This window comes from Haloferax mediterranei ATCC 33500, assembly GCF_000306765.2.
GTDB lineage: Archaea > Halobacteriota > Halobacteria > Halobacteriales > Haloferacaceae > Haloferax > Haloferax mediterranei.
Map to the genome: position 1 here is coordinate 57672 of NC_017941.2, position 110636 is coordinate 168307.

The window sequence follows — 110636 nt, forward strand, 5'->3', positions numbered from 1 at the left end:
TTTCTCCTGTTCGGTCGCGGGGTAGAGAAGCACCTCCACGTCTTCGACCGCTGAGAGGTCGGCTTCGTCGCGCTCGGGGTCGATGAAGTGTTCGAGTTCGGCCTGCGTGAACTCGCGTGTGCGGACGATGTTCTTCCGCGGGCTAATCTCGTTGCGGTAGGCGCGACCGATTTGCGTCACGCCGAACGGGAGTCGGTTGCGCGCGTACTCCTTGATGCGCGGGAACTCGACGAAGATGCCCTGTGCCGTCTCGGGACGGAGGTAACCGGGCGTCTTCGAACCGGGACCGATGTTCGTCTCGAACATCAGGTTGAAACTCTCGACCGACTGGCCGGCGAGGTCTGCGCCACAGTTCGGACAGACGAGACCGAGGTCGGCAATCTCTTCGGCGGCTTCCTCCAGCGAGAGCGTCTCCGCGTCTTCGAGGTCGGAGTTGTCCTCGATGAGGTGGTCCGCGCGGTGGGATTCGCCGCACTCGGCACACTCGACGAGCATGTCGTCGAAGCCGTCGAGGTGACCGGACGCCTCGAAGACGGGTTCGGGCATGATTGTCGGGGCCTCGATTTCGAGGTTGCCCTCCTGTACGGCAAAGCGCTCGCGCCACGCCTCTTCGACGTTGGACTTCAGGGCCGCGCCTTGCGGGCCGTAGGTGTAAAACCCGCCGACGCCACCGTAGGCTTCCGAAGAACCGAAGAAGAAGCCGCGACGCTTCGCCAGTTCGGCGAGTGCGGCGGATTCGGTACCTTCACTCATATAGCGCCTCCAGCAGGTTGATGTCGCGGACGATACCGATGAGTTCGTCGCCGCTGACGAGCGGAATCTGTTCGATATCCTCTCGAATCATCATCTGTGCGGCGTCCTTAGCGGCGGCGCGCGTCGAGACGGTTTCGAGGTTCTCGGTCATGAACTTCGAAACCGGTTCCGCCGGAATCTCGACGTTGCGGGTTGGAATGTAGCGGTTGCCGACCGCCTTGATGCCTTCCCACATCCACTTGTCGTCCTGGTTGGCGACGGAGTCACCGGTGCCTGCTTCGCCTTCGACGACGCGAGCGACTTCGATGATGTCGACTTCGGTCACGATACCCGCTAGCGAGGCCTCGTCGTCGAGGACGACGGCATAGGGGACGTTCGCGTAGTAGATCTCGCGCTCGACGACCGGGAGGGGAACCTCCACGTACGTCGTGTTCACGTCGCGTGCGGCGAGGTCGCCGACCGGCGTCTCGCCGTCGATATCGCCACGAGCGATGGTGCGGATGACGTCGGTGACGGTGATGATACCCTCGATGGTATCACCGTCGACGACGGGGATTCGGCGCGCATTTTCGGTGACCATCGTCGCGGCGGCCGCTTCGAGGTCGTCGTCGGCGCTCGCGGTCGGTACTTCGCGGACGAGCACCGCGAGTTGGTCTTCGTCCGGGTCCTTGATGAGGTCCTCTCGGGAGATGAGACCGCGGTAGTTCGTGCCTTCGTCGGTCTCTTTCACCACTGGCACAGAGGAGAACCCACGCTCTTGGAGGTACTCCAGAACGTCGTCGCGGGTGCCCGGAAGGGACACCGTCACGACCTCCTCACCGGGAGTCATCGCGTCGGCTACTTTCATACCCCCGCTTTCATCCCCCCGCCTAATGTACTCTGCGAAGGCTCGCGCCTGATTCACACAGTGGGTCTCAAACTGCCAAACCTTCTGAAAAAATGAAAATAGAACAAAAACCCGGCGTGAGAAACAGTTGCTGTCAGTCGGAGTTCATCGCCTCGGAGTCAACGTCTGCCCAATTTTCGACGGCAGTAACGCTCGGGAAGAATTTCTCGTAGTCGTCGTGACGGAACGAGCCGAGATGGGTGCCATCGAGTTTCTGGATGTGCGTGTACATCGTCTCTGTTTCAGTCGCAGCACGCACGCAACCGAGTGAGTTCCTGAGTTCGAATACCCCCGCGATGAGAATCGCCGTCTTCGACTCGGGGTCGCGGAACTCCGTGACGATAAACACTTTGCCGCTCTGCTCGGCACGATACACCTCGTACTCGGGGAAATCATTCGATTCGACCGCTTCCGCGAACGGTTCGGCCTTGTTCCCGGGTATAACGTATACTAGTCCGAAGCGGTCATCATCGTCGCTTTGGCCCGTCGGTGCAGTGCTCCCTGCCTGAATCGTAACCGTCGACCACCCGTCGTCTTCCAACTCCGCAGCGAGCGCTCGCATATCTTCGAGCGTCGCCGCCCAGGCTTCTTTTTCCGCTCCCGCGTTCGCGGCGAGTCGCTCACCGCGGTTGACTCCCTCTCCAGTCTCTGGCATACACCTACGTCACCGCTCGTCGTGGTAAAAGTTGTCGAAGACTGTGAATTTACGGTCTCCGGCGTCTCAAGAGCCCATCCCGATACCGATACCGAAGATGACCTCCATGGCCAGCGAGGTGGCTAAGACGCTGAGGCTTGCGACAAACAGCTTTGCCGAAACCGACAGTCGCTCCGAGGCCGGGAGGTAGTATTTCGATGGAAGCGCTCCCGCAACGGCGGCCTGTATGCCGACCGGCTCACGTGACGGTTTCTCTTTGTCCTTCCAGAGCGGCGTTGGACGGAGTTTGAGCGCCGAATAGGCGAGCATCACGAACCCGACGAGGAACATGAACCACTTCGCGCCGAGAAGTGGACGAATCCTCACGAGCAACGCGAGCAACGCTCCAAGGCCGAACACGACGGCGGTAATCACCAGTGCGTACGCCCCCGCATCGATGAACTTGATTCCGAGCCGCCTCGTGTCGACCATCAGTCGTCTGCGAACAGACCGCTGTGTGTCTCCGTGTAGGCTTCGACTGGCTCTTCGTAGTCGTTAGCGTGCCGGTGACAGAGGCTCGTCCGTCCAGTATTGCCCACGGTGTACTGCTCGGGTTGTTCGGTGTCGCATACGCTTCCGAACTCCTCGCGAAGGTACTCCTCAGCCCGCTCGGGCTTGTCCTGGTCGACGTACTCGATGGCCTCGTGGATGTGTGACGATATCTCCTGTGGCACGTCGATATCTCCGAACAGCTCCGATTCGACCTCGTAGATGTCTGTCAGGCGGGTCTCCCTGCCGAGGAGGTTGCTGATGCGTTCTGTTAGGCTCAGTTCGACACGGCCGCGTTCGCGGATAACCTCACGCAGGATGCTAATCCGCTCCCAGAGGTCGTCGTCGACATCGCTGTACTTGCCCGGCCGAATCTTCACCGGACACCGCGTCGAGAACGGGCACCCAACCGGCGGGTCGCGCGGACTTGGCGGCGTCCCGCGCAGCGTGATTCGGTTCCGGTCACTCGTCGGGTCCGGTTCCGGAATCGCAGACAGTAAGGCGTGTGTGTATGGGTTCGCCGGGTCGTCAAACAGCGCCTCCGTGGGACCGATTTCCATGATGTTACCGAGGTACATCACGGCGACACGGTCGCAGATGTGGTGAACCACAGAGAGGTCGTGCGCGATGAAGAGATAGGTCAACCCGAACTCCTCTTGCAGGTCGTCGAGCAGGTTCAGGACCTTGGCCTGAACGGACACGTCGAGCGCCGAAACGGGCTCGTCGAGGACGATGAATTCGGGTTCAAGGGCTAGTGCACGGGCGATGCCGATTCGCTGGCGCTGCCCGCCCGAGAACTGGTGAGGGTAGCGGTAGTAGTGCTCTTCTTGCAGCCCGACGGTCGAAAGTAACTCTCGAACCTTCTGTGTGCGCTCTTTCTGTGTTCCAATCTCGTGGACATCGAGCGGCTCGCGGATGATTTCACCGACGGTCATCCGGTCGTTGAGGCTCGACTCGGGGTCTTGAAACACCATCTGGGTGTTCTTTCGCCACTTCTTGAGTTCGTCTCCTGAGAGCGTCGTAATGTCGCGTCCGCGGCGGAGCACCTCTCCGCCGGTTGCCTGTTCGAGGCGAACGAGCGTCCGACCGAGCGTCGACTTACCACACCCTGACTCGCCGACGAGCCCGAGCGTTTCACCCTTCTTGATGTTGAAGTTCACACCGTCGACTGCCTTGACGGGTGTCCCACCGAGCAGACTCCCATCTTCGTAGTACGTCTTGAGGTTCCGCACCTCGATAAGCGTCTCACCCGATGAGACCTCTTCGGTGGCGCTCATCATCTGACCGTTCGCGTTTGTGTGTGTGCTCATTTGGAATCACCTCTCTCAGCTCGGTGAGTTTCAATTGCTTCTGCCGTGCTCATGTCCTCGGGGTACAGGAGACATGCTGCGGTGTGGTCGTCTGCATGCTCAGTGACAGGGACAGACTCCGGGTGGACGGTGTCACACTCCTCGAAGGCCTTCGGACAGCGCGGGGCGAACCGACAGTACGTCGGCTCTTCGTTCGGTGTTGGAACATCTCCCTCGATTGTACTCAGGCGCTCGCCGGCTGCAGTTCGCCCGGGAATCGACTTGAGGAGGCCCTGCGTGTAGGGATGACGAGGGTTTTCGAACAACGCTTCGACTGATGCGCTCTCGACGACTTCTCCTGCGTACATCACGTTGACGCGGTCTGCGACCTCGGCGATAACACCCATGTCGTGCGTGATGAACATGATTCCCAGATCACGCTCTTCTTTAAGCGTGTCGAGCAGTTCGAGAATCTGGGCCTGAATCGTCACGTCGAGTGCCGTCGTCGGCTCGTCACAGATGAGCACTTCGGGGTCGCACGCGAGTGCCATCGCGATGACTGCACGCTGGCGCATCCCGCCAGAGAACTCGTGTGGGTACTCTCGAAGTCGGCGTCGTGCGTCGGGAATCCCGACAGCTTCCAGCAGTTCGACGGCCTCGCTGGTCGCTTTCTGCCCACTCAAATTCTGGTGAAGTCGGAGTGCTTCTTTGATCTGGTTCCCGACCGTGTACACTGGGTTCAGTGACGTCAGTGGGTCCTGGAACACCATCGCGATGCCGTTCCCACGAATCTTCCGCCACTCTTTTTCTGTTTTCTGCGCTAGGTCGTCTCCCTCGAATTCGATTCGGCCGCCTTCGATGCGGCCGGGGGAGTCGACGAGGCCCATAATCGACCGGGCGGTCACACTCTTTCCGGACCCCGACTCGCCGACGATACCGACCGTCTCGCCGCGGTAGATGTCGAAGCTCAACCCGTCGACAGCGCGGATGACCTCCTTATCCGTGTAGAAGGAGGTCCGCAGGTTCTGCACGGAGAGGATGGGCTTGGCACCTTTGGAACGGCCGCTCATACGCCCGACCCCCCTGCTGCAGCAGCTTCAGTACTTTCTCCGCCCTCACTCTGTGGGTCGATTGCGTCACGGACACCGTCACCGAGCGCGTTGAAACCAGTCACGACGAGCGTGATGATGAGACCGGGAAGGAGCGAGATGTGCCACGAGACACTCGCAACGTATGGTTGTCCGTCTGTAATTAGCCGCCCCCACTCGGGTGTTGGCGGTGCGATGCCGAGGCCAATGAACGACAACCCGGCGATGGCGATTATGATGCCACCGAGGGTCATCGACGAGTAGACGAGAAGGTATCCGATGACGTACGGTGCCATATGTTTCTTCATGATGACGAGCGGTGCCTGACCGAAGCTCTCCGCAGCGTCGATCCACTCTTGGCCCGACACTTGGAGGGCGGGACCACGGACTGCACGCCACAGACTCGGCCAGTAGAGGACGAAGAAGATGCCGACCATTAACGCGGCCCCATCGTACAGGTCCCCAAGCCACGTTCCGCTAAAGACCACGAAGACGATGATGAGCAACATGAACATGGGGATTGCCTGTACAGAGTCACTTGCGAGGACGGCGGCGAGGTCTGCGATACCCTTGTAGTAGGCCGTGACGAGTGCGAGGAGTAACGCCATACCCGCAGCAAGCATGATTGAGAGGAGCGCGATGGAGAGCGATACCCTCGCACCCGAAGCGACGAAGGTAAACAAGTCCTTGCCGTCTGTCGTTGTTCCGAATGGATGGAACCTGCCGAAGTCATCGTATTGCATCGGGCCGACGTTCCGGTCTGGCGACCCCTTCGAAGAGGACTGGATGTTCGCGTCACCGACGGCCATCGATTCGATAGAACTCACCTCTTCATCCCAGTAGGTAATCTCGTTCGAGTACGGATTTCGAATGTTCTTATCGACCGTGGTCGGACCGATTGCTGGCGCGAACACTGCCATCACGAGGAATATCGCAACGACGACGAAGCCGAACTTCCCCCAACTGTGGCGGCGGAAGCGATTCACGATGTCGTCACCGGGCGTCCAGTCGGCTTCGCGGTAGTGTTCTCGGTATCGGAAGTACCCGTTGATGAGCCAGCCGATGAACACTGCCGAGTACGCATACACGAGCGCCACCCGGATGAACCACGCAATTCCGGGTTCGAGACCGAGGAAGTTGCCTTCCCAGGTCGTCCCGTTGTAGTGCCCTGAATTACCGATGACATCACGCGAGAGGAGCGTCGGAATCTGGTCGCCGAACGCCTTGATGCTCGCCGCGACCTCGGCTTGCCCGAGTACTCCGAGCACTGCACTGAGCAAGCCACCAACGGCTTGGACGAGTGCACCCACTTCGGGGAGGATAAGGACCACACCGATAGCGGCCCACACGAGCGCGGGGCGGGGGTTGGCTGCGATGCGATCCGTGAGTTTGCTGTCTTGGTTTTGGTTCTCAATCATATCGTGTCAGTTCTGATCAATTCCGACGCGGGGGTCCACGACGGTGTAGAGGATGTCTTGGAGGATGTTCACGGACACGAGCAAGACGATAGAGATGTACATCAACGCACCCACGAGCGGGAGGTCACCCTGCACGGATGCCTGAAAGAACAGGTACCCCATCCCGTTGATAGCGAATACCAGTTCGACGAGGACGGACCCGCTGATGAGGATGAACGCCTCGCTCGTGATGATTGGAATGAGCGGGATGAGCGCGTTCCGGAACACGTGCTTCCAGACGATACTTCGCTCGGAGAGACCTTTCGCACGCGCCGTCTCGACGTAGTTGGAGTTGATAGTCTCCAGTACCGCTGTGCGCCCGATACGCATCTCGTTCCCCATGGACGACGAGCCAAGAACGAGGGCTGCGGGGGCAACTTGTTTGGTTGCCTTTAGGAACTCGGTAAATGCCTCGCCGGGGTTCGTGAGCGATTCGAGCGGATGCGCCAAGAACGCGAGCGAGGGCGGTGTCACGATGTTCGTTTCAACGAGTAGCGACGACCACTCGAATCCGAGCACCTTGTTCGACTGCGCAAGGATACTGACGAAGATGACGGCGAGCCAGAAGTTCGGCATTGCGCGCCAGACGATACCCCCGAACGAAGCGAGGTAGTCTCCGATGGTGTTCGGACGGAGTCCCGCGTAGAACCCAAGCGGGATACCGACGAACAGCGCGATGAGCACCGACCAGAAGCCGAGCCACATCGTCCGCGGGAGGTAAATCAGCACGAGTTCGAACGCCGGCGTACCCGGGCTGATAACCCACGAGTTGGGCATATTAAGCGTCACCAAATTCACCAGGTAGTCGAAGTACTGCTGCCACAGCGGGTCGTTCAAGCCAAGTTGCTGCCGAATCCGTTCCGCTTCGGCACCCGTTGCACCTTGGGGACCAAGGATAGCCGCGGCCGGGTCTATCGGCCCGAGCCGGATAATGAAGAAGGTAACTGTGACACCAAAGAGGACTACTGGAAGCGCTAGTAGAATCCGTTTGAGTAGATACTCCCAGCGGCTCATTTTCCACCCCTATGCCAGTTCTTGTCGCTCATACTATGTAGGTCTTGAACAGCCATCATGATTATGTCTTACGTTATGCTCGCGGAAACATTTACCACGGACACTGAACCTTCGGTTCACTGCCTGATTGTTGAAAAATCGGCGCGCTGAGTTGCGTTACTTACTCTCGGAGAGCGTGATGTCCTTGTCCATTGCGGACGCAGCACCCATCGCACCCGGCGGCTGGTAGTCGATCCGGTCGTACCAGAACAGCTCACCCTTCGGGTGGTAGAGGTTGATGAAGCCGATGTCCTCCCAGTTGGCCTCTTCGAGGGCGACGTATGCCTCGTCGCGTGCGGCGGCAGCCTCCTCGGTCGTCGCCTTGTTATCGAGGACAGTCTGCCACGCATCGGTCGCCTTCTGCGAAGCGTCGCCGGTTTCTTCGCTCCAGTCGAGATACGAAACCGGGGTCGACTCGCCACCGATGATGGTGTCTGCCGGGTTCAGAAGCTGGAGGAAGTTGCTCGCTTCTGGGTAGTCGGCACCCCATCCGAGCGTGTACAGTTCGAGGTTACCCTGACGACCGCGCTGGGTCAGCGTCGCGAACGGCGCTTCCTCGATCTTCATGTTGATGTGAACGCTCGCAAGCTGGTCGCGGAGAATCTTCGCCATCGCCGACCAGGTTGCCGACTTGTACTGCGTCCATTGCAGCGTGTACTTGTTGTCCTTGTTGTACCCTTCTGCTTCCATGATCTCGCGGGCCTTGTCGAGGCGAGACTCGTTGATGCCGTATGGGTACTTTTCTTCGGCGTGCTTGTCGTAGGCGCTGGAGCCACCGGGGTAGATTGCCGGTGGGGTGAGGTGGAACGCGGAGCGACCGCGGTTCTTGAAGACCTCGCTCACGATGACTTCGCGGTTAACTGCGTATGCGACGGCTTTGCGGACCGGCTTCGGCACGTTGGACATGCTAAAGCCGATGTAGTAGGTCGTGAGTTCGGAGATTGCCGAGTAGTTCAGGGTATCACCGTTACGAACCGGGCCGTAGCTACCGAGTTCACGGCCGACATCGTCGGTCTCTTCGACGTTCACAAGACTGGGGTCGTACTTCGGCGTCGGAATTGCGAACGCGTCGGCATTCTTCTCCATCGTGTACGTCCATTTGGCGTCGGTGTCTTCGATGATCTGCCAGTGGACGCCGTCGTTTTTGACTTCGCCGCCGAAGTAGTCGTCGTACTTGACGATGTCGACAGACGTACCCTGTTCCCACTTTTCGAGCTTGTACGGACCACAACCGACCGGGTTCTTGGTTGCGAACTCCGTGTACTCCATCTCGCCGTCGTAGCCTTCGACGTCGCCGACGATGTTCTCGGGGTGAATCGAGAAGACACCGTATGCGAGCATGCCGAGCGTGGACGCGAATGGCGAAGAGAGCTTGACCTTTACCGTCTTTTCGTCGACCTTTTCGACACCCAGGGTGCCGGGCTTGTACGTCTCCACTTCTTCGCCCTCGCCGTTGGTCGTCGTCTCGGTTTCGTGGACGACACTGAGAGTGTCGAGCAGGAAACTCGCACGGCGAGTGTGCTCGGAGCCAGCGAGGCGTTCCCAGGAGTAGATGACGTCGTCTGCGGTGACCGTAGAGCCGTCGTGGAAGGTCGCATCGTTCAGCGTGAACGTGTACTCGGTCCCGTCCTCAGAGACAGAGTAGTCAGATGCGAGGAGGGCTTCGGTGCGCGCTTCGCCCTTCGGGTAGTGGACGAGCGCCTGGTGGATGTTCGTGACGACGTGGTTCGACGCTTCGTCCGTCATCGCGACGGGGTCCAGAGTCGTAACCGTCGAGTTGATGTACTTGAGGATGTCTCCCTCGGTCTCCCCACCGCCAGTCTGTTCCGTTCCGGTCTCGGAATCGGTGGTCTCTGTTCCTTCGCTACCATCGCCGCCGGTACAACCGGCGAGGGCAGCGGCCGTAGCAGCCCCACCCGTTGCCTTCAGGAAACGGCGACGCGAGAGTTTGTTAGTGTCTGGCATTCGAAACCACGTTCCGAGCCCTTTTGGATAAACTTACCGTATTCGATTTGTTTGATAGGGTGTATCGTGGAAGATGGTAGTCCCCACTTAAACGGCGAATTCTGCCAAGAGAGGTAATCTCCCGTTCATTTTACTTTTTAAACCAGTTTTTGAGACGACAGAATCGAGGGACCGAATCGACCTCTCCGACTGTGGTTTCGGGCAACTTATATAGGGGTGACACTATGTATCATACATGACGCCGGATGCGACGGCTTCCGTCGACGACTCGGGCGCCGAGGTTATGGCCTCGGTGGATCGTACCCAGACGGGCCAGCGTCTTATTATCGCGGATATCTCCCGCGACGACGCGTGGCTCGCTGCAGACGTAGCCGACGCACTCGCACTCGACAACTGGCGATAATCGCCCCGGCCTTTTCGACGACCTCGCCGGCCTCACCAACCGGCGACTGAGACCATTCACATTTTAGTCCGACTCACTCGTGAGACATTGCATGAACGCTCGAGCGGTGACGGTGAGCGAGGAGTACCTCGCGAGCCTCGAACACGGGGCAGACTGGCGCGAAGAGATAGAGGAGTTCTGTGCCCGAGAGGACATCGAGTCCGCGTGGTTCAACGCCATGGGTGCCGTTCAGGACGCCGAAATCTGGTTCTACGACCAGACGGACCAGGAGTACCAGTCTGTCACGTTCGACGAACCACTCGAAGTCGCCACCTGCGTCGGTAACGTTTCGCTTCTCGACGGCGAACCGTTCGCACACACGCACGCGGTACTCTCTCGCCGAAGCGGGCAGTCGCTCGCGGGTCACCTCGACTCGGCGACCGTCTTCGCCGGTGAAGTGTATCTCCGTGCGTTCGACGAGCCACTCGAACGTGAACACGACAACGTAACCGACCTCGACCTCTGGTTGTAGACGTGCGAGAGGAGGATTCCCAGTACTTCGAGCGCATCGAAGACCGACTCGACGAGGCATTCGACCTCGCCCGCACCGCGAAGGCGACGGGATACGACCCAAAGACCGACGTCGAGATTCCGGTCGCAAAGGACATGGCCGACCGCGTCGAGAACATTCTCGGTATCGATGGGGTCGCAGCACGCGTCCGTGAACTCGAAGGCGAAATGTCTCGCGAAGAAGCCGCACTCGAACTCGTGACCGACTTCGTCGACGGCAACGTCGGCGATTACGACTCCCGCGAGGGCAAAGTCGAGGGCGCGGTTCGAACTGCCGTTGCCCTCCTCACCGAGGGTGTGGTCGCTGCTCCCATCGAGGGAATCGACCGCGTGGAGATTCTCGAAAACGACGACGGAACCGAGTTCGTCAACGTCTACTACGCCGGTCCGATTCGCTCTGCGGGCGGGACCGCACAGGCGCTTTCCGTGCTCGTCGCCGACTACGCCCGGTCGCTGCTTGGTATCGACGAGTACAAAGCGCGAACCGACGAGGTCGAACGTTACGTCGAGGAAATCAATCTCTACGACAAGGAAACCGGGCTTCAGTACTCGCCGAAGGACAAGGAAACCCGATTTATCGCCGAGAACATGCCCATCATGCTCGACGGCGAGGCGACCGGCGACGAGGAAGTCTCGGGGTTCCGCGACCTCGAACGCGTCGACACCAACTCCTCCCGCGGCGGGATGTGTCTCGTTATGGCCGAGGGGATTGCTCTCAAGGCCCCGAAGATTCAGCGCTACACCCGCCAACTCGACGAGGTCGACTGGCCGTGGCTTCAGGACCTCATCGACGGCACCATCGGGAAAGATAGCGACGAAGATGGGAAAGCCGACGAACCGTCCGACGACGAGGACGGTGAGAACGAAACCGAATCTGATGCCGAAGCCGAATCGGACGCCGACGAAGACGCGGATTCGGACGCCCCGAACGGCCCGACTCGCGTCGAACCCGCGACGAAGTTCCTCCGCGATCTCATCGCGGGCCGTCCGGTCTTCGGCCACCCCTCGGCCCCCGGTGGCTTCCGACTCCGCTACGGCCGCGCCCGTAACCACGGATTCGCAACCGCAGGCGTCCATCCCGCGACGATGCACATCGTCGACGACTTCATCGCTACGGGGACGCAAATCAAGACCGAACGCCCCGGCAAAGCCGGTGGTGTCGTCCCCGTCGACTCCATCGAGGGGCCGACGGTCAGACTCGCCAACGGCGACGTTCGTCGCATCGACGACCCCGAGGAGGCCGAAGAACTGCAAAACGGGGTCGAGAAAATCATCGACCTCGGCGAGTACCTCGTCAACTTCGGCGAATTCGTTGAGAACAACCACCCGCTTGCGCCGGCCTCGTACGTCTTCGAGTGGTGGATTCAGGACTTCGAGGCGACCGACGCTAACGTGCAGGCGCTTCGAGACGACCCGACCGTCGACCTCGAAGACCCGAATGTCGAAGAGGCCCTCTCGTGGGCGACCGAGTTCGACGCGCCGCTGCATCCGAAGTTCACCTACCTCTGGCACGACATCTCGGTCGAGCAGTTCGACGCGCTCGCCGACGCCGTCGCTGCCGGTGACATCGCCGCTGCCGAAGTGGACGGCGGAACCACTTCGGCGCTCCAAGCCGACAACGAACCTGAACGTGGCGAAGAAGGAACGCTCGTTCTCGAACATACGCCCGAAATCCGCGAAGCGCTCGAACACCTTCTTGTCGAGCACCGACAGACGGACGAGACGCTTCGGGTTCCCATCTGGCGACCGCTCGCCTGTTCTCTCGGTTTGACCGACGACCGAGAGCGAACGTGGGAACTTGCTGACCTCCCGGACCGCGTCCGTGAGTGGGACGACGGCGACAACGCCACCGAGGCGGTAAACGAAGTCGCACCCTTCACTGTCCGCGAACGCGCACCGACCCGTATCGGAAACCGGATGGGCCGTCCGGAGAAGTCCGAGCGCCGCGACCTTTCGCCAGCGGTTCACACACTATTCCCCATCGGCGAGGCTGGCGGCAGCCAACGCGACGTGGGCGATGCCGCCCGACACCGCGGTGAGTCGGGAAAGCGCGGTGAAATCTCGGTTCGCCTCGGCAGACGCAAGTGCCCCGATTGCGGTGCGTTCGGCTTCAAATCCAAGTGCTCTGACTGCGGCGGCCACACTCAACCGCACTACGAGTGCGACGACTGCGGCACCGTCATCGAACCCGACGAATCCGGTCGCGTCTACTGTGACCGCTGTGAGTGGGAAGTCGAAAGCGCCGCGTGGCAGGAAATCGACCTGAACACCGAGTACCGAAACGCCCTCGAACGCGTCGGCGAACGTGAAGCGTCGTTCAAGATTCTGAAGGGTGTCAAGGGACTTACGTCTGCGAACAAGACGCCCGAACCAATCGAGAAAGGCATCCTCCGGGCGAAACACGACGTGTCGTCGTTCAAAGACGGAACCGTCCGCTACGACATGACTGACCTTCCGGTCACCGCCGTTCGCCCCGAAGAACTCGACGTGACGGCCGACCACTTCCGCGAACTCGGCTACGAGACCGACATCGACGGCGAACCCCTCCGGTTCGACGACCAACTGGTCGAACTCAAAGTACAGGATATCGTCCTCTCGACGGGCGCGGCGGAACACATGATGCAGACCGCCGACTTCGTCGACGACCTCTTAGAGCAGTTCTACGGGGTCGACCGCTTCTACGAAATCGAAGAGCGAGACGACCTCATCGGCGAACTCGTCTTCGGGATGGCCCCGCACACGTCCGCGGCCGTCGTCGGCAGAGTTGTCGGATTCACGACTGCCGCCGTCGGGTATGCCCATCCGTACTTCCACGCCGCGAAACGCCGGAATTGCTTCCACCCAGATACCACAGTCTGGTACAAGGACGAAGCCGATTGTTGGCACTATGACGACATCCGGACGTTGGTCGAAGACCGTCTCAACGACCCAGAGACAGGCGACTTCGGAACGCTGGTACAGGAACTCGACGGCGAGGTATACGTTCCGTCTCTCACTCGGGATGGACATGAGACTGTCAAAACAGTCGAAGCGGTATCCAAGCACGTCGCCCCCGACCAACTCGTCCGAGTCGAGACTCGTGCTGGAAGGGAACTGACTGTCACTCCCGACCACACGATGATTCGGGCCAATGACAACGATTTCGAGCGTGTTCCGGCCCACGAACTCTCCGTCGGTGACGATGTTCCGTCGCCGAAGTCGATGGAAATCGAGGCTGAACCAGTAGAGATTGACTTACTCGCCGAATTCTTGGCTGGTGATTCGATACCGCCAGAGGATCTAATGGTTCGTGGGCTCAGAAAAGAACGTATCAAGACGCTCTTTGACGCGAATACAGCAGATACGGGGTATCTAAAACCAACCGCCGAGCTACTCGAGTGCAGTGATTCGACAGTCTACAATTGGGTTTCTCGTGACAGTGTTCCTGCCTCGGTGTTTGTCGAGCTACTTGGTGATGTTGTCGCTGTCGTCGAAACACTTCCGAGCGACATCTCGTTGGGGGTTCGACGCGATACCGCGACTGTCTCTCGAACGCTCGAAATCGACGAAGAGTTCGGAACTGTTCTCGGGTACTACGCCGCGGAAGGGTTCACGAGAGCAGACCCGGGGAGCTTCTACCAGACGACTATTTGCATCCCTGATGAAATCGCCCGCGACCAGATCACCGAAACACTGCACGAGACGTTAGGGGTCGAAGCGTTCGAGGAGAACGAGTGGAAGCTCACGATATCCAGTCGTCTCATCAAATCCTTGTTCGCGGATATCCTTGAGCTGGGGGCACGAGCGAGAGACAAGCAGATTCCGGACACAATTCTGTCTGGACCGAGTACGGTGCTTCGGTCGTTCCTCGCAGCGTACTTCTCGGGTGATGGTAGTGCCTCTCGTGACCGTGTGGAAATTCGTGCACACACCGTGAGCGACGATCTCAAACGAGATCTCGTTGCTGCCCTCAAGCGGTTCGGAATTGCTGCGAAGACCTACTCTGAGCGACGGGTTCCCCAGTCTGGTGCGGTTGCGGAATTCTACGATGCCGTCCCCGAATTCGACTCGTGGGTACTCAAAATCACGTCGGAGAATGCACTTCGGTTCGCCGACAAAATTGGGTTCCACCTCCCACGGAAGGAAACAACACTCTCGAACGCAATCGACAATATCGACGTTCGGACCCAACGCCTCTTGTCTGACGGTGGAGAGATATGGCTTGACGAGGTCGTGTCTACTGAATACGTCGAAAGTGATATCGAACACACGTACTGTCTTACTGTCGAAGAGACGAACTCTCTCGTTGCTAACGACCTATACGTCGGGCAATGCGACGGTGACGAAGATTGTGTGATGCTCCTCATGGACGGTCTTCTCAACTTCTCGAAAGAATATCTCCCCGACAAACGTGGCGGGCAGATGGACGCACCCCTCGTGATGTCCTCGCGCATCGACCCCTCGGAAATCGACGACGAGGCGCACAACATGGACATCGTCCGGCAGTACCCGCGGGAGTTCTACGAAGCGACGCTCCGGATGGAAGACCCGGACGACTGGGAAGACGAAGTCACCATCGCCGAGGAGTACCTCGGAACCGACCGCGAGTACACCGGGTTCGACCACACCCACGACACGACCGACATTGCCGCCGGTCCGGACCTGTCGGCCTACAAGACCCTCGGGTCGATGATGGACAAGATGGACGCGCAGTTGTTCCTCGCACGGAAGCTTCGCGCCGTCGACGAAACCGACGTGGCCGAGCGCGTCATCGAGTACCACTTCCTGCCGGACCTTATCGGGAACCTCCGCGCCTTCTCGCGACAGGAGACGCGGTGTCTCGACTGCGGTGAAAAGTACCGTCGGATGCCCCTCACTGGCGAATGCCGCGAGTGTGGCGGCCGAGTGAACCTCACGGTCCACCAGGGTTCCGTGAACAAGTACATGGATACGGCGATTCAGGTGGCAGATGAGTTCGACTGCCGCGATTACACCAAACAGCGCCTCGAAGTGCTCAAAACAAAGCTCGAATCTATCTTCGAGAACGACAAAAACAAACAGTCCGGCATCGCGGACTTCATGTAGCCTTCGGCGCTGCGGTTTTTCCTTCAGGTTTTCGAGCCGAGTGGTTTGACCACTCGGCGCAGAAAAAGTGGGTGCAGAACGACAAAAACAAACAGTCCGGCATCGCGGACTTCATGTAACTCGTCGGGTCTTGCGACTTTGAATTCGCGTCAGCGCTGTGTTGGCCTCAACGCGAATCCGCCGACAGCAACGACGGACATCGTACCTTCGAGCGAAACCCCCGTCGTAGATGCCCTGTAAAGCCTGGCCTTAGCCTCCATATCTGTGATTTGGTGTACCTATCTACGATTCTATTCTACATAATCATACACTAAGGTCTTCCTGTGAGCACTAGCAGATATATGTATACTTCTCGTGCGCGCGCGATCATACCGGTCTGTAGAGGTTTCAGAAGATTGACAATCACTATGTAGAGACTTCTTTCGTTACACTGTATCGACCGTAGCGGAGAAAGGAGTCAAATCAAAATGAGGACAAGTATGGTTTGGCAACTACTGGTTGCGGCTCTGGGAATGGCATCCTTGATACAGGATGTACGTGACGAACACTACGATATATGCCGTCGCAAGTAACTCGGTAACTAGCGACCGGTGGAAAACAGTGATTATCACGATTAGGAGGGGGCCGATTAACAGGAGTGAGTCGAATACTCGATCCTCAGCACCGGATTCGAGGATATGCGAGATGATAGGTACGTTACTTGGGTTCATGAATACAGCCCTCCGCGATGGAAGATCGTTCGGAGTGTAACCAGTACCGGAATGATTTCGAGTCGCCCAATCCACATATGAAAGAGGAACACGACTTTCCCGACCGGTGGGAGTGATTCTGGTCCCGTAATACCCGACGAGAGCCCCACGTTCCCCTGTGCGCTGGCCACCTCAAATACGACATTAGCGAGCGAATACTCTGCGGATGGAAGCGTGAGCAGCAAGACGAAGGTACCAACGACCAGGAACGTAATCCAGAGGACGACGATAATGGCTGCCTCCATGAATTCACGGCTGGCCTCTTCATCATTCAGTCGCCGTCCGTTGATCCCCAGTCGCCGAATTGCAGTCTGAGGATAGAAGACATCCGCGATTTGATACCGGATTCCCTTCACGAGCGTCAGTCCACGGATGAGTTTAATGCCGCCCACGGTTGACCCAGCTGCACCACCGACGAACATCCCGAACGTGACCGTGAGTTGGGCGTACGCTGGCCACCGGCCGAGTGCGACATTGGTCGCATCGACGGCCGTTTGGAATCCTGTACAGGTGGCAGCCGAGACGAACTGAAACAGTCCATAGCGCAAGGCGTCAAACGGGGTTTCATAGGGGCCACCGAAGTACAGGAAACTCCACAGCAACGCAGACCCGATGCTCATATAGATGAATACCCACCGCGTCTGGAGGTCCGAGTAGAAGTTCCGCAGGTCGCCTTGGAGGATGAGATAGTGCACCGGAAACGCGATGCTCCCCAGCAGCATAATCGGAACCAACACGAAATCAATCACGGCGCTGTCGTAGGTCGCAATCGAGTTATCCGTAATCGAGAAGCCGCCGGTCGAAAGGCCGGTCATGGCGTGATTGATCGCCCCCCAAATCGGCATTCCAGCCAGCCACAGCGCGAGAATGGACACGAAAGTGAATAGGGTGAAAATCCACCATATCGTCCGGACCGTCGAGACGATGCTCGGGTGAATCTTCTCGGAGCGCGCCTCGCTTTCGTAGAGCGTCAACGAACCGCTACCGGGACGTGAGAGGACCGCCGTCGTCAAGACTATCACACCGACGCCGCCGACCCATTCGCTAAATGTCCGCCACCACTGGAGCGTGCGCGGAAGCACCTCCTCGTTATCAGTCATCGTGAGTCCGGTGCCGGTGAATCCACTCATACTCTCGAAGATGGCGTTGAGTGGCTCGGTGAACGCTGCAAGCGTCGCCGTCTGGTCAGGCGTTGTGAATCCCGGCACGCCGAGATGAATGCTCCACGCGATCAGCAGGAATGGGAGTGAACCAAAGACACCCACTGAAAACCACCCCAACGCGGCCACGACCATCCCGTGGAGCCGACCAGGGTCCTCGGCGTTTCTGAACCGACGATAGAGTAACCGCCCGATTCCCAGCGGAATAATGGCCGAGATGAGCAGAGCCGGGAGCGCATAATATTCTCCCCAGATGACCGGAACGACGAGCGAGACCAGCATCAACCCACCAAGCGCCTCCAAGATGCGACCGAGGTCTCGGCCGACTGTTGCTACGGACCCGTTCATACGTTCCCCGCGTTTACGATCAGACCTTCAACGATTGTACCGGTGCTCAACATAGTCTGCTCACTCGATGTGGTCTTCATAGTGGCCGAAGATGTCCGTAATCTCCGGATCAGCGCCGACACTAGAGTACACAGTCAGCAGATCGCCTTCCTTGATAGTCGTGTTTCCCCGAGGAGTGATCGGGTGGTCATTCCCTTGGCGTTCGATTGCCACGACGAGCATATCGCCGGTAAGGATGTCCGTCTGTACGGCTTCCTCAAGTGTCTTCCCCGCGACCGGCGCGTCCTCAGTGACCCTAATCTCGAAGACTTCGGCCTCCTCGCCAATGCGCATATAGTCAACAATCGCTGGACGGGCCACGGCTCGATACAGATACTCGGCGATGAGTTGCTGGGGGTTCTCCATCGTATTCACGCCAATCTGCTCGAACAGCCCCATATGCTCGGGATTGTGGACGACAGAAAGAATCGCGGGAACCTCGAATTCCTTCGCAAGGAGGCAGGTCATCACGTTTGTTGCGTCTTGGTCAGTCGTCGAGATGAGCGCATCAGCCCGCTCAGCGCCAGCATCAGCTAATATCTCCTTCGTAGTCGCGTCAGCGTTCAGTACTAGACAGTCAAACTGGTCCGCGGCTTGATTCGCGCGTTTTTCATCACGTTCGATGACGACCACCTCGTTGCCTGACTGCGTCGCAATATCGATGAGGGGTGTCCCAATATCCCCAGCACCGATAATGATGATGTACATAGTGATTACACCTCCAGTCTCCGCAGCAGAGCTTCACGAATCGACATTGGTGATTCCTCCGGTCCGCGTGCCATCACGACGGTCTGCTCCACTTCCGCGCCGACTTTCTCCGGGAGCGACCCGAATACTGCCTGGGAAATCGCTCCCGACCGTGTCGCACCGATACAGATTGTGTCGTACCCCGTGGCAGCTTCGAGTATCGCCTGCTCAGTATCCTCAGCAACCGTCACTTTGGAATCGTATGACATATATTCGATTCCAGCGCGTTCGGCTAACTCGTCAATCACTGCCTCACCACGCTCGGTGGGGGAGACGTCCTCGTCACTATCGGGTTCCGGAGACTGCACGTTAAGCACCGTCAGCGATGCGTCATCCGCGGCCGCAGCGACGAGTTCAGCCGCACGTCGTGCAGCAACCGGTGCGTGTGGTCCCTTACCGGCAAGGACCATGATGTCTCCTTTGCCGCGTCCATCCTCTGGTCCGAGTTTCACGAGGGTCGCATCACACGGTGCGCGCCCCACAACGGGGTCGATCGTCGACCCAAGGACGTGCTCACGCCGGCTTCGGGTACCCTTCCAGCCGAGAAGGACGTGATCCACGTTTTCCTCTTCGATCACGTCCAGGATGATAGACCCAGTGTCACGACCGACGATTGCCCGAGTCCGAAGTCCGATTTCGAGATCAGAGGCGATATCGCGAGCAGAGTCCAGCAGCTCCTGTTGCCGTTCGACTCGCTCCTCCTCGAAGGTGAGATCCTGAGAGAGTGAGGTCTGACGAGGGACCTCGATAACGTTCACGGCAATCACTTCAGCGTGTTCGTCTTCGTGGGCGTGTGCGCTGGCCGCAGCCATCCGGAGGAGATCCCGTTCAGTCTCCGGATTCGCGACCGGGACAACCACACGATATCGTCCTTCCCCGTCCGCCATCGTAGCTGGTTCGGGTGCGATAGCTTCGCCGACGAGGCTTTCACTCAGTGCCCGTTCTCGGGCGTACAGGTAGTACCATACGACACCGAACGCGATGAGGACAGTCCCGATGGCACCAACTGGCGTTGGAGTAACCGGGAGAACGAGATCTACCGACCCAACCGCTACAATAGTCGGAACGAATTCAACTGACATTTGTACGAGGACAGCTAAGCAAGCTACCATTCCGACTACCGGTACGATTGGATATAGGGCCGAAGGAATCTGGAACGCAGGGTCGTACGTCTCTGGGTTCGCCCGGCGCAATACGACGACAGTTACGTGAACGAGGGCGTACGTCACGAGGTACATAAAGCTCGCCACTTCCGCGAGCGTTCCAATCCCTACGCCGATAGCGATCAGTACGAGGGTGATAATACCGGTTGCTGTGATCGCTCGATATGGTGTTCGGAACCGCTCGTGGACCTCGTTGAGCCAGTTGACGAGAATTCGGTCCCGGCCCATCGCGAAATTGACGCGGGCAGCCGACAGGATGCTCGCGTTTGCACTCGATACGGTCGCGAGGACAGCACCGACAATCATCGCTAATGCCCCGATCGACCCCATGAACTCGGTCGCCACGTCGGCAACCGGAATCGGCGACGCTGTGAGGACATCAATCGAGAGCGTCCCTGTCGACACGAACATAACACCGACGTACATCAGCGTCGGCGTTACCACCGACGCGATCATCGCTAGCGGAAGGTTCCGACTCGGATTCTTGATTTCTTCAGCGCTGGTCGCGATAACCTCAAATCCGATGAACGTCACGTAGACAGTCCCAATCGTCGCTGCAACAGCCGGCCAACCGTTTGGATTGAACTCCTGAATGGTGGGTCCACTAATGATACCAAGACTGAGGAACGCAACGATGAGGCCAACGAGTGTGAGGACGATAACGTTCTGAAGCGAGCCGGTTTCCTTGACCCCGTAGTAGTTGACGCCGGTCAAGATTGCTGCCATCACGAGCGCAGCAACGGTAATCCCGATTTGGCCCCAGCCAGCGAGGAAGCCTACGTACTTTCCGAGTCCTGGAAGCAGATACTGGCCGAAGCCGATCATGTAGAACGCCGAAGCGAACGTCAGTCCAGCCCACATCCCCCAACCGACGATACTCCCGAAGAACGGCCCGAGCGCGCGATTGACGTAGTAGTAGCTGCCGCCAGCTTTCGGCATCCCTGTTGCCAGCTCCGAAAGCGAGAGCGCTGCTAACAACGAAACCAGGCCCCCAGCGAAGAACGAAATCATACTGGCGGGACCGGCCTGCTCGGCAGCGATGCTCGGGAGAACGAAAATTCCTGCCCCGATCATCGTCCCCAGACCAATAGTGTAGGCCTCGAGGAAGCCGAGGTCGCGGGCGAGTTCTTGCTCGGTCTCACTCATAGAATACTACCTCTGCCATCGTGCCCGTCGCTGCGTGTGTGCATATTCGAATACAACCCGACTATCATTCGTTTTCGGTCTCGGGGAGGGCGATTACCGGACGCTCAGCATCCGTAACCAGCTTGAGAGCAGTGTCACCAGACAGGAACTGTACGAGCCGACTCCCGCCTCGGGGACGAAACGCGATAGCGCTGGCTCCCACATCTGCTGCGACATCAATGATGGCTGCAACGACATCTCTGCGGTAGGCAACTTCTGAATCTGCCTCCGGGATGATTTCCCGAAACGCAGTAAATGAGTCCGCAGCTTGTTGTTCAGCCTGTTCGACGGGGATCTTGTCAGGAGCTCCCTTCCCCTTCTCAATTACGTGAACGACAGTTACCCGGTCGTATTCATAGTTCTCGAGTATCTGCGCCGTTTCACGTGCATCTTCTTCGTTCGCAACCGGGACAACGAGATGTTTGGTAAGTGACTCAGACATAACTTAGTCCTCCGTCTCAGGTCGATCGACGTGTTCACTGCCACAATGGGGGCAGATAGATGCATCCTTGTCCAGATGTCCACCGCAAGACCCACACCGGATTTGCTCCGAGTTATGGACATCGCCGAGATACGCCCAGTGTAAGGATTCCGTTCCATCCACGTGAGGTTCCCGGCGAACGTGATAGAGTGCGACACGGTCCGTATTGACGCCAGGAGAATCCGGATTCGGAGGATGCTTCCGCACGAGCGCGTATGCGCCGTGGTCCTCTATTTTGAGGACCTCTCCAGTAGCAGTCGCCTCGATTTCCTCTTCGATTGGGTTGCGAAGAGCTTGGATACGGTACTCAACGTACGAGAGCATGGATTTCAATTCAGGGAGCGCCAGCGAATCGATCCGCTGAATTAGCGCATCGGAGAGGTTATTCGGTGGCACCGGATTTTCAGTTGAGTCCCCCATAATCTCACCACCTGCTTACAGACGTATGGCAATCATCTGGTTCACGGAGTGAATCACCCCAGAAACGCCACCCGTACACTTTCGACACATCCGATACCGAGGCAGCAAGTCGATCGACGGTCGTGCTCTCTGAGTTGTTCAGTAGAGCTGTAACGAAGGTGAATAGTGAAGTCATACACGGAACGATATCGTGAACGAATAAATAATTGCCGTCTTTTCAAACGAATCCGTAGAATACCCACTATTACATTTTCTAATCGTTTATCTGGGTTATTGGCGTGTCTACTGCTGATTTACGCGTGGTTCAATGATACAGGCTCTGTCGGTTTTTGCAGAGCAGTCAGAGAATCAAACGGATGACTCATAGTAACTTAAAAACACTTGTGGTTCCAATATAATGGCATAAATATGTCACTTCAGATCGATACAGTCGACGAACAGATCCTGTATTATCTGTCGCAGGAGGCCCGGCACACATCTGCGCCCGATATCGCTGAGCAGGTCGATGTCTCAGCACCGACCGTGCGGAATCGGATTCGACGACTTGAGGAAGCGGGGGTAATCCAGGGCTACCATGCTGATGTCAATTATCAGAAAGTAGGCGGACGGCTCACAAACCAGTACGTCTGTACTACTGGGAACCGAGACCGAGAGGAGATGGCCCAGCGCGTTCTCGATGTTCCGGGCGTGATTAACGTCCGGGAAATCATGTCCGGCAAAGGCGACCTTCGGATTACGGTCGTCGGGACGGACACCGATGATCTCACGCGAATCGCACAGGGAATCACATCACTCGGCATCGAAATCAACGACGAGGATTTGGTCCATCGGGAATATTTCCGCCCCTATGCCCCATTCGGTCCCCGAGATGAAAAACTGGCTTCCCCAGTCGCAGGCGTCGCGGGTCTGGCCGGGGACGCTGATGTCGTTGAAGTCATTGTCAGAGAACAGGCCCCTATCGCGGGGAAAACGCTCCAAGAAGCGAACGAGGAGGGCCTCATTCCCTCCGGTGTGCTGGTCGTCCGAATCAACCGTGACGAGGGAAGCATTACGCCGACTGGAGAGACGCTGATCAAGGAGAGCGATTTCGTCACGATTCATTCGCGGTCGGGTGTCACTGAAGTGACGCTCGAAGCGTTTACCGGGAAGTGAGTAGAGACTCGAATATTTGGTGGGATAGACGAAGCAGTACAACGAACCCTCAGTTCGTATGTCGTCATCCAAACGCCGAATCTATGGTGCCACAAGTTCGGTTTGTCCGGGTAATGCATGTCTTGCTTTGACACGATTTAGCGCGAATGGGCCACGTCTGCTGATTCTCCACTCGAACAACATCCCACGCACCTTGCCGGTAGGCACGCGTCAGAACCCTATCTCCGAGACTCTGGAGATAGTCCTCTAACTCCTTTAAGCCAAAAATATCTATTTGAATAGTTACCACAGGTACTGTCCAGTTAAGCCAGTTTGAGAAGTGAGCAGATCGTTGAGTTAGTTTGGAATGCTGCTCGCAGACTTGCTCAGCGAGTGCTTTGCGGCGGATTTAGAAGAAACGTGGGAGCGCGAGCGGACGGCGACGTTGACGAGACGCGAAGCGTCTCGTTCGCACACCAGAAATCTCTGATTTCTGGGGACGTCCCAAACTCACGGTGCGAGTTTGTGGGCTCGAAAGACACAAGCGTCTTTCGAACGTGACGAGACGCAACGCGTCTCCTTCGCATCTCGCAGAATCTCCGATTCTGCGGACACCCTCAGGTTGTTCGCCGTCCAACTTCACGCGACCGGCTGTTCATTGAGAGAAACAAAACAAATTCTTCACTCTCTCGGCGTTGAACGCTCTCATCAAGCTGTTTGGCAATGGGTACATCGACTGGCTGACAGCGGACACAACCCGCTTGAGGCAACGCCGAAGCGGATTGCGGTCGACGAGACCGGTCAAAATCAATGGCGAGTGGTCTTGGTTGTACGCTGCAATAGACATCGAGACGAAGCTGATTCTTGACGTCGAATTGTTTGGACGACATGGGACTGACCCGGCTGCTGCGTTTCTCCACCGACTCTCGGAGAAACACGATCTCTCAGATGCTGTATTTCTCGTTGATGGCTACGGATATCAGATTGCCCTCTCTCGATTAGGATTGAGCGGTCGACTTGACTACGTCGAGCGAAACCTCATCGAAAAGTGGTTTCACACCCTCAAAATGCGAGTCGACCGCTTCCATAATTCGTGGGTGGGCAGTCACGGAAGCGTTCGGGAGTGGTTCATACAATTTGCGCAATACTATAACTTTCACCGACCGCATCAAGCGCTCAATGGACGAACTCCGGTTGAGGGGGGTCACTAACTAGACAGTGCCGCACCACCAATTGGTACTCCAGTAGTATAATAACACTTAGCCACTACTCGATTAACCATAAATAATGGGGATCAATGGTCCAGCCTATAGCGTCATCTATCCTAGTGACCTAGATGCCGAGACCGAGATCGAAGTCGCTTGGACCGTCGTGCAGAGGATACTCCCAACGGCAGACAGCGCAGTCTTGCAGCTCGATCTTGATGTCCTTCCGGACGAGGATAGGGACTTCGTTACGAGCGTCCGAAATGGGGCCCGCTCTATTGAGGACGGACTATACTACCTCGCTCCGGACGATCCGGAGCTACTCCATCGGATAGTTACCTTCGGTTCACCGTATCGAAACGTCGTCCTCGAGTGGCTGGAACTCCGCTGTGACGATGAGTGTTTACTCAACTACGTCCCCGATCACGGAATACTCGAAATCGATGTAACGGCCGTGGAGGGCTTGGAGGAGATCAACAACGAGCTCGAACGTAGTGGTGCTGCGGTGGTCTCGGAACAGTCGGTCCCCGCATGGCAGGAGAACGGCGCTCAGGTCTCAATCGAACCGCCGTCGGTGTGCGTCGGACGCGATGCGGTGTCCAGCCGAACCTGTTTCTCGCTGGCCGATGTCGATAGCGTTGCGGTCGATCACAATCCCCGAACGATTGAACTGTCGTGGGAGAACAAAGGTGGGTCGCTGCCGCAGCGTGCTATCGGCGCTGTATTCGAGCGGTTAGGCGACGACCGTCCGGGACAGGTCACGTTTGCGTCTGAAACGGAGTGGCAAGCAGCGGTCTCGTTGTTCGAATCGCTCCCAGATGTCACTGTAAATCGGCATTCCGTCGAGTAACCACCCGGCGACTCACCGATGACCTGGTGAGTTGGCTTGGACCGAGACATCTGGTCTCCTTGGTTGTGACCGCCGGGGACATTCGTCCGTCAGGACGGCTGAGGGGACGGCTCACCCGTCGCTCGTCTGCGGTGAGCCGCAGGGCTTGCGTTCTGGGCGCAACTTCGAGTGTTTCCAAGGACATCTCTCTCGGCTGACTGGGGCTTGCTGTATAGGACTCAACAGACACTCCTCAGATGCGTCTACATCCCCCGAGATTGGTTGTAGCCGCGTCCCGAAAACGTGGTGATGCCACGTCCCTTATATTTTATATAGCGAAATTCAATTCATTATTTATGCCCGTGGCGTTCTGACTGTTCCCTCAACTGTTTGCCCCGGATTTGAACAGCGGGCGAGAGCCATTCGATTTTATCGGGTTGCGTGCCCAATGTTCACACATGGCTGAGAGCACACAGCCGACGGTGGGAATGACGGTGTACGCCGAAGATGGAACAGAACTCGGCAGTGTCCGGGGGTTCAACGAGGACGGGTTCTTCGTCACGACCCGCGAGGGGATTGCCGAGATGTCCATCGAGCACGAACGCGCCGGTCACGAGTTCGGGGAGGCCGAGTTAATGTGGCGATGCAGTGACTGCGGTGAGATGGGTGACATCGATGAACTTCCGGATTCGTGTCCGAACTGCGGCACGGAGCGCGAGGCGCTCTACTACTGGATTGAAGACTGACCAACCGCGGTGCTGACCACAGTCTCATCCGACACGGACCGCCGCAACCACGAGACTCCCCGATTTTTGTCGCCTCACGAGTACAGGTAGCTATGCGAATCCTCGTCTTCGGCGCGGGCAGTCTCGGCACCCTCGTCGGCGGGCTTCTGGCGTCCGTTCACGACGTGACGCTCGTCGCCCGCGACCGACACGCCACACGAGTCTCGAAGACCGGTCTCGACATCGTCGGTGCCGAGTCCGCACACGCCTCACCGGCCGCCACGACAGCCGAAACGGGCCACGACGCCGACCTCGCGATTGTCACTGTCAAATCGTTCGACACAGCGGCGGCGGCCGAGGCACTCGCCGATTGCGACGCCGATGCCATCCTCTCACTCCAAAACGGTCTCACCGAAGAGATGCTCGCCTCCCGACTCGAAGCTCCCGTCCTCGCCGGGACAGCGACCTACGGTGCTCGACTCGTCGCCCCCGGGCGAGTGGAGTGTACTGGCGTCGGCCGCGTCGTCTTAGGTGCTCTCGACGGCGGAACTTCTCCCCTCGCAGAGCGGGTCGGGAAAGCGTTCCGCGATGCGAACATCAATACGCTCGTCGCCGCGGATATGCCCCGCCGCCGCTGGGAGAAACTCGCGGTGAACGCCGGCATCAACGCTGTTACCGCGCTCTCGCGGGTCGAAAACGGCTGCCTTGCGGCCAACGAGGCGAGCGAGCTTACCCACCGGGCCGCCCGCGAGACCGCCCGAGTCGCCCGATTAGAGGGCGTTCGGCTCCCGAACCGCGTCGCTCGTGCGGCGATTGACCGGGTCATCGAAAAGACAGCCGCAAACCGTTCTTCGATGCTGCAGGACGTGGAATCGGGCAAACGAACCGAAGTCGATGCCATCAACGGTGCGGTGGTCGATATCGCCGCCGAACACGATTTCGAGGTTCCGACGAACCGGACGCTCGCGGCGCTCTTGCGGGCGTGGGAGCGCGGAGAAGGGCTTCGGTAGGACGGAAACGCAGACAGGCCGCTATTCGAGATATCCGAGGTCGCGGAGTCGCTCTTGTGCTTCGTCGTCCATCTGGTCGACCGAGCCGTCCGAAACGTCGGTGTCGAGCGCGTCGGTCCACGCGCCGCCGATGGCGTCTTCGAATTCACTGAGTGCGCGCTCCGTCTCGGCGATGGCTTCGTCGTCCGACGTGGCGAGGTTCTCTGTCTCTTCTGGGTCCGTGTCGATGCGGTACGCTTCGTCTGGAATCCGGTCGATTCGGGTGTACTTGGCATCGACTCGCCGGGCCGAGCGCATCCGGGAGTAGAACCGCGAATCCTCCGGGAGGACGATGCCTGCGCCCGATGCCTTCTCCTCTAATTGTTTGAGTTCGACAACGGGACGAGAGTACTCGACGAAGGCGTATTCGCCGTCTCGTCGCTGTCCGGGGTCGTCGTTCGTCGCCTTGGCGAAGTCGCGGTAGTCCGCGGACAGAAGCGACCGCGTGCGGTCGAGACCGACCACGTTGTCGCCGGGGCTGGCGGGTTCGCCACCCTCCACACCGAGCGAGTCGAGGACCGTGTGGTAGAGGTCGACCAGTTCGACCTGTTCTTCGTGTCGCCCCGTGCCGAGTGTGGGGTGTTTGACGATGAGCGGGACGTTGATGAGCGGGTCGTACAGACAGAACTCGTGGCCGTACAGGCCGTGTTCGCCGTGGAGTTCGCCGTGGTCGGCACAGACGACGACCATGGTGTCGTCCCACTGGTCGGTCTCTTTCAGGTAGTCGAACAACCGCGTGAGTTGGTCGTCGATATGGGCGATTTCGGCGTCGTAGAGGCCGCGGATGGCTTCCCACTCGTCGGACTCTATCTCGTAGGCACCGGCGTTGTACTCTTTTGAGTTCTGGCACACTTCGGTCGAGTCGACACCCGATGCGAACTCCGCTTTGTACTCCTCCGGTGGGTGGTACGGGAGGTGTGCGTCCATGAGGTTGATGAACGCGAAGAACTCCTCGGAGTCGTCGATGAAGTCGATAGTTTCGTCGATGACAGTGGGCGTTTTCGAGTCCGCCCCGTCGCCGCCGGCGAGATACTCGTGGGCGGTGTTGCCGAGGCTGACGAGTTTGTCGGCGAGCGCCCGGAGTGTGTCGCTGTCGTTCATGGTCTTCCAGGCCTTCGCCAGCGGGCCGGAGAGGAAGTCCCCCGGCATGACCTCGAAGAAGTTATCCTGTTGCTCGAATCCGTCAGTCAGGTGCGTATAGGGCGTAATCCACGCGTTCGAGGAGTAACACGCTGTGTCGTAGCCGGCCGCCGAGAGCGTCTCGGCGAGCGTGGTGACGCCTTCGAGGTAGGGGTTTTCTTGGTCAGCACCGTGCTGACTCGGGTACATCCCAGTAAAAAGCGAGGCGTGAACCGGGAGGGTCCACGGTGCGGGTGCAACGGCCTGTTCGAACACGGTCGCCTCTTCGGCGAACCGTTCGAGGCCCGGCGTCGTCGGGCGGTCGTAGCCGTACGGGGTGAGATGGTCCTTTCGGACCGTGTCCATGACGACGAAGAGGACGTTCTCGGGCGACTCGGTCATACCCGTGGGTGTGCAGTAGTCGCCGATAAAAGTCCTGTTCTCGGATGCGTGCCGAGAGAAAAATCCCGAAAAGACGCCCTAGAACGGGGCCTGCGGACCTTGGTCGTCTTCGATGTCGGTCGTGTCGTCGCTGGTGTCGCCGGGGAACGACGGACTGGTGCCGCCACGACTCTCGCCGCCCATGTCTCCGTCCATGCCGGTGTCGGCGTGGACTTCGTTGATTTCGGGGATTTCCTTGACCATGCGGGTCTTGATAGCCTGAATCGTCATCGGCGAGATACCGCACCCGGAGCAAGCGCCACCGAGGAGAACCGTCACTTCGCCGGTCTCGCGGTCCAGGTCGCGGATGGCCGCGCTGCCACCGTGCATCTGGATCTGCGGGAAGTTCCGACGGAGGAAGTTCACAACACGCTCTTTGAGGTCGTCCTCGCCGTCCTGCGTCTCCGTGCTCATGGACGCGGCTTCGGGGTGAACGTGCTTAGGCCTTTGGTTCGGGGTTACGATTCGACGCCGAAGACCCGATGCAGTTCGCCCTCTATCTCGTCGAGATACCGTTCGAGAACGGATTCGAGCTCGTCGTCGTCGATTTCGACGGCCGTAAGTCGTTCCGACGGATTCTCGGGGAGTTCGACGGTGAAGTCGCCGTCTTCGTAGAACGGCTCGGACTCGTTCAGAATCTGCTGGTCGATACCGTGGATGAGCGTCGAGTCGAACTCGTCGTTCATCGTCTCGAAGGCGTTCTTGTACGCGCGCTGGAGTTCGGGGAAGTAGTTGGCGTACTTGTCCTCGAACTTCTCCGGGTCGAAATCGGCCATACTCGGTGATTTCCCGTTGCCAGCAAAAAATCGGACGATTGGCCGGCGAGCCCTCCGCTCTCGGAGACCGCGTCTGATTGCGTCTTCTCTCGCCCGAGCCGATACTTATACTCTCGTTCCCACATATTATATGGTTTGTTAACTGAATGTGGTAATGCAATGGAATTAAAATCCAAAAGAAAGTACAAAATAAAATACAAACTAGGTTACAAAACGCAAACCCGTCCAATGTGTGAGGTGAGGTGATTCGCCGTGTCTCGTCAGTCTCCAACTGAGACGGCCGCGCAGTGGGGTCCTGTACTCCTTCGGCTCGCATTGGCTATACCCATGATTGTCTCTGGCGCTGGCAAAGTCCTCGCAGTCGGGCCAAAATCAATGGGAATCTCGAGTTTCGCGGGGTTCTTGGCGAGCCTCGGTGTTCCACTCCCCGCCGTTGCGGCGTGGGGTGTCGGTCTCGTCGAACTCGTCGGTGGATTCCTGTTGTTGGTTGGGTTGTTCGTTCGTATCACGGGTTCGTTGATTGCCATCATCATGTTCGTTGCGATGGTGGCAGTCCATCTCCCGAACGGATATCCCTCCTCTAGCGGCGGCATCGAATACACGCTCACGCTGGTCCTGCTCGCGCTCGCAGTCGTGTTGAGCGGACCGGGAGCGCTCTCACTCGAGCGCGCTCTCTTCGACGAAGAAGTACTCACATCTGGTACTGGGCGGTCGATGCGGGCGGACTGACCAGCGTCAGTCAGTCTTCCTGTGTAGATATTTTGGAAACCTTAACGACTCCGGTGAGCATCGGCTGTCCCCCCGAACTGTCTGTGTTTACCGGATTCTGTATAGCGCGTATTGATTTATCAGGGGCTAACGGACGAACGGTGATTTTACTGACGGCTAACGGTCGAAACCCGGTGATTCCACTCGCAGTACGTCTCAGATGCCGAAAATTGAGTGACGCAGCACGTCACTCGATGAGTGGACTGTCCACGCGGGCGGCGAGAAGCTCGCTCGCCGTAAAGGTGGAAACCAGTTCGTTGATTAGTTCGTCGTACGACTCCTCGTCCTCGCACAGCGCATCGAGTCGCTCGACGGTTCGACGGTCCAGTTCGACCGTCTCTGTTTGTACCTCCGGTTCGTAGCCAACCGGGTAGTCGTATTCGAATCTGTTTGTTCTCGCGGACGCCATCGTCTTACCCCGAACCGGCCATGCGGACCGGTATCATGTCATACACAAGCATCCAATATGAGGATTTCGCGCATTTCAACGGGTGAGACTGGGGTGTTGTGGCTTCGATGAGGTCCGTTGGCTCTTAGGGAATAAACTCTATAATGCGATATAGAAAACGGATCGCTCACTCACAATCGGACGATGGCGTTAGTATCTAGCTTCAGAAACAGCAGAACTACACTTACCAGTGACTCGCGCCGCTCTCGCGAAGTCGCGACTCCCGCCAGCACGTTACTTCGAGTTCGTTTCCGTCGGGGTCTGTGAAATAGAGACTCGTATCGGTGTCGCGGAAGTTGATACTCTCATCGCTGAGTCGTTCGCGGAGCGAGTCCAGAAACGACTCCGGTGCGGCGAACGAAACGTGGCCCGGCCGCACGTCGTCGCCCTCGGCTGTCTCGGCAAGATTGAGTGATTGCCCTTGTCCGACGCGAACCCAGTGGTACGTTCCGTCTGCTGGGTTTCGTTTGTCCACCGACGGCAGACCGAGTACCTCGGTGTAGAACGAGACCGCTCTTTCGAGGTTCGAGACGGGAAGGGCGACGTGGTCGAATCCGTAGACGCCGTGTGCCATTGCCGACACTCTCGTGGCCGTAGAATAGTTGTTTGTGGCTCTTACCCTAACTGCTCGCCGACGATGCGGTCGGCTTCGGCGATAAACGCCGCCACTTCACCCTTCGGAATCGTCGCGCCCGCGGCAACGTCGTGACCGCCACCGTCGCCGCCGACTGCACGGGATGCCTCGCGCATGACAGCAGAGAGGTCGAGACCGTTTCTGACCATCACGTACGACCCGCGCGAGGAGACCTTCACGTCGCCGTCTTCGTTCTCGGCGAAGGCCAACACCGGAATTCCGTTTCGCGTCGCGTTGGTACCAACGGCCATCCCCGCGACGATGCCGACGATGGTCTCGCGTATCTCGTCGCCCGCGTCGAACCACTGGAGGTTCTCTTCCACACTCACGCCCTGTTCTTTCACCCATTGAAGCCCGTTCGAGAGGTTTTTGCGGTGATTTCGAAGGAGCCTGCGCGCCCTATCGAGTGCGCGGTCGCGCTCGCCGAGACAGACTGCGAGACCCACGTCCGCCCGGTCGTAGCGCGCCGTCGCGTTCAGGAGCGTCGAAAACTCGCTCACGTCGCGAAGTTCGGTTCCTTCTTTCTCGCGGGAGAGTACGTAGGTCGTCCCTACGAGGTCGTCGATGCGCGAGGCGGGAACGCCGCTGGCGATGGCGCGGCGCATCAGTGCGCTGGCGAGCGTCTGTCGCTCGTCGCCGGTGAGGTCGACCCACCGTTTCCACTCGCCGTCGTCGTCACGGCACGGAACGTCGAGTTCGGTCAGGAACTCGATAGCGCCGGCTTCGTTGTTCGAGATGCCGGGGATGCGAACGTCGGTCGCGTACTGGAGCAGCTTTGGGAGGGCACGGGTCTGGCGACCGTAAATGCGGAGGTCGGTCCCTTCCTCGACGACGCCGGCTTCGACGCCCTCGTCGACGATGCCCGTGTTGGCTCCGTGGAGTTCGCCGTTCGAGTCCTGCATGTCGCCCACCGCCCCGACGACCGCGAGAGCCGCGAGGTCTCGATTGTCTCCGCCCGCCGGTTCGAGCGCGCGAGCGAGGACGTAACTCGCGCCTGCTCCGGAGAGTTCGGTCGCGCCGTCGAGTCCGAACCGAAGCGGGTTCAGGTGGTGTTCGGTCTCGACGCCGTCGGCGGGTTGGTGGTGGTCGGCGATGACCGGGTGGAAGTCGCCCGCGTCCTCGTACTCGACGATGATATCGAGTTGGCCACTGCCGAAGTCGGTGAAGAGAACGGTGTCGTAGTCAGTGGCGGCGATATCGGCGACGGCCGCCTCGTCGAGTTGGCGACAAAACACCGTCTCGAACGGGATTCCGGCGCGTTCGAGTGCCGCCGAGGCGATGCCAGCGCTCGTCAACCCGTCGGCGTCGATGTGCGAGGCGAGAAGCACCCGGTCGGCGTCGCGGAGTCGGTCCGCACACGCCGCTGCGTGCTCGGTGAGTTCGGGGACGGGTCCGTCCATCAGTTCGATACTCACGTCGTCACCGGCATAAACGCTGGTAGTTCGGTGGTGATACTCCACGGTCGGACGTCGTCGTACATGGGCCGGGATTGCGCCGTTTCAGTACAAAAATGTCCGCCAGCAATGGACACGGGGGTGCTTTTCAGAGTCGCCGTCTCACCACGAACAGGAGCGCGGTCGCAAGGACCGTCGAGGCTGCGACGAGCGCCCATCCGGCCCCGTAGCCGACGAACTGGACTACGGTTCCGAAAAGTGGCGGTGCGAGCAGGCCGCCGATGTTGAGCGCGGTTTGTCCGCCGGCAGTCGCTGCTCCAATGTCGCCGTCGTCGACGACGGCGCTCAGACACGAGTAGAAGACACCGGTCGAACCGTGGATGGTGAGGCCGAGCGCGACGAACACGGCGACTGAGAGCGCGAGCGACCCGCCCGTCACCGCGAGGAGGGCGAACAGACCGACGGAACCGGCGAGTTGGACGAGCGCGACTGTCGCCGCCCCGCGCGCCCCGCCGAGTCGGTCGGCGAGGCTTCCGGCACCGATGCGGCCGATACTGCCGGTCACCTGCGTCGCCGCGAGGACGCCGCCGGCGATAGCGGGACCCTGCTTGACCACGTCCTGCACGTAGAGAACGGTGTAGCCGAGCATCGAGAAGATGGACGCGCCGATGAAGAGAGCGGCGGCGACGAGCGCGACGTAGGCCCGGTTGTCGCGCAGTCCATCGAGTCTCGGGCGTTCGAGGCGGCCGGTTCCGGGGTTTCCGTCGTAGCGAGCAGCGAAGACGAGCGCGTAGCCGAGCGCGACGGCGGCGATGAGCCAGAAGCCGACCTGCCACGCGGCGACGACGGCGATACCAGTGATGATGAGCGACGAGGCTCCGCTGCCGACGGTGACGCCGACCTGTTTCAGGCCCATTGCGAGATTCTTGCTCCCGGCGGGCGCGGCCGCGACGATGCCACGATTCGAGGCGGGCATCGCGGTCGAGTAGGCTCCACCGAGGAGCGCCGCCGTCACCAACAACAGCGCGTACGACGGTGTGGAAAGCGTGACACTGACGAGGGCGACGGCCAGCGCGAGGAGGCCGACGACCATCACCGGTTTTTCGCCGTAGCCATCGACAGCCGCGCCGCTCGGGAACAAGACGAGCGTGTAGCCGAGTAACCCGGCGGTCACGAAAACGCCGACCAGCGACTCGGAGAGTCCGAACTCCGTTCGAATCAACCCGGTCGCGGCGAAAATCGTGTAGTAACAGAGACTCGCTGCGGTCTGCCATCCGGCAACCGCGCCCACGGCCTGCCACGACCTGTCTATCGAACCCGCATCGGTCGAGCTCGCGTCGGTCGTGCCTGAAACCGTCCCGCTTCCGCCGTCTCCCGTCACTCGTGGTACGTCGGCGCGGCCGTCTCGACCACGTCGCAGGCGAGCGCTTCGAACGTCGCTTCGTCGGGGACGACGGTCACGTCGATACCGTGTGATTCCGCCGTTTCGCGGGTCGGCGGACCGATTGCACCGACGATGGCGTCGTTCAGACCGGCGATAACCTTCTCGCGGATACCCCGTTCTTCGGCGGCGTCGAGCAGGTGTTCGACCGTGAGCGACGAGGTGAAGAGTGCGGCTTCGAGGTTGCCCGTGGCAGCCATCTCGGCGGCTTTCCCAGACCCGTTGGGGCGGGTGAGTCGATAGAGGACCGTCTCGTGGACCTCCGCACCCGCTTCGCGCAGACCGTCGATGAGTTCCTGACTGCCGTGGTCGCTCCGAGCGACTTCGACTGTCGCGCCGTCAACGTCGGGAGCGAGGTGTTCGACCAGTCCGAGCGAGGTGTACTCTTCCGGGACGCGGTCGACTATCCAGCCTGCGCCGCGGGCCGCATCAGCAGTCGCAGGTCCGATACAGCAGAGGACCGAGCCGCCGGGTTCCCAGCCAGCCTCGTCGAGGAGTTCGACGCCCGTCTTGCTCGTGAGGATGACGTAGTCGCCATCTTCGGGCATCGCATCCGTCGGCTCGACCGCGAGCATCGGGTCCGGAACCGGCGTCGCGCCGAGCGATTCGAGGAGTTCGACGGCGCGGTCGATTCGGTCGTCGGCCGGTCGGAAGACGGCCGCGCGGACTTGTTGGCTCATTCGGTCTCCTCCACGTCGCCGCCGGTTGTAATCCGTTCGGTGATGGCGTCAGCGCCGCCACCGAGGAGGAACTCCTTCACGCGGTCGCGGGTCGCAGCCACCTCGCCGATGACGGTGATTGCGGGTGGCTCAATCTCGCCCTCGTCGCGCACGTCGACGATAGTGTCGAGCGTGCCGGTTGCGACTCGCATATCGGGCCACGTCGCCCGTTCGATGAGTGCGACTGGCATGTCGCCATCCATTCCCGCATCGCGAAGTTCGGCGGTGTAGAGGGGAAGTTTCCCGACACCCATGAGGACGACGAGCGTCCCCCCGGTCGCGGCGAGTGCTTCCCAGTCCACTGCAGACTCGTCCTTTGTCGGGTCCTCGTGGCCTGTGACGAACGAGACCGACGAGACGTGGTCGCGGTGGGTGACGGGGATGCCCGCCGACCCGGGACCGGCGACGGCCGAGGTGATTCCCGGCACGATGTCGAACGGGATTCCGTTTTCGGCGAGATGTTCCATCTCCTCGCCGCCGCGGCCGAAGACGAACGGGTCGCCGCCCTTCAGGCGGACGATTTCCTTGCCTTCGCGGGCGAGTTCGACCATCCGGTTGTTCGTGTACTCCTGCGGCGTCCACTCGCCGCCGGCCCGCTTGCCCACGTCTTCGCGCTTTTCGGCCGGAATCATCTGCAGAATCTCCGGGCCGGGAAGCTTGTCGTGGAGGACTACGTCCGCCTCGTCGATGAGGCGGGCAGCCTTCATCGTCAGCAGTTCCGGGTCACCCGGTCCGCTGCCGACGAGGTGGACCGTTCCGACGGTCGCGTCATCTGTCGATTCATCTACTGCCGTCTGCTCGTCCTCCACTGTCATCTTACTCCTCCTCGGCCTCTTCCCGGGCGGCTTCGACTAACTGTCCTGCACCGCGGTCGCGGAGGGCGGCCGCGAAGTCGCGGGCGGCGTTTGCGTGGTTCCCAACCGGCAGGTCGCGGGACGTCTTGATGGACTCCGAGCCGTCGGTTGCGAGCACGTGTACATCGACGTGGACGTGTTCGCCCTGCAGGAGCGCGTGGACGCCGACCGGTGCGATACAGCCGCCGCCGAGTTCGGCGAGGATGGTTCGCTCGACGGTGGTCTCGACGCGGCTCCGAGGGTGGTCGAGTTTGTCCTTGACGAGGTCGATGACTTCGGAGTCGGATGCGGTCACCGCAATCGCACCCTGACCGGGTGCGGGGACGAAATCCGTCCGGGGAAGCCGCTCGTAGTTGATTTTCTTGTCGAGACCACTGCGTTTCAGTCCGGCCTCGGCGAGGACGATGGCGTCGTATTCGGTTTCGACCTTGCGTTCCATCGCCTGTCGTTCGAGTTCGGTGAGTCCGTCGAACCACTCGTCTGCGCTCTCGTCGAACTCCGCTTCGTGGTCGGTCTTGCCGCGCTTGCCCTGTCGTTCCTTGTCGTTTTCGACGCGAGCTTCGTGCTCGCGCTGGAGGTGCGTGGCGAGCAGTTTCTCGATGCGGGTGTCGATGTTACCGCGGAGCGGTTCGACTTCGATGTCGTCGCGGTAGTTGAGCAGTTGGGCCTGCCGGCGGAGCGACGAGGTGCCGACGACGGCTCCTTCGGGAAGTTCGTCGATGTCGTGACCCTCGGCCGTGATGAGCACGTCGCCGGCGGGAGCGCGCTCGGGGACGCCCGCGACCACGAGGTCGTGGGGCTTCTCGGTCGGCATGTCCTTCATCGAGTGGACCGCGATATCGACCTCGCCGTCGAGGACGCGCTCGTCGAGCGCGTGGACGAACGCACCCGTCTTGCCGAGTCGGTGGATGAGTTCGTCCTGAATGAGGTCGCCTGTGGTCTCGACTTCGACGAGTTCGACGTCGAGTTTGCGACCTGCGAGCGCCTCCTGTACACTCGTGGCCTGTGCGCGAGCGAGCGCCGACCCTCGCGTCGCCAAGCGAAGTGTCCGTGTAGTCATATGCTGTTGTCCGGCCCCCGCGTTGAAAAGCCCTCCAGTTCGTTCCTCCCGAATCGGGTCGTGACGCGTCGAACGCGGGAAATCGTGATGATTTTCCACACGCGAATGGCGGGGTTTCCAACACGGTGGAGGTGTGGTTTCCAACACGGGAGTAGCGTGCTGTTCCCTGCCGACCTCACGAGAGAAAGACGGATACAACGCGCCTCCAACAACGTCCCCAATGCCCTCTCTCGATTCGGTTGTCAGGCAGGTCGGAGATTTCGTCGTCGTGGCGTTCCTCTTCTTCGGCCTGCTTCCGATTTTCGGTCCGCTTGATAACCTCTTACCGCTTTTCGGCTTCGACGCGCCGTCGTGGCTCGGGTTCGTACTCGCGGGCGCGGTGGGTTTCGTCCTGCTTTGGCTCCGCCCGCTTCGACTCCGTCTCGTCGTCCGGGTGTGGCTGGTCGGACTCGTAACGACGCTCACCTACGTCACGCTCTTCGCCTTCCTCGAACTGCGGGTGAATGCGCTCGGTATCGTCATCGCGTGGGTCGTCGGTGTCGGACTTGGGACCGTGGCGGCCTACCCGCCGCTGTGGAGGCGAGCGGAGTCGCGGTTACGAGTCGATTAGTATCCGACTACCCAAATCGTGTCGAATTAACGAACTATTATATCGAGCGACGGCGCAGCTGAGAACGTGAACTCCATCATCCGCGGTGCCTTCACCATCGTGGCCGCCGCTGTCGTCTCGTTTCCAGCGGCGTTCGTACTCGCCCCAGACCCGACGGGAACGCTTCCGATTGTTGCCGGCATCGTCTTGACCGGCGTGGTGAGTTTGTTGGTCTTCGCTGGAATGCGACTCGAACTGCTATAGCGCCGTCTTGTACGCTTCCAGCGTCTCTTCGATGTCCTCGTCGGTGTGGGCGTAGGAGACGAACTGCGATTCGAACTGGTTCGCGGTGAGGAAGACGCCTTGGTCTTTCATTTCCTGCCAGAAGACGCGCTCCCAGCGGTCGGTTTCGGCCTTCGCCACGTCCGCGCCGTTCTTCGGGCAGTAGTCGTAGTTCGGGCACGCTTCGTGCTGCGTGCAGCCGTCTGCGCACTCGTCGGCGCGGTCGGCCGAGCCGTGGCGGGTGAAGACGGTCTTGAACATCGAGTCCGTGCCGACGACGGTGTACTCGGGTGCCTGGTCTTCGAGGATGTCGGTGATGCCGCGCCGCAGTTTCTCGCCGAGACGGTTGACGTGGTCGTACACGTCGTTTTCGGCGGCGTATTTCAGGTACTCGTGGCCCGCAGCGACCGTGACCGGGTGGCCCGAGAAGGTACCAGACTGGAACACGTCGCCGCCGGGGGTGAACTGCTCTATGAGTTCGGCTTTGCCGCCGATTGCGCCGACGGGGAATCCGCCGCCAATAATCTTCCCGAAGGTCGTGATGTCCGGCGTGACGCCGAACTTCCCTTGGGCGCACTGGAGGCCGCCGACGCGGAAGCCGGTGATGACCTCGTCGAAGATGAGAAGCGAGTCGTGTTCCTCGGTGATGTCGCGGAGGGTCTGGAGGTAGCCGTCGACCGGGTGGATGATGGCCGTGTTCGCGAGAATCGGCTCGGTCATGACAGCCGCGATGTCCTCGCCGTGTTCCTCGAACACCTCGCGAATCGCTTCCTCGTCGTTGAACGGGACGGGAAGGGTGTGTTCGGCGAACGAGGATGGGACGCCGCGGGTACTGGGTTGTACGTTGCCGGGTTCGCCCTCGACGAGCGTAGATTCCTGTGCGCCGTGGTAGCCGCCCTGCATGATGACGATTTTGTCGCGGCCGGTGGTTGCGCGGGCGAGTCGGACCGCCGAGACGGTCGCTTCCGTGCCGGAGTTGACGAATCGAATCATCTCGACCGAGGGGACGTGTCGCGCGACGAATTCGGCGTGCTCGACCTCGATTTCGGTCGGCGCGCCGTACATCGGCCCGGCCGCGGCGTGTTTCTGGACCGCCGCTTGGATGGGTTCGGGGATGTCGTGGCCGTAGAGGAGCGGCCCGTAGCCCAGCACGTAGTCGATGTAGCGGTTCCCGTCGGGGTCGATGACGTGCGCGCCGTCACCGCGCTCGACGAAGAACGGGTAGGGCTGTGTCGCCCGGACTGAGGAGTTCACGCCGCCGGCAAGCACCGATAACGCCCGGTCGTACAACGCTCGGGACTCGTCGTGTCTCATGCGCGCCGGTTCGAACCGTCGTGCCAAAGAGCTTACTGGGTCGCCCGCTCGGCGGTGCCGTCGATATCCCGAACCGACCCGACAAGCAACAATCCGACCGCGTCGTTCAGGGCGTGGATAGCCACGAGAACGACCACGTCGCGCACGAGCAGGTACATCACGGTTGTCAACAGCGCGGGAACCGCGATTCTGGCGACTGCGCCGCGGTCCCACCCGACCGCGTGGCTCGCCGTGAAGGCGACGAAGGAGACGCCCCCGGCGATAAGCGGACTCCCGGTCACGTCGAGCAATCGCTCGATGGCGTAGCCGTGAAATAGCACTTCTTCGGTGATTCCGGCCGTTGCGGCGACGAACAGTCGGTGTCGAATCGACAGCGACGTGAACTCCGACATGTCGTTTCCGAGACCGCCCACCTCGAAGCGGTCGAAGAGCGGCGCGGTCAGCGCATTCGCCGCGAAAAGGGCGAAGACGCCGCCGCCGACGACCGCGACGAACGAGAGCGGGTCGAGAGCACGTCCGGTCATCGACGACAGCTGTCGACCTTCGACGAGGATGACGTAACTACACAGGAGCGCGAACACCACCCACTTGTTCGCGTCGCTCACGAGGAGGTCCGTCCGGAGGTTGTCGGGTTCGGAGAGGTATCGGTCAGTGACCAGGCCGACGATGGACATTCCACCAAGGGCGACGACGAGGCCGCCGAGGATTTCGACATTCACCACGGGAGGGCACCGCTCATCGTCACGTCGCTTGGTGCGGAACGGAAAAATGGTTTCGCGTGGCTTCGGTGCTCACCATATTTACCGGTGAGCGCCGTCCCGGTGCCGTCGACACCGGTAAGAGACTACAACAGTCCTTATCAGACCGCGTCGCGTCCGGTCTTGCCGGTCCGAACCTGAATCGCGTTCTCGACGGGCAGGATGAATATCTTCCCGTCGCCCTTCTCACCCGTGTGGGCGGCGTCTGCGATGGCATCGGCAACGTCCTCGGCGGGTGTGTCGGCGACGACGCACTCGACTTTCACTTTCTGGTGGAGGTCGACGGTGTACTCTTCGCCGCGCCACTGGCTCTTTTTGGCCGGTTGCGACCCGCGCCCGGAGACGTTCGTCACCGTGAGCGAGGGCGCGCCAACCTCGGCGAGCGCCGTCTTCACGTCGGCGAGTTTGTCGGGGCGGATGATGGCCATGACGAGTTTGATACCGCCGTCGTTCGGCAGGTCAGCGTCACTCATGGCTTATTCGTCCTCCTGTGTCGTCATGAATCCATGCCCGTAGGGAATCCCGGAGCCGTCGGCGCGGATACCGGTGTCGGCGTCGGGCGAGCCGAATTCGGGGTAGGTGTCGACGCCGTGTTCGGCCGTGTCGAGTCCCTGACGCTCGTGGTCGGCGGAGACACGGACCTGTCCAATGGCGCGGAAGCCGCCGAAGATTGCCGTGGTGGCGACGAAGGTCCAGACGGCGATGACGCCGACGCCGACCACCTGCGGAACGGCGAGCGAGACGATGGACGCGCCTTCGTGCCAAACGGGGACGGCGAACACCGGGTACAGGAGCGTCCCGAGAACGCCCGCGGAGCCGTGAACGGGGAAGACCGCACACACGTCGTCGATGCGGAGGCGCTTTTCGACGAACTCGAAGACGATTGGAAGTTGTGCGCCGGCGAGAAGCCCGACGACGAGAGCGCCGGGCCAGACGATGTCGTCGGCGATGGCGGTGATGCCGACGAGTCCGGCGAGAACGCCGTTTGCGACGTAGAGCGTGTCGACCTTGCCGGTCTTGTAGAACGCGACGCCGCCCGCGCCGAGTGCGCCCGCGGCCATGCCGAGGGTGGTCACGAGCGCGACCCGTCCGACGTAGGCGAACGAGCCGAGGGTCACGCCGCCGTCACTGTACGCGAGTGGTGCAGCGGCGGTACCGACGTTGAAGCCGTACCAGCCGAACGCGAGGATGAGCGTCCCGAGGACGGCGAACGTGATGGAGTGGCCGGGGATGACGTTCGCGCTGCCGTCGGCGTTGAAGCGGTTCATGCGCGGGCCGATAATCCACGCGGCGGTGAGACCAGCGATGCCGCCCATTCCGTGGACAATCATGCCGCCGGCAAAGTCGTGGAAGCCGAGACCGTTGAGGAAGCCACCGGCCCAGGTGACGCCGACGACGACGGGGTAGATGACGCCCGCGATGAGGATGGTGTAGGTCAGGTACGCACGAAGCCTCGCGCGGCCCGCCACTGCACCGGAGACGATGGTGGCGGCGGTCATGGCGAAGACGGCACCGAAGAGCCAATCGACCCACGCGGTCGTCGCCGAGGCGTCGGGTGCGTAGAGACCCATGAAGGCGTCTGCGACGGTCGTTGCCGGGCCGCCGGTAAGTCCGGCGACGATTGCCGAGACGGCCGCACCGAGGAGGAAGAACACGATGACGCCGATACTCCACGTCAGGAGGTTCTTCGTGAGCTGATTTGCGACGTTCTTCGCACGCACCTGCCCGGCTTCGAGCATGGCGAAGCCGGCGTGCATGAAGAAGATGAGGAACGTGACGGTGAGGACCCACACGAGATTCACGCCCTCGACGACCGAGGCGAGGTCTGCCTGAAGTGCGGTCAGCATACGATTCCTCCGATATGCGATTCGAACGGGAGTTCAAGTGGACAGTCGTTCATGTTGGTGCTCGATTCGCGACCGAATGTCTCGCGAATCATGGAAGATTGTATCCACATGTGAGTACATAATAGTTTGCGTTGACAATTGTCCATTTATTTCTAAAACTGAGGTCGTATGTTCGCTTTACAATGGGATATGAGATATATAAGGGCGTAAGTCGCGGACTAACTGGACAAATGTTGCCAGACTATCCTACGTATGTAGTGTCAGTTTACTAATACGAATGGCTCGGGCAAACTGACACCCTCGACGGGTGTGCGCTCGCGCGAGTCGAAAAAAAAGGGGAGACTACCGTCCGGTTAGGGACTCAGGAGTACCATTCGTTGTTGTGCTCAGACTGCTGGACTCCCCTCCTTGCCGGTTCGAACTTGGACGGCTCCCTCGACGGGCAGGATGAATATCTTCCCGTCTCCTTTCTCGCCCGTGTGGGCGGCCTCCGCGATAGCGTCGACCACGTCGCCAGCCGGGATGTCGGCGACGACGCACTCGATTTTGACCTTCTGGTGAAGGTCGACGGTGTACTCTTCGCCGCGCCATTGGCCTTTCTTCGCGGGCTGTGAGCCGCGCCCGGAGACGTTCGTCACTGTGAGCGAGGGCGCGCCGACTTCGGCGAGTGCGGTCTTCACGTCGGCGAGCTTGTCGGGACGGATGATGGCCATGACGAGCTTGATACCGTCGTTTCCGGTCTCAGTCTCGCTCATTGGTTTTCACCTCCGTCGACTGCGGCCGAATCGTTGCCTTCAGTCACGGCCACGCCGTTGTCGCCAACGACGTCGCCGTCAGTCCGGACATCGTTCCCACCGTCAGTCCGGACATCGTTCCCACCGTCAGTCCGGACATCGTTCCCACCGTCAGTCCGGACATCGTTCCCACCGTCAGTCCGGACATCGTTCCCACCGTCAGTCCGGACATCGTTCCCACCGTCAGTTGCGGCGCGCGTTCCAACGCCACGGTCGGGACCCGATTCGCCGATGAACTCTGGGTAGACCGAGACGCCGTGTTCGCCGATATCGAGGCCTTCGAGTTCTTCTTCCTCCGAGACGCGGAGGCCGAAGACGGTGCCAGCGGCCGCGAAGACGACCGCCGAGGCGACGATGGTCCACAGGGCGATGATGCCGACACCGGCGACCTGCATGACCAGTTGCGTGGCCGAAAAGCCGCCGACGGCGAACACCGGAATGAGGGCCGTGCCGACCGCGCCGGCGACGCCGTGGACGGCGAAGACGCCGCACACGTCATCAATTTTCAGCGAGTCGACGGTCCAGCGGTACGCGGGCAGGACGATTGCGCCGCCGAGTGCGCCGAGGACGAGGCCACCCCACCACGTGACGTGCGGGACAGCGCCCGTGACGGCCACAAGTCCGGCGAGCAGACCGTTCGCCATCCAGAGCGGGTCGGGCTTACCCTGGTAGTTCGTGGAGACGACCATCGCGGCCACCGCACCGGCACCCATGCCGAGGGTCGTCACGAGCGCGACGCGGCCGAGTGCGGCACCCATGAACTCCAGACCGCCGCTTTCGGTGGTTGCGAGGACGGTCGCCTGCGTGCCGACGTTGAAGCCGTACCAGCCGAACGCGAGGATGAGCGTCCCGAGGACCGCGAGCAGCATCGAGTGGCCCGGAATGGGCTGGCTCTCACCGCTCGCGCCGAAGCGACCCTTGCGCGGGCCAACCATCTTCGCGCCGACGAGACCGGCGACGCCACCGCACATATGGACGACGGTCGCACCGGCGAAGTCGAGGTAGCCGACGCCGAGCGCGGCACCGAGATAGCCGCTTCCGGAGAGCAGGCCGCCGGACCACGTCAGGCCCTGTACGACGGGGTAGATGAATCCCGTGATGGTCGCCGCGAAGACGACGTACGCACGGAAATCCATGCGCTCTGCGACGGCACCGGAGACGATGGTGGCGGCGGTCATGGCGAAGACGGCACCGAAGAGCCAGTCAATCCACGCGCCGGAGTCGCCGATGTACGAGAACGCGGCGGCAACGTCGAAGCCGCCCGGCGAGGTGAGGCCGCCGACGATTGTCGCCACGCCCGCACCGACGACGAAGTACACGAGGACGCCGAGCGCCCAGTCGGTCATGTTCTTCATCAGCACGTTCCCCACGTTTTTCGCGCGTACCTGCCCTGCCTCTAAGAGCGCGAACCCCGGCTGCATGAAGAAGATGAGGAACGAGACGACGAGTATCCACACGTAGTTGACCCCCTGTGCGACGACGTTGGGGTCGACCTGCAATGGAATCACGCGTGTTCACCTCCGTACGCAGACGGTGGACAGTTTGGTACTTTCCTACCGAATTCGTATTGATTGTGGTTGTTTAGCACGCTTCGACTTCATGATAAGGTAATACATAAAGTGAAGGGTTGAGTTTGTCAATTTCTAAGGGTTGTAATACGAAGCTTGGACAAAATAGATAACAATATTACGCATATAAGGTTGTAATTCGTCCATCGAATAGACGATTGTCTGCTTGTCTGTGGACGAACGTCCACGTAAATATTGCCAAAACTGGGCTGTTTCGATGTGCGCGTCGTGCTATCGACTCTTTCGCTCCGGTCGTCTCTGTTTTCGTGGCGCGGTCGTTTCTCGTCTCGAAATTCGGCCGTTTCGGGTGTGGTCAGCGGCCCGCCGAAAGCTGCTTCGCCACGCTTTCGGCGAAGTACGTAATAATGAGGTCCGCACCAGCGCGTTTCAGCGAGAGTAACGACTCGTGGGCGACACCGTCGAGGTCGAGCCAGCCCTTCTCGGCGGCGGCGTGGAGCATCGCGTACTCGCCGGAGACGTTGTAGGCGGCGACCGGATGGTCGTATGCTTCGCGGATGTCCCGAATGATGTCGAGGTACGGCAGTCCGGGCTTGACCATCAGCACGTCCGCGCCCTGCTCCACGTCGAGGGTGACCTCGCGCATGGCTTCGCGGGCGTTGGCGGGGTTCATCTGGTAGTGTCTGCGGTCGCCGAAGGCGGGCGCGCCGTCGGCCGCATCGCGGAAGGGACCGTAGAAAGCGCTCTCGTACTTCGCGGCGTAGGACATGATTGGAATGTCCGAGTAGCCGGATGTATCCAATCCCTCGCGGATGGCACCGACCATCCCGTCCATCGCGGCGGAGGGGGCGACCATGTCGGCACCGGCTTCGGCGTGCGAGACGGCGGTCTTCGCCAGGAGGTCCAGCGTCGGTTCGTTCTCGACGGTGAGCGTCGGGTCGTCTTCGGCGTGTGATTCCAACACGCCGCAGTGTCCGTGGTCGGTGTACTCACAGAGGCAGACGTCGGTGATGACGTAGGCGTCCGTCTCGGCGGTGATACGTCGAACGGCTTCTTGCACAACTCCATCGCTTGCGTACGCGCGAGAACCCTGCTCGTCTTTCGACTCGGGAATCCCGAAGACGATGACGGCCTCGACGCCCGTTTCGAGCACTTCGGAAACTCGGTCGACCGCCGCATCGACCGGCACGCGCTCGTGTCCCGGCATGGACTCGATGGGAACACGTTCGTCGGCCGTCGCGTCCACGAAGACGGGTGCGACGAGGTCCGTCGCGTCGAGTGTCGTCTCCGAGACGAGAGGCCGTATTCCGTCCGTTCGAAGCCGTCGCGGGCGGTCGGTAAGGTCCATACGCGGGCTTCGGTCGGCGGCGGCAAAATGCCGTCGCTATCATCGTGGCTGACCATCACAACCGCTTTGTCGCCGCTCGAAAAACGTGCTATCGATGAGTTCCGTCGTCGCCGAACTTCCGGATTTCCTCCGCGAACTCCTCGTCTCTGATTTCGCGTTTGTCGTCCTGTTTTTCGTATTCGTATTGGAGGGTGCGATGCTTCTCTACGTCGCTCCGAGCGAGTTGCTCGTTCCCGGGGCGTTGATTCTCGTCGGCGAGGCGTACCTCCTTCCGATTCTCGGCATCGCCGTCCTTGGTGCTACTATCGGGCAGTTCGCACTGTTCCTTCTCGCAAAACGAGGCGGGCGCGAGTATCTCCTCTCGCGGTCGTGGTTCCGCATCGACGAGGCCAAAATCGACCGGTTCGACGGCTGGTTCGACCGATGGGGACCACTCGTCGTTCCGGCGAGCAACGCGATGTTGTTCACACGCGGGATGCTCACGGTGCCCGCGGGATTCGCCGAGATGTCGTCGCGGCGGTTTCTCGTGTTGTCGGCGGCGGGAACGCTCGTGTTTGAGGGCGCGCTCGCGGCGCTCTATCTTCTCAGCGGGCAAGTCCTGGCATAAAGTAGCCCGGCCGTGGTGGGCGGTTGGAGGTGGTAGGGAGTCCTTATTCGGGGTGCGTCCGTGAGTAGTCCGTCACTTCGTTCGGTTAATGTCAAGCTTCTCTTTCAGGGCGGCGAGTTCTTCAGACTCGGCAAGTTCCTCGACCCGCTTGCGGAAGTGTCGCTCGCAGAGACCGACCTTGATGTGGTCTTTCTCGGCGGCGTATGCGGCCTCACGGTCGCAGTAGTGACACTGCATACGCCCTCTTCGGTTCCGATAGGATTTAACTCTACGCCCCAGACAGTCGGCGCAGTTATTCGCGTATTAATACGGGTAGCGTCGCTGACAACTGTAGTTAGGTGCATGGACAACTCCGGTTAGTAATACGGATAACTAGGTTAGAGACGCGAATATAGCGGTTAGAAGCGTGGACATTCGGGTTAGAGTCCGTCTACCGCGGCGGCAAACCGAGCGAACTCGGATTCGGGCGGTCCGGCACGACCGAGCGTCTCGTCGTGGGCGTCGCTCCCGCCGGTCGCGAGGAGGTCGTACTCCTCGATTGCATCGTCGACGAGACCCGTGTCGACTTCGTATCCGTACGGATAGTATCGCTCGACAGCGTCGAGGTCGGCACACAGTTCGAGCGCGGTGGCCGGGTCGCGATAGCGGAACGGGTGTGCGAGACCGACCACTGAACACGCATCGCGGAGAATTTTCACGCCCTCGTCGAACGACGGGAGGTCGCGCGCGACGAAACACGGTCCGTCCGCGCCGATGAGTTCGTCGAACGCTCCCTGATAGTCGTACGGTGCGTCGCTGGCTTCGATTGCGTGGGCGATATGGGGTCGACCGATGCCCTCGTGGAGGTCCAAATCGAGGTCGACGCCGGTCGTCTCCTCGACGTATTCGACGATTTTCCGCGCGCGCTCGATACGATTCGCTTGGAGTCGTTCGACCTCGGCGGTGAGTGCCGGGCGCTTCTGTACGCCGTAGCCGAGTAGGTCGACTCGACGGTCGCCCGCGTCGACCCGTAGCTCGATGCCGTGGATGATTGTCACCCCGCCGCGCTCGATGACCGGCGCATGGAGTTCCGGGTGGTAGCGGTCGTGGTCTGTTACAGCGACCACATCAACACCACCCGCGAGAGCCGCATCTGGGAGCGTATTGATGGTGAGCAGCCCGTCAGAGGCGGTCGTATGGAGGTGCAGGTCCGCGACTGGCGGGTCGTCGTTCATGTGTCGTGTTCCGAGTGAGGGGGCTACAAACGTTGCGCCGCATCTTTCATTAAGGTTCATTAAGGTATGCAATGGCTCTAAAAGACATACATGGAAAATCATTAAGGATGTGGTCCGCACAGCAATGAGTGTAATGCGCCTGAACGGACTCGGCGACGCCATCGAACGCCACGAATACCCGACTAGCTCGACCGACTTCGCCCAACACTACGGCGACGAAGTAATCGAGCTACAGAACGGTCAGGAGACTGTCGCAGAAATTCTGGCCCGCCTCGGGGAAGAGACGTACACCTGTCCGCAGGATGTTCGTGATGCCCTCTTTACCGGCGTCGGCCACGAGGCAATCGGTCGCCGGTACTACAGCGACCGCGACCCATCCCCGTTCGGCGAGGACGGGCCGCAGATGCTCTCCTTCTAAGCTGAGCACGTCGTCTCCACTCCGGTACTTCTTCGAGAAACCTACACCGCCAAGCCTGCGGCTCGTCAATCCATTCGAGAAGAGGGTACAGCCGAATTAGGAGAGCCACGGCAGGTCCACGGGGACCGAACCTTTCGAGTAGCCTTCGACGTGGCCGGATGGTCGGAGTCGGAAGACGACCGCCGGGCGGTGTCGCACGTCCGGTTGTTCGCCCATAATCGCGGCCCAGTCGTCGTCGGGGAACGACGAGCAATCGACGAAGAGCGTCACGCCGCCACCGTGTTCGGCGAGTTGTCCTTGACCGTTGGTCTTCGTCTGAGCCGTGTCTCGAATTGCAGCCACCGGATTACTCACTGAGCGTCGGTTCGGCGGGAGTGGGCGCGTCACTTCGATGAGCGCGCCGCCCGCTTTCGTGTTCTCGGCGCGGAAGTCGATGGAGTGGCCCGTCGCCACCTCGATCTCCGGCGTGATGTCGTAGCCGGCTTCGGTGAGAAGGTACGCCACGTCGAACTCGCCCATCGCGGCGGCCATCCGTATCGGGTCGAAGTACTCCGACGTACCGAGTTTTCCGGCCATCACTTCGCGGTATTCGTCGAGGACACCCGTCGCGAAGAACGACTCGTAGAACGCCAGTGCCTCGTCGCGGGTCGTATCCGGGAGACCCGCCGAGTGGTCGTGGAAGAACGCGCGCGTCGTCTCTCGTCCGTCTTTAGAGAGGAAGACCGGCAGGAAGAACCACGAGAGGTGCGGATAGGGCTTCAGCCACGGCGACTCGTCGAACAGTTCGGAGATGAGTTCGCGTTGTGCCCACCGGGAAATCTCGAATGGTGCCTCGTCGAATCCCTCTTTGTCGGTTCGCCACAGTGCACTCGGTGTCTCTGTGTTGCCAATCCAGTAGGCGTGGTCGTCGGTCCACGCGAAAAGTGCGGTGTCACCGTTGTCCATGTCGAACCGTCGGGCTTCGTACCCTTCGGGGGGTGTGTACCACGGTGCACCCATCTCAGCACCGAGATTGGCGTCGAGCGACTGGAATATATCACGGGCTATCCGTGCTTCGTCCCAGTGACCGGGGGCGTAACGAAATCGGAGCGGGCGTGCCACATACGGTGTAGTTCGGCGATTGTTTTTACCCTTTCCTGCCGCCGGGCGAATCTATCATGGTTTTGAACATCTCCGATAATTATATGTGGCATTCTCTCACATGGCTTAGTGAACCATGTCAATGGGTGCCTATGACGAAGCCGAACACGAACGCCGCGAGCGCATGACGAGTCAGGTCGAACCCGGCACCGACGACGACCGGAAGACCTACCGCGGCACTGTCGAGTACGACTCCGGCGACTCGACCGACGCGCTTCTCGAACAGTTCAAACAGATGAAGGCAGACGACTAAGCCGACACCTTCTCAAGCCTCTGCACGTCGCTACGTTCTCGTCAGCAACGCGGCAGCCACGGAGACGACAGTCACTGCCACGACGTGACCGCCGACCGCGACGAGGAGGACCGGTTGGTCCAGTACGAACGGAACTAAAAGCACCTGCGCGACGCCGAATCCGACGTTGAGATAGTTTACTCGTTTGACCGACCGGGCGGTCGGTTCGTCGAACCGGTAGCGGACTGCTCCCCAGAGGTTGACGACGGCAGCCCACCAGGACGTGCCGATACGGTAACAGAGGTCCCACAGTACGAGGAGCGTCAGGTAGACGACGATGACGGGCGGCTCAGCCCCGAAGAGAACCGTCAAAAGCGGTGTCTCTGTCTGCTGCGGGTCGAACACGAACAGATGCGTCACGAGCGCGACGAACGCGAGCACGCCCAGCACAACCTCGATGCTCGACCCGAAGAGAAGGCGACGGTACGGGACGGGAACTGCTGCAGCACGGGTCTGTTCGCCCATGCGGAGCATCACGACGCTGCCGACGGCGGCGACGACGATTGCCGCCGTCCCGGCGACCGCCGCGGTCCACAGGTCGTACACCCACGCGAAAAAGAGAACCCCAACCTCGAACACGGCGATTTGAAGGACAATCGCTCCCCTCTCTCCGATGTTCACGCCCGGGAGCGCGCCGACGATACTCTCGTAGACCCACGTCTCGCCGTACTCGGTGGTGTCGTTCACGCGTTTACCCTCCCTTCCTGCGAACACACGGTCACGACGCCGTCGTTGGCGTCTCGACGGTAACCGTCGTCGATTCCCGTTCTTCTTCGAGAAGTGCCCGCTCTACCGCGACATCGAAGGGCGTCTCGTCGACTTCCACGATGTCACGGATGCGGTCGTCGGTGACGACGACGGGATTCTTCAGGCCCTCGATGAGCGGGCGGGCGACACCCGTATCCACGTCGGTCACGAGTCCAATCCAGTACGACGAGAGTCGGGGGGTCAACACGGGCACAGGGAGGATTTTCGGTGATTGCCCGAGGTGTTCACCGACCCGCAGTAGCATCTCGCGGTAGGTGAGCACGTCCGGGCCGCCGATTTCGTAGGTCTCACCCGCCGTCTCGGGATGGTCGAGTACGCCGACGAGATAGGCGACAACGTCTCTGATGGCGATGGGTTGACACCGCGTTTCGACCCACTGCGGCGTCACCATCACCGGGAGACGCTTTGCGAGTTGGCGAACCATGTCGAAACTCGCACTCCCTGCACCGACGATAATCGCCGCCCGGAGCGTCGTGAGTTCGGGCGACGACGATGCAAGAATGTGTTCGACTTCGCGCCGCGAACGGAGGTGCGGTGAGAGTCGGTCGCGCTCTTCGCCGAGTCCGCCGAGATAGACGACCCGCTCGACACCCTCGGCGGACGCCGCGTTGATGAAGTTGCGCGCCGCGAGACGGTCCCGCGCCTCGAAGTCGCCGCCGGACTGCATCGAGTGGATGAGGTAGTACGCCGCGTCGACACCCTCCATCGCGGGTGCAATCGTCTCCGGTTCGAAGACGTCACCTTCGACCACCTCGACTTCGTCCGGACCGTCGTACCGTTCTGCATCGCGAACGAAGACGACGACATCGTGTCCAGCATCGAGGAGGGCGGGGACGAGATGCCGACCGACGAACCCGGTCGCACCGGTCACGAGAACTCTCATGTGGTATGCTGACGTCCCACTAGGTGTTAAACTCTCGTCACCTTTGTCGGAGTAGACGACTGGTTGTCGCGCCAGCACTCCACCCGCCCTTCAGTCGTCGGCCCGAATCGTGTCCCAGCCGGGTGTTTCCGGCGCACCGCGGTCGACTTCGACCTCGTCGGGTGCCGGTGCGCTTTCGGCCGCAGCACCGAGTGCTCCAGCCATCGCACTCCATGCATCGACCACGTCACCGGCCCACGACTCGCTTTCGAGCGCCTGTGCTCGGGCCTCACGGGCGCGCTCTTCGTCGACCTCGGTCGAACCGGGGTGTGACCCGACTGCGACGCCGACGAACTCGGCTCTGTCGGCGGGTGTCAGCGACCGGTCTCGGAGGCGTTGGATGACCCCCGACAGTTGCTCTGGGTCCGGATGGACGAACACCTTCGCGCCGAGGGCGTGGGGGCCGAGGAGCAGGCCGTGTTGGTCTTCCGGCGGAGTCTCGTCGAGGAGACGCTCGCCGCCGCCGTGTCGCTCCACGCGCTCGCACTCGGTTTCCTGTTCGAGGACGAGGTTATGTCCGGGATACTCTGCGCACTCGTCGGGATACAGGTCGGTGTCGTGGATGCGGCACTGGAGCGTCTCGGGGTCGAGAAAGGTACAGGAACGGAGCCACGTCCGCTCCAACCCGAACGGGCCGACCGGCTTCGGTGGCTTTCGCATCCCGACGAAGAACGCCGGATTTCCGGCGATCGTCGCCACCTCGACGCCGTCGATTTCGACACCTTCGCCGGGTGGTGCCTCCCACAATCGGGGCGTAAGCACGTCCCCGAACCCGGCGTCGACGAAGTTTCGAATCTCGTCGCGGGTCAGCGGGACCAGATTGTACGTGTCGTCCAGCGGCGCACGCGGCCCGCGACGCTCGTGGTCGAGCGGGACGGACGAGACTGGTCGCCAGTCGATACAGCAACCTGCACAGCCCTCGCAGTCGACACGCATGCCATAGAAATAGTGCTGCAATCGACATGAACCTCTCGGCTGTGTGCACTCGTCGGGTGTCGATGCCGCGTCGAGTGAGGGCACTCCAACTGGACAGGCGGGGTGCTTTTGCCGCTTCGTCGCCTCGATTTTCGTATGACTTCGGAACCGTGTGATGTCTGCGGGAAGGATGTCCGCATCGCCGGCGGCATCGGCGACCTCTGGAACTTCCCCACGTCCTCGTCCGGTGGGATGACGCTCGAACTCGTCGACGGTTCGGAACACTTCCTCTGCTTCGAGTGTATGGAGCGGTTGCCGGGCGACCGCGAACCGACCGCAGAGGACGTGGCGGCGCTCTGAACTCGGATTTCGTCGTATTCTCGCACCGCGACCGCACCCGGGAGCGGTGGATTTAGGCCCACCCGCCGACAGGAACCATCGTGGACCCGTCGCGCATCATCGATTCGTTTCCCGCTCCCAGTTTTCGCGGCAATCAGGAGCAAGCACTGCGTGACATTCGCGACGCCTTCGCCGACGGCAACGACGTGGTGCTGGTTCGCGCCCCGACCGGGAGTGGCAAGTCGCTTCTCGCCCGTTCCATCGCGGGTGCGGCGGCGACCGTCGAGGAAACGTCCCCGGCCGAGGCGACAGACGCCTACTACACCACGCCGCAGGTGTCGCAACTCGACGACGTGGCCGAAGACGCCCTCCTTTCCGACCTCAAGATAATCCGCGGGAAGTCGAACTACAACTGCATCATCCGCGGCGAAAAAGACACGCCGGTCGACCGCGCACCCTGCACCCGCAAGCGTGGGTTCGACTGTAGCGTCCGGCACCGATGCCCGTACTTTTCGGACCGCGCCATCGCCTCGAATCGACAAATCGCGGCGATGACACTCGCGTATTTCATGCAAACCGCCGGTTCGGACGTGTTCAGAAAGCGGGACGTGGTCGTCATCGACGAGGCACACGGACTCGCCGAGTGGGCCGAGATGTACGCGACCATCGACCTCAAACCCCGAACCGTTCCGATTTGGGACGATATCGGCGTCCCCGACCTTTCGGACGCGGGCGACCCCATCGAACGCGCCGTTCGGTTCGCCGACACCCTTGTCGGCGTCTGCAAACGGGCAAAAGACGAGTTACTGACGAAATCGGAGTTGCTACCCGAGGAAGCCGCCAAACGAGACCGATTACAGGAACTCATCGGCGAACTGAAGTGGTTCGTCGACGACTACCGCGACCCGCAGAGTCCGACGACGTGGGTCGTCGACCAGCACGACGGCGAAGGCTCTCCCATCGCCATCAAGCCACTTGACCCCGCGAAATACCTCAAGCACACCGTCTGGGACCGCGGAAACAAGTTCGCGCTCCTCTCGGCGACGATTCTGAACAAGGCCGCCTTCTGTCGGTCCGTCGGTCTCGACCCCTCGAAAGTCGCGCTCGTGGACGTGGGACACACCTTCCCTGTCGAGAATCGCCCGCTGTACAATGTGACGCAGGGGAAGATGACCTACGAGCACCGCGACGAGACGCTTCCCAACATCGCCCGTCTCGTCGTTCGACTGATGGCGAAACACCCCGACGAGAAGGGTCTCGTTCACTGTCACTCCTATGCGATTCAGGCGGAACTGCGCCGCCGCCTCGCCGAGATGGGACTCGGAAACCGCATCCACGGACACGACCGAAACAACCGTAACGCCGAGTTGGAGACGTGGAAGGCCACCGACCGCCCCGAGGTGTTCCTCTCGGTCAAGATGGAAGAGGCGCTGGACCTGAAAGGCGACCTCTGTCGCTGGCAAGTCCTCTGTAAAGCGCCGTATCTCAACACGAACGACTCGCGGGTCGCCCGCCGCCTCGAAGACGGACAGTGGGCGTGGTACCGCCGCGCCGCCCTCAGAACCGTGATTCAGGCCTGCGGGCGGGTCGTCCGCGCCCCCGACGACTACGGCGACACCTACATCGCAGACAGCAGTCTCCTCCAACTATTCGAAAAGACTCGCACCGACATGCCCGGCTGGTTCGAAGAACAGGTCGACCGGATGTCGAAGCCCGACCTTCCAGAATTCGACCCTGTGGCCGCTGGCGGTCGTGGAAGCAACGCGAGCGGCGGCGACACGCCCTTCGGGAGCGGGTCCGCTGGTCGGTCCGGGTCACAATCGCAATCGAGCGGTCGCTCGACTCGTACTTCGGGAACGACCGCGAACCGTTCGACCGGTTCAACCGGGTCGTCTGGAGGGCAAACTGGGGGCAGCAATCGCTCTTCGGACAATGGGTCGAACGACGGCGGACGCGGCGACCACCCGCTCTCTGATGTCTGGGGCGAGTGACTATAGGATGAACGTGGCCGCAGAGAACAGGCTCGACCCAATCATGAGTGCCACGAGCGTCAGTGCGAGGAACTGCTGTCGGTCCATGGACATGGCTTCTCGGGGCGACAATTAACACTTCGGAGCCAGTTCGCACGGGTGATAACCGCGGACTATCCGCTTTGGTCTTTGGTTACCCCGTTCTCGACAGAGACAGTTTCCTCGCAGTGTCACTCCACTAGTGTCGTGCTATTTCTCGGCATACTTTCGGCAAAAATCGCCACAGTGTCCAAGACAGACGCCGTTACCGGAACGATTCATTAATGATTGTTAATATGGGTGGTTGATTAATTAGAGAATATTGGAATATTGTGGCTGATTGTAAATGTAATCGTGCCTTGTTTGTGTCTTTGACACGCTTTCTCACGAAATAGTTAACATCGGAGGGTCTGAAGAACGCAGTATCGGCCATGCACACCACCGCACTCGCCACGGCGATTACACTGTATCGTAGTGGGACACTCACGCTCTCGCAGGCGGCCGCTCGCTCCGGCTACTCCGAGGACGAACTCGTCGTTGCCCTCCAGCGCCATGGTGTGCCAGTCCAAGAAGCCGACGCTCCCGCCGTTTCGACGTCCGCCGACCGGCCGGCGAGCGCCGACTGATTCTGTTTCGGTTTCGATTTCGGTTCGTTCGATTCCTCTCTCGAACCTACTCGGAAGTCACCGGTTTCGACGTAACTTCGAAACGAGTCTTCTCCGTCACATTCGTCCTTCCGTTCGTCGGGAATTGCTCCCGCTTCGTTTCCCCTACTCGTCGTTCTCGACGGCCTCGTCGGGGAGGATATAGAGCTCCGACCGGTTTTTGAGAACCGGAACCATCGCGGCGTCAGTGTCGAAGTAGTCCGGCCGCGGGATGGTCTTGGCCTCGAACGTCACCGGGTCGAGCACCTGCACTGCGTGTTCGTCTTCGACCGTGACGACGGTGGTCTCTTCGGCGTCGTCGACAGAACCGAGGTGTTCGGCATCGGGTCGTTCGCCCTCTTCGAACTCGGATTCGTAGTCGTCTCCCGAGGTGAGACGAACACCTTTGAGTCGCCCGCGGTTGCTCCTGACGAGGACGGGTCCGTCGCCGTCTTCGGGGTCGATAACGTCGCCGGCGGTGTAGCGGGGGAGTCGGGCGACGAAGGTGACGCGGTAGACCTCGTTGCCGTCGCCGTCTTCCGTGACGAGCGTCGGGTGTTCCTCGATGGTGCCGCCGAACCGCTCGCGAATCTGTTTTGCGACGCCGCTTCCCATCTGGTTCGTCGATATCTTGATGTTCGGACCGTCGGGCGTCCGGTTGACCTCCGTGATGAAGGCGTCTCGGTCGCCTTTGTCCTCGCGTTCGGCGATGTAGGATTCGGCGATTTCGATGGCCGTCTCGGCCTCGTCGGTCGTGGGCGTCCGGTCGTCGGCACGGACCTGCACGAGACTGGCGAAGTAACCACCCGCGATGCGGCCACAGCGCTGGCACGTCTCGCGGGCGATGCTCACCGGGACGACCACCGTCTCTTCGAGCGGCGTCCCGCGGACGACGCCCGAGAAGTGGCAGTGCATCTTGATGTTGTTCTCGTCGATTTGCTCGGGTTCGACGCCCCAGCGGACCTCCTCGGCGTTGAGGTGGACGCCGAGGGAGTTCGATACCTCTTCGATGGCGATGTCGGTGTAGTCGCGGGCACCGACGTCGACCCATCGGTTTCCTCGGTGAATCGCACCACACTGTGCACAGACGCGCACCTGCACCTCGTCGGGTGCGTCGACGAGGTCGAAATCCTCGAAGTAACACGAGTCGCAGAGCACGTCGTCGCGCTCGCGGGGCATCCCCGGGAGCGGTTCCGGTCGCTCCGGAATCGGGTCCCCACACCGAGGACAGAAATCGCGGGATTCGCTCATTGAGGGCTTTAATCCACTCGGCTGCTTAAGTTCCGCGTCACGTCTTCGCCGCGTTTGGTCTCGGACCGTCTCCGAATATCTGGCTCACTCGATGGATTCTTCCGAATCCAGATACGTAGCGGCCTCCTCGTCTGTGACCTGCGTAAAGTCGCGGTAGAACGCGCCCACCGCGCCGAACGCCTCGGGTGCGTCGACAGTGACGATGCCGTCACACTCGTCTTCGAGGTCTTCGACGGTGTGCGGTGGGGCGACTGGAACCGCGAGAACGACGCGCTCTGCGCCGCTGCCGTTGACCTGTCGGAGACAAGCCCGCGCGGTCGCACCCGTGGCGACGCCGTCGTCGACGACGATAACGCGCTTTCCTTCGAGGTTCGGAAGCGGGTCACCGCCGCGGTAAAGAGATATCTTCTCGCGCGCTACTTCGGCCTCGCGCTCGCGCCCCTGTTCGAGGTAGTTTTCGCCCACTCCGAGGTACGACAGGAGGTCTTCGTTCCACCACGCGCTCCCGTCGCCTGCGACGGCCCCGACCGCGAGTTCGGGGTTCCCCGGCGCGCCAACCTTCGACGCAATTACCACGTCAAGGGGTGCTCTGAGCCGGTCTGCCACCTCACGCCCGACCGGAAGCCCCCCACGCGGGATGGCGAGAACAACGTCCGCCTCTTCCTCTTGTTCGTCGAGGAGGTCTGCCAAGCGTCGGCCCGCGTCTTCTCTATCGGCGAACATACGTTCTAGCAATACGCACCCGGTCGGGAAAACGGTGTGTCCCGATTTAGTCCCGATTCCGCTTCTCTCGTCCTCGACTGAGGCTGATTTCACTCCCAAAGCGTCGGTTCGGAGACGGTCTCGTCGACCGCATCGCGCCACGAATAGCTCGGTTCCCAGTTGAACAGGTCACCCGCTTTCGCAGTCGAGAGTGCGGATTCTTCCCCGTCGAGCGAGCAGTCGTCTGGAAGCTCACCCCAGTACTTCTCGGCGGCGCCCGCGGTCGGCCGCCCGAGATACGTGTCTGCGGCCGCTGCGTGGACCGCTTCGTGACCCGAAACCGGATTTTCGAGGGCGGTGGCGACCAGTTCGGCCACGTCGCGCACGTCGACGTACGTCCAGAAGTTCCCTGCTCCGGCTTCGAAGTCACCGGATACCGCGATATCGCGACAGTTGTACTCGCCGGGATACTGAATCCACGACGGGCGGATGGCACAGGACGAGACGTCGTACTTTCGGGCGACCATCTTCGACACCTCTTCACCGGCGACTTTGGCGGTCCCGTATGGGTCCTCGGGCCGAAGTGGGTGGTCCTCGGTAATTGGGAGAACGTCGGGAAGCCGCTTTTCCTCGGCGAAGGCGAAGCCGTAGGCGCTTTCGGACGACGCCCAGACGATTCTCGAATCGGCTCGGGCGGCAGCGACGAGGACGTTGTACGTCGATTGGACGTTCGTCTCGAAGACGCGACTGCCGGCGTGACGGGTCGGCGACGGGATGGCCGCCCAGTGGACCACTGCGTCGGGGTCGATGTCGGCAACGAGGTCGGCCACTTCACCCATCTCCATCAGGTCGGCAGCGCGGAAATCGACGTTCTCGCGGGCGTCAACCTCGAACCCGGGGTGGTCGAGGTCGACGGCGACGACCTCGTACTCCTCGGCGAGGCGGTCGGTTATCCAGCGACCCGAGCGGCCGAGAGCGCCGGTGACGACGAGAGTTTCCATGGTTCGTAGTGGGCCGCAGCCGTCTAAACCCACCCGATGCCGTGCGACACATTTGCACTCCAACAGCGTTTATTAGCCTGATTACTAATCACGGCGTATGGAATGGAAACCGGACTGGGGGCTTCGTGGGCGGATGGCGTTCACGATGTTCCTTCTGTTCGCCCTCTACATCGTCTTTGCAGGGGTGTTAGCAGTCTACTTCACGAACCTGACTGTCGTCGTCGGGTTCATGAGCATCTTCCTCTTCGCCCAGTTGTTCTTCAGCGACAAACTCGCGCTCTACAGCATGGGCGCGCACGTCGTCGACGAAGACGACGGCCCGCAGGCGAAGAAACTCCACGCGATGGTCGGTCGCCTCTCGCAGCAGGCCGACCTGCCGAAGCCGAAAATCGCCATCGCCGACACGTCGGTCCCGAACGCCTTCGCAACGGGTCGCTCGCAGAAGAACTCGGCCGTCTGCGTCACGACCGGTCTGATGCGCACGCTCGACGACGACGAGTTAGAAGGCGTCATCGCGCACGAACTCGCGCACGTGAAGAACCGCGACGTGATGGTCATGACCATCGCGTCGTTCCTCTCCAGCATCGCCTTCCTCATCGTTCGCTGGGGCTGGTTCTTCGGTGGCGACGACAACCGCGAGAACGTGCCGGTCATCGTCGCAATCCTCGCGTCGCTCGTCGTCTGGATTATCTCGTATCTCCTGATTCGGGCGCTCTCGCGCTACCGCGAGTACGCCGCCGACCGCGGGGCCGCCGTCATCACGGGTCGACCCTCCGCACTTGCCTCCGCCTTGCTCAAGATTTCGGGGCGGATGGAGAACGTCCCGAAGCGCGACATGCGCGAGACCTCGGAGATGAATGCGTTCTTCATCATCCCCATCAAGTCGGACTTCATCGGTCGCCTGTTCAGCACCCACCCGTCGACCGAAAAGCGCGTCGACCGCCTCCGCGACATGGAGCGCGAGATGGAGACGTTCTAGTCGGACGCTGATTTTTTCGGGTTGTCGTGTTTGCACCTCTGCGAGGTGCTTCTCTCTCGCATATTTATGACAGTCTGGTAACCCATCTGTCTATGATGAGCCTTCCTGCGAGTATCGATGTGAACGAATTAGCGTCGTATCTCTCGGCGGAACTCGGGGTTACGGTGACCGATTTTCGGCTTCTCAACGACAAACTCAACGTGATGCTCGCAGTTTCGACTGCGAACGACGAGAATGCCTTCGTGCTCCGGCGGCCGAAGAAGTTGCGACACGACGGGTTGTTCGATGAACTAAAACGGGAGTACGAGCTACTGCAACGCCTCCAAGAGACGGCGGTTCCGACGCAGACGCCGGTGCTGTTCTGTGACGACGAGTCGATTCTGGGAGTGCCGTTTTTCGTGACGACGTATCTCGACGGCGAGACGATTCCGGCCGGGACCGACCTGCCTGAGCGGTTCCAAAACCCGACTGCACGCGAGCACGTCGCGACCGATTTCATAGATTTACTCGCTGAAATACACTCGCTCGACATCGAACCGTTCGCGGATGTCTGTGAACGCCGCTCCCCACGCGAACAGGTTGCCCGTGCGACTGAACGGATGGGAGAGGCTGCGCGCGTGACCGGGCACGACCTCTCGACGCTTCGAACCGTCGCAACATGGTTGCAGGAAAATGCTCCACCGTCGCCGGAGACGACGCTCACCCACGGCGATTTCAGGCCGAGTAATATCGTCTTCGCGGAAAAGAACCACCCCGAGTTTGCTGGCGTCATCGACTGGGAAACGGCGCTGCTCGGCGACCCCTTGACCGAACTCGGCTACGTCTCGCTCTACTGGCGAGACGAGGACGACCCGACGCGCTCGCTCGCCGAACTCGAATCGAAGTACGCCGACGCGGGCGGCATCCAACACGTCAGGGAGCTCGACGAACACGGATTCGCTCCGTTCTCTACGAAACCCGGTAGCCCTTCCAGACGAGAACTCATCGCTCGCTACGAGGAACAGTCGGGTATCGAATTCGAGAATAAGCGGTTCTACCGGACGTATTCGGCGTTTATGCTTGCAACGGTCTGGGCAGACCTCGACCGACACGACGTGGAGACCGGTTCGGAAGCGACCAGAGGGGCGCTTATCAACTACATGTCGCTGGTTGCCGACGACATCGTTCACGGAGAACTCCACGACTGAGCGCCGAACCGTTCTCCCACGACGCTAAGTTACCACCCGCCTTACCGGTGGCCATGGGACTCTTCGATTCAGTTCGTGCCGCACTCGGTATCAGCGCCGAGTCCGACGCGACCAGCCGAGCCGACCCCGACGACCTCTTCGGGATGAGCACGGCGTATCTCACGATGGAAGCCGACCTCCGGTTCGACTCGGCCGACGAGGCGGCCCTCTGTTTTTCCTCCGTAGACAGTACCGACTTCACCGAGACCGTCGACGCCGTCGAGGAAATTCTCACCGCCGGGAGCGAAGAAACCGGCACCGAATTCCGCCGCCACACGGACGGTCACGGCTACAATTGGGTCATCCTCGTCGACGACGACCCCGAGGACCTCGTGACGAGCGTCCACTTCGCCGCCGACGAGTTCATCGAACGCGGCTACGGGTCGCGCCTTCTCGCTGCTCTCTTCGGCTTCCGGCGAGACGGCGACCGTGCCTACTGGGTTTACTCGTTCCGCCGGGGCGCGTACTACCCCTTCGCCCCGCAGGGGACCTCGAAGCGGAACCAACAACTGGAGTTCAAACTCGAATCGGTCCTCGACGGCGAATTAGAAATCGAAGACGACGAGAGCTACTGGTACCCGCTTTGGCCATCGACGCGCGATGGCCACCCGTGGTCGTGAGTCGATGCGGCGGCTTCTCGTTCGCTTAGCGACCGTACAATAGATACGAGAAGCCCATAAACGCGAACGCTGCGCCGAAGAAGAAGACAAACAGCACTCTTGCCAGCGTCTCATATGGTCTGAGCGCCGCCGCGGAAACCGCGCCAGCGACTGCGCTCCCGATGATGAGAAACGCTCCGGTTTGCCACTCTTCGATGAACTCGACGGCGGTCTTTTCCGACATATGTAGTCACAATTTCACTTAGCATAAAGCACTGCTGATGGCCGAATCGCTTCGTCTTCTGACTTCAACCCTCGTCAGACACTCGTCATCGGGTCGCCGCAGTCTTTCGATTTCACTTTCACTCCGCTGTTAACGAGGGTTTATGTGGGTATGGGCGGAACGACTGGGTATGGCAGAAGACGACCTCGAAAATCTCCCCGGCGTCGGCCCGGCTACCGCCGACAAACTCGTCGAGAGCGGTTACGACAGCTATCAGTCCATCGCAGTCGCCAGTCCCGGCGAACTGTCGAACAAAGCTGATATCGGCAACAGCACGGCGGCCGACATCATCAACGCGGCCCGTGACGCGGCCGACATCGGTGGCTTCGAGACCGGTTCGATGGTCCTCGAACGACGCCAGCAAATCGGCAAGCTGAGCTGGCAAATCGACGAAGTTGACGAACTCCTCGGCGGCGGACTCGAAACCCAGTCTATCACCGAAGTCTACGGTGAGTTCGGTGCCGGTAAGTCCCAGGTCACACACCAACTGTCCGTCAACGTCCAGCTTCCGCCCGAAGAAGGCGGTCTTGGCGGCGGCTGTATCTTCATCGACTCCGAAGACACGTTCCGCCCGGAGCGTATCGACGACATGGTCCGCGGCCTCGAAGACGACGTCCTCGAAGCGACCCTCGCCGACCGCGACATCGAGGGCTCTATCGACGACGAAGAGACGATGACGGCGCTCGTCGACGACTTCCTCGACAAGATTCACGTCGCGAAGGCGTTCAACTCCAACCACCAGATTCTCCTCGCTGAGAAGGCCAAGGAACTCGCTGGCGACCACGAAGACTCCGACTGGCCGGTTCGCCTGCTTTGTGTCGACTCCCTTACGGCCCACTTCCGCGCCGAGTACGTCGGTCGCGGCGAACTTGCCGAACGCCAGCAGAAGCTCAACAAGCACCTCCACGACCTGATGCGCATCGGCGACCTGTTCAACACTGGCATCCTCGTGACGAACCAAGTCGCGTCGAATCCCGACTCCTACTTCGGCGACCCGACGCAGCCTATCGGTGGCAACATCCTCGGCCACACCTCGACGTTCCGTATCTACCTCCGCAAGTCGAAGGGCGACAAGCGTATCGTCCGCCTCGTCGACGCGCCGAACCTCGCCGACGGTGAGGGCATCATGCGCGTGCAGGACGCCGGTCTCAAGCCCGAATAGATTCGGTTCGAACCGCTCTCAGACTCCATATTTCTTCCCCCCTTTCAGTCTCTGAGCGCCAGCAGTCGTGCTTAGTTTCCTATTTACCGCCCTATCTGGACGTTCCCATCTTGATATATTTGGACTTTAAACACACCCTACTGCCCACTTGTTCTCACAATCTTGGAACTACAGTCCAATACTATCTCTTTCGAGAACCACTATTCATATAGGTGAACACAATGACGAAACGAATCGTAGTCGTTGGCGGTGGTACCGGCGGTACGGTGGTTTCGAACCGCCTCGCCGAGGAACTCGCGGCGGAGGTGGATACGGGCGACGTAGAACTCGTCCTTGTCACCGACGATACCAAGCACGTCTACAAGCCGGTCTTCCTGTATGTCCCGTTCGGACTCGCGGAACCGGAAGACGGCGTCCGAGACCTGCGAGAACTCGTCGACGAGCGAGTGAACATCGTCATCAACCGGGTTCGTCGCGTCGACACCGAGGAAAAACGGCTCTACTGCCAAGACGGCGACGAAGTTATCGACTACGACACACTCGTCCTCTCGACCGGTGCGAAACTCGACCCCGACGCGGTTCCCGGATTCAAAGAGGGTGCTCATCACTTCTACAGCGCCGCTGGTGCCGAACAACTTCGTGAGGCACTCGCCGAATTCGACGGCGGTCGCCTCGTCTTGAGCGTCGTCGGGACTCCGCACATGTGCCCGGCCGCACCGCTCGAATTCACGTTCATCGTAGAGGATTGGCTGCGCGACCAGGGACTCCACGAGGACACCGAACTCGTCTACACGTATCCCATCGAGCGGAGCCACGGGAAACCCGAAGTCGCCGCGTGGGCTGACCCCATTCTCGCCGAACGGGGCGTCCGCGTCGAAACCGACTTCGTCGTTGACGCTATCGACCCCAATGACCGGGCCGTCCACGCCGAAAACGGCGGGGAAGTCGAATATGACCTGCTCGTCGGCATCCCGCCGCACCGGGGCGACGACCTGATACTCGAATCGGGTCTCGGCGACAACGGCTGGGTCGAAGTCAACCAGCGGACGCTCGAAGCAACGGACGCAGCGGACGTGTACGCCATCGGCGACACAGCGTCGTTGCCCGTTCCGAAAGCAGGGAGTGCAGCGCACTTCCAGGCGTTTGCTGTCGCAGACCGTATCGCCTCGAAGGTCCGGAACCACACGCCCACGAAGAAGTACGACGGCAAGACGGTCTGTTTCGTCGAGACCGGACTGGACGAAGCGTCGTTCGTCTCGTTCGACTACGAGACGCCCGCGACGATGCGCCGGCCGTCGAAGACGATCCACTGGGCGAAACACGCGTACAACGAATCGTACTGGCTGACCGCCCGCGGGATGCTTTGAGGTGAGAACAATGCAGAACCAAGAAAACTCACAACCGACCGAACAGGCGGTGCCCGACGAACTCGTCCGGGCCATCGAGAACAACCCCGAAGAGGTCGCCGTCCTCGTCGAGCGACTCGGCCTCATCAACGACCTCGTCGATGTGGTCGAACTCGGTATGGACGCGGTTGACGACGAAATGGTGCACTCGCTTGCTGGGACTGGCAGCAGACTCGCTGAAGTCGCCGACGACGCTTCGGACCCCGAGACAGTCGCCGGAATGAAGCGCCTGCTCCGCGCTGTCGGCGATGCGGAAGAAGCCGAGGCCGAACCAGTCGGTGCAGTTGGTCTCCTTCGTGCGACCCGGGACCCGGAAGTGAAGGCCGGACTCGGCTACCTTGTTGCGCTGGCCGCTGCGCTCGGCGCGCGGACGGATGAAGAATAGGTCACAGACCAGACGAAGCTAGTCGTCGTCTTCGGTTTTCGTCTTCTCGATTTCTATCTCGCCGTCGTGAATCTTCGCGCCGTCCTGTGCGACCTGTCGCGCGAGGACGGCGCACTTGACACGCATCGGCGAGATGTCAACGCCGAGCATCTCCGTGATGTCGTCGGTGTCCATCTCGTTCAGTTCCGAGAGCGTCGTGCCCGGGAGTCGCTGGGTGAGCATGCTCGCGGACGCCTGACTGATGGCACAGCCATCGCCGGAGAACGCGACGCGCTCTATCGTCTCGCCGTCATCGGCGAGCTGCACGTCCATCGTAATCGTATCGCCGCAGGAGGGGTTTTCCCCCGTGTGAGTGTACGTCGGCGATTCGAGCCGACCGTGGTTTCGGGGGTTCTTGTAGTGGTCCAAAATCTGCTGACGATACATATCTGAGCCAATGCCCATTGGTGTTCGTCGGGGCTACGCCCGAGCGCCGTAAAAGGATTCCGGGGCCGCGAATCGGTCGATTTCGCCGGTTATACTCGTTCAGTACGAGGGGTGACTCAGGCGAATAGTTTGAAAGAGACGGGAGGGATTCAGGCGAACAGTTCGCGGGCCACGTCGAGCCCTTCGACCAACTTGTCGACTTCTTCCTTCGTGTTGTAAATGTAGAAGGACGCTCGCGTCGAGGCGGCAGCGCCGAGTTTGTCGTGGAGCGGTTGCGTACAGTGGTCGCCGGCGCGGATAGCGACGCCCTGCTCGTTGAGGATGCTGGAGAGGTCGTGGGCGTGGACGCCTTCGAGGTTGAAGGAGACGAGGCCGCCGCGGTCGTCGCCCGGCGGGCCGTAGATTTCGATGTCGTCGAACTCGGTGAGGCGGTCGTAGGCGTACTTTGCAAGGAGTTCCTCGTGAGCCTGCACGTTCTCCATGCCGATGTCGTCGAGGTAGTCGACGGCGGCGGCGAACGCGATACCCTCCGCGATAGGCGGCGTTCCGGCTTCGAACTTCCACGGAAGGTCCTCCCACGTGGCGTCCTCGAAGGTGACGCGGCGAATCATCGAGCCACCGTAGAGGTACGGTTGCATCTCTTCGAGAATGTCGCGCTTGCCGTAGAGCGCGCCGATGCCGGTCGGACCGCACATCTTGTGGCCCGAGAAGGCGAAGAAGTCGGCGTCGATGGCTTCTACGTCGACCGGACGGGTCGGTGCCGACTGTGCGCCGTCGACGAAGATGTACGCACCAACCTCGTGAGCCATGTCCGCGAGGTCGGAGACGGGATTGATGGTCCCGAGCGTGTTCGAGATGTGGACGACAGAAACCATCTTCGTCGTCTCGTCGATGAGTTCCTTCGCGTGCTCCATGTCGAGTCGGCCGTCACTGCCGACGCGGATGTAGCGCACTTCAGCGCCGGTCTTCTTGGCGATTTGCTGCCAGGTGACCAGCGAGGCGTGGTGTTCCATCTCGGTCAGAACGACAGAGTCGCCCGGGCCGAGTTCTTCGAGGCCCCACGCGTAGGCAACGGTGTTCATCGCCTCGGTGGTGTTCTTAGTGAAGGCGACTTCTTCACGACCGCCGGAGGCACCGATGAACTCGGCGACTCGGTCGTGAGCCTCCTCGTAGGCGACGGAGGCCTCTTGGCTCATGTGGTGAATACCACGGTGGACGTTCGAGTTGTAGCCGTGGTAGTAGTCGACCATCGCGTCGACGACTTGCTTCGGGGTGTGACTCGTGGCGGCGTTGTCGAGATAGACCAGCGGGATGGTATCGTCGTCGTGCTCGCCCGGCGTCGAAGTGTCGCCGCCGACGTTCCGCTGGAGAATCGGGAAGTCCGCGCGGATGGCGTCGACGTCGACGGGATACGATTCCTTCGCTTCCATTAGGCGTGAGTTACGGCCGTAGGCACAACACGTCTTCGGTCCCGGCGTTGTTTCGAAACCGATTTCCGTTGCGTGAGGCGGCGACTGCTGCCGGAATCGATGACAGTCGCGGGTGCTGAACGGTGTGCAGAGAGTCGAGCAGTGGCGGCGCACGATTCGAAGCCACGGGTACCGAACGCTTGCAGGACGACGGGAACGAGTAGAACAGACGGCGACGACTCAGCGAAGCCAGAGCAGTTGTGCGTGGAGCGTCCCACCGACTTCGAGAACCGTCTCTTCGTCCACGAGTCCGGCGTCGATGGCGACGGTGACGGATTCTTCGCCGACGATGTTGGCGACGGTGGCACGGGTAAGACTCTCCACGACGGTATCTTCGTCGGCCTTTTCGGCTTCTTCGCCGCCGTAGAAGTCCTCCGTCACGTCCAGCGAGACGCCGCCGTCGGTGTACGTCTCACCGAGACAGTCGGCGTCACAGACCGAAACGAGGAGTCCTTCGGGCGTCTCTCGTTCGCGAAGCAGCATCAGTAGTCCTCGACGAGCTCCGCTTCGGCCTGCTCGCGAATGTCGTCGGCCTGCTGCTGCGCCTGTTCGGCTGCTTCCTCGCGGCCGAGTTCTTCGAGTGCGCGTGCCTTCTCTTCGTGGACGGCGGGAGTGCGCATACCGAGGCGGATGGCGTTGTCGAAGGCGTTGACGGCGTCTTCGTTCAGGCCACGCTCGTGGAGGAAAAAGCCGCGGTTGTACCACGCCTGCGCGAAGCGCGGGTCGAGTTCGACGGCGCGCTCGGCGTGGTCCAGCGCGTCGGCGGTTCGACCCGACTCCCAGAGCGCGTACGCGAGGTTCGTGTGTGTCGTCGCGGCGTGCTCGCTATCGTCGTCGACGCGGAGCGCCTCGTGGTACGAGCCGATTGCTTCGTCCCACTCTTCGAGTTGCGCGTGTGCCGCGCCTTTGTTCACCCACGCCTCCTGTTGGAGGGGGGAGCCGTCTTCAGCGAAGCGAGCGGTTCGCTCGAACGCTTCAGTGGCTTCCTCGAAGCGGTTGATTTGCATATACGAGAGGCCGACGTCGAGCAGTTGCTCCACGTCAACGTCCTCAGGGTCGATGTTCCGCTGGTCGAGGATGTCCGTGAGGACGCGCGAGTCGACCGGGTCGACCTTCGTCGGGTCCACCGAGAGTTCGGGCGGGTCGAGCGAGAAGTCAGAGTAGTCCTCGTCGAACCCCTGCCCTTCTGAGAATCGGTGGGGCCGCTTGCCGTCGTCGGTCATATAGCCGCGCTTGGGTGTCACGGCGGTTAAACGCTACGTCAGAGCGGCGACACCGACCGCTTTTTAGCCTCGCGGGGGTGACCGTCTGCGAATGACTACCCCTGCGACAACTGTGGTTTCGTTCGTCCGGCACGCCCACTCGCCGTACATCCCGGATGCCGAACGGAGCCGTGGTCTCTCGCGTCGAGGACGCCGCGATGCCGCCCGCATCACCGCTCACCTCGCCGATGTCGCTGACGTGGTCGCCACGAGTCCGTACAAGCGTGCCCGGGCGACCGTCGAAGGCGTCTCTGACGCTGCCGGCGTCCCGCTGGTCGTTGACGAGGACCTTCGCGAACGCGAACTTGCAGGAGAACACGTCGAGGACTTCGATACCGCCGTCGAACACCTCTGGGCGAACCCCACGGCGTCCCACCCCGGCGGTGAATCACACTCCGAAGCACAGGCCCGCGGCGTGGCGGCGGTGGACCGACTCGTCGAAGCCTACCCCGACCGGCACGTCGCCGTCGGGACCCACGGGACGCTCATGGCGCTCGTGTTCAACGCCTACGACCCGCGCTACGGCTACGAGTTCTGGGATGGACTCTCGATGCCTGACGTATACGAAGTGACATTCGTCGACGACAATCCCCTCAGCATCGTTCGGACGTGGGTTCCCCCGGATGAACGGTCTGACGTGGGCGACCGCGACCCGACAGCAGGGGTCGGCGATGCGGATGGCTCCGATTTCTGAGCTGAATGCGTTCAGTCTCTGAGATGGGGGTGCTGAGCTGTCCCCGTGTTGCCCCCGGCGGAACCTTAACGTCCGTTTCCGGCCACTATTCTACCATGCGACTGTTCCTCGCTATCGACCTCCCGTCGTCGCTCTCGGAGGATGTCGCTGCGGTGCAAGAACTGCTCTCTGACGCCGACAGCCTCCAGTTCACCGACCCCGAACAGGCGCACGTCACGCTGAAATTCCTCGGTGAGACATCGCCGGACCGACTGGACGAAGTCGAAGACGCGGTCGAGGATGCGCTCGACGCGGCTGCTGTGGACCCGTTCGACGCCTCGGTCGGCGGACTGGGCGTCTTCCCATCGCTCGACTACATTCGCGTCATCTGGACCGGCGTTACCGACGGTGCCGACGAAATGACCCGACTTCACGAGGCTCTCGAACGGGAGACGACGGCGCTCGGATTCGACGCCGAAGACCACGAATTCTCGCCGCACATCACACTCGCCCGCATGAACGACGCCCGATGGAAAGCCCACGTGCGGCGGGTCGTCGAACAGGAGGCCCCAACTATCGGAACGTTTCGGGTTCGGGAGGTTCGGCTGAAAAAGAGCGAACTCGGACCCAACGGCCCCGAGTACGGGACTGTCGCGCGGTTTTCGCTGTAGCGCCGATTCGTCGTCACCCGCTCGACTACGGCTTCGTCAATCGTCCGTCGGCTTACGCTGTTGGCGAGCCATAGCGCGCCGGAGTTCACTCCGAATCGCATCCCGCTTGAACAGGAGAAAGCCGACGAAGATGAGCACGAATCCGACGACGGTCGTCTTTGTTGGGGCCCGCTCGATAATAACCCACTCCGCGAGCGCGGCGAAAATCGGGATGACGTACTCCAGAATGCTCACCTCGATGGGTCCGATTCGGTCGAGGAGCCAGAAGTACAGTAAGAACCCGCCCGCACCCGCGACGACGGCGAGATAGCCGGTCGCGACCAACGCTTGCGGAGTCCACACCGCCCCAGCGGCGGACTCCCACGGGAGCGCGATACTCGTCACGTGAAGCGTGACAGCACCGATGAGCATCATCCACGATTGCACAGCCAGTAACGACATATCCGTCTCGCTGTCGTGGGTGAGCACCGCGCCGAGGGCGAAAGCAATCGCAGAGCTGAACACCAACACTGCCCCGACGAGGTTCGACGACAGCAGGTTCTCGGGGTCCGGGTTGGCGATGACGACGAGACCGAGGAATCCGAGGACCAGTCCCGCTGTTTTGATGGGGGAGAGCCGTTCTCGGGTGGCCGTCAAACGGGTGAGCGTGGGCGTCGCGAGCGGGATGATGCCGAGGAGAACCGATGCGACTGACCCGGGAATGTACACCTGACCGGAGAACAGGAGCGCGTGGTGTGCGCCGATGCTGAACACTCCCCCAGCGAGAATCGGCCGCCACTCGCTCCGTTCGGTCGGGACGAATCGGTCGCCGCGGGCGACGGTGAGAGCGAACAATAAGAGGGCCGCAATGTCGAATCGGACCGCTCCAAGAAACGCTGGTGGAACCGATTCAAGGGCGATGTCAGTGGCGAGAAAGGCGCTGCCCCAGACCGCTGAGAGTGCCACGAAGACGACGAGTGTACGGGCCCGACTCATTCGGTTCAGACGTTTCCGTCGGCGGTACTGAATAGGTCGGTTCGCGGACGTGCTTGCCGCCGAGATATCGAGGGATTGTCGGTTCGCACGTGCGGACGCATCTCACACGGCTAAAACGCGAAGGAACAAGATTTTATGCGGAGGATGGAAAGTGTAGCCCACTATGGGTAAGAAGTCGAAGGCTAAGAAGAAGCGTCTGGCGAAGCTCGAGCGCCAGAACAGTCGTGTCCCCGCGTGGGTCATGCTCAAAACTGATATGGAAGTTTCGCGAAACCCCAAGCGTCGCAACTGGCGGCGGAGCAACACGGACGAGTAAGCAATGAGCGCAAACGACTTCGAGGAGCGCGTCGTCACCGTCCCGCTCCGCGACGTGAAGGCAGTCCCGTCCCACGAGCGCGCAGGTCGCTCGATGAAAATCATCCGCGAACACCTCGCGAAGCACTTCAAGGTCGACGCCGAAAACGTGCGCCTCGACCCGCAGATCAACGAGGACATCTGGGAGCACGGTCGGCAGAGCCCGCCGAGCAAGTTCCGCGTCCGCGCTGCCCGTTTCGACGAGGACGGCGAGTCGATCGTCGAAGCCGAACCGGCCGAGTAAACGGTGCTCCGCGCCTCCTTCGCCGGTTCGTCCTACATCGGCGTCTTCGCTCGGGCAACCGACGATGTGCTTCTCGTCCGCCCGGACGCCGACGACTCGCTCGCCGAGCAGATGGCCGAAGAACTCGACGTGCCGGTGGTCCAGACGACCATCGGCGGGTCCGGCACTGTCGGTGCGTTAGCGACAGGTAACGAGAACGGTCTTCTCGTCTCGAGTCGTGCGACGACCCGCGAAAAGGAGGCCCTCGAAGACGCTGTAGACCTTCCTGTCTACGAGCTTCCCGGTCGTATCAACGCCGCCGGAAACGTCGTTCTCGCGAACGACTACGGCGCGTACGTCCACACGGACCTCTCCGACGAGGCCGTCGCAGCCGTCGAAGACGCGCTGGACGTGCCCGTCGAACGCGGCGACCTCGCCGACGTTCGGACCGTCGGGATGGCGGCCGTCGCCAACAATCGCGGCGTCCTCTGCCACCCGAAATCTCGGGAACCCGAACTCGAGGCGCTCGAATCGCTCCTCGACGTTCGCGCTGACATCGGCACTATCAACTACGGCGGACCGCTCGTCGGCTCCGGCCTCGTCTCCAACGACGAGGGATATATCGTCGGCGAAGACACGACCGGCCCAGAGCTGGGTCGCATCGAAGACGCCCTCGACTACATCGACTGAGGGCCTCACGTCCGCCCGTTTTGCGGTTCACTTTCGCTCCGAGTAGGAAGACTCTTCCCGCTTGCCGCCCGACCGATGTGCATGAGCCAGTTCACTATCACGGGCAGCTTCACGAGCCGTGGCGTGGTCCACGAGTTCACGAAGACTGTGGAAGCCCCCAACGAAAACGTCGCAGAAGAGCGAGCGTATTCGCTTATCGGAAGCGAGCACGGAATTAAGCGTACGAAGGTTACCCTTTCTGAGGTGTCCGCAGCATGATGGGCGGTGGTCAGCAGCAACTCCAACAGCTTTCCCAAGAGCTGCAGGCCATCGACGAGGAAATCGAATCGCTCGAAGGTGAGGTTTCGGACCTGAACCAGGAGAAGTCCGAAATCGACGAGGCTGTCGAAGCCATCGAGACGCTCGAAACCGGCTCGACCGTGCAGGTCCCGCTCGGCGGCGACGCGTACCTCCGCGCCGAAGTACAGGACATCGACGAAATCATCGTCTCCCTCGGCGCCAACTACGCCGCCGAACAGGACCAGACGACCGCCATCGAAGCCCTGCGCCGCAAGCAGGACATGCTCGACGAGGAAATCGCCAGCATCCGCGGTCAGATTGAAGACCTCGAAGAAGAGAGCGACGAAATCGAGCAGCAGGCGATGCAGGCCCAACAGCAGATGCAGCAACAGCAGATGCAGCAGATGCAGCAGATGCAGGGCGAGGGCGACGACGGCGACGACGAGTAATCCCAACAACCCATTATTCAGATGTTCGACGGACTGAAGAAGAAACTCAACAGCTTCCGGAAAGACGTCGAAGATACCGCCGAAGAGAAAGCCGAAGCGGCCGCTGAGGACGCTGAGGCCGACGCGGAAGCGGAACTCGACGAACCGGCGGCGGACGTAGCAGATGCCGAAGCCACTGAGACGACGGCGACCGAGACCGGTTCGGACGCTGTCGAGACTGACACCGAGACGGCCGACGCCGGTTCGGAGACAGTCGACGCCGATGCAGACGCGGCCGACGCCGACGCCGCCGCGGTTGACACCGACGCCGGAAACGGGCCGGTAGCCGAACCGCCCGGCGATACGTCGGGTTCCCAAGCGACCGCTCGGTCGGAGACGATGCCGGACTCCGGAACAGACGAGGCCGCGGCCGACGATGTTCCCGAGGCTGACGACGATTCCGAGGACGACGTTCCCGAGTCGCTCGCTTCCGACGCGGCGAAAGCAGCGCTATCGAAAGAAGCCGAAGACGACTCGTCGTCCAACGCAAGCCGACTGAAGCGTGCTGCCGCCTTCGCCACGGGGAAAGTCGTTATCGAGGAAGAAGACCTCGAAGACCCCCTGTGGGAACTCGAAATGGCGCTCCTCCAGAGCGACGTGGAGATGCAGGTCGCAGAGGAGATTCTCGACACCATCCGCGAGAAACTCCTCGGCGAGACGCGAAAGCAGGTCAACAGTACCGGCCAACTCGTCTCCGAGGCGCTTCACGACGCACTCTACGAAGTCATCAGCGTCGGACAGTTCGACTTCGACCAGCGCATCGCCGAGGCGGACAAGCCTGTCACCCTCATCTTCACCGGCATCAACGGTGTTGGGAAGACGACGACCATCGCCAAACTGGCCCGCTACTTCGAAAAACAGGGCTACTCGACGGTGCTCGCCAACGGTGACACCTACCGTGCCGGCGCGAACGAGCAGATTCGCGAGCACGCGGACGCGCTCGACAAGAAACTCATTTCCCACGAGCAGGGCGGTGACCCGGCGGCCGTCATCTACGACGCCGTCGAGTACGCCGAGGCCCACGACATCGACATCGTCCTCGGCGACACGGCCGGTCGACTCCACACGTCGAACGACCTCATGGCGCAGTTGGAGAAAATCGACCGCGTCGTCGGTCCGGACCTCACCATCTTCGTGGACGAGGCCGTCGCCGGACAGGATGCGGTCGAACGCGCCCGGCAGTTCAACGACGCGGCCGCCATCGACGGCGCGATTCTCACGAAGGCCGACGCCGACTCCAACGGCGGCGCGGCCATCTCCATCGCGTACGTCACGGGCAAGCCCATCCTGTTCCTCGGCGTGGGACAGGGCTACGACCACATCGAGCGGTTCGACCCCGAAGCGATGGTCGACAGACTCCTCGGCGAAGAGGAGTAAACTGAAACAACCGGTTTCACCGACTGCACCGGCTGTACCGGTTTCACCGGTTCCACAACTTCGGTCCGTCGTTCAGTCCGTCATCCCTTCTATTCCAGTGCAAGAACGATGCCGAGCAACAGCATCGTCCCCGCTCCCACGTAGTTCAGGGCGCTCGTGACGCGGGTTTCTGCGAGGGCGGTTCCGAGTCTGTCGGCTCCGAGCGCGACGACCGAGAGATAGAGTGCTGTGAGTACGGCGTACGTCGCGCCCAAAAACGCCATCTGGACCCCTGCACCCGAACTCCGGCTTGCGAACCCGGGAAGGAAGGCGAGGAAGAACAGCGCAACCTTCGGGTTGAGCGCGTTCACGAGGACGCCCCGGCGAAAACTCGCCCCACGCTGGTTTTCGACGGACGGGTCGAATTCGTCGTTTCGAAGGGCGACGACGCCGAGGTAGACGAGATAGGCTGCACCGACGTACTGGAGGGCGGTCGCCGCCTCGGGCACCGCACGGAAGAGCGCGGCAACGCCGAGCGCGGCGAGACTCGTGTGGAAGAGGACGCCGGTTGCGATGCCGAACGCCGACCGGACACCCGACTCGCGCCCGTCGAGGCCGCGGGCGAGGACGTACATCGTGTCGGGACCGGGAGCGAGGATGAGTGCGACCGCTGCGCCGCAAAACGCGAGGTAGGTCCCGAGGGTGAGTCCGAACGCGAGGCTCGTCATCTATCGGGCGTACACTGCTCGGAGAGAAAGAACGCAGGGTTCAGGAAGCATTTGAGTTCTGATGCTTGCGTCCTCGGTCGACTATCATCTATGGATGTGTGGTGTTGTATGAGTGTGTGGTGTTGTCTCGCAAACGCGACGGATAAAGCCTTTACCGACGCGACGGCGTAGGAGGGGACAATGGTACTCGATAATCTCGGGAGTTCTCTCCGCGGCAGTCTCGATAAGCTGCGGGGTAAGTCCCGCCTCGACGAGGACGACGTCCAGGAGATTGTCAAGGAGATACAGCGCTCCTTGCTCTCTGCGGACGTTGACGTGAGCCTCGTCATGGACCTCTCTGACTCCATCAAGACCCGTGCGCTCGAAGAAGAGCCGCCGGGTGGTACGAGCGCTCGCGACCACGTTCTGAAAATCGTCTACGAGGAACTCGTCGGTCTCATCGGCGAATCTACGGATATTCCGCTCGAATCGCAGACAATCATGCTCGCCGGTCTGCAAGGGTCGGGGAAGACGACCACTTCCGCCAAGATGGCGTGGTGGTTCTCGAAGAAAGGCCTTCGCCCGGCGGTCATCCAGACCGACACCTTCCGCCCCGGTGCGTACGACCAGGCCAAGCAGATGTGTGAGCGCGCCGAGGTCGACTTCTACGGCGACCCCGACTGCGACGACCCGGTCCAAATCGCCCGCGACGGCCTCGAAGCGACCGAAGACGCCGAGGTTCACATCGTGGACACGGCCGGTCGCCACGCCCTCGAAGACGACCTCATCGCCGAAATCGAGGAAATCGAATCGGTCGTCCAGCCCGACCTGAACATGCTCGTCCTCGACGCGGCAATCGGACAGGGTGCCAAAGAACAGGCCCAGCAGTTCGACGAGTCCATCGGCATCGGCGGCGTCGTCATCACCAAACTCGACGGGACGGCGAAGGGTGGCGGTGCGCTAACCGCCGTCAACGAGACGGATTCGTCCATCGGCTTCCTCGGCATGGGTGAGACCGTTCAGGACATCGAGCGCTTCGAGCCGAACGGCTTTATTTCCCGCCTGCTCGGCATGGGTGACCTGAAACAGCTCTCCGAGCGCGTCGAACGCGCCATGTCCGAGACCCAGGCCGAAGACGAGGACTGGGACCCCGAGGAGATGATGCAGGGGAGTTTCACCCTCAAGGACATGCAAAAGCAGATGGAGGCGATGAACAAGATGGGGCCGCTTGACCAGGTTCTCGACATGATTCCGGGCTTCGGCGGCGGAATCAAGGACCAACTTCCGGACGACGCGATGGACGTGACCAAAGACCGGATGCGGTCGTTCGAGGTCATCATGGACTCCATGACCGAAGAGGAACTGGAGAACCCCCGGAAGGTCGGTGCCTCCCGCGTCAAACGCATCTCGCAGGGGTCGGGACAGGACGAAGAGACGATTCAGGAACTCCTCGAACAGCACCGCATGATGGAACAGACCATCAAGCAGTTCCAGAGCATGGGCGATGGCGACATGCAGCGGATGATGAAGAAGCTCCAGAAGCAAGGTGGCGGCGGCGGTGGCATGGGTGGTCTCGGCGGTATGGGTCCGTTCTGAGTTTTCAGTTCTTCCATAACACCGTTACCGACCCGTGCCACACCGGCCATACGTGTGAGATACCGCCGACTTTTAACGTTCGAGGCCGTCGCACCCGACAATGACGGTGCGAGACGTTGCAGTCGAGGCCTATAAGGAAGCCTTGCCTGCACTCGCGGCGAGTCTCGTCGGGGGCCTCATCGCGGGCGTCGTTCTCGGCGGCATGCGCGCCGAACTTCGAGCAGTTCCGGGATTGCTCGTTCTCGTTCCCGCACTGCTCGCAACCCGCGGCAACGTCTACGGTTCGCTCGGTGCTCGCATCGCAACCGGACTCCATCAGGGTCTCGTCGAACCGCACGTAACCAGCGGTGACAAGCGGCTCCGCGCCGCCACCACGGCCGCCCTCGCAAACGGAGTGCTGACGAGCACCTTCGCCGCCGTAGTTGCGTTTTTCCTCCTTTCGTTCCTCGGCAGTACTGTCGCTCCACTCTCGATTCTCGTCGGCATCGCAATCGTCGCCGGATTGCTCTCGGGTATCGTTCTCACCGTCGTCGTCGTCACCGTCGTCTTCGCGGGCTATCGGCGGGGCCGAAATCCGGACACTATCGTCGGTCCCGTCGTGACGACGACCGGCGACGTGTTCGGTATCCTCTTTTTACTCATCGCGGTTAGAACCGTCCTCGCCATCGCGGGGGTGCTCTGACGTGCCCACCGAGTGGACCGTCCGCGCCATCACGCGAGCGATGCTTCCCGTCTTGCTCGTGCTCACGCTCGTCGAACTCGGAAGTGGTCTCGTCCTCGGAAGCTTCGAGGCGCAGTTGCTCCAGTATCCGTCGCTTCTCGTGCTCGTCCCGGTCACCATCGGAACAGCGGGCAACCTCGGAAGCGTTCTCGCAGCGCGACTCTCCACGTCGTTTCACCTCGGGACGCTCACGTTTTCGCCTAGTGACGACGAACTCGCCGGAAACGCCATCGCGACGCTCGCGCTCGCGGTAACCATGTTTCCCGTTATCGGTGCCGGCGCGTGGCTCGCGACACTCGTCGTCTCCGGCGACCCCGCGTTGACCTTCGCTACGGTCATCTGGGTCGCCCTGTTGAGCGGGATTTCGCTCGCCATCTTGGCTATTCTAGTGACGTTCACCGCGACCTACTTCGCCTATCAGTTCGGTCTCGACCCCGACGACGTCGTTATCCCTGTCGTCACCAACGTCTGCGACGTGTTGGGTGTCGTCGTTTTGTTCGTCGTGGCGCAGCTATTCATTTAGTCCTCGCCCGCCCGGCGGCGACGGGTGGCTCTGACCGACGGCGACGGGTGGCTCTGACCGACGGCGACGGGTGGCTCTGACCGACGGCGATTAGTTTATTCGGACCTGAGAACTCTCCGTGCAGTCGGCCATCCTTCCGGTACTCTTCGAGGTCCTCCCGCGAGTCGTGCGCATCGCCGCGTACATCGCCGTCGGCGTCTTCGCGGCGAATCTCGTCGTCGCCTTCGGTCTCGTCGAGCGAATCGCCGGTCTCTCTCGGTATCTGACGAGTCCTGCAAACCTCCCCGACGAGGTTGGGACGGCCATCGTCACGACCGCCGCATCCACGACGGCGGGATACGGAATGCTCGCCGAGTTCCGCGAATCCGGCGTCCTCGACGACCGAGCGACTCTCATAGCTGTCACCATCAACACGTTCTTCGGCTTCGTCCAGCACATCTTCACGTTCTACTGGCCGGTTCTCATCCCCATCCTCGGCCGCGAAGTCGGGTTCATGTACGTCGGCGCGCGGGCGGCTATTGCCCTCGCAATCACCATCACGGGCGTTCTCGCTGGCGCAGTTTTCCTCTCCGACCGGAGTACTGCCCCCGTGGCCGTCGCCGAGACCGACGGTTCGGGCGAAATCGCCACAGCTGACTCTGTTCTCGACACCGACAGCGACGAGTCGGTACGAGCAACAGTCGAGGATGCGGTCCGGAGTACGTGGAAGAAGCTCCGTCGCATCGTCCCGCGACTCGCCGTCGTCTACGTGCTCGTCACGCTCGTCCTCCGGACGACCGACCTCGAATCGTTCACGACACTCGCCGAACCGCTGACCGCCCTCGTCGGGTTGCCCGGGGCGGCCGTGCCGGTCGTCGTCGCCTTCGCGTTCGACACGACCACCGGCGCGGCGACTATCGCGCCGGCTATCGGCGAGACGTTCACGCCGAAGCAAGCCGTGGCGACGATGCTCATCGGCGGTATCATCTCCTTTGCCGTCTCGACGTTCAAGCGGTCGATTCCCTTCCAGTACGGCATCTGGGGCCCCGAGTTCGGCTCGAAGGTTATCGCCGTCAACACGGCGCTGAAGGTCGTCTTCATCGCCGCCGCGGTCGCCGTGCTCGTGGCGTGACCTACGTGACCTAGCGTAAAAACGTCTGAAAACGGCGACTCAGCGGTCTTCGGGGTCGATTGGCCGCCCGTCTTCGGTCGGTGGCGCGATGTAGTCGATGAGTTCCTCGACGGAGGGGTCGCGGACGGTTACGTGCACTTCGATATCGCCGAGTTCGTCGGGCTTGCCGACCGAGAAGTTGACCACACCCTTGAACGCGGCCTGTTTCTTTAGTGCGAACGAGAATCCCTCGTCGTCACGGCGTTTTGCGAACTCCCGGCGGGCCGTATCGAGGATGGTCTGCTCGTGTAGGCGCTCGGAAAAGCGCTCTAATTCGTGGGTTTCGCCGACGAGCTTTCCCGGTTCGTGCGTGAGTTCGACGCCCGGGAAAAGGTTCTCGACGGCGTCGCCGACGCGGTCTGTTACCTCGGTGTCGCGGACGGGAGCCTCGATGCGAACGTCGACGCTGTAAATCATGCGTCGGCCTCCGTGACCGCCCCCGGTCCGTCTTCGAACAGGCGGGTGATTGTCTCGCGGTACGACTCCAGCGTGCCGGTGTTCTCGATAACCACGTCGGCGCGGTCCATCGCTTCACCCATCCCGAAGTCGAGTTCGCGCGCTTCGCGCTGTTTCAGTGCCTCGACGTCGGTGTCGCTCGCGTCGCGCCCGCGGTCGAGCAGGCGCTCGGCGCGCGTCTCGAACGGTGCTTCGACGCTCACGAGGACGAACTCGTCGCCGAAGGCCTCGCGGAAGCGGTCGAGTTCCACGTCCGACCGAAGCCCATCGACGAGCACCACGTCGTTCGATTCGAGATGCTCTTCGATGACCGGCAGCGAGCGCGCCGCGATGGCGTCGTCGCCTTCCTCTTCGCGGAGGGCCTTCGCTATCTTCCCGTGGTCCGTCGCGGGGTCGAGACCGCGGCGGCGACACTCCTCGCGGATGATGTCGCCCATCGTCACGACGGGGATGCCTGCTTCGCGGGCGACGTCGGCGAGTTCGCCCTTGCCGCTTCCGGGCAAACCGACCGTCCCGATGACTCTCATAGCCGGTGATACCGCGTTGGCGCTGTTAAACCCTCCCTTCACGTCGCTCCGAGCGGCCGAAATGGGCGTGTTGAATCGGCGGTCGACACGCATTCCGTCTTGTCCCGCTCTTTTTCGTTTCTCGTCGCGTACGTTCACTATGACACAGCGGACTCTCGTCGTCCGAGCGCTTTGGTTCGTATTCGTTGGCTGGTGGGCAACCCCCGCCGTCGTCAACGTCGCGTGGCTCCTGAACGCGACCATCATCGGTATCCCTCTCGGTGTCGCGCTCGTCAACCTCGTTCCGACGGTGTTGACGCTGAAAGAGCCGACAGCGCGTCTGGAAGGCGAACCAGCACGGGGCCAGCGGTCCGTGCTCGTCCGCGCCGTCTACTTCGTCTTCGTCGGCTGGTGGCTCGGTTGGCTGTGGGCGAACGTGGCGGTCCTCTTCACGCTCACGATTATCGGACTCCCGGTCGGCATCTGGATGCTGCATCGGTTGCCCGCGGTCACGTCGTTGTATCGGTTTGATGGATAGAACCCGATTCGTTTTTCTTGCAGGGCCGATTTGTGGGAGTCGAGGGCGCGTAGCTCAGTTGGACAGAGCGTCGGACTTCTAATCCGATGGCCGCGGGTTCGAATCCCGTCGCGCCCGCTCAGTCGCGTTGCTCCTTCGCGGGCGCTCCTGAGTCCCACTCGGCGGTGCCTCGTGGGACTCCCGTCGCGCCCTTTTGCGTTTGTGTTGGTCCACCGAGCGACAGCAAGACGTGTCGAACCGTCCGCGCGGGATTCGAATCAGGGAGCAACTTGTTGCGACCGAGGTTCGAATCTCGTCGCGTGAGCAACGCGAACTGAACCTCTATCGCGGCTGTAGCCTTCTCGCGGGTTACTGGAACTCTTTCTCAGAGTAGTTAGATAATCAATATATTATTGCTTCGGGAGAACAATTTCAGATATGATGGATGTCGTTGGCGTACTTGCGGCGATGGTGGTTCTCGGGGTCCTCGTGTACAATCTGGTGTCCAATTTCGCCAACCGGGGGCGGTTGAACACCGTCCTTCACGGGTTGAACCTCATCGTGGGGCTTCTCTTATTGGCTTCTTATTTCGGCTTCACGCAGGCCGTTCCCGTGGACGTTGAATTGCTCATGCTGGTACTCGCACTACTCCTCGTGCCGTTGCTTATCTCTGAGTATCTCTTCGGACGCGCTCCACGGGACGTTTCAAAACAGACGTAATCCTCCTGTCGTGGGGCTCATCTCGACTCACTCACGGCAACTACCGTTGTCTCAACCTCACCGTTTAGACGTGACAAACACTCTTCAATTGACGGGTAGTTACTGACACTATGGTCTTCAGCCCTAATTCCCCGATGCACGATTTCTTCGAACAAACAATGGATAACGCCGTCGTCTACGGCGACGCGGACAAAGAGACGATACTGCACGAAGGCCCCGTTCGAATTCTCGCCAATGGATGGGTCGAAGTATCCAGCGGGAGACTCATCTCACCGAGCGCGGTTCACCACATCGACAAGCAACCGTCCGAGTAGATACCGGCCTGTGCAGCGCTGAGTGACCTCGGTTCAGTATCTTCGTCGCAGTCGCTCTCCGGTCGAGTCCAAGAAAAATACGGTTCTGAATCGGGCCGACGATTCGAGTCGATGCGCGAGTCAGGTGGTGGGTGTATGTGTCCTATCCGGGGACGCTCACATCGCACCGCCCATGCCGCCCATACCGCCCATGCCACCCATGCCGCCCATACCGCCAGCGGGTGCGCCGCCTTCGTCGTCGTCGCCACCAGTCTGGCCACCGGAGAGGTCGCCAGCAGCGATGACGTCGTCGATGCGGAGAATCATGACAGCGGCTTCGGTCGCGGACTCGATGGCCTGCGTCTTGACGCGGAGGGGCTCCACGACGCCCTCTTCTTCCATGTCGATGACTTCGCCCGTGTAGGCGTCGAGACCAGCGGCGAATTCGCCGCCGTCGTGACGCGAGCGGAGGTCGACGAGGGAGTCGATGGGGTCGAGACCAGCGTTCTCGGCGAGGGTGCGCGGGATGATGTCCAGCGCTTCGGCGAATGCCTCGACGGCGAGCTGTTCGCGGCCGCCGACGGAGTCAGCGAACTCGCGCAGGGTGAGCGAAAGTTCCGTCTCGGGGGCACCGCCACCGGGGAGCACCTTGCCGTCTTCGAGCGTCGTGCGGACGACGCCGAGGGAGTCCTCGATTGCGCGCTCGAGTTCGTCGACGACGTGTTCCGTGCCGCCGCGGAGGATGAGCGTGACGGACTTCGCGTCTTCGACATCTTCGACGAAGATGCGCTCGTCGCCGCCGATGTCCTTCTGGCCGACGGAGCCGGCGAAGCCGAGGTCGTCGGCTTCGATGTCTTCGAGGTTGCTGACGACGCGGCCGCCCGTGGCGCGGGCGAGACGCTTGAGGTCGGAGGACTTGGCGCGGCGGACGGCGAGGATGCCTTCCTTCGCGAGGTAGTGCTGCGCCATGTCGTCGATACCGTCACCGACGAAGACGACGTCGGCGCCGACATCGACGAGCTGGTCGACCATCTCTTTCAGCTGTTTTTCTTCCTGGTCGAGGAACTGCTGAAGCTGGTCGGGGTCCGTGACGTTGACTTCGGCGTCGATTTCGGTCTCGCGGACTTCGAGTGCATCGTCGAGGATGGCGATGTCGGCGTCCTCGACGGCGAAGGGCATGTTTTCGTCGACGCGCTCTTTGTCGACGATGACGCCTTCGACGAGTTCGGAGTTGTTGATGGTGCCGCCGACGACCTTCTCGATGGAGACGTTGTCCGTATCGATGCTGTCGTCGTCCTTGACGGCCAGCACGGCGTCGACGACGAGTTCGGCGAGCAGGTCCTTCGCGGACTCCGCGCCCTTACCGGTCATCGCCGTTGCGGCAATCTTCTGGAGGGTTTCGTGGTCGTCCTCGGTGACCTCGATAGCGTTGTCTTCGAGGACTTCCTTGGCCTTCTCGGCGGCCTGACGGTAACCCTGCGCGATGGTCGTCGCGTGGACGTCGGATTCGAGGAGGTCCTCGGCCTGGTCGAGGAGTTCGCCGGCGATGATGACGGCCGTCGTCGTGCCGTCGCCGACTTCGGTCTCCTGCGTCTCGGAGACTTCGACGATCATGTTGGCCGCGGGGTGGTCGATGTCCATCTCTTTGAGGATGGTGACGCCGTCGTTCGTGACGACGACCTGGCCCGACGAATCGACGAGCATCTTGTCCATCCCCTTGGGGCCGAGCGTGGTGCGTACGGCCTCGGCGACAGCCTTGCCGGCTGTAATGTTCATCGACTGTGCGTCCTGTCCGGACGTACGCTGAGAGTCTTCACCCAGAATGATCATGGGCTGACCCTGCTGCATTCGCTGGCTCATAGACATCGCCTGATTGTTTGTGATTCTATAAAAATGTTGTGCTTAGTGGCATGTTAAAACGCAACACAGTGTAGGGGTGACACCCCGACGTTGGCGGTCGGTTAGTCGGGTTTATCAACGGGTTGCAGCCGAACGCGACGTGCACCGTCGAGGGGGTCAGTGTAGTCGATATCGAGTCGGTCGTACACGCCGCGAGGAATCCCGATGTCGGCGAGGAGCAAGTCGCCAGCAGTCGCCTCCGTCCCGACTAATCCGGTCTTCGGGAGCGCCAGCGTGAGTATCGTGTCGGGGGCAACCACCATACCCGGCGAGTCACCGGTCGTTGCGTCGATTCCGGACGGAACGTCGAGCGAAACAACGCGACTATCCTCCGGGATGGATTCGACGAGCGTCGCCGCCGTCCCACGGAGTGGGCCGGTGAGTCCGTAGCCGACGACCGCGTCCACGACAACCTCGGTATTTTCGAGATGGTGTGCTATCTCTCTGTGTCCTCCAGAAACGACCGCCGCGTCCGTCGCTGCAAGAATACGTCGCTGCCGCGCTGCTGCGCCGGTCAGCTCGTTGTCTGCTCTGTCGAGTACGACCGTCACGTCGATACCACCGTTTGCCAGATGGCGGGCGGCACAGATACCCCCGCCGCCGTTCCCGCCGTTTCCGGCGAGGACGACAATCCGACCGTTCTCGGCGGTTTCGGTACCTTCGGTGCTCTCGACCGTTTCGCGGGCGACTTCTGCGAGGTTCCGCCCGGCGTGTTCCATCATCTGGAGGAGTCCGAGACTGACGGTGTCGACCGCGACGCGGTCTACCTCGCGCATCTGGTCGGCGGTGACGGCGGAGACGACTCGCCCGCGTTCTGTTTTGAACGTCGGAGTCACGACTCTCTGTACGGAGCGTGGGAAAAAGACGATACGGGGACGAGTGCCGCGTCGGCGATGGACCTCGTCGGCGGTGGCGTCTCAGTTGTTCTGCCGAACGTTGAAGCCGCGAGTCAGGTCGTTGTGCTTGCGTTCGAGGAACGAGTACACTGCGCCGTGTGGCGCACCGTCGAGAATCATATCGACGGCGCGACGGACGACTTCGACCTCTTCGGGTTGGCCGATGATGCCGAGCGTCGACCCGTAGATGACCACGTCCGCGCCGGTCAACTCTTCCATGAGTTCGCGGGTGCGACCGTTCTCGCCGATGAGTCGGCCCTTCTGTCGCCGCATGTCGTTTTTGTTTCTCGTGTGTCGGTCGATTTCGATGAGTTCGAACATCATCATGTCGTCGTCGAGGAGCGCCATTGCGTCCTCAGGGGCGAATCCGCGGCCGACGGCCCGAACGACATCGGGTGCGACCATCCCGAGAACGGGGTCGCCCACGCTGTCGATGGCGACACTGCCGTTTTCGGAATCAACGTCGAGTCGGACTTCTGCACGACTCTCGATTTCTCGGAGCGTCGAACCACCTTCGCCGATGAGAACACCGATACGGTCCTGCGGCACCTTGACGTGCTGCATATCACTGGGTACCCGGTCGAACGGTTTAAGCGTTCGCTCGCCCGGTCGCTACGTGTCTCGGTCGCATACGATGCCGCTGTCTGTCACTCGTCCTCGTCGGCGGTGACGAACTCGTACAGCGAGTCGATGTCGGCGTCAGCGCCCTGCCGTCGGAAGAAGTTGGCCACGTTGCGGCAGTCACGCTGGAGGAACTCCTCGGCGTTCGGATGGTGAATCGTGACGGCCTGTCCGAGGTCGATGACGACGAGTTCGCCCTCGTGGATGATGAGATTGTACTCCGAGAGGTCGCCGTGGACGAGTCCGGCCCGGTGGAGGCGACGCATGTACTCACGGACGACCTCGTAGGCTGTCTGCGGGTTCTCGACGGTTACTTCGGAGAGGCGACGCGCCCGGTCTTCGACCAACCCGACGAGTTCCATGACGAGGACGTTCCGCTGGACAGCGATTGGTTTCGGAACTCGGACACCGGCGCGTTGGGCACGTTCGAGGTTGGCGAACTCCTTTCTGACCCACGCGCGGACGACCTGCCCTTTGTCGTGGCCGATGTTTTCGAACCGCGGGTCTCCTTCGAGGTAGTCGCGCATGTGGCGGAAGTCCGAGGCGTTGATGCGGTAAATCTTGACCGCGACGTCGGTTTCGTCGTCGCCGAGCGCCTCGTAGACGTTCGCCTCTTTCCCGGTCGAAATCGGGCCGCCGAACGCGGCGATGTGGCCGTCTTGGACTAGTTTGTAGATGGCAGCAAAGGTGGCATCGTCGAACACCGACTGTTCGACCTTGAACTGGTCGGCGTCTTTCAGCCGCATCCTGAACTCGTCGAAGTCGCGGTCCTTTCGACGTGCGATGCGGTCTGCTTCGTCGTCGGAGACGTCTATCTCCTCCCACTCGTCACCGAACGCCTCGCCCTCTTGGGGCTCGACCATGCCGAACTCGTCACTCATTGGACTACAGCTACGGGAGGCGAGATGAAAAGGGCACAGGTGCTGTCCTCGTGACGTTCGTCAGCGTTTGTAATGATGTTCACTTGGGTTCGGAACGCTGTGAGTTGCATGCTCCGGTGCCATCAGTACGTGTCGTCACGGTTCGGCCATCCGGTGTGACTCGGATTCGTCTGCGTTACTGGATATGGCCTTCGCGGCGGAGTTGGTCCGCTTCGGACTTCTCGTAGCGCCACGTTACGTCGGCTTTCTCGTCTTGCCAGTCCCACGGCTCGACGAGGACTACGTCGTCTTCTCGAATCCAGATCCGTTTCTGCATTCGGCCGGGAATGCGAGCGGTCCGCTCGACGCCGTCGGCACAGCGGACGCGGATACGATTGGCACCGAGCATGTTGGTCACGACGGCGAACACTTCGTCGTCGTTCGGCATTCGGAGATCTCGGCGGCGCTCGTTCTCGTCGTCGCTCATGCGCGAGCGTTTGATGGCGTCATGTTTAAACCCGCCGACGTTTGTTCGCCGCAAACTGTCGCATCAAGCGACGCGTTTAGGGCATTCCCGACATGCCGTGGTGGTATGCTCGATAAACTTGGAACGAAGGGAATCGTTGGAATCATCTGTCTGCTCGTCGGTATCGGCATCGTCGCGTATCAACAGCCAATCGTCGCGGCCGGTCTCGCGTTTGTCGTCGCCGGACTGGGTCTCGTCGCTAGCGGTCTCGCCGAGGGCGTGATGAAGATGTTCGGCATGGCCTGAGCCGCACTTAGGCAGAAAAAACGAACGTGTGTTTCGATAGCCGTCGCGGACTGTGCTACTCGGAAATCTTCTCGCGACCCGGCGCGATGAGTTCGTCGAGGTAGTCCGCGAGCGCGCCCTTCGCGTCGGCCGGGTGGAGTTCGCCGGATTCGAGGTCCGCCTCCAGCGACTCGTAGTCGTCGTAGTCGAGGTTCCCGCCGTACTCGTCGGGGCGCTCGACCACGACGCGCTCGAAGCGCGGGAAGACGTGGTACTCGAAGATTTGGAGGACGGGATTCTCGCGCGCTTCACCGTCGTCCGTCGGCTCTGGGTCCGCCGTCGGCGGGCAGTAGGCGTCGTTGATCTTCTCCTCGATATCCTCCGTCGAGTCCTGCATCGAGATGGTGATTCCCTTCGACGACGACATCTTACCGACGCCAGTTCCCAGTTCGGCGATAAGGGGCGTGTGCAGACAGGTCGGCGAGTCCTCGTTGATGCTCGGCAGCGTATCGCGGGCGAGCATGTGGACCTTGCGCTGTTCCATCCCGCCAATGGCGAGGTCGATGTCGAGGTAGACGATGTCGAGCGCCTGCATGAGGGGGTAGACCGCCTGCGAGACCGTGACGCTGTCCCCGCTTTTGATTTCGGCCATGGCGCGTTCGGCGCGCGCGAGGGTCGTCTCCAGTTCGAGCGCGTGCAGGTCGAGCACGTAGCTCTCGTCGAGTTGGAACTCCGACCCGAGGACGAACTCGGTTTGGCTCTCGTCGAGGCCGTAGGCGATGAACTGCTCTTTCATCTGCTCGGCCGTCTCGCGAATCTCTTCGAATGTACCCTTGTCGTTGAGGTAGGCGTGTACGTCGGCCAACAGCACGACTACCTCGAAGCCCGCCTCTTGGAGGTCGATGAGCTTGTTGGCGCCGAGCATATGACCGATGTGGAGGACACCGGAGGGCTCGTAGCCCACGTACGCTCGCTTGCCCTCGGGGTTGTCGGCCAGCGCGCGCACTTCGTCCTCCGTGACCACTTCGGAGGCGTTCCGAGTGATCAGGTCGTATGCGTCCATACGTATCGGGTGACGGGGACGTGGCATATTACTTCTGGAACGCCCCTTGGTGTCGAAACGGACAACACGCCCCGGTCCCAACTGCGGGTGATGTCCGACTCCGGAACTCGAACACGTGCGCCGATACTCATCTTCGCCGCGCTCATCTTCGCCGTTTTCGGCCTGCTGGCAGCCATGTGGGCCTCGGTTAGGGGTGGCGACTTCCTCCCGTATATTCTCGGCTTCGTCGTCTACTTCCTCGCGTTCCACATTTACCTGCCGTACCGGGTCCACAAGGATGCGACATTCAAAGGGCGGAACGCGACGTTCTGGGCGGCCGTCGCATTCTTCGTGCCACTTCTCGGTCCAGTGCTGTACTTCGTCATCGGTGGTCTCACCGGCGGCGACGACGTTGCAGGATAAGCGTATATCGCGGTTTGACTACCGCCGATTCTCGGCGCGGTGCTCGGAGATAATCTGGTCGACCATCTCTTTTTGTTGTTCCTTCTGGCGCTCTTCGGCCCGGTCTTCCCAGTCCGCAATCGCGGCGGCGACGTCCGACTCTCTGGCGACGGCGAGTTCGTCTATCTCCTGAATCGCTACGCCGTCCGCGGGGGCGACCGGAATTTCGGCTTCGAAAAGCACCTCGTCGGCGACTTCCGAGAGGTTCCCGGCACGGAGGACGACCCGAGGGTCGAAGTCCGCGAGTCGCTCTGCGGTCGTTCGCCCCGCCCCGCTGGCGTCGCGGAGGTAGACCACGTCGCCCGCGGCGATGCCGTACTGCTCGACGGTTTCGTCTAATGCGCCGTTGGTGAACTGCTCGACAATCTTGACCGGGACGAGGTTTCCACCGGATTCGTTCGCTTCGCTCTTTCTTTCGGCGACTTCCCACTCGCTGTCGCTCGTGAGAATCCCGTTCGTGTTCACGTCCGCGAAGTTCGAGTGGTCGAGTTTCCACAGCGACTTCAGGCGGTCCAGTTTCTCCGTTAGCTCCTCGTTTTCCGATTCGAGCGATTCGACTTTGCGTTCCAGCCGGCCGTTCTCGCGTTCGAGTCGGTTGATCTCCCGGCGTTCGCGGGCCTCGCGGCGTTCCTCGCGCCGTGCCTCGGAGAGTTCGTCTTTGTACTCGTCGATGATTTCGTCTTTCTCCTCGATGGTCTCGCTGAGGTCTTCGACGTGAGATTCGAGCCGATTCACTCGCGACTTCAGGTCGCGAATCTCGCGCTCTTCGGGCGTGAGTTCAGGCTCTTCGTGTGCCGTCTCGTCTGGTTCGTCGCTGGTGTCGTCCCCGTCATCGTTCATCTCACGGAGGACAGCCTCGACAGACTCCTCGCGTACGAGAACGCGGGCGATGACTTCTTCGCGGTCTACGTCGGCCGGAACCTTCCGGGAGATGCGCTCGAACTGGTCTTCGTGGTCGTCGAAGGCGAACAGCGCGGCCGCGAGGGCGTCGCGCTCGTGGTCGTTTTCGTAGTCGATGTCGCGGGTTCGGTGGAGCTTTTCGTCGACCGGGATGTCCGACGGCGGTGCCCACCCGGCGGCGTCGAAACTCCGGCGGAACTTCTCGACGGTTTCGGGCATCGGCTGCACGTCGGCGGCGACGAGGCTCGGACGGCCGCGTTCGATGATCCATTCGATGACGGCGGCGGTGTCGGCGGTTCGAGTCGAGTGGACATCGAGGACGCGCCCGTCGAAGCCGACGACCGCGACGGCGGTGGTCGTGCCGGGGTCGATGCCGACGATGACGCGGTCGCGGCGCTTCACGAGGGGTTCGAACTCGATGCCGTCGCGGCGCTCGCGTTCGATTTCGACGCGGGTGTCGCCGGAGCGGTGGGTGGAAACGGGGATGTCCTGCGGGCGGGCTTCGACGGTGAAAAGCGCCTGCGAGTAGCCGCCGTACTTCTCGGTCACGTCCCGTTCGAAGTCGAGATTCGCCTCGTCGAGCGCGGCTTCGACCTTGCGGGCTTGCTTCTTCACCGACCCGTGAATACGGCGCGTGTAGCGGTCTTGGCTCCAGCCGCCTTTCCCGGTCGAGCGACCGCGAGAGACCTTTACGGTGGTCGTGTTCTCGAAGGCGGCGACTTCGTAGCCAACGTTTGCGAGAGCGAGTCGGGCGGCGGCTTCCGCCTCTTTCATCGGCTCTTTGCCGTAGGGGACACCGTGCCGCGATGCAACTCGCGAGAGTGGTTCGGGCCGCTCGGAACCGGTAACCTGTACCAGTCGCGTTTCGTGGGGAAGCCACCGTAGGAAGCGGACCAGGTCGTCTTTGTCCGCCGCGAGTTCGTACATGTTGTCCGTCGCGACGATTGCCGGTTCGTCACGCTCGATGAGTCGGCGTAACTTTCGGAAGGAGACGACGTCTCGTTCGATTCGGACCTCGTCTGACTCGGTGTCTCTGGTGTCCAACACGACCAGCGCGTACGACGGTGAATCGCCGCGGATGTCGCCGCTCTGGATGTCGACGCCGAAGACGACCGAGTCGAGCGCACTCGTCCGGTCGTTCACGGCGGCGACTAGGGACCCGCCGAATATATAGTCCACGCCGGGATTTATATGGTCTCAGCCTCGGGCTGACACGAAACAAACAAGTCATGTGTATATGATGTCGATACGATGAGTTCCAATACTCCCTCCCCGCCGTCGGTGACTCCGCGGTCGCTGACGCGGACGGCGCTTATCGGTGTTATCGCCCTCCTCCTCATCGCTGCCCCTATTGCCGGCCTCCTCGCTTGGGAACCCGTCGAAGAGGGTAACGTGAAGGTTGTAAAGAAGTGGGGTGCGACGACAGACACCGTCTTCCAACCCGGTGCACATCTGATTAATCCGGTCTCACAGTCCACCGTCTCGCTCTCGGTGCGCCCGCAGTCGTACACCATGTCCGGAAAGAGCACTGAAGGTGCTCAACAGGGTGACGACGCTATTACTGTCCTCACGAAAGACGGTCTCCGAACCGATATCGACGTGACCGTTCGCTACCGCGTCGACTCCGGGAAGGCCGTCAAGTTCTACCGAAACTACCGGACGCTCGGAAGCGCCGAAGAGCGTCTCATTCGTCCGTCGATTCGGTCCGTTCTCCGGACTGAGGCTGGTCGACTTCCGGTCACTGTCATCTACACTGGCGAGGGCCAAACCAAATTGAAGGCGGCCGCCGAGAAGGAACTCTCACAGGAGTTCGCCGAGGCCGGTCTCATCCTCGAAGCCGTCCAGGTTCGTAACGTCGAACTCCCCTCGGAGTACGCCCAAGCGGTCGAACAGAAGGAAATCACCGAACAGCGCCGCCAACAGAAGAAAGACGAACTCGCCGTCGAGGAACTCGAAGCGGAGCGAAAGCGTATCGAGGCACAGGGTCAGGCGGACGCCAACCGCATCCTCGCCGAGTCGCTTTCCGACGAGGTTCTCACCCAGAAGTACATCAAGAAGTTAGACGAGACGGACACGGTGTACATCCCAGTCGGTGAAGGCGGTTACCCGCAGTTCGTCCGCTCGCTGGAGAGTGACGGGTCGGAATCATCGTCTTCGTCGTCATCCTCATCGTCTTCAGCGTCTGACTTAGATTCGGCGTCTTCGTCTTCATCCTCGTCAAACGACGCTGAAAACACGACTGCAGCCTGATGCGTTTCCGCCGCGAACTCGCCGTCGTGGTCGCGTTGTTCGTCCTCGTCGGCGCGCTCGCACGAACCGGTGCGGGACGATTCGTCCTCCCGGTCGTCAGTCTGGGTGTCGCCGTCGCGCTCGGCGTACTCCTACTCAAGCAACCGGCGTATTCGCGGACGACGTTCGGCCCTCGGACGCGAATACTCGAATCGACGCCGAATACGTCGGACGCCGTCTGCGTCGAGTGCGGGTCGCCCGCGACGACGCTCCGGCACTACGTCCGCGAGTGGGTCGTCCTCGGTGTCCCCGTCGTCCTCCTCGATGACGGGAAAAATCCGGTCTGCGACGACCACCGCGACTGAAGTGCGCCCTCAGACTAAGTTACCTTTTGCGACGAACTCGACGCGGCCGCCGACGTGAACGGTGACTTCCTCGCCGCCGTCACCTTCGTTGCTCTCGTCGTTGGCTTCGAGGTGGAGGTGCGACGGCCGACCCATCTCGTAGCCCTGTTCGACCGTCGCTTCGACAACCGAGTCGCCAAAGTATTCGTGCCGAGCGAGATAGCCCGCGAGACACCCGTTTGCACTCCCCGTCGCGGGGTCTTCGGCGACGCCGTGGCCCGGCGCGTACATTCGCGCTGCGAGGTCGTTCGCGTCGTCTCGCGGGTCCGGACAGAAAGGAAGGAGGTTCTCGACGCCCACATCGTCGAAAAACGCCCGGTACGCGGGCAGGTCCACTTCACTTCGACCCAGTGCGTCTCGGTCGCGGAGCGGAATCATCACCGCGGGCAGCCCGGTCGAGACGACTTGAACCGGCCAGTCAGCGTCGAGGTCGGCAACGTCGAGTGAGAGGACTTCGGCGAGCGTTTCGTGGTCCGGTTGGTCGCCGAATTCGGGTTCGTTCTGCGCCATCCAGTAGGTCTCTTCGCCAGCATCCTGTCGTACTTCGACTGGTATCGACCCGACACCGAGATTCAGTGTGACGTCGTCGCCGGCGTCGAACTGTTCGCGGAGGACGGCCGCAGTTCCGAGTGTGGGGTGACCGGCGAACGGAATCTCTCCGGCCGGTGTGAAAATGCGAACGTCGAAGCCGCGTTCCGGGTCGCCGCCCTCGATAAACGTCGTCTCCGAGTAGTTCATCTCGTTGGCGAGCGCGGCCATCTGGTCGTCGGAGAGCGTGTCGGCGTCCTCGAAGACGGCGAGTTGGTTTCCGGCGTACTTCTCGGTCGCGAACACGTCGAGGATGTGGAAGTCGTTTGTCGGCACGCGAGTTGCTGCACGCGGCAGCGAAAAAAGCGTATCTGCGGTCTACTCGTCGTCGCTGTCCGGGTACGGAATCTCGACTTTCTGGCCGTCCTCGGCGACGAACACCTCGCCCTTGTAGACCCCGCGGGCCTGTTCGAGCAGCGGTTTCGGGTTCGCCGCGTAGCGCGCCGAGATGTGGGTCAGCGCGAACCGACGAACGTCGGCGTCGCGGGCGACTCGTGCGGCCTCGCGGGCGGTCGAGTGTGCTGTTTTGGTGGCGCGTTCAGACTCTTCGTCGGTGAACGTCGCGTCGTGGACGAGTAAGTCGGCGTCGCGGGCAATCTCGATTGTCGAGTCGAGCGGGCGCGTGTCGCCGGTGTAGACGACTTTTCGACCCGGTCGGGGTTCCCCGACGACCTGCTCGGATTTGATGACGGTCCCGTCTTCGAGTTCAACGTCCTCGCCGGTGTGGAGGCGACCGAACGCCGGACCGACCGGGACGCCGAGTTCTTCGGCTTTCTCGCGGTTGAATCGGCCGGGGCGGTCGTCTTCGACGAGAGAATAGCCGACCGAGGAGGTCCGGTGTTCGGTTTCGAAGGCGCGGACTTCGTAGTCGTCGGCGCGGTAGGCGACGTTTCCGGGTTGCGTTTCGTGGACCGAGACGTGGAATCCGGGCTGGTAGCCGCCGGCGTGGACGAGCTTTTCGAGGTGTCGTTTGCTGCCCGGCGGGCCGTGGATGGCGAGCGCGTCGTCGCGCTCGTTGAAATCGAGGGTCTGAATCAGGCCGGGAATCCCGAGGATGTGGTCGCCGTGGAGATGCGTAACGAACAGGTGGCTGATGCCGAACCCGGTCCCGAACCGCATCATCTGGCGTTGGGTGCCCTCCCCGCAATCGAACAACAGGCGCTCGCCGTCGCGGTTCACGAGGAACGCGCTCGGCGCACGCGCCGTGGTGGGAACGGCCCCGCCGGTCCCGAGGAAGGTCGCGCGCATGGACATGCCCCACAATCGACGCGGCGGGACTAAACGTGCGTCGAATCCGTCGCGGCCGCGGTCGCTTTCCCACGGCGGTCGCTTTCCAACGGCGGGCGGTGACCACGACGCGGACCGACCGATTCTTACCCGACCGTCTGCTACGGCAGTCCAATGGACGCGCCGCTGTGGACCGAGACGCACGCGCCGACACTCGACGACCTCCCACAGCCGGAGGTCCGCGAACGTCTTCGACGCGCCGTGGACGAACCGATGAACCTCGTCGTGCAGGGACCGCCGGGCGTCGGCAAGACTGCCGCCGTCCGCGCACTCGCACAGGAAGCGCACGCCGACCCCGAAAACGACCTCATCGAACTCAACGTCGCGGACTTCTTCAACCGGACGAAAAAGCAGATTCGTGCCGACCCGCGCTTCGAGCAGTTCCTCGACGGTCGCAGCCGAATGGCGAAACGCGACATGATAAACCGCGTGCTCAAGGAATCGGCGAGTTACGCCCCGATGTCCGGGGAGTACAAGACAATCGTCCTCGACAACGCCGAAGCCATCCGCGAGGACTTCCAGCAGGCGCTTCGCCGCGTGATGGAACAGCACCACCGGACCACGCAGTTCGTCATCACCACGCGTCAGCCTTCGAAGCTTATCCCGCCGATTCGCTCGCGGTGCTTCCCCATCCCAATCCCCGCGCCGGACGACGAGACGCTCGAATCGCTCCTCGCCGACATTCTCGATGCCGAGGGCGTCGATTACGACGACAGCGGCCTGCAGTTCCTCACCGACGCCTCGAACGGCAACGTCCGGAAGGCAATCCTCTCGGCCCAGCGGACGGCGACTGAGGCCGACGAGGTGACGATGTCTACGGTCCACGCCGCCCTCGGCGATGTGGGCTTCGACGACGACCTGAAGACGCTCCTCATTCAGGCCCGCGACGGCGACATCAAAGACGCCCGCAAGACGGTCACGACGCTGCTCGACGACGAGGGCTACGAAGGACAGGAACTCCTCCGCGATATCCTCCGCGTCGCCGACGCGACCCCCGAGCGATTCGCCGACGGCGAACTCGCCCGACTGCACGAACTCGCGGGTGGCATCGACTTGGACCTCGTGACGGGTATCGACGACCGCCTGCACATCACCCACCTCCTCACGAGTTGGGGCGCGGAAGTCCGAAACGAGGCCTGAATGCGCTTTGCTCCCGGCTACCGACGGTTCGCCGTCCCGGCGTTCCTCGGCGCGGCGCTCGCAGCCTTCGTCTTCCCGCCGGCAGGCGCAGTGCTGCTCGGCGTCGGCGTATTCGTCCTCTGGTTCTTCCGCGACCCGGAACGCTCGCCTCCGGACGAAGACGGCGTTATCTCGCCCGCCGACGGCCACGTCTCGGTGATTCGCGTCGAAGACGGTCGCGTCCGCGTGGGCGTGTTCATGAACGTCACCGACGTGCACGTCAACCGCGCGCCCGTCTCGGGTACGGTCAGCGACGTGACTCACCGTCCCGGTGCGCACAAGCCGGCGTTTTCGAAGGATTCGGATAGGAACGAGCGCGTCGATATCACCGTCGATTCGGACGACGGCGACTACGAAGTGTCACTCATCGCCGGCGCATTCGCTCGACGGATTCACCCCTACGTCGCACCCGGCGACGAACTCGCCCGCGGCGACAAAATCGGACACATCGACTTCGGCTCCCGGGCGGACGTGTTGTTACCGCCCGAGTTCGGGTCAGAGGACGTGATTGTCGAAAAAGGCGAGTCGGTGCGGGCGGGCGAGACGGTGTTGGCGCGGCGGGACTGAGAAATTGGACACGTACTTGACAACAATCTTCTACCGTGGCTTTGTTTGTTCTCGCATGTCCGCCACAGCCCATTCTTCGTCCCCAAATTGGTGGTACGGCGTCGCCCTGTTCCCCGTTTCGGCTCTCTTCGGACTGCTTGAATTACTGTCTCGGCAGTTCCTTTCGAGAGCGATTGCACACGACAGCCCGGGAGACTATTTCCTATCTTTCGTTATGACCGTTCTCTCGCAGTGGGGTGCGATTTTCTTCGGTCTCGTCGTGTTAGTCGCACTCGTTTTGGACATCCGTGGATTGCGAAACAGCGAGGCACCGTGGCGACCCAACTGGGCGTGGGGGCTCGTTGGTCTACCCAATCTCGCGGTCGGGGTGTACCCACCGATACTCGCCGCATCCGTGCCGCTGTTGTCGTTCTACCTCTACCGGCGCGGGAAACAGGTCGGTGCGCCGAGTATCGGTTCTTGAGACCGACTTACGACCAGCCTGCGCTACGGCCTTCCCCTGAGAAAGCCGTAGCCGAGCAAGACGACGAGCGCTAACACGCCGAACGTGGACTCGAAATTGACCTGAAAGCCGATTATGAGTAGAAGGAGAAAGTTGCCGCTAAGAGCAGGAGGGCGGTATCGAGGCGTTTCTGGAGACCAGCGTCTGCCATGGAGCGATTCAATCACAGAATTCTATTTATTGTTGTTATCTCTATGTTGCCCACGACACGCGACGCGATTTTCGGAAGAAGCCCACACAAGACACTTAATATCTAGATTCGTTTAGAAGATATGAACCGCCGAAAGGCGCTCGTTTCTCTCGGTTCGCTCGTTTTTGCCCCCGGTTGTGTGAGCGACGGGTCCGAGGAAACCACCGAAACTGAGTCCGATACAACCACGGACGACTGTGGCTGGCCGCAGTTCTGCGACGGGTCGAAGATGGTAGAAGTGACGGTCAACACCGGCTTTTCTGGTGAGGTCGTACTGAAACCCGGGTGCCGTGACGAGGACATCGAGATTCAACCGGGCGAGACGAAGGCCCTCACGCGGCAGGTTGACGCCGAAGAATGCGCTATCACGCTGTACGTCGATGGCGAAGAAGTCTACCACGACACGATTCAGGACTACGAATCCACGACGTTGCGAGTCGGTTCGAGCGGTGAGGTCACAGCCGAGACGATAGAACTGTAGCGAACTTGTCTGCTCTCGATTCCGAAACTATCGATGCAGCAAATGCACGTATCGCACTAACGACCGATGCACCCGCCGTTCGAACACCTGTTCGACTTCCCATCCAGCATCCTCAGCTTCATCGACCCACGACCGGTCGGCGACCATCACACAGCGTGGAGCCACCCGACGAACCTCAGCCAACGCGCCACCAACCAAATCTGCGAGCGAGTGCTGGGCAATCTTCGACTGCCGCCCGTACGGAGCGTCGAAAACCACACCATCCATCGAATCGTCGCAGAGCGGAAGCGAAGTTGCATCGCCACGAAGCACCTCGCCCGAACCAACGTAGTGGTCCAAGTTCACCTGCGCGCCGCTGGCCATCTTCTCCTGCGCATCGACGCCGACCACGTCGGCACCGACCAACCCGGCCTCAAGCAGCACGCCGCCGGTCCCGCACATCGGGTCGAGGATGCGCGCGCCGGGTTCTGCACCGGCCATGTTGACGAACGCGCGGGCATCGACGGGGGCCATACTCCCCGGTTGGAAGAAGGGTCGGTCCGTGGGCTTTCGGTCGGCGAAGTCGCGGACGCCTTCGACGGTAGTCCAGCCGACGAGACACGCGTCTTCGGAGAAGTAGACGCGGAGTTCGTGGTCGGGGTCGTCGAGGTCGACGCCGAATCCGCGGTCGACGAGCGCGGAACCGATTCGGCGCTCGGCGTCGGTCGTACTCACGTCCGTCAGGCTTCGAATGTCGCGGGCGCGGACCGCGATGGTTCCCTCGCGGTCGATACTCGCGGCTTCGACGACGGCGCGGGCGGCGTCGATATCGGGGTCGCAGCGCCCGACGAGTTCCACGACGCGGCGGGTGTACGCGAGCTGCTTTGCGTGTTCCGAGTCCACGCCGCGGGCGGTGGCGAGGCCGGGCGCGACGACCGTCACGTCCGTCGCCGCCGACTCGGCCTCGCGGGCGGCGAACGCGTCTTCCTCGCCGGCGAGTTCCAATCCGTACACGCTCGGACCTGACGCGCCGCGAAAATGAGGGTATCGGTCGTCGGCGACTACCTTCACGAAAACCTAACCGCTCGCCAACGGCGACTTTTATATCGGCTGGTCCGAATCCACCCGCATGGCCTCTCTCGACGCCATCCTTTGGGGTGCGGCGACGCTCGCATACGGTCTCGGCGACTATCTGACGACCGTCCTCGGGGTCAGGATGGCGGGCGTACAGGAGGGAAATCCAATCGTTCGACTCATCTCCGGCGGCGACCCGGGTCCCGGCTCTTTTGCCGTCCTGAAACTCGTCTCTGTGGCGCTTTTCTTCGCCGCCTACTGGATACTTCGACCTGGATTCACTCGACTCGTTGTTCCCGCAGCGCTGACACTCCTCGGAACAGTCGTCACTGTGCGCAACGTCCGGATTATCCGCCGCCGTTCGTGAGTTGTCAACCAACTGCACCAATCTTTTTAACCCTTAAATACGTGACTTAAACCGTTGCATGACCGACCCCAAGGACACAATCAACATCGAAAACGTCGTCGCCTCCACGGGAATCGGCCAGGAGCTCGACCTCCAGAGTGTGGCGATGGACCTCGAGGGTGCTGATTACGACCCAGAACAGTTTCCCGGGCTCGTCTATCGCACCCAGAACCCGAAGTCCGCGGCGCTCATCTTCCGGTCCGGCAAAATCGTATGCACCGGCGCGAAGTCAACCGATGATGTCCACGAGAGTCTCGAAATCGTCTTCGACAAGCTCCGTGACCTCCAGATTCCGGTCGACGATGACCCCGAAATCACCGTTCAGAACATCGTCACGAGCGCGGACCTCGGCGAGAACCTGAATCTCAACGCCATCGCAATCGGGCTTGGTCTGGAAAACATCGAATACGAGCCTGAACAGTTCCCGGGTCTCGTCTATCGGCTTGACGAACCGAGCGTGGTGGCACTTCTCTTCGGGTCGGGTAAACTCGTCATCACGGGCGGCAAGAAACCACAAGACGCTGCGGCGGCGGTCGATGTTATCACGTCGAGTCTCTCTGACCTCGGTCTCCTGAGCGGGTCGTTCTAACCGGAACTGGGTGTTTTAATCGGGAGCAAGTTGTTATAACCGGAATTGGGTGTTTTAACCGGAGCCGGGTGGGTCCCTCGGAATCGGGTCGTTTTCCCTCGGTCTTGACGGGACTGAATCGACCGAATCTAAGTTAGTCGCGTCCATCTCGCCGGTATGGACGCGCTCATCTTGCAGACGGCCGCCTCCGGTGCGCCGGTAACGGCCGTCGCCGGAACGTTCGCGCTGTTCGCGCTGTTTCTCTCTCTTACCGCCCACATCGCCGCGCGGAACGTCCTCGGCGATGTCGAGGTGAAAAAGGCGTTCGCCGTCGGCCCGGTCCCGGCGGCCATCGCCGTCGTGTTCACCACGTTCCAGTGGAACTCGTTCCTCGCGCTCGGTCTCGCACTCGGTTTCGACTTCGGCTTTATCAAATTCCTCTATGGTCGGTCAAACCGTCTCTCTGCGTACATCGTGGGGATTCATTTCGTCGTCTCCGTCCTCCTCGGAACCGTCCTCTTCGGTCTCGTCGTCATCTTGCTGAGCGCACCGGCGTGAGGGACTGGTGGCGGTGAGTTCAGTGCGTGAGGCGACTGGGAGGAACCGCCGCGTACTTTCTTCACCGATGCCGGCGAACCATCGTCTGTGTCTCCCCGCCGACTCGTTTGGAACGACACGGAACGCCGCCCTCGCGCACCGGTTAGACTTCTCTTTACCCCTGTCGTCGTCGTGCTGGTCGCGCTCGTCGTCGGCCTCGGCATTGCACAGACGGTTAGTAGTCTGCTCGCCACAAGCACGTTCACGTCGGTTACCGTCAATGTCGTTTCCGCCGGGTCGACCGGACTCGGCGGCCTCGTCGTCGCACGCTACATCGACAGACGAACCGTCACCGACCTCGGGTTCGGTCTCGACCGCGACTGGGTAATCGACCTCGGATTCGGACTCGTTCTCGGCGCGGCTTTGATGGCCGCTATCTTCCTCGTCGGTCTCGCAACCGACTGGATAGCAGTCGTCGACGTCGGATTCGGTGCGGACCGACTCACCGGCGTTGCTTCGCTTTTGGCACTCTTCATCGTCGTCGGTATCTCGGAGGAACTCCTCCTTCGGGGCGTCGTACTCACGGACATCGCCGAGGGACTCCGATGGCGGGTCAGCGTTCGGACGGCGGCGACAGTCGGACTTGTCGTCTCGGCGGCCGTCTTCGGCCTTATCCATCTTATGAACCCGAATTCGAGCCTTGCAAGTACGCTCAGTATCACACTCGCGGGTATTATGCTCGGTCTCGGCTACGTACTCAGCGGTGACCTCGCCATTCCGACCGGCATCCACATCTCGTGGAATTTCGCCCAAGGCGGTCTCTTCGGCTTCTCGGTCAGCGGTCTCGATTTCGGCACCTCCCTCGTGGAGACGACAGAACAAGGCCCGGATGTCGTTACCGGTGGAGCGTTCGGCCCTGAAGCGGGACTCCTCGGTGTTGGCGCGATTATCGTCGGAATGGCCTGTATTGCGTGGTACGTCCGCGCCCGGTACGGCGAACTTCGATTCGACCCCGGCGTGACGGTGCCGGAATTGCGGTGGGAGGAGTAGGTCGTCGCCTTTCGCGTCTCGATTGATGACGTCGGTCCGGCCGAGGGCGACTACTTGACTAACCGCTCGATTTCGGTGACGAGGATACCGCTCGCACCCACGTTCTTGAGGTCGCTTACGACTTCGAAGACGTCGCGTTCGTTCACGACGGCGTGGACGGCGACGGTGTCACCTCCGGCGACATCCATCACAGTTGGGCCGCCGAGTCCCGGAATGACCTCTTTTACCTCGTCGAGTTTCTCGCGCGGCGCGTTCATCATCAGGTAGCGCTTGTCCTCGGCGGAGCGGACGGATTCGAGCGCCATGACGAGTTGTGCGACCTTCGGGTCGTCGACGACTTCGGGGCGAGCAAACAGCCGAACCGACGACGAAAGGACTTCGTCGACCACGGCGAGGCGATTGACCCGGAGTGTCGTCCCCGTCGAGGTGATGTCGATGATGGCGTCGGCCATCTCGACGTGCGGCGTCAGTTCAGTCGCGCCGGTCACTTCGACGACTTCGGCGTCGATTCCCTGTCTCTCGAAGTAGCTTTGGGCGATATGCGGGAATTCGGTGGCGACGATTTTCCCCGAGACATCTTCGACCGATTCGATGTCGCCGTCTTCGGGTGCGGCGAGAACGAGTCGGCACTTGCCGTACTCTAAATCGAGCAGTTCGGCGAGTCTGTGGCCCGATTCGCGCACCTGGTCGAGTCCCGTGATGCCGACTTCGGCGGCCCCGTCACGGACGTATTCGGGAATGTCGGCGGCGCGGGCGAAGAGCACGGTCACGTCGGGGTCGACAGTCCCGGCGTAGAGTTTTCGCTCGGCACCGTTGTCAAGGTGGAGTCCCGCACGTTCCAAGAGGTCTATCGTCGGCTCGTGCAGGCGGCCCTTGTTGGGAACGGCGATTCGCATACCGTTCCGTCTCGTCCCGAAGCTAATTGACTTTCGCAAGTCGCAATCATTTTTGACACGTCTGCGCTCCCGTGCTGTATGGTTCCCGTCACGTTCGTCGGCACGTTTCTCGCCGTGTCCCTCCTCGGTGCTGGCTGGTCGTGGGTGAGCGCCCGCCGACTCGAAAAACGAGATGCGTCGGCCAACCCGCTTCGCCAACGTATCCACTCGAACTGGCTCCTAGCCGCAGCCCTCTTTGCGGTCGTCACATGGCTGTTCGACGCGGATCAAGAACTGCTCACCCTCGTCGGCCTCCCGAGCGAGTGGCCATGGTCGATTCTCGGCTGGGCCGGTGTCGGCCTCGGTGCCGCGCTCGTCGGAACGGTCTCGTATCTGGGCGCGTTCCCGGTCGCAAAGCGCGTCCGCGACTCGGACATGGGTGCGCTTACGGCCGCGGGGAAGATGTTCCGGTACCAGGCCGTTCTCGTGGCCATGATTCTTAGCATGGTGATTGTGTACCGGGTCGATATTCGGTACGGTCTCTCCAGCGGTGCGCTGACTGCCGTCCTCTTCGCTACCGCGGCGTACCTCCTTTCCACACCACTCGTCGGTCTCTCGCAGACGACGACCGAACCGGACGCGGACACCCAACGCAGACTCGACCGACTTCAGTCACGCGTCGGACTCTCGGTCACTCGAACCCGACTGCTCGACGGAAACGGCTACCGCTCGGACCACCTCGTTCGCGGACCAGTCGGCCGGAAGACGCTTTTCGTGACCGACTCGCTTCTCGAACGCTACGACGACGACATCGTCGCTGCGATTCTCGCCGTCGAAGCGGAGCGAACGGGTCAGTTCACATACGAAGCTCAGTTGCTCGCACCCACCGCGTTTGGTGGACTTGTCCTCTCTGGACTCGCACCCGGAAACAACTTCCTTATGTTTGCGGCTATCGGCGTCTTGGTGCTGTTGGTCGGTGCTGCGCTGAACAAACGACTCAAGCTCCGAGCCGACGATGCGGCGGCAGAACAGGTTGGACACGAAACGCTGGCGGATGCGCTAGAAGCGACTGTGGAAGAAGTCGACCGCAGCCGTGTGGGGTCGGCTAAATCGTTCGAACCGTCCTACGAGTCGCGAATCGAGCGGCTCAAACAGGTGACAGGCGAGTCGTAGTCATCGGTCACGATGACACCCACCGGTCATGGTGGTACCATCCCGGAACCACACAGAATCAAGGCGGCAGCGGTCAGCCTTCGACGAGTGCGTCGATGAGGCGGTCGAATCGGTCGACGAACCGCTCGGGAAGCGACGGCGACACTTCGTCTAAGAGTTTCGTCGTCCGCTTCGGATGGGTAAGCACGAGCGTCACGCGGTTGTGGAGGTCACGCTCTTTCTCGACGAGGTCACGCTCGGTGAGATGGTCGAGATGCCACTCCAGCGTGCTCCGGGCGACGCCGATGGCGTCGGCGACATCGTCTGGGCGGGCGTCTCCGTGTTCGAGGAGGTGTCCGAGGATGTCGCGGGCGGTCTCTCGTCGGACGAGTGCGAGAGCACCGCGCTCCCAGTCGTCGAACTCCGGCGGGAAGTAGTGCGTCCGTCCGTAAAATTCGGTTCGGCGGACCGTCTCGTCAGAGAGCAGTCTGCGGACGTGGTGTTGTACCTGCCCGGGAGCGAGGTCGAGCGCGCGGACGAGCTCGTTGAAGTGGACTCCCGGATTGTGCTTGATGTGGTCGGCGACGCGGGTTCGTGTCTCGCTCATGGTTCATTTACCCCCGTTTCGCGCTCGATACGTCGGGCGTAGTAGATGGCCGCGAGGACGAGTCCGGCCATTACGAGGTCCAAGAGATGCTCGATGACGTGGTGGTTGAAGTCCGAGAGGATGCCACCGATGGTGAGCGCCGAGACGGCCGCGCGTGACGCGAACGCGAGGAGCGCCAGTGCGATGAGCAGGTGCGACCGCGTTCGTCGGCGGAAGAACACCGCGACACCCAGCCCGGCTAACACCACCGACGAAATCCCTGCGAGGGCGACGACAGCGGTTATCCACGGGCTTTCTGCTTGGACGTGCCCCGGAACGAGCGCGAAGTTCAACGGGGACTCCATATCCCCTCATAATTTGGGTCTATACGTAAGGGTCTTTGCTCATTCTCGATTTTCGGGAATCGGACTATCATCGGTGACTCCTGTGTTGGCACGACGCTTCGAGGTGACCGGCGACGCCGAGACGGTGGATTGACGACACCCCCGGACCGAACGAGCGACATGGATACGCTCCGAATCGCAGGCGGACAAGTGCTTCGCCCTGATGCGACAATCGAGGACGCAGACATTCTCATCGACCGCGACGCAGGAACGATTCTCGATATCGGCGCGGACCTCGACGCCGACGCGGACGAGACGCTCGACGCCGAGGGCTGTCTCGTCATGCCCGGAGTGGTGAACGCGCACTGCCACGTAGCGATGACGCTCCTCCGTGGCTACGCCGACGACAAGCCGCTCGACACGTGGCTCCGTGAGGATATCTGGCCGGCGGAGGCCGCGCTCACGCCCGAAGACGTGCGCGTCGGGGCCGAACTCGGTCTCGTCGAGATGATTAAATCCGGCACCACGACGTTCGCGGACATGTACTTCGAGGTCCCCGAAATCGTCGATGCCGTCGAGAAGTCGGGTCTCCGCGCCCGACTCGGCCATGGGTCTGTCACCATCGGCAAGGACGAGGACGACGCGTGGGACGACATCGAAGAGAGCATCGAGGTCGCCCGCGAGTTCGACGGGACCGCCGACGGCCGCATCCGAACGGCCGTGATGCCGCACTCCCTGACGACGGTCGGCGAGGAGTACCTTCGCGAGGCCGCCGCCGAGGCGCACGCCGACGACATCCCGGTCCACTACCACGCCAACGAGACGACCGACGAGGTCGGTCCCATCGTGGACGAGCGCGATGAGCGACCGCTCGCGTACGCACAGGACCTCGGTATGCTGACCGAGCGCGACTTCCTCGCCCACGGCGTCCACGTCGACGACGAGGAGATTTCGCTGCTCGCCGAGGCGGGCACCGGCGTCGTCCACTGCCCGGCGTCGAATATGAAACTCGCCTCCGGCATGGCTCCCGTACAGGCGATGCTCGACGCGGGCGTCACGGTCGGTCTCGGCACCGACGGGGCCGCCTCGAACAACGACCTCGACATGTTCGACGAGATGCGCGACGCTGCGATGCTCGGCAAACTCGCCGCCGACGATGCGAGCGCCGTCGCCGCCGAAGACGTGGTCAACATGGCAACCGCCGGTTCTGCCGCCGCTATCGACCTTCCGGGTGGCGCACTCGAAGTCGGCGGCGTCGCCGACATCGCCGTCATCGACCTCGACGCGCCGCACCTCACGCCCGCGAACGACCTCGTGAGCCACCTCGCGTACGCCACCCGCGGCTCCGACGTTCGCCACACCGTCTGTGACGGGCAGGTGCTGATGCGGGACCGCGAAGTCCTGACGCTCGACGAGTCTGCTGCGATGGACCGCGCCCGCGAAGCTATCGCGTCGCTCCGCGAACGCGTCTAAGCCCCGAAACGACGGGTGTCTCTCACCCGGCCAACTCGATTCGAAGCCCGTCGTCGGTGACGAGCACCTCCATGCGTTCGAACGTCCGGCAGTACTGCGAGACGTGTCGGCCGTCGCTGTGGTCCACCATAATCGACTTTTCGAGGAGTGACGCCTCGTGGAGCCGTTTTACCTCCCTGTATGCGGTCGAAAGCGGGACGTCGGCGCGGGAACTCAGCTCTTTGACTGTCAACGGCTCGTCGGCCACACGCAACAGGTCCGGGACCGCTGGTGCGCTCATCAGGGCGAACAATTCCTGTTCGGCAACCGTTTCACCATTATTTATGATGAGCATCGCGCCTCACTACAGAAATCTCCGTGTTGACACTTGTAGATTCGGGCAAACTCGACTTCCCTTCGGTAAGGTTTTCGGACCCCTCTTCGAATCCACGAGTATGAGCGAACACTACGCTCCCGTCTCCGAGCACCTCGACGATGTTGAGGCTGCACGCGAGGAGGGACGACGCAAGATGGACTGGGCGCTCCAGCACATGCCCATCCTGCAGGAACTCCGTGAACAGTTCGAGGCCGACCAGCCGTTCGCTGGCGAGGTCATCGGGATGGCCATGCACGTCGAAGCAAAGACGGCGAACCTCGTCGAACTGCTCGCTCTCGGTGGCGCGGAAGTCGCCGTCACCGGCTGCAACCCGCTTTCGACGCACAACGACGTCTCCGCCGCACTCGACGCGAACGACGATATCACGTCCTACGCCGTCCGCGGCGTCGATGAAGACGGCTACTACGCGGCTATCGACGCGGTCGTCGCGCACGAACCGACCATCACCGTCGACGACGGGATGGACATGGTCTTTACCATCCACGAGGAGTACCCCGAACTCATCGAGACCATCGTCGGCGGGGCCGAGGAGACGACGACCGGCGTCCACCGCCTCCGCGCGATGGACGAAGATGGCGAACTCAAGTACCCCGTCTTCGCCGTGAACGACACGCCGATGAAGCGCCTCTTCGACAACATCCACGGCACGGGCGAATCCTCGCTCGCGACCATCGCTATGACGACGAACCTCTCGTACGCCGGGAAGAACGTCGTCGTCGGTGGTTACGGCCACTGTGGCAAGGGCGTCGCGAAGAAGGCCGCCGGTCAGAACGCGAACGTCATCGTCACCGAGGTCGACCCCCGTCGCGCCCTCGAAGCCCACATGGAGGGCTATGAGGTCATGCCGATGGAGGAGGCCGCGAAGGTCGGCGACGTGTTCATCACGACGACCGGCAACCGCGATGTCATCACCCGCGAGGACTTCGAGAACATGAAAGACGGCGTCCTCCTCGCTAACGCCGGCCACTTCGACATCGAAATCGACCTCGATGAACTCTCTGACCTCGCTGTCGACCAGTACGAGGCCCGAGACGGCGTCGACGCCTACGAGATGGAAGACGGCCGCCGCCTGAACGTGCTCGCCGAGGGTCGCCTCGTCAACCTCGCATCGCCCATCGCACTCGGCCACCCGGTCGAGGTCATGGACCAGTCGTTCGGCGTGCAGGCTGTCGTCGTCCGCGAACTCGTCGAAAACGGCGACGAGTACGACGCCGGTGTCCACGACGTGCCCGACGAACTGGACCGCGAAGTCGCCGAAATCAAGCTCGAAGCGGAAGGCATCGAGTTCGACTCGATGACCGAAGAACAGCGCGAATACATGGGCAGCTGGGCCCACGGAACGTAAGTCGGGCTTCCCTTTACTCCTGTTGTAGGCTCGATTTACAAACTTCAGTCTCGTTCCTTCGAGCTCTCGCTTCGTCTCTTTTATCACTGCCACTCTCTGACTCACGAGCATGTCTTCGAACAGAAAGGGAGACCGACGCGAACGCGAACTCGTGAACGAACTCGACGAGGCCGGGTTCGCGGTCATGCGTGCCCCCGCGTCCGGGAGCGCGACGACGCGCGAACTGCCCGACGTGCTTGCGGGCAACGGCGAGGTGTTCTACGCCATCGAGGCGAAGGCGTCCAGTGGCCGCCCTATCTACTTGAGCGGCGAGGAGGTCGAAGCGCTCATCTACTTCTCGCAGAATTTCGGTGCGAAGGCCCGCATCGCCGTCAGATTCGACCGCGAGGACTGGTATTTCTTCCACCCCGGCGACCTCTATGTGACAGACGGCGGGAACTACCGCGTCAAAAAGGAGACGGCGCTCTCGGAGGGCGAGGACTTCGAGTCGTTCACCGGCGGCCCGAAACAGACGCGTCTCGGCGACGACGACTAAGCGAGCGGAAAGCGATGCGTTGCGCGCGGAGACGACTCAGGCGCGGGCTAACCTTTCGCCGAGCGAGCGCGTTCCGACGAATCCGCGCTCGACGCGACTGAGTCGAGAGGCCGGGAACCGATACGTCTTCAAGCGACCGAGTTCGGCGAGTCCGGCGTCTGCCGGGAGCGAGTCGAGGTAGACTGCCTCGAACACCGGTTCGTGGTCGCCGTAGTCGACGTTACTCTCGTACTCGGAGACGTGTTTTCCTGTCTCGGTTGGGGTTTCGTCGGCGCGGCGTTCCATCGCTCGTGTAACGACGAGGAGACTCCCGGTTTCCCTGTCGCGGACGAGGTCGCCGGTGTGATGCTCGTGGTCGGCACAGAGTTGCGGGCCTCGTGCGTCCATCGGGACGAACGTCTCGTCGCCACAGACGGCGCAGGTGGCACTTCGGTGACCCGGCGGCGGAATCTCGCCGCGGGTAATCTCGATAGCGACGCGCCGGAGATGTTTACAGCGAGTGTGTCGGATGGCGTGGTCGGGGCAGGTGCAGGTTCGGGCTTCCACGTCGACGACGTAGGTTCCACCGTCGGTTTCGACGACGTAGCGACCGTCGCGGAGCGGTCGCACGGCCATCGGCTCGGTGCGGGCGCGGCGTGCGCGACCGGTCAACCCGTCCGATTCGAGTGTGGTCTTGCGGCGCACCGGGCGAGTCGACGCGGGTGTGTGTGCAGTGTGCGTCATGGTGTGGTGCGGTTTTCGACCCGTACCAGCGGCTGGTCAGGGGTCAGTTTCCGTCACAAAAATATAGGTCCCCGAGCGACCTAAACCCTCGTTTCGCGTAGAAAATCGGCCGCGTGAGTGGCTCTCGTCGGCCATCCGCCCATCGAAGACCTTTTAGAATGGCCGCGGATACGTCGTCGCATGGCTCTCGAAGCGGAGATGCGTCGGAAGATTGCCGTCTCCATCGTCGCGGTCGGGGTGTTTATCACCCTCATCGTCGGCATCGGTTCGACCTTCAATCAGAGTGGACTCGCCTCCACCGGCGGGCTTGCACTTGTAGGCGCTATCGCGGCGTTCGTGCTCGTGATGGCAGGTATCGGCATTTGGTTGTCTCGTTCCTCCTAAGACCGACTTCGGCGACGTTCTCGCCGCCACGTCTCCCGCTCTCCCGAGCGGCAGCGCTCTGCAGTCGAAGCACAGTCTCAACCGAATCGATGGAAACTGATACCCGTACTGTCAGTCCGCGCCGCCAGTAGCTTCATCTGTGGCCGCCGATTCCGCATCGGTCGTCGCGGTTTTGAAGTATTTCATCGGGTGCGAGATGGTGTCACAGCGGTCGTCGCGGTTCACACAGAGGTCGTACGCCTGCATCGTCTCGCAGGTCGGTGGTGCGTACTGCGACCCACTGGAGTCAGCGAGAATCGTTGCGCGGTTCTTCAGGGATTCGGCGTTCGCCTCGCCGACGACGCCACCGACTTCTTCGGGGCTGAGTCCGACGCCGACGAGGAACGCCGCGAGTGAAAACGCGGCTTCGTTCGGGAGGGCTTCGCCGTCTTGCGCCCGCGTCAAGAGCGCCTCGACACACGGCGGGAAGTGGTCGGGGTCGACCGAGTCCGTGTAGACGACGTTGATAGCGCCGCGGTCGGAAAGCAGGTTTCGAAGGCGCTCGACGTGCGGCTTGAGCGCGTCGGCGAGTTGGTCGCCCGCGTCGCTGCCGCGGACGGTGAAGGGGAGTCCCTCGGCGACGCGGCGGCGTACTGCTTCTCTGAGCAGTTCGTAGAGTTCTGTGCGAGCGACGCGAACTGCCCCGTCGGCGAGCGAGCGATTGACGAGTCGCCAGTTGGCTCCCCAGTCGGTGTCGCAGTAGGTGAGGTACGGACCGACATCGACCCAGTAGTATTCGGGCGCACGATGGCTGTTTCCGGTCGATTCGGCCCGAACGGAGTCGGTCAGGTCGAACTCCCGAAGGAAGTCGTCGAGGCTGGCGCGCGCGTCGCTGTTGATATCGTTGTCACCGGCTCCGAAGTCGGCGAGCATGCGCTCGTAGGCGGTGTCTGCCTCGGCGCGGGCGTATTTGTCCACCGCCGCGGGCGTCTCGACGAGCGAGACGATGATGCGAGAGATGGGGTACGAGAGGAGTTCCGACTGAGTGTCCCACGCGTAGGGGTCCTCGGCTTCGACAGTGCCCTCCATGAGGGCGCGTTCGACGCGCTCTACCCCACGCTCGACGGCCGGGGCGTCCTCGGTGACGAGCGTTGCAATCGCAACCTCGGCCGATTCGACCGCCTGTCTGGCCGCGGCGAAGAACGGGTATCGAGCGTGGAGCGGGCGCATCCGCATACCGCCACGTTCCGGGTGCCTCCCGATAAACGCGACGGATTCGCCGGTGCGCGCGTGGCGTTGGCACTCGTGGCGACGACGCATCACACAACCTATTACGGACTACATCCTCAGCCTCTCACGTGCCGCACTTCGACTACCCGTGTCCGGACTGTCGTGCGACGACCAGTCTCCACGACGCGGACTGCCAGTTCGAGGGAACGCCGTGGGTGGAGGTCGAACACGCCTACGTCGATATCGTCTCGGTTCTCACCGGCAGGCCGTGCGACGAAGAGACGCTTCGCCGCGAGATTCCCGGCGAGTGGGGGCCGCTTCGACAGGCAGCACTCGGTCGACTCAAACGCGACGAACGGGTGTCGGAAGCGAAATCGGGCGTTCTCCGTCTCCTCACGGCTGAAGAGTTCAGAGAGGAAGTGTCCGAACCGACGCACGAACCGATGCGGACGCTCCACCAGTACGGCAGCGTCCCCGGCTGTCACGACAACGCCGTCTTCGCCATGATTGCGTGGTACGAGATGGTCGGCCTGTCGTGGCCGGAGACACGCGAAAACGTCGTCAACTGGCTCCGCGAGACCGGCGCGTGGGACCGCGGCGGATTCGAGGAGGCGACGCCCGCCGAACTCGTCGAAAAGAAGCGCCACGTCTACGATGCGGGTTACGGCTGGAAGGAGAAAGCCATCTCGGCAAAGCGCGTCATCGACCGCTACCGTTCCTAAGGGAGGACCGTTCCATACTCAGTGGACTCTCACAGTAACCTGACAACCGAGATTCATGACTATTTGTTGTTAATTCAATATGTGGCCCACAAGTGTTAGGCCGGGTGAGTTAGAGGTTTACCCGTGCCTTCGGTCGTTCCTGTCTCACCGCTTGTAGTTCTCTGTCTTATCGCAGCACTCGTCTCCGGTGCTATCGGGACTGTCGCCTGGCGCGAAGGGACCGAACCCGGGTCGAAGTCGCTGTCTGTGCTTCTGTTTGCAGCGACGCTCTGGGCGGCCTCCTACGCCGTCGCACTCACGACGTTCGACCTCTCCCTCCGGTTTTGGTTTCAACTCCCTATCGAGGTCGCACAGGCCATCATTGCCCCGGCGTGGTTCGCCTTCTCGCTTTCGTACACCGGACGCGGCGAACTCCTCACACGTCGCCTCGTCGCCGGGTTACTCCTGTTTCCGGCGATTACCGTCGTCGCGCTCGTGACGAATCCAATCCACGGACTCCTCTGGACGAACTACCACCTCGACCCAGTTTTCGGCGCGGCGACGGTTCGGTTCGACCCGAGCCTCTGGTATCACCTCCACGCCGTGTACGGCTACGTCATCATCGGTTCCGGTCTCGTCCTCGTGGTCGAGATGCTGGCCGAACGGCTCTCTCGATACCGTTCGCAGGCGGTTGCGCTCGCCATCGGGTCAACTGCGCCGACCGTCGCCCACGTCGCCCACACGTTCGGACTCGGCCCGCTCCGAATGGTGAACTTCACGCCGGTCGCGCTGTCGGTGACGGGCGCGACGTTCGGCTACGCTCTCTATCGGTTCCAGTTGTTCGGTCTCTCGCCTGCGACCGGACGATTGGGTCGTCGGGCCGCCATCGACGACGTCGCTGTGGGCGTGCTCGTCCTCGACCGCGAGAACCGCATCGTCGACGCCAACAAGGCTGCGACGTCGCTTCTCGACCTCGATGCAGCGGTGGCTTTCGACCCGCTTTCGTCGGTGCTTCCCGGTGTCGACCTCGACGACGACCGCCAACTCGTGGACGTGACCGTCGACCGTCGCCGCCGGACCTACGAAGTCACCGTCTCGCCGGTCACGGACCAACACGAGCGGCGTCTCGGGCGGACAGTCACCGTCTCCGACGTGACGGGTCGTGTTCGCCGCCGTCAGCGACTCGAAGTGTTGAACCGCGTCCTTCGGCACAACCTTCGCAACGATATGACGGTCGTCATCGGCTACGCCGATATGGTCTCCGACCGACTCCCACCGGACCAACGGGATGCCGCTGACACGATTCGAGCCCGGTCGAACGAGTTGCTCTCGCTCGGCGAAAAGGCCCGAACGGTCGAACGCGTCATGGCCGGTATCGACGAGGGAAGCCGATTCGACGCCGTCGAGACGGTTCAAGCCGCTGTCTCCACGGTCAACGAGGAGTTCGATGCCAGCACGGTGACTATCGACGCCCCCGAGTCGCTCCCTGTCACGGGAAGCGAGCCAGCGGCCAAACTGCTCGTCCGCGAACTCGTCGAGAACGCGCTTGCACACGGCGGCGGCGACCCGGCCGTTCGTGTGTCACTCTGCGACGTTGGTTCGGACCTCGTTATCTGCGTCGAAGACGACGGTCCCGGCGTCCCCGACTACGAACGGTCGGTCGTCGAAACCGGCAGCGAGTCGCCACTCCAGCATGGAAGCGGACTCGGTCTGTGGGCGGTCCGCTGGACGGTCAATTCCCTCGGTGGGGAACTCGAATTTGACGTGGACGAGGGGACGACGGCGACAGTTCGACTGCCGCACTGGTGTCGTCCCGAAGACGACGCCGCAGCGTCAGAAACGTAAGTGGTTTCGTTGGTCTGTCTTCTGTCTCGTAGATTGCTCTCTCGGGTCGGATGTTCGTAGAACGGTTAGGACGGTCCAGAGAGAGGAGAGTCGAAACGCCTCGCCGCTTCGATTAGTCGCTCTGGATGCGCGGGGCGAGCATGTACGTGATGTTGCCCATCCCTTCGGCAATCTGGTAGTGGAGTTTGACCGGGAACTCTTCGCCGAGTTCGACGGTGACTTCGGCGTCGGCCGGAATCGCCTTGTTCATGTCCTTGAGGTAATCGAGCGAGAACAGCGAGTCGGCGCTACCAGCTTCGATGCTGATGAGGTCCGCCGGGGGAAGCGAGAGGTCGACATCGTCGGTGTCGCCTTCGGCTTCGACGTGGAACGTCTCTTCGGTGCTGTCGACGCGAAGACGGATGTGGTCCGAAACCATGTCGGCCGCCTTGATACCGCGGTCGAGGTGCGTGCCCTCGAGGACGATGTTCGCAGGAAGGTCGAGGTCCGGAATGTCCGGCTCCTGTCGAATCGAATCGGGGTCGATGAGCGCGAGCGTGTACGAGAGTCCGTCGATGCGGATGTTGAGTTTGCGCGTCTCCTCGTCGAGCGTGAGGTGGATGAGGTCACCCGAACCCGCCATGCCAGCGACCTCTTCGAGGCGAGAGAGGTTGACACCGATGACGCCGCCGTCAGCCTCGTAGGATTCGAACGCCGCAGCGTCGAGCGAGAGGTCCACCATACCGACGTTCGCGGGGTCAACGGCACGGATAGAGAGCCTCTCCTCGTTGAGTCGAATCTTACACTCATCGACGAGGACGCTCACAGAGTCGAGCGCGTCCCGGAGCGTCGCGGCACTCACGATGGCCTTGAACATATGTGCCGTCGTACGACATCGGTCTTAAAAATACTCCTGATTTGGGCTCATCATATGATGTTCCCGCACGCCCTCCCGCGTGTGCGCCCCCGTGGCGAATTTGGGGTATCGTGTGCGACGAGGTTGGGGTATCGTGTGCGACGAGGTGGTTCGGGTCTCCTTGTGCGACGGCGAGGTCGATTCCCATGGTCTCCGGACGCCTCACAATGACTCTTATTGGCACGGGTTATCTACTGCTAAAATCCAGAAAAAAGGCGTTGCAGGCTTCGACGCAGTCATATGTCTAATTGTGCAACCGTCTTTGTATGGCGCAACATACGACGCGGTTCAGTCGGTTCGTTCCCGACCGGAGTGATAACAAATGAGTGAACAGACCCGCATCGCGTTCGTCTGTGTCCAGAACGCTGGTC

Annotated in this window: 124 protein-coding genes, 1 tRNA gene and 2 pseudogenes (2 of these 127 cut by a window edge); 60 read left to right on the forward strand and 67 right to left on the reverse strand. The window is 61.5% G+C overall.

Annotated features, from left to right (window positions below):
* The 9 genes from glyS to HFX_RS00305 all read right to left on the reverse strand — a co-directional run.
* On the reverse strand, window positions 1–753 hold the 5' portion of the coding sequence (gene glyS, locus HFX_RS00265; protein ID WP_004058725.1) for a glycine--tRNA ligase. Its footprint begins 1032 nt before the window's first position; the window shows 753 of its 1785 coding nt (coding positions 1–753); the start codon lies at window positions 751–753; its stop codon lies beyond the left edge, outside the window.
* The gene (locus tag HFX_RS00270; protein WP_004058723.1) at window positions 746–1600 is read right to left on the reverse strand and encodes a CBS domain-containing protein; all 855 of its coding nucleotides are present in this window, start codon (window positions 1598–1600) and stop codon (window positions 746–748) included. The genes glyS and HFX_RS00270 overlap by 8 nt, the downstream gene beginning before the upstream one ends.
* A 133-nt stretch (window positions 1601–1733) precedes the next feature.
* A complete protein-coding gene (locus tag HFX_RS00275; RefSeq protein WP_004058721.1) occupies window positions 1734–2294 on the reverse strand; it encodes a DUF7529 family protein in 561 nt (186 codons plus the stop codon).
* 66 nt (window positions 2295–2360) lie between these two features.
* Entirely contained in the window at window positions 2361–2765 is a 405-nt protein-coding gene (locus HFX_RS00280) for a DUF7555 family protein (protein WP_004058719.1), read from the reverse strand.
* Entirely contained in the window at window positions 2765–4132 is a 1368-nt protein-coding gene (locus HFX_RS00285; protein ID WP_004058717.1) for an ABC transporter ATP-binding protein, read from the reverse strand. Before HFX_RS00285 ends, HFX_RS00280 begins: the two co-directional genes overlap by 1 nt.
* The gene (locus tag HFX_RS00290; RefSeq protein WP_004058715.1) at window positions 4129–5181 is read right to left on the reverse strand and encodes an ABC transporter ATP-binding protein; all 1053 of its coding nucleotides are present in this window, start codon (window positions 5179–5181) and stop codon (window positions 4129–4131) included. The genes HFX_RS00285 and HFX_RS00290 overlap by 4 nt, the downstream gene beginning before the upstream one ends.
* Complete coding sequence (locus tag HFX_RS00295; RefSeq protein WP_004058713.1) at window positions 5178–6617, reverse strand: ABC transporter permease; 1440 nt, start codon at window positions 6615–6617, stop codon at window positions 5178–5180. The genes HFX_RS00290 and HFX_RS00295 overlap by 4 nt, the downstream gene beginning before the upstream one ends.
* Before the next feature lie 6 nt (window positions 6618–6623).
* Window positions 6624–7670, reverse strand: a complete 1047-nt coding sequence (locus HFX_RS00300) for an ABC transporter permease (protein WP_014732032.1) — start codon at window positions 7668–7670, stop codon at window positions 6624–6626.
* 156 nt (window positions 7671–7826) lie between these two features.
* Window positions 7827–9674, reverse strand: a complete 1848-nt coding sequence (locus HFX_RS00305; protein WP_004058710.1) for an ABC transporter substrate-binding protein — start codon at window positions 9672–9674, stop codon at window positions 7827–7829.
* 235 nt (window positions 9675–9909) lie between these two features.
* Here HFX_RS00305 and HFX_RS19880 point away from each other — a divergent pair, with 235 nt between their 5' ends.
* From HFX_RS19880 to HFX_RS00315, 3 genes are all read left to right on the forward strand, one after another.
* Window positions 9910–10077, forward strand: coding sequence for a DUF7556 family protein (locus HFX_RS19880; RefSeq protein WP_004058707.1), 168 nt, complete (start codon window positions 9910–9912; stop codon window positions 10075–10077).
* Between the two features lie 91 nt (window positions 10078–10168).
* A complete protein-coding gene (locus tag HFX_RS00310) occupies window positions 10169–10588 on the forward strand; it encodes a PPC domain-containing DNA-binding protein (RefSeq protein WP_004058705.1) in 420 nt (139 codons plus the stop codon).
* A 2-nt stretch (window positions 10589–10590) separates the two neighbouring features.
* Window positions 10591–15690, forward strand: a complete 5100-nt coding sequence (locus HFX_RS00315; RefSeq protein ID WP_004058703.1) for a DNA polymerase II large subunit — start codon at window positions 10591–10593, stop codon at window positions 15688–15690.
* Between the two features lie 706 nt (window positions 15691–16396).
* Here HFX_RS00315 and HFX_RS00325 read toward each other — a convergent pair.
* The 5 genes from HFX_RS00325 to HFX_RS19015 all read right to left on the reverse strand — a co-directional run bounded on the left by HFX_RS00325 (window position 16397) and on the right by HFX_RS19015 (window position 21982).
* Complete coding sequence (locus HFX_RS00325) at window positions 16397–17947, reverse strand: TrkH family potassium uptake protein (RefSeq protein ID WP_004058699.1); 1551 nt, start codon at window positions 17945–17947, stop codon at window positions 16397–16399.
* A 60-nt stretch (window positions 17948–18007) separates the two neighbouring features.
* Window positions 18008–18694 (reverse strand): potassium channel family protein, encoded by a 687-nt coding sequence (locus HFX_RS00330; protein WP_004058697.1) that lies wholly within the window; start codon window positions 18692–18694, stop codon window positions 18008–18010.
* 5 nt (window positions 18695–18699) lie between these two features.
* Window positions 18700–21042 carry an amino acid permease gene (locus HFX_RS00335; RefSeq protein ID WP_004058694.1) on the reverse strand — a complete coding sequence of 781 codons (2343 nt, stop codon included), beginning with the start codon at window positions 21040–21042 and terminating at the stop codon, window positions 18700–18702.
* Window positions 21043–21106: 64 nt separating this feature from the next.
* Entirely contained in the window at window positions 21107–21523 is a 417-nt protein-coding gene (locus HFX_RS00340) for a universal stress protein (RefSeq protein ID WP_004058692.1), read from the reverse strand.
* A gap of 3 nt (window positions 21524–21526) precedes the next feature.
* Window positions 21527–21982 carry a zinc ribbon domain-containing protein gene (locus HFX_RS19015; protein ID WP_231512854.1) on the reverse strand — a complete coding sequence of 152 codons (456 nt, stop codon included), beginning with the start codon at window positions 21980–21982 and terminating at the stop codon, window positions 21527–21529.
* A 408-nt stretch (window positions 21983–22390) separates the two neighbouring features.
* On the opposite strand from HFX_RS19015, the gene HFX_RS00350 reads away from it, so the two are divergent.
* The 6 genes and pseudogenes from HFX_RS00350 to HFX_RS00370 all read left to right on the forward strand — a co-directional run bounded on the left by HFX_RS00350 (window position 22391) and on the right by HFX_RS00370 (window position 26882).
* Window positions 22391–23134: an Lrp/AsnC family transcriptional regulator gene (locus HFX_RS00350; protein WP_004058688.1), complete on the forward strand. Its 744-nt coding sequence runs from the start codon at window positions 22391–22393 to the stop codon at window positions 23132–23134.
* Window positions 23135–23480: 346 nt separating this feature from the next.
* A pseudogene (locus tag HFX_RS19555) lies at window positions 23481–23558 on the forward strand (IS6 family transposase); the annotation flags it as partial.
* Between the two features lie 171 nt (window positions 23559–23729).
* Window positions 23730–24324 (forward strand): annotated as a pseudogene (locus tag HFX_RS00355) (IS6 family transposase); the annotation flags it as partial.
* Window positions 24325–24400: 76 nt separating this feature from the next.
* A complete protein-coding gene (locus HFX_RS00360; RefSeq protein ID WP_004058685.1) occupies window positions 24401–25168 on the forward strand; it encodes a hypothetical protein in 768 nt (255 codons plus the stop codon).
* Window positions 25169–25605: 437 nt separating this feature from the next.
* The gene (locus HFX_RS00365; protein ID WP_014732036.1) at window positions 25606–25893 is read left to right on the forward strand and encodes a DUF7130 family rubredoxin-like protein; all 288 of its coding nucleotides are present in this window, start codon (window positions 25606–25608) and stop codon (window positions 25891–25893) included.
* A gap of 92 nt (window positions 25894–25985) precedes the next feature.
* Window positions 25986–26882, forward strand: coding sequence for a ketopantoate reductase family protein (locus HFX_RS00370; protein ID WP_004058675.1), 897 nt, complete (start codon window positions 25986–25988; stop codon window positions 26880–26882).
* 21 nt (window positions 26883–26903) lie between these two features.
* Here HFX_RS00370 and HFX_RS00375 read toward each other — a convergent pair whose 3' ends face one another.
* The 3 genes from HFX_RS00375 to HFX_RS00385 form a co-directional block, all read right to left on the reverse strand.
* Window positions 26904–28442 carry a sulfatase gene (locus tag HFX_RS00375; protein WP_004058674.1) on the reverse strand — a complete coding sequence of 513 codons (1539 nt, stop codon included), beginning with the start codon at window positions 28440–28442 and terminating at the stop codon, window positions 26904–26906.
* 78 nt (window positions 28443–28520) lie between these two features.
* A complete protein-coding gene (locus HFX_RS00380) occupies window positions 28521–28895 on the reverse strand; it encodes a NifU family protein (protein WP_004058673.1) in 375 nt (124 codons plus the stop codon).
* 44 nt (window positions 28896–28939) lie between these two features.
* Window positions 28940–29257 (reverse strand): DUF5783 family protein, encoded by a 318-nt coding sequence (locus HFX_RS00385; RefSeq protein ID WP_004058672.1) that lies wholly within the window; start codon window positions 29255–29257, stop codon window positions 28940–28942.
* 327 nt (window positions 29258–29584) lie between these two features.
* Between HFX_RS00385 and HFX_RS00390 the strand changes: the two genes are divergently transcribed.
* Window positions 29585–29986: a DoxX family protein gene (locus HFX_RS00390; protein WP_004058671.1), complete on the forward strand. Its 402-nt coding sequence runs from the start codon at window positions 29585–29587 to the stop codon at window positions 29984–29986.
* A 226-nt stretch (window positions 29987–30212) separates the two neighbouring features.
* Here the strand turns inward: HFX_RS00390 and HFX_RS00395 are convergent, their stop codons facing one another.
* The 7 genes from HFX_RS00395 to hemC all read right to left on the reverse strand — a co-directional run bounded on the left by HFX_RS00395 (window position 30213) and on the right by hemC (window position 36575).
* Entirely contained in the window at window positions 30213–30434 is a 222-nt protein-coding gene (locus tag HFX_RS00395; RefSeq protein WP_004058670.1) for a DUF7557 family protein, read from the reverse strand.
* Window positions 30435–30657: 223 nt separating this feature from the next.
* Complete coding sequence (locus HFX_RS00400) at window positions 30658–31047, reverse strand: VOC family protein (RefSeq protein WP_004058669.1); 390 nt, start codon at window positions 31045–31047, stop codon at window positions 30658–30660.
* A gap of 41 nt (window positions 31048–31088) precedes the next feature.
* Window positions 31089–32507 carry a DHHA1 domain-containing protein gene (locus HFX_RS00405; protein ID WP_049917454.1) on the reverse strand — a complete coding sequence of 473 codons (1419 nt, stop codon included), beginning with the start codon at window positions 32505–32507 and terminating at the stop codon, window positions 31089–31091.
* Window positions 32508–32649: 142 nt separating this feature from the next.
* Entirely contained in the window at window positions 32650–33813 is a 1164-nt protein-coding gene (locus tag HFX_RS00410) for an MFS transporter (protein ID WP_179955366.1), read from the reverse strand.
* A 65-nt stretch (window positions 33814–33878) separates the two neighbouring features.
* On the reverse strand, window positions 33879–34622 hold the full coding sequence (locus HFX_RS00415; RefSeq protein WP_004058664.1) for a uroporphyrinogen-III synthase: 744 nt from the start codon (window positions 34620–34622) through the stop codon (window positions 33879–33881).
* A complete protein-coding gene (cobA, locus tag HFX_RS00420) occupies window positions 34619–35476 on the reverse strand; it encodes a uroporphyrinogen-III C-methyltransferase (RefSeq protein WP_004058663.1) in 858 nt (285 codons plus the stop codon). The genes HFX_RS00415 and cobA overlap by 4 nt, the downstream gene beginning before the upstream one ends.
* A 1-nt stretch (window position 35477) precedes the next feature.
* Window positions 35478–36575, reverse strand: coding sequence for a hydroxymethylbilane synthase (hemC, locus tag HFX_RS00425; RefSeq protein ID WP_004058662.1), 1098 nt, complete (start codon window positions 36573–36575; stop codon window positions 35478–35480).
* A gap of 220 nt (window positions 36576–36795) precedes the next feature.
* On the opposite strand from hemC, the gene HFX_RS00430 reads away from it, so the two are divergent.
* Both HFX_RS00430 and HFX_RS19890 read left to right on the forward strand, forming a co-directional pair.
* Window positions 36796–37185, forward strand: coding sequence for a hypothetical protein (locus HFX_RS00430; protein WP_004058661.1), 390 nt, complete (start codon window positions 36796–36798; stop codon window positions 37183–37185).
* A gap of 66 nt (window positions 37186–37251) precedes the next feature.
* On the forward strand, window positions 37252–37428 hold the full coding sequence (locus tag HFX_RS19890; protein WP_004058659.1) for a hypothetical protein: 177 nt from the start codon (window positions 37252–37254) through the stop codon (window positions 37426–37428).
* Here HFX_RS19890 and hemL read toward each other — a convergent pair.
* From hemL to hemB, 7 genes are all read right to left on the reverse strand, one after another.
* Complete coding sequence (hemL, locus tag HFX_RS00435) at window positions 37423–38760, reverse strand: glutamate-1-semialdehyde 2,1-aminomutase (protein WP_004058657.1); 1338 nt, start codon at window positions 38758–38760, stop codon at window positions 37423–37425. The two genes, HFX_RS19890 and hemL, sit on opposite strands and share 6 nt — an antisense overlap.
* A 32-nt stretch (window positions 38761–38792) precedes the next feature.
* Entirely contained in the window at window positions 38793–39482 is a 690-nt protein-coding gene (locus HFX_RS00440; protein ID WP_004058654.1) for a CPBP family glutamic-type intramembrane protease, read from the reverse strand.
* Between the two features lie 137 nt (window positions 39483–39619).
* Entirely contained in the window at window positions 39620–39991 is a 372-nt protein-coding gene (locus HFX_RS20245; RefSeq protein ID WP_004058652.1) for a P-II family nitrogen regulator, read from the reverse strand.
* Window positions 39992–39994: 3 nt separating this feature from the next.
* Window positions 39995–41365: an ammonium transporter gene (locus HFX_RS00450; protein ID WP_004058650.1), complete on the reverse strand. Its 1371-nt coding sequence runs from the start codon at window positions 41363–41365 to the stop codon at window positions 39995–39997.
* 386 nt (window positions 41366–41751) lie between these two features.
* Entirely contained in the window at window positions 41752–42120 is a 369-nt protein-coding gene (locus HFX_RS00455; RefSeq protein WP_004058648.1) for a P-II family nitrogen regulator, read from the reverse strand.
* The gene (locus tag HFX_RS00460; RefSeq protein ID WP_014732039.1) at window positions 42117–43667 is read right to left on the reverse strand and encodes an ammonium transporter; all 1551 of its coding nucleotides are present in this window, start codon (window positions 43665–43667) and stop codon (window positions 42117–42119) included. Before HFX_RS00460 ends, HFX_RS00455 begins: the two co-directional genes overlap by 4 nt.
* Before the next feature lie 373 nt (window positions 43668–44040).
* On the reverse strand, window positions 44041–45033 hold the full coding sequence (gene hemB / locus HFX_RS00465) for a porphobilinogen synthase (RefSeq protein ID WP_004058643.1): 993 nt from the start codon (window positions 45031–45033) through the stop codon (window positions 44041–44043).
* A gap of 94 nt (window positions 45034–45127) precedes the next feature.
* On the opposite strand from hemB, the gene HFX_RS00470 reads away from it, so the two are divergent.
* A complete protein-coding gene (locus HFX_RS00470; protein ID WP_004058641.1) occupies window positions 45128–45640 on the forward strand; it encodes a DedA family protein in 513 nt (170 codons plus the stop codon).
* A 72-nt stretch (window positions 45641–45712) separates the two neighbouring features.
* Here the strand turns inward: HFX_RS00470 and HFX_RS19895 are convergent, their stop codons facing one another.
* On the reverse strand, window positions 45713–45877 hold the full coding sequence (locus HFX_RS19895) for a DUF6757 family protein (RefSeq protein WP_004045157.1): 165 nt from the start codon (window positions 45875–45877) through the stop codon (window positions 45713–45715).
* Between the two features lie 182 nt (window positions 45878–46059).
* Window positions 46060–46854 (reverse strand): PHP domain-containing protein, encoded by a 795-nt coding sequence (locus tag HFX_RS00475; RefSeq protein WP_004058639.1) that lies wholly within the window; start codon window positions 46852–46854, stop codon window positions 46060–46062.
* A 133-nt stretch (window positions 46855–46987) separates the two neighbouring features.
* Between HFX_RS00475 and HFX_RS00480 the strand changes: the two genes are divergently transcribed.
* Window positions 46988–47272 carry a DUF5789 family protein gene (locus HFX_RS00480; protein ID WP_004058637.1) on the forward strand — a complete coding sequence of 95 codons (285 nt, stop codon included), beginning with the start codon at window positions 46988–46990 and terminating at the stop codon, window positions 47270–47272.
* 96 nt (window positions 47273–47368) lie between these two features.
* Here HFX_RS00480 and HFX_RS00485 read toward each other — a convergent pair whose 3' ends face one another.
* Window positions 47369–48373, reverse strand: a complete 1005-nt coding sequence (locus HFX_RS00485) for a DUF5784 family protein (RefSeq protein WP_014732040.1) — start codon at window positions 48371–48373, stop codon at window positions 47369–47371.
* 115 nt (window positions 48374–48488) lie between these two features.
* Between HFX_RS00485 and HFX_RS19560 the strand changes: the two genes are divergently transcribed.
* Window positions 48489–48665 (forward strand): DUF5786 family protein, encoded by a 177-nt coding sequence (locus HFX_RS19560; RefSeq protein ID WP_004058633.1) that lies wholly within the window; start codon window positions 48489–48491, stop codon window positions 48663–48665.
* A gap of 30 nt (window positions 48666–48695) precedes the next feature.
* On the opposite strand, the gene HFX_RS00490 is transcribed toward HFX_RS19560, so the two are convergent.
* From HFX_RS00490 to HFX_RS00500, 3 genes are all read right to left on the reverse strand, one after another.
* Window positions 48696–49391, reverse strand: coding sequence for a DUF7530 family protein (locus HFX_RS00490; RefSeq protein WP_004058631.1), 696 nt, complete (start codon window positions 49389–49391; stop codon window positions 48696–48698).
* Window positions 49392–49422: 31 nt separating this feature from the next.
* On the reverse strand, window positions 49423–50355 hold the full coding sequence (locus HFX_RS00495; RefSeq protein ID WP_004058629.1) for an NAD(P)H-binding protein: 933 nt from the start codon (window positions 50353–50355) through the stop codon (window positions 49423–49425).
* Between the two features lie 90 nt (window positions 50356–50445).
* Window positions 50446–51330: a zinc/iron-chelating domain-containing protein gene (locus HFX_RS00500; protein WP_004058619.1), complete on the reverse strand. Its 885-nt coding sequence runs from the start codon at window positions 51328–51330 to the stop codon at window positions 50446–50448.
* 135 nt (window positions 51331–51465) lie between these two features.
* On the opposite strand from HFX_RS00500, the gene HFX_RS00505 reads away from it, so the two are divergent.
* The 3 genes from HFX_RS00505 (at window position 51466) to HFX_RS00515 (ending at window position 54283) form a co-directional block, all read left to right on the forward strand.
* Complete coding sequence (locus tag HFX_RS00505) at window positions 51466–51669, forward strand: DUF7561 family protein (RefSeq protein ID WP_004058617.1); 204 nt, start codon at window positions 51466–51468, stop codon at window positions 51667–51669.
* An 80-nt stretch (window positions 51670–51749) separates the two neighbouring features.
* Window positions 51750–53639 (forward strand): helicase C-terminal domain-containing protein, encoded by a 1890-nt coding sequence (locus HFX_RS00510; RefSeq protein WP_004058616.1) that lies wholly within the window; start codon window positions 51750–51752, stop codon window positions 53637–53639.
* Between the two features lie 449 nt (window positions 53640–54088).
* Window positions 54089–54283 carry a DUF7317 family protein gene (locus HFX_RS00515; RefSeq protein WP_004058614.1) on the forward strand — a complete coding sequence of 65 codons (195 nt, stop codon included), beginning with the start codon at window positions 54089–54091 and terminating at the stop codon, window positions 54281–54283.
* 144 nt (window positions 54284–54427) lie between these two features.
* On the opposite strand, the gene HFX_RS00520 is transcribed toward HFX_RS00515, so the two are convergent.
* From HFX_RS00520 to HFX_RS00530, 3 genes are all read right to left on the reverse strand, one after another.
* The gene (locus HFX_RS00520; RefSeq protein ID WP_004058613.1) at window positions 54428–55552 is read right to left on the reverse strand and encodes a 60S ribosomal export protein NMD3; all 1125 of its coding nucleotides are present in this window, start codon (window positions 55550–55552) and stop codon (window positions 54428–54430) included.
* An 84-nt stretch (window positions 55553–55636) separates the two neighbouring features.
* Entirely contained in the window at window positions 55637–56275 is a 639-nt protein-coding gene (locus HFX_RS00525; protein WP_004058611.1) for a phosphoribosyltransferase, read from the reverse strand.
* 89 nt (window positions 56276–56364) lie between these two features.
* Window positions 56365–57255 carry an NAD-dependent epimerase/dehydratase family protein gene (locus tag HFX_RS00530; RefSeq protein ID WP_004058609.1) on the reverse strand — a complete coding sequence of 297 codons (891 nt, stop codon included), beginning with the start codon at window positions 57253–57255 and terminating at the stop codon, window positions 56365–56367.
* A gap of 97 nt (window positions 57256–57352) precedes the next feature.
* Between HFX_RS00530 and htpX the strand changes: the two genes are divergently transcribed.
* The 3 genes from htpX (at window position 57353) to pspAB (ending at window position 60080) form a co-directional block, all read left to right on the forward strand.
* A complete protein-coding gene (gene htpX, locus HFX_RS00535; protein WP_004058607.1) occupies window positions 57353–58234 on the forward strand; it encodes a zinc metalloprotease HtpX in 882 nt (293 codons plus the stop codon).
* A 92-nt stretch (window positions 58235–58326) separates the two neighbouring features.
* Entirely contained in the window at window positions 58327–59421 is a 1095-nt protein-coding gene (locus HFX_RS00540; protein ID WP_004058605.1) for a phosphotransferase family protein, read from the forward strand.
* Window positions 59422–59474: 53 nt separating this feature from the next.
* The gene (pspAB, locus tag HFX_RS00545) at window positions 59475–60080 is read left to right on the forward strand and encodes a PspA-associated protein PspAB (RefSeq protein ID WP_004058603.1); all 606 of its coding nucleotides are present in this window, start codon (window positions 59475–59477) and stop codon (window positions 60078–60080) included.
* A gap of 25 nt (window positions 60081–60105) precedes the next feature.
* On the opposite strand, the gene HFX_RS00550 is transcribed toward pspAB, so the two are convergent.
* On the reverse strand, window positions 60106–60303 hold the full coding sequence (locus tag HFX_RS00550; protein WP_004058601.1) for a hypothetical protein: 198 nt from the start codon (window positions 60301–60303) through the stop codon (window positions 60106–60108).
* A 169-nt stretch (window positions 60304–60472) separates the two neighbouring features.
* Between HFX_RS00550 and radA the strand changes: the two genes are divergently transcribed.
* The 3 genes from radA to HFX_RS00565 all read left to right on the forward strand — a co-directional run bounded on the left by radA (window position 60473) and on the right by HFX_RS00565 (window position 63295).
* The gene (radA, locus tag HFX_RS00555; RefSeq protein WP_004058599.1) at window positions 60473–61504 is read left to right on the forward strand and encodes a DNA repair and recombination protein RadA; all 1032 of its coding nucleotides are present in this window, start codon (window positions 60473–60475) and stop codon (window positions 61502–61504) included.
* A 221-nt stretch (window positions 61505–61725) separates the two neighbouring features.
* Window positions 61726–62871, forward strand: coding sequence for an NAD(P)/FAD-dependent oxidoreductase (locus HFX_RS00560; RefSeq protein WP_004058597.1), 1146 nt, complete (start codon window positions 61726–61728; stop codon window positions 62869–62871).
* Window positions 62872–62881: 10 nt separating this feature from the next.
* On the forward strand, window positions 62882–63295 hold the full coding sequence (locus HFX_RS00565; protein WP_004058595.1) for a DUF1641 domain-containing protein: 414 nt from the start codon (window positions 62882–62884) through the stop codon (window positions 63293–63295).
* An 18-nt stretch (window positions 63296–63313) separates the two neighbouring features.
* On the opposite strand, the gene sufU is transcribed toward HFX_RS00565, so the two are convergent.
* From sufU to HFX_RS00585, 4 genes are all read right to left on the reverse strand, one after another.
* Window positions 63314–63739 (reverse strand): Fe-S cluster assembly sulfur transfer protein SufU, encoded by a 426-nt coding sequence (gene sufU / locus HFX_RS00570; protein ID WP_004058592.1) that lies wholly within the window; start codon window positions 63737–63739, stop codon window positions 63314–63316.
* Between the two features lie 131 nt (window positions 63740–63870).
* Window positions 63871–65151, reverse strand: coding sequence for a bifunctional cysteine desulfurase/selenocysteine lyase SufS (gene sufS, locus HFX_RS00575; RefSeq protein ID WP_004058583.1), 1281 nt, complete (start codon window positions 65149–65151; stop codon window positions 63871–63873).
* Between the two features lie 219 nt (window positions 65152–65370).
* Window positions 65371–65673, reverse strand: a complete 303-nt coding sequence (locus tag HFX_RS00580) for a DUF424 domain-containing protein (protein WP_004058581.1) — start codon at window positions 65671–65673, stop codon at window positions 65371–65373.
* Window positions 65673–66413 (reverse strand): tetratricopeptide repeat protein, encoded by a 741-nt coding sequence (locus HFX_RS00585; RefSeq protein WP_004058579.1) that lies wholly within the window; start codon window positions 66411–66413, stop codon window positions 65673–65675. The genes HFX_RS00580 and HFX_RS00585 overlap by 1 nt, the downstream gene beginning before the upstream one ends.
* A gap of 91 nt (window positions 66414–66504) precedes the next feature.
* On the opposite strand from HFX_RS00585, the gene HFX_RS00590 reads away from it, so the two are divergent.
* A complete protein-coding gene (locus tag HFX_RS00590) occupies window positions 66505–67146 on the forward strand; it encodes a histidine phosphatase family protein (protein WP_049917453.1) in 642 nt (213 codons plus the stop codon).
* Window positions 67147–67241: 95 nt separating this feature from the next.
* On the forward strand, window positions 67242–67796 hold the full coding sequence (gene thpR, locus HFX_RS00595; protein WP_004058571.1) for an RNA 2',3'-cyclic phosphodiesterase: 555 nt from the start codon (window positions 67242–67244) through the stop codon (window positions 67794–67796).
* Between the two features lie 36 nt (window positions 67797–67832).
* Here thpR and HFX_RS00600 read toward each other — a convergent pair whose 3' ends face one another.
* Window positions 67833–68771 carry a DMT family transporter gene (locus HFX_RS00600; RefSeq protein WP_004058570.1) on the reverse strand — a complete coding sequence of 313 codons (939 nt, stop codon included), beginning with the start codon at window positions 68769–68771 and terminating at the stop codon, window positions 67833–67835.
* 163 nt (window positions 68772–68934) lie between these two features.
* On the opposite strand from HFX_RS00600, the gene HFX_RS00605 reads away from it, so the two are divergent.
* The 6 genes from HFX_RS00605 to ftsY all read left to right on the forward strand — a co-directional run bounded on the left by HFX_RS00605 (window position 68935) and on the right by ftsY (window position 72182).
* On the forward strand, window positions 68935–69087 hold the full coding sequence (locus HFX_RS00605) for a 50S ribosomal protein L39e (protein WP_004058569.1): 153 nt from the start codon (window positions 68935–68937) through the stop codon (window positions 69085–69087).
* Window positions 69088–69090: 3 nt separating this feature from the next.
* Complete coding sequence (locus tag HFX_RS00610) at window positions 69091–69369, forward strand: 50S ribosomal protein L31e (RefSeq protein WP_004058568.1); 279 nt, start codon at window positions 69091–69093, stop codon at window positions 69367–69369.
* Window positions 69370–69372: 3 nt separating this feature from the next.
* The gene (locus HFX_RS00615; protein ID WP_004058567.1) at window positions 69373–70038 is read left to right on the forward strand and encodes a translation initiation factor IF-6; all 666 of its coding nucleotides are present in this window, start codon (window positions 69373–69375) and stop codon (window positions 70036–70038) included.
* Between the two features lie 81 nt (window positions 70039–70119).
* On the forward strand, window positions 70120–70296 hold the full coding sequence (rpl18a, locus tag HFX_RS00620) for a 50S ribosomal protein L18Ae (protein ID WP_004058566.1): 177 nt from the start codon (window positions 70120–70122) through the stop codon (window positions 70294–70296).
* Window positions 70296–70766: a prefoldin subunit alpha gene (gene pfdA / locus HFX_RS00625; protein WP_004058565.1), complete on the forward strand. Its 471-nt coding sequence runs from the start codon at window positions 70296–70298 to the stop codon at window positions 70764–70766. The genes rpl18a and pfdA overlap by 1 nt, the downstream gene beginning before the upstream one ends.
* 21 nt (window positions 70767–70787) lie before the next feature.
* Window positions 70788–72182: a signal recognition particle-docking protein FtsY gene (gene ftsY, locus HFX_RS00630; protein WP_004058564.1), complete on the forward strand. Its 1395-nt coding sequence runs from the start codon at window positions 70788–70790 to the stop codon at window positions 72180–72182.
* A gap of 89 nt (window positions 72183–72271) precedes the next feature.
* Here the strand turns inward: ftsY and HFX_RS00635 are convergent, their stop codons facing one another.
* Window positions 72272–72889 (reverse strand): LysE family translocator, encoded by a 618-nt coding sequence (locus HFX_RS00635; RefSeq protein WP_004058562.1) that lies wholly within the window; start codon window positions 72887–72889, stop codon window positions 72272–72274.
* 180 nt (window positions 72890–73069) lie between these two features.
* On the opposite strand from HFX_RS00635, the gene HFX_RS00640 reads away from it, so the two are divergent.
* From HFX_RS00640 to HFX_RS00655, 4 genes are all read left to right on the forward strand, one after another.
* The gene (locus HFX_RS00640) at window positions 73070–74464 is read left to right on the forward strand and encodes a signal recognition particle protein Srp54 (protein WP_004058560.1); all 1395 of its coding nucleotides are present in this window, start codon (window positions 73070–73072) and stop codon (window positions 74462–74464) included.
* Between the two features lie 100 nt (window positions 74465–74564).
* Entirely contained in the window at window positions 74565–75146 is a 582-nt protein-coding gene (locus HFX_RS00645) for a magnesium transporter (RefSeq protein WP_004058558.1), read from the forward strand.
* Window position 75147: 1 nt separating this feature from the next.
* Entirely contained in the window at window positions 75148–75708 is a 561-nt protein-coding gene (locus HFX_RS00650) for a magnesium transporter (RefSeq protein WP_004058556.1), read from the forward strand.
* A gap of 118 nt (window positions 75709–75826) precedes the next feature.
* Window positions 75827–76819, forward strand: coding sequence for a hypothetical protein (locus tag HFX_RS00655; RefSeq protein ID WP_004058554.1), 993 nt, complete (start codon window positions 75827–75829; stop codon window positions 76817–76819).
* 39 nt (window positions 76820–76858) lie between these two features.
* Here the strand turns inward: HFX_RS00655 and HFX_RS00660 are convergent, their stop codons facing one another.
* Both HFX_RS00660 and HFX_RS00665 read right to left on the reverse strand, forming a co-directional pair.
* The gene (locus HFX_RS00660; protein WP_004058553.1) at window positions 76859–77275 is read right to left on the reverse strand and encodes an RNA-binding domain-containing protein; all 417 of its coding nucleotides are present in this window, start codon (window positions 77273–77275) and stop codon (window positions 76859–76861) included.
* A complete protein-coding gene (locus HFX_RS00665; RefSeq protein WP_014732047.1) occupies window positions 77272–77841 on the reverse strand; it encodes an AAA family ATPase in 570 nt (189 codons plus the stop codon). Before HFX_RS00665 ends, HFX_RS00660 begins: the two co-directional genes overlap by 4 nt.
* Before the next feature lie 139 nt (window positions 77842–77980).
* On the opposite strand from HFX_RS00665, the gene HFX_RS00670 reads away from it, so the two are divergent.
* Together HFX_RS00670 and HFX_RS00675 are read left to right on the forward strand one after the other, a co-directional pair.
* Window positions 77981–78358 (forward strand): YccF domain-containing protein, encoded by a 378-nt coding sequence (locus HFX_RS00670; RefSeq protein WP_004058551.1) that lies wholly within the window; start codon window positions 77981–77983, stop codon window positions 78356–78358.
* A 43-nt stretch (window positions 78359–78401) separates the two neighbouring features.
* A tRNA-Arg gene (locus tag HFX_RS00675) sits at window positions 78402–78475 on the forward strand.
* Window position 78476: 1 nt separating this feature from the next.
* Here HFX_RS00675 and HFX_RS19565 read toward each other — a convergent pair.
* Window positions 78477–78665 (reverse strand): hypothetical protein, encoded by a 189-nt coding sequence (locus HFX_RS19565; protein WP_137685655.1) that lies wholly within the window; start codon window positions 78663–78665, stop codon window positions 78477–78479.
* Window positions 78666–78775: 110 nt separating this feature from the next.
* On the opposite strand from HFX_RS19565, the gene HFX_RS00680 reads away from it, so the two are divergent.
* Both HFX_RS00680 and HFX_RS00685 read left to right on the forward strand, forming a co-directional pair.
* Window positions 78776–79057, forward strand: a complete 282-nt coding sequence (locus HFX_RS00680) for a hypothetical protein (RefSeq protein WP_004058550.1) — start codon at window positions 78776–78778, stop codon at window positions 79055–79057.
* A 110-nt stretch (window positions 79058–79167) separates the two neighbouring features.
* Window positions 79168–79371: a hypothetical protein gene (locus tag HFX_RS00685; protein WP_049917452.1), complete on the forward strand. Its 204-nt coding sequence runs from the start codon at window positions 79168–79170 to the stop codon at window positions 79369–79371.
* A gap of 156 nt (window positions 79372–79527) precedes the next feature.
* Here HFX_RS00685 and thsA read toward each other — a convergent pair whose 3' ends face one another.
* The 5 genes from thsA to eif1A form a co-directional block, all read right to left on the reverse strand.
* A complete protein-coding gene (thsA, locus tag HFX_RS00690; RefSeq protein WP_004058546.1) occupies window positions 79528–81180 on the reverse strand; it encodes a thermosome subunit alpha in 1653 nt (550 codons plus the stop codon).
* Window positions 81181–81311: 131 nt separating this feature from the next.
* Window positions 81312–82085, reverse strand: a complete 774-nt coding sequence (locus HFX_RS00695; protein ID WP_004058545.1) for an NAD(P)H-hydrate epimerase — start codon at window positions 82083–82085, stop codon at window positions 81312–81314.
* An 81-nt stretch (window positions 82086–82166) separates the two neighbouring features.
* Window positions 82167–82709 (reverse strand): KH domain-containing protein, encoded by a 543-nt coding sequence (locus tag HFX_RS00700; protein WP_004058543.1) that lies wholly within the window; start codon window positions 82707–82709, stop codon window positions 82167–82169.
* Between the two features lie 83 nt (window positions 82710–82792).
* The gene (gene rio1, locus HFX_RS00705; RefSeq protein WP_004058541.1) at window positions 82793–83647 is read right to left on the reverse strand and encodes a serine/threonine-protein kinase Rio1; all 855 of its coding nucleotides are present in this window, start codon (window positions 83645–83647) and stop codon (window positions 82793–82795) included.
* Window positions 83648–83822: 175 nt separating this feature from the next.
* Complete coding sequence (eif1A, locus tag HFX_RS00710) at window positions 83823–84113, reverse strand: translation initiation factor eIF-1A (RefSeq protein ID WP_004058539.1); 291 nt, start codon at window positions 84111–84113, stop codon at window positions 83823–83825.
* Between the two features lie 105 nt (window positions 84114–84218).
* Here eif1A and HFX_RS00715 point away from each other — a divergent pair, with 105 nt between their 5' ends.
* A complete protein-coding gene (locus tag HFX_RS00715) occupies window positions 84219–84398 on the forward strand; it encodes a DUF7470 family protein (protein WP_004058538.1) in 180 nt (59 codons plus the stop codon).
* A gap of 55 nt (window positions 84399–84453) precedes the next feature.
* Here the strand turns inward: HFX_RS00715 and HFX_RS00720 are convergent, their stop codons facing one another.
* Entirely contained in the window at window positions 84454–85440 is a 987-nt protein-coding gene (locus HFX_RS00720) for a tyrosine--tRNA ligase (protein ID WP_004058535.1), read from the reverse strand.
* 90 nt (window positions 85441–85530) lie between these two features.
* Between HFX_RS00720 and HFX_RS00725 the strand changes: the two genes are divergently transcribed.
* Window positions 85531–85842, forward strand: a complete 312-nt coding sequence (locus HFX_RS00725; RefSeq protein WP_004058533.1) for a PLDc N-terminal domain-containing protein — start codon at window positions 85531–85533, stop codon at window positions 85840–85842.
* Window positions 85843–85860: 18 nt separating this feature from the next.
* Here the strand turns inward: HFX_RS00725 and HFX_RS00730 are convergent, their stop codons facing one another.
* The gene (locus HFX_RS00730) at window positions 85861–87924 is read right to left on the reverse strand and encodes a DUF460 domain-containing protein (protein ID WP_004058530.1); all 2064 of its coding nucleotides are present in this window, start codon (window positions 87922–87924) and stop codon (window positions 85861–85863) included.
* 108 nt (window positions 87925–88032) lie between these two features.
* On the opposite strand from HFX_RS00730, the gene HFX_RS00735 reads away from it, so the two are divergent.
* Both HFX_RS00735 and HFX_RS00740 read left to right on the forward strand, forming a co-directional pair.
* Window positions 88033–89031: a prohibitin family protein gene (locus HFX_RS00735; protein WP_004058528.1), complete on the forward strand. Its 999-nt coding sequence runs from the start codon at window positions 88033–88035 to the stop codon at window positions 89029–89031.
* Window positions 89031–89375: a hypothetical protein gene (locus tag HFX_RS00740; protein ID WP_004058526.1), complete on the forward strand. Its 345-nt coding sequence runs from the start codon at window positions 89031–89033 to the stop codon at window positions 89373–89375. The genes HFX_RS00735 and HFX_RS00740 overlap by 1 nt, the downstream gene beginning before the upstream one ends.
* Before the next feature lie 9 nt (window positions 89376–89384).
* Here the strand turns inward: HFX_RS00740 and HFX_RS00745 are convergent, their stop codons facing one another.
* Complete coding sequence (locus tag HFX_RS00745) at window positions 89385–90278, reverse strand: PhzF family phenazine biosynthesis protein (protein WP_004058524.1); 894 nt, start codon at window positions 90276–90278, stop codon at window positions 89385–89387.
* A 42-nt stretch (window positions 90279–90320) separates the two neighbouring features.
* Window positions 90321–91250, reverse strand: coding sequence for a ribonuclease Z (gene rnz / locus HFX_RS00750; RefSeq protein WP_179955367.1), 930 nt, complete (start codon window positions 91248–91250; stop codon window positions 90321–90323).
* Between the two features lie 153 nt (window positions 91251–91403).
* Between rnz and HFX_RS00755 the strand changes: the two genes are divergently transcribed.
* From HFX_RS00755 to HFX_RS00770, 4 genes are all read left to right on the forward strand, one after another.
* Window positions 91404–92429 (forward strand): AAA family ATPase, encoded by a 1026-nt coding sequence (locus HFX_RS00755; RefSeq protein ID WP_004058518.1) that lies wholly within the window; start codon window positions 91404–91406, stop codon window positions 92427–92429.
* Window positions 92430–93035 (forward strand): protein sorting system archaetidylserine decarboxylase, encoded by a 606-nt coding sequence (locus tag HFX_RS00760; protein ID WP_004058516.1) that lies wholly within the window; start codon window positions 92430–92432, stop codon window positions 93033–93035.
* A 55-nt stretch (window positions 93036–93090) separates the two neighbouring features.
* Window positions 93091–93498 carry a hypothetical protein gene (locus tag HFX_RS20250; protein WP_231512853.1) on the forward strand — a complete coding sequence of 136 codons (408 nt, stop codon included), beginning with the start codon at window positions 93091–93093 and terminating at the stop codon, window positions 93496–93498.
* A gap of 311 nt (window positions 93499–93809) precedes the next feature.
* Window positions 93810–94208 carry a hypothetical protein gene (locus HFX_RS00770; RefSeq protein WP_004058512.1) on the forward strand — a complete coding sequence of 133 codons (399 nt, stop codon included), beginning with the start codon at window positions 93810–93812 and terminating at the stop codon, window positions 94206–94208.
* A 27-nt stretch (window positions 94209–94235) separates the two neighbouring features.
* On the opposite strand, the gene HFX_RS00775 is transcribed toward HFX_RS00770, so the two are convergent.
* Window positions 94236–95192: a methyltransferase domain-containing protein gene (locus tag HFX_RS00775; protein WP_004058510.1), complete on the reverse strand. Its 957-nt coding sequence runs from the start codon at window positions 95190–95192 to the stop codon at window positions 94236–94238.
* 124 nt (window positions 95193–95316) lie between these two features.
* Between HFX_RS00775 and HFX_RS00780 the strand changes: the two genes are divergently transcribed.
* The 4 genes from HFX_RS00780 to HFX_RS00795 all read left to right on the forward strand — a co-directional run bounded on the left by HFX_RS00780 (window position 95317) and on the right by HFX_RS00795 (window position 97822).
* Entirely contained in the window at window positions 95317–95628 is a 312-nt protein-coding gene (locus HFX_RS00780) for a DUF5658 family protein (protein WP_004058508.1), read from the forward strand.
* A 58-nt stretch (window positions 95629–95686) separates the two neighbouring features.
* Window positions 95687–96256 (forward strand): TATA-box-binding protein, encoded by a 570-nt coding sequence (locus HFX_RS00785; protein ID WP_004058506.1) that lies wholly within the window; start codon window positions 95687–95689, stop codon window positions 96254–96256.
* 156 nt (window positions 96257–96412) lie between these two features.
* A complete protein-coding gene (locus tag HFX_RS00790) occupies window positions 96413–96793 on the forward strand; it encodes a DUF7473 family protein (protein WP_004058504.1) in 381 nt (126 codons plus the stop codon).
* An 87-nt stretch (window positions 96794–96880) separates the two neighbouring features.
* Window positions 96881–97822 carry a CPBP family intramembrane glutamic endopeptidase gene (locus tag HFX_RS00795; protein ID WP_014732050.1) on the forward strand — a complete coding sequence of 314 codons (942 nt, stop codon included), beginning with the start codon at window positions 96881–96883 and terminating at the stop codon, window positions 97820–97822.
* Between the two features lie 50 nt (window positions 97823–97872).
* Here the strand turns inward: HFX_RS00795 and hisG are convergent, their stop codons facing one another.
* Entirely contained in the window at window positions 97873–98718 is an 846-nt protein-coding gene (gene hisG, locus HFX_RS00800; RefSeq protein WP_004058500.1) for an ATP phosphoribosyltransferase, read from the reverse strand.
* 78 nt (window positions 98719–98796) lie between these two features.
* Between hisG and HFX_RS00805 the strand changes: the two genes are divergently transcribed.
* Complete coding sequence (locus HFX_RS00805) at window positions 98797–99870, forward strand: M48 family metalloprotease (RefSeq protein ID WP_004058498.1); 1074 nt, start codon at window positions 98797–98799, stop codon at window positions 99868–99870.
* Window positions 99871–99943: 73 nt separating this feature from the next.
* Here the strand turns inward: HFX_RS00805 and HFX_RS00810 are convergent, their stop codons facing one another.
* Window positions 99944–100456, reverse strand: a complete 513-nt coding sequence (locus HFX_RS00810; protein WP_004058496.1) for a winged helix-turn-helix transcriptional regulator — start codon at window positions 100454–100456, stop codon at window positions 99944–99946.
* Complete coding sequence (locus HFX_RS00815) at window positions 100453–100800, reverse strand: DUF7471 family protein (protein ID WP_004058495.1); 348 nt, start codon at window positions 100798–100800, stop codon at window positions 100453–100455. The genes HFX_RS00810 and HFX_RS00815 overlap by 4 nt, the downstream gene beginning before the upstream one ends.
* A 159-nt stretch (window positions 100801–100959) precedes the next feature.
* On the opposite strand from HFX_RS00815, the gene HFX_RS00820 reads away from it, so the two are divergent.
* Window positions 100960–102252 (forward strand): amidohydrolase, encoded by a 1293-nt coding sequence (locus tag HFX_RS00820; protein WP_004058494.1) that lies wholly within the window; start codon window positions 100960–100962, stop codon window positions 102250–102252.
* Between the two features lie 22 nt (window positions 102253–102274).
* On the opposite strand, the gene HFX_RS00825 is transcribed toward HFX_RS00820, so the two are convergent.
* The gene (locus tag HFX_RS00825) at window positions 102275–102586 is read right to left on the reverse strand and encodes a winged helix-turn-helix domain-containing protein (protein WP_004058493.1); all 312 of its coding nucleotides are present in this window, start codon (window positions 102584–102586) and stop codon (window positions 102275–102277) included.
* Between the two features lie 100 nt (window positions 102587–102686).
* On the opposite strand from HFX_RS00825, the gene HFX_RS00830 reads away from it, so the two are divergent.
* On the forward strand, window positions 102687–103973 hold the full coding sequence (locus HFX_RS00830; RefSeq protein WP_004058491.1) for an adenosylhomocysteinase: 1287 nt from the start codon (window positions 102687–102689) through the stop codon (window positions 103971–103973).
* A 109-nt stretch (window positions 103974–104082) separates the two neighbouring features.
* Window positions 104083–104508 (forward strand): Holliday junction resolvase Hjc, encoded by a 426-nt coding sequence (gene hjc / locus HFX_RS00835; protein ID WP_004058489.1) that lies wholly within the window; start codon window positions 104083–104085, stop codon window positions 104506–104508.
* A 36-nt stretch (window positions 104509–104544) separates the two neighbouring features.
* On the opposite strand, the gene HFX_RS00840 is transcribed toward hjc, so the two are convergent.
* Window positions 104545–105192, reverse strand: a complete 648-nt coding sequence (locus HFX_RS00840; RefSeq protein WP_014732051.1) for an SWIM zinc finger family protein — start codon at window positions 105190–105192, stop codon at window positions 104545–104547.
* Window positions 105193–105411: 219 nt separating this feature from the next.
* On the opposite strand from HFX_RS00840, the gene HFX_RS00845 reads away from it, so the two are divergent.
* Window positions 105412–105615: a DUF7472 family protein gene (locus HFX_RS00845; RefSeq protein WP_004058485.1), complete on the forward strand. Its 204-nt coding sequence runs from the start codon at window positions 105412–105414 to the stop codon at window positions 105613–105615.
* A gap of 111 nt (window positions 105616–105726) precedes the next feature.
* Here HFX_RS00845 and HFX_RS00850 read toward each other — a convergent pair whose 3' ends face one another.
* On the reverse strand, window positions 105727–106824 hold the full coding sequence (locus tag HFX_RS00850; RefSeq protein ID WP_004058483.1) for a DNA primase large subunit PriL: 1098 nt from the start codon (window positions 106822–106824) through the stop codon (window positions 105727–105729).
* Between the two features lie 128 nt (window positions 106825–106952).
* Here HFX_RS00850 and HFX_RS00855 point away from each other — a divergent pair, with 128 nt between their 5' ends.
* Window positions 106953–107546, forward strand: a complete 594-nt coding sequence (locus tag HFX_RS00855; RefSeq protein WP_004058481.1) for a DUF7474 family protein — start codon at window positions 106953–106955, stop codon at window positions 107544–107546.
* Window positions 107547–107669: 123 nt separating this feature from the next.
* The gene (locus tag HFX_RS00860) at window positions 107670–109370 is read left to right on the forward strand and encodes a histidine kinase N-terminal 7TM domain-containing protein (RefSeq protein ID WP_004058479.1); all 1701 of its coding nucleotides are present in this window, start codon (window positions 107670–107672) and stop codon (window positions 109368–109370) included.
* 112 nt (window positions 109371–109482) lie between these two features.
* Here the strand turns inward: HFX_RS00860 and HFX_RS00865 are convergent, their stop codons facing one another.
* Window positions 109483–110226 carry a DNA polymerase sliding clamp gene (locus HFX_RS00865; RefSeq protein ID WP_004058477.1) on the reverse strand — a complete coding sequence of 248 codons (744 nt, stop codon included), beginning with the start codon at window positions 110224–110226 and terminating at the stop codon, window positions 109483–109485.
* Between the two features lie 361 nt (window positions 110227–110587).
* Here HFX_RS00865 and HFX_RS00870 point away from each other — a divergent pair, with 361 nt between their 5' ends.
* Window positions 110588–110636: the beginning of an arsenate-mycothiol transferase ArsC gene (locus HFX_RS00870; protein ID WP_004058475.1), read on the forward strand. It continues 380 nt past the right edge of the window; only the first 49 of its 429 coding nucleotides appear in the window; the start codon lies at window positions 110588–110590; its stop codon lies beyond the right edge, outside the window.

Coding starts and splice junctions, on each gene's coding strand:
- HFX_RS00270 (WP_004058723.1), bottom strand. CDS start 1,600: ATGAAAGTAGCCGACGCGATGACTCCCGGTGAGGAGGTCGTGACGGTG.
- HFX_RS00275 (WP_004058721.1), bottom strand. CDS start 2,294: ATGCCAGAGACTGGAGAGGGAGTCAACCGCGGTGAGCGACTCGCCGCG.
- HFX_RS00280 (WP_004058719.1), bottom strand. CDS start 2,765: ATGGTCGACACGAGGCGGCTCGGAATCAAGTTCATCGATGCGGGGGCG.
- HFX_RS00285 (WP_004058717.1), bottom strand. CDS start 4,132: ATGAGCACACACACAAACGCGAACGGTCAGATGATGAGCGCCACCGAA.
- HFX_RS00290 (WP_004058715.1), bottom strand. CDS start 5,181: ATGAGCGGCCGTTCCAAAGGTGCCAAGCCCATCCTCTCCGTGCAGAAC.
- HFX_RS00295 (WP_004058713.1), bottom strand. CDS start 6,617: ATGATTGAGAACCAAAACCAAGACAGCAAACTCACGGATCGCATCGCA.
- HFX_RS00300 (WP_014732032.1), bottom strand. CDS start 7,670: ATGAGCCGCTGGGAGTATCTACTCAAACGGATTCTACTAGCGCTTCCA.
- HFX_RS00305 (WP_004058710.1), bottom strand. CDS start 9,674: ATGCCAGACACTAACAAACTCTCGCGTCGCCGTTTCCTGAAGGCAACG.
- HFX_RS19880 (WP_004058707.1), top strand. CDS start 9,910: ATGACGCCGGATGCGACGGCTTCCGTCGACGACTCGGGCGCCGAGGTT.
- HFX_RS00310 (WP_004058705.1), top strand. CDS start 10,169: ATGAACGCTCGAGCGGTGACGGTGAGCGAGGAGTACCTCGCGAGCCTC.
- HFX_RS00325 (WP_004058699.1), bottom strand. CDS start 17,947: ATGAACGGGTCCGTAGCAACAGTCGGCCGAGACCTCGGTCGCATCTTG.
- HFX_RS00330 (WP_004058697.1), bottom strand. CDS start 18,694: ATGTACATCATCATTATCGGTGCTGGGGATATTGGGACACCCCTCATC.
- HFX_RS00335 (WP_004058694.1), bottom strand. CDS start 21,042: ATGAGTGAGACCGAGCAAGAACTCGCCCGCGACCTCGGCTTCCTCGAG.
- HFX_RS00340 (WP_004058692.1), bottom strand. CDS start 21,523: ATGTCTGAGTCACTTACCAAACATCTCGTTGTCCCGGTTGCGAACGAA.
- HFX_RS19015 (WP_231512854.1), bottom strand. CDS start 21,982: ATGGGGGACTCAACTGAAAATCCGGTGCCACCGAATAACCTCTCCGAT.
- HFX_RS00350 (WP_004058688.1), top strand. CDS start 22,391: ATGTCACTTCAGATCGATACAGTCGACGAACAGATCCTGTATTATCTG.
- HFX_RS00360 (WP_004058685.1), top strand. CDS start 24,401: ATGGGGATCAATGGTCCAGCCTATAGCGTCATCTATCCTAGTGACCTA.
- HFX_RS00365 (WP_014732036.1), top strand. CDS start 25,606: ATGGCTGAGAGCACACAGCCGACGGTGGGAATGACGGTGTACGCCGAA.
- HFX_RS00370 (WP_004058675.1), top strand. CDS start 25,986: ATGCGAATCCTCGTCTTCGGCGCGGGCAGTCTCGGCACCCTCGTCGGC.
- HFX_RS00375 (WP_004058674.1), bottom strand. CDS start 28,442: ATGACCGAGTCGCCCGAGAACGTCCTCTTCGTCGTCATGGACACGGTC.
- HFX_RS00380 (WP_004058673.1), bottom strand. CDS start 28,895: ATGAGCACGGAGACGCAGGACGGCGAGGACGACCTCAAAGAGCGTGTT.
- HFX_RS00385 (WP_004058672.1), bottom strand. CDS start 29,257: ATGGCCGATTTCGACCCGGAGAAGTTCGAGGACAAGTACGCCAACTAC.
- HFX_RS00390 (WP_004058671.1), top strand. CDS start 29,585: ATGATTGTCTCTGGCGCTGGCAAAGTCCTCGCAGTCGGGCCAAAATCA.
- HFX_RS00395 (WP_004058670.1), bottom strand. CDS start 30,434: ATGGCGTCCGCGAGAACAAACAGATTCGAATACGACTACCCGGTTGGC.
- HFX_RS00400 (WP_004058669.1), bottom strand. CDS start 31,047: ATGGCACACGGCGTCTACGGATTCGACCACGTCGCCCTTCCCGTCTCG.
- HFX_RS00405 (WP_049917454.1), bottom strand. CDS start 32,507: ATGGACGGACCCGTCCCCGAACTCACCGAGCACGCAGCGGCGTGTGCG.
- HFX_RS00415 (WP_004058664.1), bottom strand. CDS start 34,622: ATGAGCCAACAAGTCCGCGCGGCCGTCTTCCGACCGGCCGACGACCGA.
- cobA (WP_004058663.1), bottom strand. CDS start 35,476: ATGACAGTGGAGGACGAGCAGACGGCAGTAGATGAATCGACAGATGAC.
- hemC (WP_004058662.1), bottom strand. CDS start 36,575: ATGACTACACGGACACTTCGCTTGGCGACGCGAGGGTCGGCGCTCGCT.
- HFX_RS00430 (WP_004058661.1), top strand. CDS start 36,796: ATGCCCTCTCTCGATTCGGTTGTCAGGCAGGTCGGAGATTTCGTCGTC.
- hemL (WP_004058657.1), bottom strand. CDS start 38,760: ATGAGACACGACGAGTCCCGAGCGTTGTACGACCGGGCGTTATCGGTG.
- HFX_RS20245 (WP_004058652.1), bottom strand. CDS start 39,991: ATGAGTGACGCTGACCTGCCGAACGACGGCGGTATCAAACTCGTCATG.
- HFX_RS00450 (WP_004058650.1), bottom strand. CDS start 41,365: ATGCTGACCGCACTTCAGGCAGACCTCGCCTCGGTCGTCGAGGGCGTG.
- HFX_RS00455 (WP_004058648.1), bottom strand. CDS start 42,120: ATGAGCGAGACTGAGACCGGAAACGACGGTATCAAGCTCGTCATGGCC.
- hemB (WP_004058643.1), bottom strand. CDS start 45,033: ATGGACCTTACCGACCGCCCGCGACGGCTTCGAACGGACGGAATACGG.
- HFX_RS00470 (WP_004058641.1), top strand. CDS start 45,128: ATGAGTTCCGTCGTCGCCGAACTTCCGGATTTCCTCCGCGAACTCCTC.
- HFX_RS19895 (WP_004045157.1), bottom strand. CDS start 45,877: ATGCAGTGTCACTACTGCGACCGTGAGGCCGCATACGCCGCCGAGAAA.
- HFX_RS00475 (WP_004058639.1), bottom strand. CDS start 46,854: ATGAACGACGACCCGCCAGTCGCGGACCTGCACCTCCATACGACCGCC.
- HFX_RS00480 (WP_004058637.1), top strand. CDS start 46,988: ATGCGCCTGAACGGACTCGGCGACGCCATCGAACGCCACGAATACCCG.
- HFX_RS19560 (WP_004058633.1), top strand. CDS start 48,489: ATGTCAATGGGTGCCTATGACGAAGCCGAACACGAACGCCGCGAGCGC.
- HFX_RS00495 (WP_004058629.1), bottom strand. CDS start 50,355: ATGAGAGTTCTCGTGACCGGTGCGACCGGGTTCGTCGGTCGGCATCTC.
- HFX_RS00500 (WP_004058619.1), bottom strand. CDS start 51,330: ATGCGTGTCGACTGCGAGGGCTGTGCAGGTTGCTGTATCGACTGGCGA.
- HFX_RS00505 (WP_004058617.1), top strand. CDS start 51,466: ATGACTTCGGAACCGTGTGATGTCTGCGGGAAGGATGTCCGCATCGCC.
- HFX_RS00515 (WP_004058614.1), top strand. CDS start 54,089: ATGCACACCACCGCACTCGCCACGGCGATTACACTGTATCGTAGTGGG.
- HFX_RS00520 (WP_004058613.1), bottom strand. CDS start 55,552: ATGAGCGAATCCCGCGATTTCTGTCCTCGGTGTGGGGACCCGATTCCG.
- HFX_RS00525 (WP_004058611.1), bottom strand. CDS start 56,275: ATGTTCGCCGATAGAGAAGACGCGGGCCGACGCTTGGCAGACCTCCTC.
- HFX_RS00530 (WP_004058609.1), bottom strand. CDS start 57,255: ATGGAAACTCTCGTCGTCACCGGCGCTCTCGGCCGCTCGGGTCGCTGG.
- htpX (WP_004058607.1), top strand. CDS start 57,353: ATGGAATGGAAACCGGACTGGGGGCTTCGTGGGCGGATGGCGTTCACG.
- HFX_RS00540 (WP_004058605.1), top strand. CDS start 58,327: ATGATGAGCCTTCCTGCGAGTATCGATGTGAACGAATTAGCGTCGTAT.
- pspAB (WP_004058603.1), top strand. CDS start 59,475: ATGGGACTCTTCGATTCAGTTCGTGCCGCACTCGGTATCAGCGCCGAG.
- HFX_RS00550 (WP_004058601.1), bottom strand. CDS start 60,303: ATGTCGGAAAAGACCGCCGTCGAGTTCATCGAAGAGTGGCAAACCGGA.
- radA (WP_004058599.1), top strand. CDS start 60,473: ATGGCAGAAGACGACCTCGAAAATCTCCCCGGCGTCGGCCCGGCTACC.
- HFX_RS00560 (WP_004058597.1), top strand. CDS start 61,726: ATGACGAAACGAATCGTAGTCGTTGGCGGTGGTACCGGCGGTACGGTG.
- HFX_RS00565 (WP_004058595.1), top strand. CDS start 62,882: ATGCAGAACCAAGAAAACTCACAACCGACCGAACAGGCGGTGCCCGAC.
- sufU (WP_004058592.1), bottom strand. CDS start 63,739: ATGGGCATTGGCTCAGATATGTATCGTCAGCAGATTTTGGACCACTAC.
- sufS (WP_004058583.1), bottom strand. CDS start 65,151: ATGGAAGCGAAGGAATCGTATCCCGTCGACGTCGACGCCATCCGCGCG.
- HFX_RS00580 (WP_004058581.1), bottom strand. CDS start 65,673: ATGCTGCTTCGCGAACGAGAGACGCCCGAAGGACTCCTCGTTTCGGTC.
- HFX_RS00585 (WP_004058579.1), bottom strand. CDS start 66,413: ATGACCGACGACGGCAAGCGGCCCCACCGATTCTCAGAAGGGCAGGGG.
- HFX_RS00590 (WP_049917453.1), top strand. CDS start 66,505: ATGACTACCCCTGCGACAACTGTGGTTTCGTTCGTCCGGCACGCCCAC.
- thpR (WP_004058571.1), top strand. CDS start 67,242: ATGCGACTGTTCCTCGCTATCGACCTCCCGTCGTCGCTCTCGGAGGAT.
- HFX_RS00600 (WP_004058570.1), bottom strand. CDS start 68,771: ATGAGTCGGGCCCGTACACTCGTCGTCTTCGTGGCACTCTCAGCGGTC.
- HFX_RS00605 (WP_004058569.1), top strand. CDS start 68,935: ATGGGTAAGAAGTCGAAGGCTAAGAAGAAGCGTCTGGCGAAGCTCGAG.
- HFX_RS00610 (WP_004058568.1), top strand. CDS start 69,091: ATGAGCGCAAACGACTTCGAGGAGCGCGTCGTCACCGTCCCGCTCCGC.
- rpl18a (WP_004058566.1), top strand. CDS start 70,120: ATGAGCCAGTTCACTATCACGGGCAGCTTCACGAGCCGTGGCGTGGTC.
- pfdA (WP_004058565.1), top strand. CDS start 70,296: ATGGGCGGTGGTCAGCAGCAACTCCAACAGCTTTCCCAAGAGCTGCAG.
- ftsY (WP_004058564.1), top strand. CDS start 70,788: ATGTTCGACGGACTGAAGAAGAAACTCAACAGCTTCCGGAAAGACGTC.
- HFX_RS00635 (WP_004058562.1), bottom strand. CDS start 72,889: ATGACGAGCCTCGCGTTCGGACTCACCCTCGGGACCTACCTCGCGTTT.
- HFX_RS00640 (WP_004058560.1), top strand. CDS start 73,070: ATGGTACTCGATAATCTCGGGAGTTCTCTCCGCGGCAGTCTCGATAAG.
- HFX_RS00645 (WP_004058558.1), top strand. CDS start 74,565: ATGACGGTGCGAGACGTTGCAGTCGAGGCCTATAAGGAAGCCTTGCCT.
- HFX_RS00660 (WP_004058553.1), bottom strand. CDS start 77,275: ATGATTTACAGCGTCGACGTTCGCATCGAGGCTCCCGTCCGCGACACC.
- HFX_RS00665 (WP_014732047.1), bottom strand. CDS start 77,841: ATGAGAGTCATCGGGACGGTCGGTTTGCCCGGAAGCGGCAAGGGCGAA.
- HFX_RS00670 (WP_004058551.1), top strand. CDS start 77,981: ATGACACAGCGGACTCTCGTCGTCCGAGCGCTTTGGTTCGTATTCGTT.
- HFX_RS00680 (WP_004058550.1), top strand. CDS start 78,776: ATGATGGATGTCGTTGGCGTACTTGCGGCGATGGTGGTTCTCGGGGTC.
- HFX_RS00685 (WP_049917452.1), top strand. CDS start 79,168: ATGGTCTTCAGCCCTAATTCCCCGATGCACGATTTCTTCGAACAAACA.
- thsA (WP_004058546.1), bottom strand. CDS start 81,180: ATGATCATTCTGGGTGAAGACTCTCAGCGTACGTCCGGACAGGACGCA.
- HFX_RS00700 (WP_004058543.1), bottom strand. CDS start 82,709: ATGCAGCACGTCAAGGTGCCGCAGGACCGTATCGGTGTTCTCATCGGC.
- rio1 (WP_004058541.1), bottom strand. CDS start 83,647: ATGAGTGACGAGTTCGGCATGGTCGAGCCCCAAGAGGGCGAGGCGTTC.
- eif1A (WP_004058539.1), bottom strand. CDS start 84,113: ATGAGCGACGACGAGAACGAGCGCCGCCGAGATCTCCGAATGCCGAAC.
- HFX_RS00715 (WP_004058538.1), top strand. CDS start 84,219: ATGCTCGATAAACTTGGAACGAAGGGAATCGTTGGAATCATCTGTCTG.
- HFX_RS00720 (WP_004058535.1), bottom strand. CDS start 85,440: ATGGACGCATACGACCTGATCACTCGGAACGCCTCCGAAGTGGTCACG.
- HFX_RS00725 (WP_004058533.1), top strand. CDS start 85,531: ATGTCCGACTCCGGAACTCGAACACGTGCGCCGATACTCATCTTCGCC.
- HFX_RS00735 (WP_004058528.1), top strand. CDS start 88,033: ATGAGTTCCAATACTCCCTCCCCGCCGTCGGTGACTCCGCGGTCGCTG.
- HFX_RS00740 (WP_004058526.1), top strand. CDS start 89,031: ATGCGTTTCCGCCGCGAACTCGCCGTCGTGGTCGCGTTGTTCGTCCTC.
- rnz (WP_179955367.1), bottom strand. CDS start 91,250: ATGCGCGCGACCTTCCTCGGGACCGGCGGGGCCGTTCCCACCACGGCG.
- HFX_RS00755 (WP_004058518.1), top strand. CDS start 91,404: ATGGACGCGCCGCTGTGGACCGAGACGCACGCGCCGACACTCGACGAC.
- HFX_RS00760 (WP_004058516.1), top strand. CDS start 92,430: ATGCGCTTTGCTCCCGGCTACCGACGGTTCGCCGTCCCGGCGTTCCTC.
- HFX_RS20250 (WP_231512853.1), top strand. CDS start 93,091: ATGTCCGCCACAGCCCATTCTTCGTCCCCAAATTGGTGGTACGGCGTC.
- HFX_RS00770 (WP_004058512.1), top strand. CDS start 93,810: ATGAACCGCCGAAAGGCGCTCGTTTCTCTCGGTTCGCTCGTTTTTGCC.
- HFX_RS00780 (WP_004058508.1), top strand. CDS start 95,317: ATGGCCTCTCTCGACGCCATCCTTTGGGGTGCGGCGACGCTCGCATAC.
- HFX_RS00785 (WP_004058506.1), top strand. CDS start 95,687: ATGACCGACCCCAAGGACACAATCAACATCGAAAACGTCGTCGCCTCC.
- HFX_RS00790 (WP_004058504.1), top strand. CDS start 96,413: ATGGACGCGCTCATCTTGCAGACGGCCGCCTCCGGTGCGCCGGTAACG.
- hisG (WP_004058500.1), bottom strand. CDS start 98,718: ATGCGAATCGCCGTTCCCAACAAGGGCCGCCTGCACGAGCCGACGATA.
- HFX_RS00805 (WP_004058498.1), top strand. CDS start 98,797: ATGGTTCCCGTCACGTTCGTCGGCACGTTTCTCGCCGTGTCCCTCCTC.
- HFX_RS00810 (WP_004058496.1), bottom strand. CDS start 100,456: ATGAGCGAGACACGAACCCGCGTCGCCGACCACATCAAGCACAATCCG.
- HFX_RS00815 (WP_004058495.1), bottom strand. CDS start 100,800: ATGGAGTCCCCGTTGAACTTCGCGCTCGTTCCGGGGCACGTCCAAGCA.
- HFX_RS00820 (WP_004058494.1), top strand. CDS start 100,960: ATGGATACGCTCCGAATCGCAGGCGGACAAGTGCTTCGCCCTGATGCG.
- HFX_RS00825 (WP_004058493.1), bottom strand. CDS start 102,586: ATGCTCATCATAAATAATGGTGAAACGGTTGCCGAACAGGAATTGTTC.
- HFX_RS00830 (WP_004058491.1), top strand. CDS start 102,687: ATGAGCGAACACTACGCTCCCGTCTCCGAGCACCTCGACGATGTTGAG.
- hjc (WP_004058489.1), top strand. CDS start 104,083: ATGTCTTCGAACAGAAAGGGAGACCGACGCGAACGCGAACTCGTGAAC.
- HFX_RS00845 (WP_004058485.1), top strand. CDS start 105,412: ATGGCTCTCGAAGCGGAGATGCGTCGGAAGATTGCCGTCTCCATCGTC.
- HFX_RS00850 (WP_004058483.1), bottom strand. CDS start 106,824: ATGCGCCCGCTCCACGCTCGATACCCGTTCTTCGCCGCGGCCAGACAG.
- HFX_RS00865 (WP_004058477.1), bottom strand. CDS start 110,226: ATGTTCAAGGCCATCGTGAGTGCCGCGACGCTCCGGGACGCGCTCGAC.